Consider the following 115,343-nt stretch of genomic DNA (forward strand, 5'->3'; position numbering starts at 1 on the left):
ATCATCAGCGTTGAATCAACAGATTGAAAAAATTAGCTACCTCATTGGTCGGTTCGTGTCATCGCAAGCAACGTTTCCACAACTTGAGTGAGACGAGGTTCGTCTAGAGTGCCAACCTGGAAGATTTCTGAGAGCCACAAACCATCGGTCGCCAACAGAATAATCGTTGCCTTTGTGGGGTCAATCCCACTGGTTTCAATCCGCTGTCGTGACTGCTGTTCGTAGACTTTGGCAGCTTCAAATAGATTGGGCGAATCAGTCGCAATTGAGGAAAGGCGGGCAATTAATGCCAGCGATTGTTTGCTAAACCGTAGCGTTGCCCGAATGTATGCCCGCACCCACTGTCCTGGTGTTCCTGGTGCATCATCCTGGTCAAACTCAGTTTCCAGAACCGTTTCAAAATCCTGAATCAGTTGCTCAACCATACCTCCCATCAACGCATCCTTGTTAGGGAAATGATAGAGTAACCCTCCCTTGCTAACTCCAGCTTGTTTCGCAACAGCGTCTAGCGTTAACGCCTCAACACCTTTGTCAATGACAACTTGACTGGCAGCTCGCAGAAGTGCTTCACGAGTACCTGATCGAGATTTTGACTTTTTGGTAGTAGCCATAGAAAAGACCAAGAAAGTAGCAGGGAACACAGGTACAGCACAGCCCTGGACAATCAAGAGCTAGATTGCCAAAAGTATGGAAGTGCTTATAGATTAACTGTACCGTCTGGACGGTTTTTATGTCAACCATTTATAGCATCTAAATTTTTGATGGCTACAAATCGTGATACTGCAACCTTTTGTTTATTAAATGCGATCGCGATTCCGCTCACTATGCTTTGTCGGATAAATTTACTCTCAGTACGGCTAAGGGGAATCAACTGTATGTAGTTGCATAAATATTGAAGCGGTTGGTCAGCGTGTAATTATTTTGTTTGATGAAAAACTGTAATTACCTTCAGCACTAGTGTTTTGGAGGCGTTGGCGATAGCCACTCCCTCCGGGAGTACCGCCCTACAGGGTAGTAGGTCAAATCTGACCATATCATAGTTTAGCCATCCAAAGGACCGCGAACAGCTTTTCCACCACGGTTAAGAACGTGGGTATAAATCATGGGTTTCGTGAATTGCAGACCAGTCTTTTTCTGCCAGCAGTATCGCATTACCGCGATCGCCTTCAATAATAATCGGTTTACTCTCCTCTGCTGCTTGGTCAATTAACTGTTGTAAATTATTTTGGGCTTCGTGTACCGGAAGGGAAGACATAATCGTTTTTTCGTTTGACTATAAATTTACTGTAGCAAAGCGTAACCCAACTGATGATATGGGAAAATTTTTCAACAAATTTAGGAGATTGAGTATAATTTGCGATCGCTACTTGGGTGATGAGTCAACTTCATTCTCCCGCATAGTTAAAAAGTTGTGGGGTGAGTGTCCAGAGAGAATAAATATAATATTGTTTTATTTTGGTTGTCACCCCTAAGAATATTAAGGTGCGATCGCGGGGACTCTCCTGTATCGCATTATTTCTGAGTTTCCCGGTGGGCAATCGCATCTGGGTTGAAGCGAGTGATATACTAGCATGAAAAATACTCTCCACACCTGATGACTCAGATGGCAACCATTGGCATTACCAAAGCAATTACCAATCTGATAGAAGCCCATGCGAAGCTGGATGTTTCGCCTAGTTCAGATGCTAACTTTTTTACCGAGTGGAAAGAGCCATTGCCCACCTTGAGCGATGCGGAAAAAGCCAAACTCGAACTGCTCAAGCGGAGATATCTTTACTACGCTGATAGTGGGGCATTATGAAACAAGGTAAAGTCATTTTTCTCAACGGAACAAGCAGTTCAGGCAAATCCACCACAGCCAAACTTTTGCAGCAGCGTTTGGACGTAGCGTTTCTTCATGTGCAAATGGACGACTTTTTCAATATGGTTCCCGTCAAATACAAAGACGATGTTGAAGTTTGCGGAAGGATGTTAACTGGTTTTCATCATTCCATTTTGGCTTTAGTCAAGACAAATAACAATGTAATTGTTGACCATGTTCTTTTTCACGACGCTTGGCTAAAAGAATGTGCAGAGTTGTTACGAGACAATTATGTGATGTTTGTTGGCGTGCATTGCCCACTGCCCGAACTTAAACGTCGTGAAAAAGAAAGAGCAGACAGAGGCGAAGGTTGGGCGCGCGAGCAATACGAAGTCATTCATGCGGGCAAGGTTTATGATATAGAAATAGATACTTTTGCCTCAACACCGGAAGAATGTGTCGAGTCAATTATCGCTTTTTACACGAGTCAACAACCCAGCGCATTCAAGCAGTTGTAAGTCGTCAACAGCGAGATAACAAGGCGCTGCACCCGACCCCCGACCCCCGACCCCGCCTACAGCCTGCGCTCGTTCTTCACTCTGGCTTTCGGCGGCGGGTGAGCTTGGTCGTTAATATTCCCGATAAAAATAATCTGACCAAATTGCTATACTTCCAAAATTAACGCGATCGCTTGACACCGCAAAGGCTGGATGGTTCTGAACCAACTGGATCTAGGCTAAGTCGTCGCTAGCCTACACCAGCAATGATTTGTCCGATGGCGTTCGCGTAGGGTGTCACTTGCGACTCAGCCTCTCGGAACGAGAATCGCTTACCATAATTTGTCATTTGGCTCGCCTGGAAAAATATTTCTAAACAATTTCAGCTTGATTTAAAGTTCGCGATCGCGAAGTGCTGTCGCCTACGGCAGATCGCGATTCACTCTACTATGCGCTTTCAGATAAATTTACTCTCAGTACCGCCGGAGGTAATCAATTGTATACAGTTGCACAAGTACTGAAACGGTTGGTAAGTGTTTAATATTACGTTTAATCAAAAACTTGACGTTGTAATTGGCGTATTTGTTTTGAAGCAAGGTGGATTGAATCTGTGGGGTATTACAGTTTATCCATCCAAAGGGCTGCGAACAGCTTTTCCACCACGGTTGAGAACGTTGATGGTTGTTGAAGAATGGGTAATTGTCCACTGTCAACTATCCCACTTATCTTTCCATATGCTGAACTTCCTTATTGACTCCCTTCGTTAACACTTCACATCCCTCTTCTGTCACTAATACATCATCTTCAATCCGAATTCCGATTCCCATCCATTTTTCATCAACTTGCGGCTGTTCTTCTGCGGGTTTAGCTCCGGGTACAATATAAATTCCCGGTTCCACAGTTAAAACTTGTCCCGGTTGCAGAATTAACGGGTTATCTTTACCATGTTGATAAACTCCGACATCATGAACATCTAAGCCCAACCAATGTCCGGTGCGGTGCATATAATAAGGTTTGTATTTCTCTTCTTCAATTAATTTATCAACTTCACCTTTGAGAATACCTAATTCAACCATTCCTTCTACAAGTACCCGTAATGCGGTATCGTGAATTGAAGAGTAAGCATTTCCCGGCTTTACTTGTGCGATCGCCTGTTTTTGGGCTGATAAAACTAATTCGTATAAAATCTTTTGCTCTGCGGTAAATTTTCCTCCCACGGGAAAGGTGCGGGTAATATCTGAGTTGTAATAATCGTAGGAGCAACCAGCATCAATTAAAAGTAAATCTCCATCCTGCATTTGACGGTTGTTTTCGATGTAGTGAAGTATGCAGGAGTTGGCACCAGATGCGACAATAGAAGGATATGCTGGCCCCAAAGCACCATTTTTTCTAAAAATACGCTCCATCTCTGCTTGGATTTCGTATTCGTAAACTCCCGGTTTCGCCATTTCTTGAGCTACATTGTGGGCTTCTACGGCAATATCGGCAGCTTTCCGCATTAACGTTAACTCAGATTCGCTTTTAACTAAGCGCATACCATGTAAAATTGTACAGGTATCTTGAATTGCTGTGGGGCCAGTACCGCGTTTGGGATAAGTCCGTAATAATCTTTGGTAATGGGTGAGAACAGTATCGTTAAAAGGTTTATCTCTGCCCAAACGATAATAAATTTTGTCTGCGTTTAGTAGATATTGGGGTAATTTTTCATCTAATTCGTTGATGGGATAAGCTTCGTCAGCACCGTACTTTTCTTTGGCTGCATCAACCCCAGTTACATAACCGCTCCAAACTTCTTTAGTAATATCCTTTGGTTGGACAAACAAGATAAACTTGTGTTCTTCGTGGTGGGGAGCTAAAACCGCTACAGCTTCCCCTTCATTTAAACCAGTTAGATAGAAAAAGTCGCTATCTTGACGGTAAGCATATTCTACATCATTATGCATCACAGCCATAGGGGCACTGCGAAAAATTGCCGTACCGTTACCAATCTTTGACATTAATGCATCCCGTCGCTGCCGATACTCTGTTTGCATAGTTAACTAGTTATGTGTTGTTTCTATTTCTCCAAGGTAATACTATTTTAGATTTTAACAGCGGATGCTTTGTGTCGGATTTTTTTCGTTTTCGCCGAAATTGCATGGAGACGTAGCAATACGCCTAATTAACTTACAAAAAGCCCCCCTTAAATAAGGGGGGTTGGGGGGATCTAATTGTGTGGACTATTTTTTCGTTATTTATTGTTTCTATTCCCAGTTTTCTTCAACAAAGTACTAAATCCAAGCGCTAAAATGCCAATCTGGCAACCTCTTCACAAAAAAATAAACTTAAATATTTAGTATTTCATCTGAATTAAAGTCTATAAAACAGGGTTAATAGCAATTTGCATTTATCATTTTTAATTGAATTCAACTCAAATCATATAAATGCAATCAAATACTAATAAAAACAATCGCTTAGATGCACTATTAGCTCTACGCGGTTTTGCCTGTTTAATGGTAGTTACAATTCATTGCGCTCCACCCAGGAAATCAATAATTTACGGCAATGTTGATTTGAGTTGGATGATGTTTAGTCACGGCGCGATCGCAGTTTGGATTTTTTTCGTTTTATCGGGTTATTTGATGGGTAAGGTTTTTTATACGAAGCGCTACACTACTGATATTGCCGGAGTTATCAAATTTTGGCGAAATAGATTTTTGAGAATTTCCCCGCTATATTATTTTGCCGTACTAATTTTATCTATTTTCGTTTATCCAGAAATACTTAAATTTTCTAATTGGGGTTATCTATTAAGAATATGTACGTTTACTTATCATCCCTATATTAGTTTTGAGGCTGTTAAATTCAATGACGTATTTTGGTCTTTATCAACGGAGGTACAGTTTTATTTAATCATTCCTTTTGTTTATAGTTTGATTCAGAATCGTTTACATAATCAGAAAAAAGTCTTTATTGCTGGTTTGTTGATAATTATCACAACTTTTATTATTAGAGGATTAATTTGGATAAGTTTTCAAACTCAAATAACTCAAGAAATGGGATATGCCTTTAAATATTGGTACACTCCCTTAATCGTAAATTTAGATTTATTTTTATGTGGATTTTTAATTAATGGATTAATTCAAAATCGTAAACCAAATTTGAATCAAACAAAATCATTATTTACTAAAATATTTGCTGTAACACTAATAATTTTCTTATATTTATTCTCCGCACATCATTTATATTATCAAGAGTTATGGAATTTACCAAATCGTAGCGGTGGCTGGAGAACATTGACGACAATATTAATATTACAACCTTTAACGGCAATAATTACCTCATTTTTTATATTTGCTTTTGAAAAAGACGTTTATCACGAATTTATCAAACATGAAAAGTTATCATTCAGCACAATTTTAAAAAATCCTGTCAGAATACTAGAAATAGCTGGTAACTTATCCTACGGTATTTATATTTGGCATATGCCAATTATTACCAGAACTTATGACGTTTTTAACGCAGAAATTCCTATAGAAGCGTTTTATATCAGATTAACAGCAACCTTGTTTTTATCAACTGTATTAGCAACTGTTACTTACTACCTGGTTGAATTACCTTTTTCTAAATGGAAGAGGAAATAGGAAATGGGTAATTGCTAATTGATAACTCCTAATTCCTAACTCCTAACTTCCCTATTCCCTACTCCCTAACAATTTGTTTACTACAAACCAAATACCTAAATATAACTAATAGCAGTTGTAATTTTTGAAAAAGTAATTAGAGCGTGATTACATACAAAAAGTATCTTTGTTCAACATTTTAAAAAATTGCCAGATGTTCCAAATTAACAGAATCTTTATAAAAATAGAGATAAAAGTTAGAAGAAAGCTGGTAATTAATAAAAACAATGTTGGAATCTACAAATCCCTTAAAGAGTCATAGTGCATTACAATCTGCGTCAATTCAAGATAATAGTTTTGCTCCAAAAACCGATTTAAATACCTTAAATTTAAGTGGTTCTTCGCAGTCATTAAATAATGAAGTACTGACTTCTGATTTTGATGCTCAGCAGAATCCTAACCCTAGTCCTTATATTAGCAGTCCGGCTGTTTTTGCTGATTTTAATGGAGATGGTGTCCACGATAAATTCTGGCGTAATACTGCTACGGGTGAAAATGCTATTTGGTTGATGGATGGTGCTAATCCTACTGGTGCTGTTATCAATACTATGGGCACGGAATGGAATGAAACCATTGGTGATTTCAATGGTGATGGTAAAACCGATTTGATGTGGCGCAATGGAAGTACCGGGGAAAACCTTCTCTGGTTGATGGATGGTAGTACTATTGCTGCTGAAGGTGCTTTAGATACTTTGGGTGCTGAATGGGATTACAGCATTGCAGATTTCAATGGCGATAGTAAAACCGATTTATTATGGCGCAATAATACTACTGGTGAAAATGCCGGTTGGTTGATGGATGGTGTCAGCGTTTCTGGGGCTGATTTTCTACCTCAGTTAGATTCATCGTGGACACCTACCGTTGGTGAATTTAATCCTAACTTCAGTACCGATGTATTCTGGCATAACGAGCAGACTGGTGAAAATGCCATTTGGTTTATGAATGGATTAAATGCAGAAGCTACTCAACTAGAAACATTTGGTGCTGGCTGGAAGCTTGAAGAAGGTGATTTCGATGGTAACTTTACCACCGATATCCTTTGGGAAAATACTGCTACCGGCGAAACTAAGGTTTGGTTAATGAGCGGTTCAAATGTTACCGCAGCAGATTTACCAACTTTGGGTTCTGGTTATGAATCCAATATCGGCGATTTCAATGCTGATGGCAAAATGGACATCCTCTGGCGCAATCAGTCAACCGGAGAAAACACCGCTTGGATTATGAATGGCGCTACTGCTACCCCTGTTGACATCCCACAAGTTGGTGCTGAATGGGATGTAACTGTCGGCGACTACGACGGCGATGGCGATACAGACGTTTTCGGGCGCAATACTCAAACTGGTGAAAATATTCTTCTTAGAGTAACTGGCGCTGATGTCGCTCAAGAAGAGTTACCTACACTACCTACTGAATGGGTTTATAGTTAATTGGTAATGGGTAATAGGTAATAAAGGATTCAAAGTATTATTAGTTTAGAGGATGCGCGGGAAAGTCATAAATAAAACCCTAGACTTTCGAGATCCCCCTAAATCCCCCTTTTTTAAGGGGGACTTTAACCCCCCTTTTTAAGGGGGGAAGGGGGGATCAAAACGCTATAAAACCAACTTAGAAGACTTCTGTGTACACCGCAGCTTTTTTAAGGGGGGAAGGGGAGATCGAAGCAATAATGAGTTCTATATCTATACTTTTCAAACATCCTCTTAGAACTTTGTTTATCTTTTTCCTATATCTTTGAAGAAGCTGCTATCTAATATCTCAGCAAATTATTAGTATTTATTAACCCGGTTTTATCAATAAGCCGGGTTTTTCATCATAAATAACTCCTGAAAATATTATTTATCAATCTTTTTTTCTCAACTATTACCAATTACCAATTACCAATTACCAATTACTCATTACCTAAATCATCATACTAAAAATGTCCATCATCAACAACACTTAATAATAAATTATATGTTAGCCCTTAACAAAAAAAGTTGAAAAAATCAGTTAAAACTGATAAATATTAGCGATAAATAAACTCGATGTTTTCAACTGAAAATCTATATGGTGTATCTGAAAACGCTTTAGATACAGCATACACTTCCATTTCAAACAATACTTTTGACGAGAATATCTCTTTCGATAGCGATTTAATTTTAACTGGTGCTTCGGAATCGCTGTTAAATGATGATGGACTTGTAACTGGTAACAGAAACCCCAATCCTAATGCAGTATTTAGCGGTGCAGCAGTTGAAGTAGATTTCAACGGTGATGGTAAAATAGATAAATTTTGGCGTAATACCGAAACTGGTGAAACTGCTATTTGGTTAATGGATGGCGTTAATCCAAATGCAGAAATTATTAGGGATGTTGATGCATCTTGGGATTTCGCTTTTGCTGATTTCAATGCTGATAACAGAACGGATATTTTCTGGCGGAATCAAGCTACCGGAGAAAATGTCGTTTGGCAAATGGATGGTACTAATATCAGTTCCCAAGAAACAATTCAAAAAATTGATTCAAACTGGCAATTTAATATTGCCGAATTTAATGGCGATGGCAAAAGCGATATTCTTTGGCGCAATACCCAAACGGGTGAAAATGCGGCTTGGATAATGGATGGCAAAGATGTCACCAATGCTGCTTATCTACCTACCACCGATTTAATCTGGGATTACAATATTACTGATTTCAATAATGATGGTAAAACCGATGTATTTTGGCGCAATAGCGTAACGGGTGAAAACGCTGCTTGGTTTATGGATGGTACCAATGCAAATGGTTATGCCGTACAAGAATTAGACACTAGTTGGAATCCTACTTTTGGCGATTTCAACGGAGATTCTCGTGCTGATATTCTCTGGAGCAATCAAGCTAGCGGAGAGAATGAAGTTTGGGTTATGAGTGGTACTCTGTTTAACGATTTGATCTTCAATGAAGAAACATTAGATCAATTAAGTTCTGCTTGGCAAGCCAATACTGGCGATTTCAACGCTGACGGTAAAACAGATATTTTCTGGCATAATACCCAAACTGGTGAAAACACAGCTTGGTTAATGAATGGGGGAAATGTTTATACTAAAGCTTTCTTACCTTCCAACGATGTAACTTGGGAACCTAGCTTCGGAGATTACACCGGCAACGGTAAAACTGATGTTTTCTGGAGCAACAGTATAACTGGAGAAACTGCCATTTGGATGATGGATGGTACTATCGCTGAAGGTGAATATTTACCAACAAATGAACCAAGCTGGCAGATTTTTTAACAGTTAACAGTTAACTGTGAGTAGTTATCAATCAATTTGAATACTGTTCGCTAATTAGTAGTTAGTAGGTTGGGTTGAGGAACGTTCACCGCTAGGTGTGCCTGAGCCGCAGCAAAGCTGAACGGCACAACCCAACATTATAGCTGTTTTCATTTGAGTGTAATACAAATCATTTTTATACTATTTAGGATGGGTTTATAGCTCATCCTTTTTGATTTTCATGTATTCGAGGGAAAAGCTTTAAGTCATAATAAGAAGAGGAAATCTAAAATCTAAAATCTAATGACTCAAACCAAAATGATTCAGTCAATAGCTGAACATTTAACATTTGAAGAGTTTATCAAACAAAAGCCTTCAGAGGGGCTGTGGGAATTACATGATGGGGTGTTAGTAGAAATGGCTCAGCCGAAAGGAAAGCATGAAATTGTTGTTTCGCTAGTTAATGGCAACCTCACACTGGAGTTTAAAAGACTTGAGTTACCTTACGGCATCCCATCCAAAGCTCTCGTAAAATCAGCATTTAGCGAAGCCGCTTATCTGCCAGATGTACTACTGCTAAATCTAGATAATTTAAGCAATGAACCCTACTGGGATGATTATTCAACAGTTACTTTGGCAAAATCTATACCTTTAGTAATAGAAGTTGTTAGTACAAATTGGCGAGACGATTATTATAAAAAATATGGGGAATATTCAGGTATTGGGATACCGGAATATTGGATACTTGACTATCTAGGGTTAGGTGGAAAAGAGTTTACTGGCAATCCAAAGCAGCCTAGCGTAACTGTTTGTTTGTTAGATGATGAGTCAGAATACATCAAAAAAGTTTATCGAGGCAATGATGTAATTGAATCAAAATTATTTCCAGAATTAAAAATAACTGCTAATTATTTGCTTGGTGTTTAGCTGCTTTCTTTGCGTAACTCTTGCAACTCCCGACGATTTTCCCCATCTGGATCTTCCGGTATGGTACCTTGCGGCGACCAAAAACCATAGCGAATCATTTCTTCGAGGATAAATTCCTCTCTTCCTAAATTGCGTACTTGTTCGTAGAGTTTCTGACGGGTGCGTGGTTGTTCGGACATACCAATTTTGGATTTTAGATTTTGGATTTTGGATTGTTTCTATTTTAGAGTTCCCAGATTGTGGAAGAAATTAACGTGGTTTGTGTAGAGACGTTGCACTGCAACGTCTCCCCGTATTTTGGGTTGTATTAAGAATTAAGCTCGTAATAACGTTTGATTATATTAAATATTTCAAATCCTAAAAATTGCGTAGGTTGGGTTGAGGAACGAAACCCAACATTATCCTGGCTTTGTTGGGTTTCGTTATCGCTGGATCTGACATACAACCAACCCACCTAAACATCCACCACCAATTACATATGATGACATGACTTCGATAGAAGTTTGATCATCTATTATGCCAAAAAGCACCAATGACCAGGTTAGTATATATGTCAATAAAGCTCCCACTATAAAACCGACTATTTGTTGTTGTTTTTCTTGTTTATTATATTGTTTCTGCTGTCGCAGTTTCGGTCTTTCTCGGAGATGTTCTTGATATTGTTGTCTTTTTGTCCTCGGAGATTCATTTTGATCTTGTTGTCTTTGTCTTATCTGTAATTTTTCTCGGTATTCTACTTCTTTCTCATCTAGAATTGGTTTTTCAATCTGAGCTATATCTTCATCACTAAGTCCTAAAAACTGCTGGAAATCTTTGAGTTGATTGCGAACAGATTCATTGAGTGGGTATTTAGCTTCAACTGCTTGGACAAATTCCTCTTTATAACGGCGTACCTTATATTTATATTCTTGCGAACTTCTCTGGGCTTCTTCTTGTTCTCGTTGTAGTCTTTGCTGAGCTTCTTGTTCCTGTTGTTGTCGAAGTTGTTCTTGATATTCGGCTCTTTCCTGCTCTCGCTTTAATCTTTCCTCTTCCTGTTGCTGTTCATATTCAGCTTGCTTTGGAGCAAAAACTCGCTTTTCAATAACAGCAATATCTTCATCTTTAAGTCCCAAATATTGCTGATATTCTTTTATCTCTTTTTCTATTACTTGACTAAATGGATAATGTTTTTTAGCTGCTTCAATTAATGTTTGCTCATACTCATAACGTTTACGTTCGTATTCTCGATACGGCTGTAAAACCTCTTCTTTAATTGCATTTGCCTCTTCTGGAGATATATTTAATTCTTGGCGCTTCCCTTCCAAAATTCTCAAGGCAAAAATAGAAAAAGCACCTTGACTTTCTTGGGCACGACTTTCTACTTCCTGACGATATACTAGCTTGGGGTCATCTTTCGGTGACTTTGCTAATAAAATTTTATGCCCTTCCTTCACCGGATAGAATTCGGGAGTCATGGCTGGAGATGTTTCTTGCACTTTGCACTTTGCATAATCGTGCAACTCATCAATGCTTATCCAACCATCCGCATCTTTATCCGCAACACCCGTATCAATTCCTTCCACCAAATAGCGGGTATAAGTAGAAAGTTCGGAACCTTGTTGCTCGAAGGAATATTGAGTAGAAGTAGAAGAAGTGAGAATTGCTCTTCCTTTACCCCCTAATTGTTCTTGCACATTGACGCTACCATCATCTTTGACGCTCATTCCTTGCGCGATCGCACCACTAAAACAGCAGTCTAAGATAATTACCTGTCTTTGAGAACGGCTATCATTGATACTGTCATGTAAAGTCCTAGCTGCAACAGCCGAAGGTGTTACTAACTTGCCATTATCTTTTCTGGTGTCGCAGGTTGAAAAATACAGATTTCCCCTGTCATCTTTAATTCCATGACCGGAGAAGTAAAATAACAGTAAGTCATCTTTTCGACGATGAGCAAATAAATCGTAAATGGCATTTCTAATATCTTGCGGTTGAGGATTTTTTAATACCGTCACATCAGCATCATTGAAATCACCCATTTCTGTGTTTACCAGCACTTCTCGCATCGCTTCCACATCTTTAACGGCAGCAGGTAAAGGGTTTAATCCCGGTTGATATTCACTTACCCCAATCAGTAAAGCTATCTTAGCCATTTTACGACCCTAGACGCTTTTGGTATTATTGAGAAAATCTTCGGCTTGCTGCATCGCGAATGCAAACTCTTCTCTACTGCTAGCTTCTAAATTCAATTCTCTACCGTCGGGAGCTTTGAGTATTAACTTAATGGGTTTATTGCCAAAGCGATCGCGCAAAAAGCTAAAAACATTTTTTAGATGTGCTTTATCTAACAAAACTGTTTTTAACATTCCTAAAGCGTAGCCAGTCAGAGATTTAGAATTTTCGGGTACGGAAGCAACCTCTACTAGAGCAGCATCTTCTACCCCGTCTACATCTCTAATCTGTGGCAGTAAATTTTCTACTTCTGCTTGTAATTCTTCATCATCTAAACCTAGTTCTGAAAGAGAAATGGTTAGCTGAATATCGGATGTTGTAATCATGAAATAGCTGGAGTAATTTTATAGATTATAGATGTTTCGATAGTATTAATACAACAAAGCATCCGTGAAATCCGCAGTTTAATATAAAAATATCTTACAGCAACCTTGCCAAGTCCAATCTCTCCCCTTGTAAACCGGAGGCTTTCTCGCAGAGAAATCAATTGATGCGGCTAATAAACAAAGTACGTTAAAATTCACATCTTGCACCATTTTCAATTAGCTTTCACAAACGCCTTGGAATAAATTCCCAGGCTCAAACATAAAGTCTGATAAATCAGACTGGGCATAGGTTTTAGTGCTTTTTAACGTACTATGGCTAACGCCACGCTGAGCCGCACCCTCCGCGTGAAAGCTAACGTATATCACCCTTGAAATTAATTTCAAGGCCAGAATATTAGCTTGACGACATAGTGCAAGATATTAATCAAAAATAACTAATTAAATATTTCTAACAAAAACTTCTTAAGGTGATGTATTTCTATTGTTATTCCTCGAAATATTAAGCATCTGCAATCAATCATTCTGAACCGAACCTTCATCGGGTTTGTGTGGTAGCTCAGACAAAGGAAAATTAATTCTACCCAACTTAGCTGGTTCAACATGATTTAATCATTTATCTTCAACTCGATCGGATCTTAAATGAGTTGTAATTGTAAACTTTTCGGTAGGAAATATTTTCATCATTGCGCTGCAACGTCTTCACACATTTTGATTCTTATCGATAAATTTGTTACCATGACGGTTTAATGTAAATCAAATTTATAAAGCAATTCTTGTTCCAAAAATAAAATCGAAATTTTCGATTATTGGTGACGCTTTTCTGATATTATTATTTTATGAAAAATATTTTTTATAATAGGCATATTCGTTTCTCTAAAAATTTGATAAACATCCCATTATAAAAAATATCTTCATTATTCTATTATCCCACATCGCGAACATTGATGAAAAATATTTTAATTGAAACTATTTGATAATTTGGTTTTGTAATTTGATTTTGTAAATTCAACTAAGAATTGCATTCCCCAGTGGGATTGTCAACAACGAAAATCCAACCTGCATAGAATGAATGCAATCCCTAATTGGCTAAGCTTTACTAAAAACCAGGAAATACAACCAGGTACTCAATTCCTTCACCGGGAAAAAGATATACGTCAAAGGATTAATGGTAACGATAATATTGCGAAAATCCCGACGCGCTAAAAACAGAATTCCTTTCGCAACTTGTTCTGCTGACATCACCCCGTAAGGATTCAATTTACTCTTAAATGGCCCCAATATCAACTTACGAATCGTACAGGGGGAATTCAACCTTTTTAAAGTAATAATATTTCCCAAAGTTCTTTTACTCAATTCATACAATGGACTTAAAGCTGGGGATACTTCGGCTTCCGATGTATTAATCCAAATTTCTTTAGTTGCTTTCGCATCTGCTCCGGTAACGGTGGAGAAAAATACGTCCATTAATCTCACTGCTGAAAATGCATTTACTTCAAAAGATTTATCAATATCTTCTGGAGTACGGCTACCTAACACATTTACACCGTGGTTAATAATTAAAATATCAACTTTTCGTAAATGCTCTAATAATTCTGATTCTTTCCCAGATTCCCAAGCTACGGCACTTACTCTAGGTTGTTGTACAATTTTTTCGGGATTTGTAGTTAAAGCTAAAACTTTGGCATTATTTGCAATAAGTTCAGTTGTTAAAGCTTGTCCCAAACTACCGGATGCTCCAGTTATAGCAACGGTTTTACCTTTTACAGAAAGTGCAGTTCCCAAAATTTTATCTACCAAAGGAAATACACCACTATAATAAGCGTTTACGTCATCAAAATGATGCCGCCAGTGGTAAGTACGATTCACCCACCACACCGAAGGAATTACGTCTAAAGCTCCAGGCTTATGGGTATAGTCGGTTTCAACTTTACCCAAAAAATACCGTAACGACGCTCCATAAAGGAAAGTCGCAGCGTAAAGCACACCCAACCATAAACCCATCGGACGAAAAATAATTGCGATCGCGCTAATTATAACCAGCAGCAAAATAGATTCAACAATATCGTGATAAAGCTGAGAATCCTTATAAGCTTCCAAAGAAATGATCGATAAATCACGTTTGTACACCTGATGGTGTTTGTTGTGCCATTTAGCCAGCCATTTCACGTGATGGCAAGCAGCATGATAGCTATCCCTAACTACTTCGGCAATCAAAACCGAGAGAAATCCCCAAGCAACAAACTGCAAGCAAGCATACATTGCCACAACCCAATTAATTTGTAATCCTGCTCCCATCACGGTTTTAATCTCAGCTAATGTTTTTTCCGCATGTATTTTTGTTAAATACACCATACATCCTATTTATCGCTTATGAACTGGCAAAATTAAGGATATATAGGAACAGTTTAATATTTTACCTTTGTCGAAAATCGGGAATTGGGCATAATTATATTCGAGTAGGTTATATTAGGCTTCGGTCATAACGTACCGTTATGAAGAAGGTAAATATTAGCGATGAACAGTTAGAAGATGGTATCTGTTACAAAAATATTAATCAATCAATTATTGAAAATCAATCAAATAATAACTAAAAGAATAAGTCTATATGTAATTTTTTGTAGCTGCTTAATTTTGATATCAAATTTAGCTTTTTCTGGTATTTCTCATGCTCAGATAACTAACCCAATACCAAAAAAAATAGAGAAATCAAAATTAATTGTAGGTTTGCAAGAAATAGTACAAATTCCCGGTAGTGGAACTACACGTTCGGTTGCGCGATTGAATTTTTTAACTCATTCAGGTGACGGTAGCGGAAGGTTATTTGTTAATGATATGCGAGGTAAATTTTATGTAATTAATCAGGGTAAAGCTTCTTTATACATGAATTTTAAAAATTTGGTATGTTCGGGTTTTAGCTATGAAAATTCACAACAGGGCTTTTCCTATTTTGCGTTTCATCCAGAATTTGAAATTAATAGCATTTTTTATACTGTAAATACTGAAGAAAAAAACAACCGTATTCCCGATTTTGCTGTTACCAAAAAAATTTTTGATAATAAAAATAATACTGTAGAAAGTTCTCATCATGAAGTAATTCGGGAGTGGAAAGCTACTAACCCTGCGGCAAATACTTTTACCGGAACATTTAGAGAAATTCTGCGAATTGAACAACCATTCCCAGACCATAATATCGGACAATTGGGCTTTAATCCCAATGCTAAACCGGGGGATGCCGATTATGGTATGTTATATATTGCTTTAGCTGATGGAGGTAGTAATGGCTTCCCCGTAAGTGAAACAGATCCCCTCGATAACGCACAAAGTTTAAATACACCTTTGGGTAAAATTCTGCGGATAAATCCGAATGGTAACGATAGTGCCAATGGTAAATATGGTATTCCCAAAGATAATCCTTTTGTTAATAGTATAGATTCAAAAATATTAGGGGAAATTTGGGCTTATGGGCTGCGTAATCCCCATCGTTTTAGTTGGGATACGGGTGGTAATGGTAAAATGCTGTCTGTTGATACCGGACAAGCTTTTATAGAAGAAGTTGATTTGATTGTCAAAGGTGGTAATTATGGATGGGGAAATCGTGAAGGGACTTGGGTTATTAAAGAAGATAACGAAAATACTCTTTTTGATTTACCTGAAAATGATGATAAATATAATTATACTTATCCGGTAGCTCAATATGACCATGATATTCCCAAGGATTATGAAGGTTTTTATGGAATTGCAATTACGGGTGGTTATGTATATAGAGGTAAAGCGATTCCCGAATTAATCGGTGAATATATTTTTGCAGATTTTGGTAACGATGCCCGTTTTTTTCACGTACCCGTAGACAAGCTTATAAATGGTAAGCAAGCACAGATAAAAGAACTTAAACTTTTTGATGGTAAAAAAGAAGCTAGTTTTCTAGAAATTATTGGTAGCAAACGTTCTGATGTACGATTTGGGATAGATGAAGCAGGAGAAATTTACGTGACATCAAAAAGCGATGGAAAAGTAAGAAAACTCGTACCTGTTAAAAACAATTAGAATATAAAGTTATATTTTCTCCCGAGCTTGAAATCAATTTCAAAACTGCATATAGGATTACTCCGCAGATTTTTGTTAGTGTAGAGTGTGTTACCGCGAAGCGTAACGCACCGTCTTATATAAGTTTCGGTACTATATCAAACGAAATAGAAAAGTTAATGCCAGCAAGGTGAATTATAAAAATGATAAAAAATACTTTCCGAATAGCCACATATAGTTTACTACTAGGCTTGTTAAGTTTACAGTCAAGCTGTGGAAATACTCACGCTAATACATCTGAAACATCAGATATTGTCGATGATAATACCAAGGTAGAAAAGTTATTCGATGGATTCAAGTTTACGGAAGGTCCGGTTTGGAATCCCGAAGGATTTTTACTTTTTAGCGATATTCCAGCAGATGCTATATATAAGTGGAATACTAAAGATAAACCAACTGTATTTCGTCGTCCTTCTGGAAATACCAATGGTAATGCTTATGATAATCAAGGACGTTTAATTAGCGCTCAACATAACCGCAAACTTACACGTACCGAAAAAGATGGTAAAGTCACCGTTCTAGCAGAACGCTATGAGAATAAACTTCTTAATAGTCCTAACGATATTGCAGTGAAGTCAGATGATAGTATTTATTTTACCGACCCTCCCTACGGAATTAAAAATGTTGAGGAAGAATTAGGATTTTATGGTATTTATCGTTGGCAACCAAACGGAAATTTAACTCTGTTAAATAAAGAAATGGTACGTCCGAATGGAATTGCTTTCTCTCCCGATGAAAAAAAATTATATGTAAGTGATTCGGAAAAATTACATATCCAGGTTTTTGATGTTAAACCAGATGGGACTTTAAGTAAAGGTAGAGTATTTGCAGAATTACCTGGGGAAAAAGGTGTTCCCGATGGTATGAAAGTAGATGTTAAAGGCAATATCTACTGTACGGGTTCTGGAGGTGTCTGGATTTTTTCACCAACTGGTAAATTTCTCGACAAAATTAACGTTCCTGAAAACGCTACAAATTTAGCTTGGGGTAATAAAGACTATAAAACACTTTATATCACAGCAGGCAATAGCGTTTATCGAATTCCTTTGAATGTTGCAGGAATACAGCCTGGGAGTAGCGATAAGTAATTTTTTTCAACGCAAAGGAGCGCAAAGGTTTACGCAAAGGAGCGCAGAGTTTGTTTTTTTTATGACAATCTGTATTGATATAACATCGGGTTTTTCTAAATAAAAATACTCATTTTGCAATTTTTTAGTGATTTTATTTACCAATAAAATATCTTTCGGTAATAAATAATTAATAATAGCAATATTTGCAAATCAATTATATCTTTCAATTTAAATAAAATCAAAAAAAATGAATATTCTTAGCTACATTAACCTTAAATACGTACTATTATTTTGTTTGGGATTATTCTTAGCAGGAATTTGTTATTTAATAGTAAACGCTAATATAATATGTCAGAAAAAATTACAGTTACAAAAACCAATTATCAAGGCTGGGAAGATTCTTATGTTTTAAGTAACTCCCAAGTAGAAGCAATTATAGTTCCAGCAATTGGCAGAATAATGCAATTTCGCTTTCAAGGTGGAGAAAATACATTTTGGGAAGATTCCCAGATATACGGTAAGATACCAAATTCCAAATCTGAAGAATGGGATAACTTCGGTGGTGATAAAACTTGGCCAGCACCCCAATCTGAATGGGAACAAATTACGAAAATAAGTTGGCCACCACCTACTACATTTGATTCGGTACCAGTTAAGCCTGAACTCGAAAATAACGAATTAACGTTAATTTCAGAAATTGACCCATTTTACGGGATTAGATTCTACCGCAAAATTACACTCGAACCAAATCAACCAATAATGAAAATCACCACCACTTTTGAAAAAGTCAAAGGTGATTCACAACAAGTTTCCGTTTGGACGATTACACAGTTAAACGAACCAGTTTCAGTCTACGCAGCAATACCCCAAAACTCGATTTTTCCTCAAGGTTATAACCAGCAATCTGATGACTTACCAGCTAACTTGAAAATAGATAACGGTATTTTATCCTTAAAGCGCGATCGCGAAAAAGCCCATAAAATTGGCAGCGATGCCAGTACATTATTATGGGTTGGCGAAAAAACCGCAATTCGCATGGATTCACCAAGAATAGATAAAGCAAATTATCCCGACAATAATAGTAATTCCGAAATTTACACCAATTACGATCCAAAAGCTTACGTTGAGTTAGAATTCCTTAGTCCGTTAAAAACTTTGCAATTAGGCGAAAAAATCGACTTAACTGTCACGTACACTTTATTTAAAACCACATCAGAAAATCTTGAGGAACAAGTAAGGAAGATTCTGGGAAGTTGACACTCCCAGCATTACGCTTCGCTAAAATACTGGGATTCTTTTTACTTACAGGCTTGGGCAGTGCAGAGGGTTCTTACTCGAACAGGCTTATATCCCAGGGTTAAAACCGCTGGGTTTTACGCTGCTTGTATTCTTATAAAAAGATATCGGATATTAGATATATTGGAACAATTTACCTAATAAGTAGTCGTACAAAATTAATTTGGCTCTTCATTACATAGTATGCTAAATCTTCAGTTAAAAAGCCCGAAACACTTGTTATGTAAGAACTTTAAAGTATTTATTCATATAAAATACCTTCTACAACTATTTTTCCCTTCTGCCCTCTGCCTTCTGCCTTCTGCCTTTTTACGACTATTTAATTAGCATACCAAGTGCTGAAGAACCATTAATTTTACATTCTGAAAGCTTAAATTCCTTGCGATTGCTTCGTTCCTCGCAATGACAATATACAATTAATTTTGTCTAAGCACTTATTAAGAAGCAAAATCGTATTCACCACCCCGTTCAATTCCGCGTTTGTAAGCAGGAAGTGAATGAATGCGATTTAGAAATTCCTCAATTTTCGGTCGGCTTTCAAGCTGTTTCGGAAGATTACCAAGCAATTCTAAAGGAAAGCTCATTTGAATATCGGCGGCAGTGAATTCCTCACCCCCGAACCATTTACTCTTATTTAATTCGCTTTCTATATAGTCAAAGTGCAGCTTAATTTGAGGTGCGATAAATCCATCCATCGCGCTGCTATCTCCGATTCCAAAACGGGTAAAAATTAAGTTCATCAGCAAAGGTGGCATTGCCGAACCTTCAGCATAATGCAGCCAATAAGTATAACGTAGGTGTTCTGGTGTCTCACCTGCTGGAACTAATTTACCGTTACCGTACCGACTAACTATATATTCTACAATTGCACCTGATTCGGCAACAGTTTTATCTGCATCTGTAATTACTGGTGACTTTCCCAAAGGATGAACTTCATACAATGATGGTGGTGCCAACATTGTTTCTGCATCCCGCTGATAATACTTTATCTCGTAATCAATACCCAATTCTTCCAACAGCCATAATATACGTTGCGATCGCGAATTATTCAGATGATGAACAACAATCATTATATATCCCCAAATATCTATTCCTTCTCAAAAGCAAAGCATAATTAGCGTCGATAACACATCCTGCTATCTAGCAATTGTTTGCTCGTAAAATACATACCAAAAGGATGATGTTGTCAATACCAGTATGTGAATCGGATATTTTTAGTATTTAAAAAATAGAAGAAAAAGTAGCTGTACTTTCTCTTCTATTTTGTTAGTTAATGAAAGTAAATTACCGTATCTTTTATATTACTTCTTCAAAATTATCCAAACTGCGTGAATAATTCCAGGAAAATATCCCAAGAAGGTTAAAAGGATATTAATCCAAAAATCTGGACCAATACCAACCTGTAGAAATACTCCCAAAGGGGGAAGAAAAATAGCACAAAGTATGCGTACTAAATCCATTATTGCCTCCTTAAGATTAAATTAATTAACAATTTATCTATATACTAACCATAGCATTTCTATAATCAATGACCAGTAGCAGTTAACAATTATGAGTTAGTCGTTTAAATTACTTAAACCTGTAAAACTAAACCTTGAAGCTAGCTTCTATATTTGGCTTTTAATACCTGATTATGTTAACTATTAAGTAAAATCACCCACCACTGATTTTAGCTTTATAACCCTCTTTCTTGAGAATTTCGAGAATCTTTTGCTTGTGTTCCCCTTGAATCTCAATTTCATTTTCCTTAACCGTACCACCGCAACCGCATTGCCCCTTTAACTGTTTTAATAAAGCCTGTAAAGTTTCTGGTTTACTTTGAAAACCCGTAATTATCGTCACAGTTTTACCTTTACGCCCAGCGCGAGTAGCCTGTACCCGTAAATCTTGTTTTTCAGGAGGTAAATCGGGTGTTGCTCTTTGAGTAGCAGCATTATCGTCACCAAATTCTCGCCAACCAGCGGATTTATCAGAAGATTTGCGTTTTGCAGCAGCCATAAAATTAGATAATTTCTTGTCCAATTCTGATTTTAACTTTACCAGCCACTATTCGTTCGTCTTGATCGCGTACTATAAACATCTGCCTGCATTACACTACATTTTAGAATTGCCAGCCCTTGCTTCAACAGCTTTCATAATATATATGCCCTACGATATTACTTTATGTCCGGGAAAAAATTGTCCTATACGACAGAATTGTTACCGCTTTACAGCTAAAATCCCAGGTAGAAAGAATTTTTTTGCAAGTGTTCCCTATCAAGTTACTAACAATTCCTGCGATTACTTTATCAGCAACCGTCCAGATGACAATAAAATCCGTTTGAAAGCCAATCAAATTTGGCAACAAATGGGTTGTCCGAATCATAAATCAGTAGAATGTTGGCTTCAAGCTGAAAAAGAACTGATGTAGAAAGTAGCCAAACAAATAACTATCAAACATTACATTGTATCAAACTAGATTTAAAATATTCAAAAATTTTGTAATAATTAAACCAATAGACCCTCATTTGTAACCATATTATGACACCAGATGAGATAGAAGTAGCACTGCAAACTGCTTTCACCCATTGCGATGCAGCCCGCTGTCCTCTCACTGATGGGCAAAAGAAGATATTGCTGCAAGCGATGAGCAACCAAATTAATGGAAATTTGAGTCAAGATTTATTAGATGATCAAAATCCTTTAAAAGAATTGACTTCTGAAGAATTGCAAATTTTGTCTGAGTATGTTCAAGAAATCGAGCAACAAAATCGTTCTTGGAAAACGCAACTACTTAACGATTGGCTGCAAGAGAAAGATTCTGGTGTCGTACAATTTATCCGCGAGCGCTACGGTATACAGTGGATAAACAAAATTGAAAAATATCATTTCGATGAATTTGCAACAGAAGCAAACCTCAAATTAAAAGTTGGCGATCGCATCGAAGTTTGCAACGGATTATGGGAATGGGTACAAGAGGGAACAGCCTGCGAGCCTCAATGGTTTATCTGTTCCGTAATTAACGTTGAAGAAATTGTCGATAATGATACGAATTATACAACTTGCACTATACGCTTCAACGATGGTGGAGAATATCAAATTCAAGGTGTTTATCAATGGAATAGCTACCAATGGCGCTGGGCGGCGGAAGGTAGGCAGTAGTAATTAGCCAGGAAAGGGGAAGAGAATTTCTAAATATAAATTATTTGATGAAACGATTAATATTTTTTTCTCCCAGATACAATATTTTGATATCTGGGATTTTAGCTGTTTATCCTATTCCCTGCAAAAAATGTATCAAAACTTATATTTTATTTATCTCAAATAATTCAGTTTGACAACGCTTAAAAAAATCTGTATTTCAATCAAAAAGTAGCCGAAACAACAATGAATTATAGTTAATTCTGTTCGGTTAAATACAGTGAATTTTTATTACGAAATATAACATAAAGTTGCTAAGATAAAAGGGAAAAGATAAAGCTCGGTAATTGGCTAAATATGTAGAAGGAAATACAATGCTTGAGAAACTAATTCCGCATTTGAATGAGCATAATTTACCCTATCCAGATACAATTCATCCAATCGTAGTCCACTTCGTGATTGCGATGGTTTTATTTGCCTTTGTTTGCGACGTAGTAGGTTATTTTACTAACAATACTAAACTATTTGAAGTTAGCTGGTGGAATATGTTTTTCGCTACAATTTCAGTTTTTGTCGCAGTTATTTTTGGTCAAATTGAAGCTGGTTTGGCATTAGCATATGATGCGGTTGAACCAACACTTAATTTGCACACCTTAATAGGCTGGTCACTTTCAGGCTTTATTGCTGCAATGACGGGATGGCGTTATGTGATTCGTATCCGCTACCCCAAAAGAATACCAGTTACTTATTTAGGAATAGGATTACTTTTAACAATTCTGCTGTGTTTTCAAGTATATCTTGGAGACAAACTAGTTTGGGTGTATGGATTGCATACAAGTCAAGTTGTTGAAGCTGTAAAAGAAGGGGCTTTGTGATGGATTCAGAAATAATTAACTCTTTAGATGTCGGTGCGAATGGATTACCATATAGTATTCCAATTCATCCTAATTTAGTGCATTTAACATTAGGATTGTTTATTATTGGTATCGCCTTTGATATTGTAGGTGTCTTTTTCACTTTAGAAAAGCCAATCTTCAAATTCTTATCTATTCGTGTCAATCGTTCCAACTTTTTTGATGTTGGCTGGTATAACATTGTTGCTTCTGCCATAATTACTTTTTTTACAGTTGCAGCAGGCTTTTATGAAATCATGCTGGCACAACCTCAAGCTGATGTAAAAAGTGCTTGGGGATTGGGAGCAATGGAAACAATGCTTTGGCATGGTGTCGGAGGAGTTGCACTGCTAGCATTGATAGTTGGCATGGCTGTTTGGCGAGGATTTCAGCGCTTCAAATTTTGTAAAGATAAAGCTTTGCAAGTCCAATTGAGTTATTTATTAGTTGGACTTGTCATCATGTTTGTTATGTACCTCCACGGAACATTAGGAGCGCATATGGCTGGTGAATTTGGTATACACAATACCGCAGATAATCTAATCAGAATGGGACAAGATCCTAATACTTTATTGAAATAAATTGGTAATTGGACATTGAAAATTAACAACTAACAACTAACAACTAACAACTAACAACTAACACCGAATTATTATTAGTAATGAAAAGACGCGAGATTATATTATTAACTATCAGTACAATTCTCTTAGCTATTGTGAGTCTGGGGATAGGAAAACTTTCTTATTCTTGGCTTCCTCCACAAGCTGCGGCTGAATCTCTTTTATTTGATGATTTATTCAGCTTTTTGGTGACTTTAGGAGCATTTATTTTTCTAGGAGTCACGGGAGCGCTAATATATTCAATTATCTTCTATCGTGCGGGTAAGTATGATATTAGTGATGGCCCTCACGTAGAGGGTAATATCGCTCTGGAAGTAGTCTGGACTGCAATTCCATTTGTATTGGTGATTTGGATCGGAGCTTATAGTTACCAAATTTACGACCAGATGTCGATCCTTGGCCCGATGGAACATCAGCATATGTCGATGGGGATGAAATCAGCTAATGCAGAAACAATTTCACAAACGTCGGAAATACCCCAAGATTCTAAAAAAATCGAGGTAATATCGAAACAGTGGGCCTGGATTTTTAATTATCCCGAGCAAAATATCAGCAGTACTGAATTACATTTACCTGTAAACCAAAGAGCTTATTTAACCCTGCAATCAGAAGATGTGATACATGGTTTTTATATTCCTGCATTTCGGGTAAAGCAAGACGTTATTCCTAACGAAACAATCAACTTTGAATTTACCCCTATCCTGGAAGGTAAATATAGACTCAGAGATTCTCAATATAGCGGTACTTATTTCGCAGCAATGCAGGCTGATGTGATTGTTGAGTCTCCTGAAAAATATCGCGAGTGGTTAAAGGAAGCAAAAAGCCGCAAACCTTCCCCTGCATACAATCAAGCAATGTCTGAATACACCATAAAATCAGACCACGCAATTGATACAAATTGGGCAACAATTAAGCCAGCAGAACCTCCCGTAGTGAATTATCACAGTTAGTGGGCATGGGGCATAGGGCATTGATAATTGTTTACGGGTAATCCAAAATCCAAAATCCAAAATCCAAAATCTAAAATCTAAATGACTAACACTCAATCTAAAAACACTGAGGTTGTACAGAAGCAACATCAACCTCAAAATAAAAATCAACCAGAACATCACCATCATCCACCAACAACTTGGAAAACCTATTTTACTTTTAGTACCGACCATAAAGTAATTGGTATTCAATACATAGTTACGGCTTTCATATTTTTCCTCATTGGAGGAGTATTAGCCATGATAATTAGGGGTGAATTAATCACTCCTGAGTCTGACTTGGTAGATCGCACCGTTTACAATTCAATGTTTACGATGCACGGAACGTTAATGCTATTCATGTGGACTTTCCCCATATTGGCAGGCTTAGCGAACTACCTCGTACCTTTACAAATTGGGGCTAAAGACATGGCATTTCCCCGCCTAAATGCCTTAGCCTTCTGGATGGTTCCGGTATTCGGAATTATACTCATGTCCAGCTTTTTCGTTCCCGGTGGTTCCGCACAAGCAGGTTGGTGGTCTTATCCGCCTGTAAGTACCCAAAACCCTACGGGTAACTTGGTTAACGGACAATTTCTATGGTTGTTGGCTGTAGCAGTATCAGGCGTTTCCTCTATTTTAGGTGCGGTAAATATTGTTACCACAATTTTCAAAATGAGAGCGCCAGGAATGGGCTTTTTCAAAATGCCAGCTTATGTATGGACGGTATTAAGCGCTCAGATGATCCAATTGTTTGGATTGCCTGCACTAACTGCGGGTGCGGTAATGCTGCTGTTTGACTTAACCGTGGGTACTGCTTTCTTCGACCCAGTACAAGGTGGCAACCCGGTACTATACCAGCACTTTTTCTGGTTTTACTCTCACCCTGCGGTATACGTAATAATACTGCCTATATTTGGGATTTTTTCCGAAATATTCCCTGTTTATGCTCGCAAACCTTTATTTGGTTACAAAGTCGTTGTCGTTTCATCCTTAATTATCACTGCATTAAGTGCCGTGGTTTGGGTTCACCATATGTTTGCTAGCGGCACACCGGGCTGGATGCGGATGCTGTTCATGTTCTCCACAATGTTAATTTCCGTACCCACAGGAATTAAAGTATTTGCTTGGGTAGCAACAGTCTGGGGAGGTAAATTACGTTTAGATACACCAATGTTGTTTGCATTGGGTGGATTAGTAATGTTTGTATTTGCAGGCATCACTGGTATTATGCTTTCCTCAGTTCCCATCGACATTCACGTTAATAATACTTACTTCGTCGTCGGACATTTTCACTATGTAATTTACGGTGCAGTAGTGATGGGTATCTATGCAGCGATCTATCACTGGTTCCCCAAGATGACAGGAAAGATGTATTACGAAGGTTTAGGTAAACTGCACTTCTGGTTAACCTTTATTGGTGCAAACCTCAACTTCTTTCCCATGCATCCATTAGGATTGCAAGGAATGCCGCGTCGAGTTGCTTCCTACGATCCACAATACTTAGGTTGGAATGTAGTTGCTAGTATTGGCGCGTTCATTTTAGGAATATCTACATTACCGTTTTTACTTAACATTATTAGTTCTTGGATTGACGGTAAAAAAGCATCAGATAATCCTTGGAATGCAATTGGTTTGGAATGGTTAGTATCTTCACCACCACCCGTAGAAAACTTTGAAAAACAGCTTCCAATTGTACTAGAAGCACCATACGGTTACGGTAAATCTAAACCAGAAGATTTAGTTGCAAATGCATCTGAATTAAATTAATTAATTTGGGGATTGGGCATTGGTAATTGGTAACTCCTAACTCCTAACTATTTCCCATTCCCCGTTCCCTATTCCCTACTCCCTCAAAAAATCTAATCTAAATATTATTTGTTATGAGTACTACAGACGGCAAAACGATACAGTTAGAACATGAGAATACATTCGATGAATTAGAGTTAATTAATCATGGGAATGTAGCTGAACACGAGCATGATGAAGAAGGCAACAGTATGTTTGGCTTCATCACATTTCTGTTGTCGGAAAGTGTAATTTTCTTAAGTTTTTTTGCAGGATATATAGTTTACAAAACAACAACTGTTGATTGGCTACCACCGGGAGTTGCAGGATTAGAAGTTAGAGAGCCATTCATTAATACAATAATTCTGGTTTCTAGTAGCTTTGTTATTTACTTTGCAGAAAAGGCATTGAAAAACCATAATATTTGGCTTTTTCGCCTATTTTGGTTATTAACAATGGCTATGGGAAGCTACTTTCTCTACGGGCAAGCAGTTGAATGGAGTGGCTTAGAATTCGGCTTTACATCTGGTGTATTCGGTGGAATGTTTTACTTATTAACTGGCTTCCACGGCTTACACGTTTTAACAGGTGTTTTATTACAGCTAAATATGTTAATTCGTTCTTTCATTCCAGGTAATTACGAAAATGGTCATTACGGTGTAGATGCAACATCATTATTTTGGCACTTTGTTGACGTAATTTGGATTGTTTTATTTGTACTTCTTTATCTTTGGCAGTAGATGGGGAGTAGGGAACAGGGAACAATTCCCAACAACTAACAACTATCAACTAATAACTAATAACTAAAAATGATTATTGACGACCAACATTATGATGTAATTATTGTCGGTACTGGTGCTGGTGGAGGAACTTTAGCGCGTAAACTGGCACCTACGGGCAAAAAAATTCTTGTTTTGGAACAAGGAGATTTTTTAGAAAAAGAAAGTTCGCAGTTAGTTGATGTGGAAGTTTTTAAAAAAGAAAGCTTCTATGCACCAGAACAGTGGTATGAAGAGGAAGGTGATACTTTTTTTCCTCAAACTAGTTATTCGGTAGGTGGTAATACCAAAATTTATAGTGGTGTACTGCAACGAATGCGAGAAAAGGATTTTGAAAAAGTTCAGCATCAAGATGGTATTTCTCCGGAATGGGAAGTTAAATATCAGGATTTTGAACCTTACTATACTGAAGCTGAAAAACTCTATCAAGTTCACGGTAAAGCTGGCGATGATTTAACCGAACCCGCTCGCAGCGAAGATTTTCCGTTACCTACCGTTGATAGCGAACCTCAAATTGAAGATATTTGTACTCGCATTTCTAAGCAAGGATTAAATCCAGCATATCTTCCTATCGGAGTTGGCAAACAAGGACGAACTGATTCGGAAGATACGGGGATTTCTCCTACTATCAAAGTTTACGATAATGTGACCCTGAAAACTTCCGCTAAAGTATCGCGTTTACTTACCAATCCTTCAGGAAAAGTAGTTAAAGCTGTAGAAGCGCAAATTGGAGAACAGTTTTATTTATTCGAGGCAGATATTATTGTACTTTCCTGTGGTGCGATAAATTCAGCCGCTTTATTATTACGTTCTGCTAACGAAAAACATCCCAAAGGATTAGCGAATAGTTCCGATTTTTTGGGACGTAATTTAATGAAACAGTTGATGACGGTATTAGTACAAATTACTAACACCCCCAACTCTGGATTATTTCAAAGAACTCGCTATATTAATGATTTTTATTGGGGCGATCAAAACTTTCCTTACCCAATGGGGCATATTCAAAATTCTGGTGGTATTCTTCAAGATGTAATTTTTTCCGAGTCACCACCAATCTTATCAGTAGCAGCCAAATTAATGCCAGAATTTGGTTTAAAACAATTAGCAAAACGTTCTATCGGCTGGTGGTTGCAAACGGAAGATTTACCATCACCTAAAAACCGCGTTCGTGTAAATATAAATAGTGACAAATTATATTTAGATTACACCCCCAATAATACCGAAGCCCACGACCGTTTAATTTATCGTTGGATTGACGTACTTAAATCCATAGATGGAAACAAGCAAACAATTTATCCTCGTGGTGAAGCTCCTATACAAGTAGTCGCACATCAAAGCGGAACTTGTCGTTTTGGAGAAGATACCAGAACTTCAGTTCTCAACCTCAACTGTCAAACTCACGATATAGATAATCTTTATGTTGTAGACAGTAGTTTCTTCCCCTCCATCTCTGCAACTAGCCCTGCTTTAACTGTGATTGCTAACGCTTTGCGGGTAGGGGAGCATTTGATTGATCGCTTAGGGTGAGGGAGAGGGGGAGATGGGGAGATGGGGAGACAAGGGGACAAAATCTTTAACTTCTAATTCCTAACTCCTCCAATTACCTATTACCCATTACCAATTCTCAATTCCCTATTCCCCATTTCTTATATCAATTTTAACTTGCCAAGTTTGTAAGGTAGTTCCTAAAAATTGATCGAGTTCTGTTAAAGCATTAAGATATTGAATAGTAGCGGATAATTCAGTATTTTGTGCTTGGACTAAATCATTGCGAAAATTGACAATATCTACGATTCTGATGTTGCCACCTAGTTTTTGTTTTTGCTGTTCGATTTCAAGCAGTCTTTTTGATAGTTGAGTTGCTTGTCTTGCTAATTCTAGTTGCGAAAAGCTTAAATTAATATTTCTAATTTTATCTTGTAGTTGAATATCTAGATTTTCATTGGTATCTTTGAAGCTGTTTTGCGATTTTTCTAAGTTAATTCGTGCTGCTTCTACTTGCTGCTGTAAAGATAAATCTCCGATAGTCCGAGTTATAGCTAATCCTGCTCTTGCATCATTATTTTGATTGCTACCATCGCTAATATCGACATTAAAACTTAAATCCCAGCGTTTTTCATTTTTCGCCAACATCAGTCCAATTTTATTTGTTTCTAAATTAAGTAGTGATTGTAAATATATTGGTTGATTTTGAATTGCAGTTTGTTTGAGATTTTCTAAATCAAGTTGCACTCTTTCAACTGTAGGTATTTCTGCTGCCTCTATTTTTGTATTTTTGTCAATATCAAGAATTGACAATAGAGCTAATTTACTTGATTCTAAACTATTTTGTGCTGCAAGTAAGCTAACACGAAGGTTAGCAATATTTGCTTCTTCTTTAACAATTTCAACTGGCGCTATTTTCCCCGCTGCAATTAAAGCTTTGGTAACTTCTAAGGATTCTTCGGCATTTTTGAAAGATAGTTCTTCAATCTTAACTCTTTCTTGAGCTTCCAATAATTGCCGATAGGCAGTAATACTTGCAGTAATTGTATCAGCTAATGTTGATTTTAAATTAATAATATTACTTTGCTCGTTGATACGCGCTAACTCAATCGAGGCTTTATTAAATGTAATTCCAGCACCTCTTAATAATGGTTGACGAAAGCTTAATTGTAAGTTTTGATCTAAATTGTTATTACTTATACTACTATTTGTGCTTCTAGTATTACCAATCCAACCAAAACTAACTTCTGCTCCTGTGGGGATTTTCATCGATACTTTTGCATCAAGGGTACTATTTATATTAGTTATGTTTCCTAATTTATTCGTAGATAGAAATAATGTAGGAGTAAAATCGGGGTTAAATTTATCTTCTGCAACTGCTAAATCTCCTCTTTGCACGGTTCTATCTAAATAAGCATTTTTAATTTCTGTATTATTTGCTAATACTAATACTACGACATCTTTTAGCATTAATTTTTTAATATTATCATCCGATGCAGGAGTGATTTTGAAAATTGCTGGATAATTGTTCGGAATTGCTTCGGTGGATAGATTTGTTTGGCTAGAAGCAGGTTGATGAAATACTAATAAAATAGTGATGAGAATTAAATTAGCTTTGTAAATTGATAAAAATAATTGAGAGTTTTTCATATTTATATTCAAGTTACATAATTTTTCAGCGCAAACAGTGATATTTATGTAGGAAAAAGACAGTTATCAATTACAATTATCTTAATGCTTTTACAGGGTCTAATTGACTAGCACGAAAAGCAGGAAAAAAGCTGGCACCGACTCCGACAAATAAAGCCGAACCTAAAGATAAAGTTACAGTTTTTAGTTCAAATTTATAGGGTAAAGCAAACGTTTGAGCAACGACAGTAGTAATACCATGAACTGCGGTAATAGCGCTGATTCCCCCGAATAAACTTAAAATGGCAGCCTCAAGGATAAATTGCCATAAAATCTCAGTTTTTGTAGCACCAATTGCTCTTCTTAAACCGATTTCCGGAGTACGTTCAATGACTGCGGCAATGGTAATATTTGTAATTCCCACACCACCAATTAGTAATGCAATCATACCAACGACAGTTAGTCCTTGAGAAGCTATTTCTAAAGTTTGCTTTTGGGCTACGATATCTTCAATATTGCTGTAAGCATACACTTCTGCATTAGGTAGACGTTTTTTTAATAATTCTTCAGCTTTAGTTTTTATTTCCTCCATTTTTTCTGTGTGAAGCGGACGAATCGAAATCAATTGAATATTTTCCATCCCTGTCATCGCGCTGTATATTGAAATTGGTAATAAGATACTTCCTTTTGGCTCTTCACCGAAGCTCATTTTGCTTTCAATCACTCCTACTACTAAATAAAGTCTGCCATCACTAAATAATTGCTGTTCTAGAGGATTTTCCTTTTGAAATAATTTATCTGCTAAAAATTTATCAATAACTATCACTGGTCGATAATTGATGAAATCGCTGGAATTTAAAAACCGACCTTTTAATAGTTTTATACCTGTAGTTTGCAGATAATCTTGAGTCACAGCTAACATTTGCGGCTGGGCTTCTTGCGCTCTAAAAAAGACTTTGTTTTCTTCAGAACTGAAATAATTCATCCCGCTAATAGCAGTAATATTCTGAATATTGCGTTGCAGGTAATTCATATCTTCTAAATTTGCATCTCTTCCTTCACTCACGTAAGTTCCAATTTGTACTTGAGGCGCTTCTCTTGCGGCTAATTGTTCGGCAATAATTGCCCGACTAATATCACCGACTTGCAAAGTAGCATTTACCGCACCAACTCCCATAAATACGCCCAAAGCTGTTAATGTGGAACGCAGTTTATTCGCTACTAATGATTTAAAACTCAGGTCAACTAAATCGAGGAGAGAAAGCATTTTAAAAGCACGTATGATAAATTGTGAATTACGGAATTATGATGATTTATCGCCAAGTTCAGTTATCAATGTTCCAGGTTCTATGGTGACATCGGGTAGGGGAAGAATAATTTTTTCACCAGCTTTCAAACCAGATTTAACTTCGACTTTTGTTGCACCTTCTAAACCCAAGGTAACTTTGCGTTTTTGAGCTTTATTTTGTGCGTCTTTTATCCATACAAAAGGTTCTCCTTCGCGTTGAAGTGCTTCGAGATTAACAGCAACTACCTGTTTGCGCTGTTCTACAACTATCTCCACGCTGACTTGACTACCCGGTATTAAATTACCGCTCGGTTTATCTAATTCTATAGTTGCAGGAACTTTAGCTTGTCCGGAAGCACCACGAAATCCACCACCGTCACCATCGCCAGATGTGGCAATTGGATGTATATTTTTAATACGTCCGGAGAATTCTTCTGCATTCGGACCAATAGTTTTAATCCGTACTGGTTGATTAACTTTTACTTTACCCGCTTCTAAAGTTGCTAGTTGGAGTTTGACTATTTCTTTGCCGGGATTACCTAAAACAAGTAGTACATTCCCCGTTTCCATACCATCACCATCTTTAACTTGAACGTCGAGGATTTTGCCGCTAATTGGAGCGGTAACGAGATTGTTTGTTAACTGTTCGTTAATGGCATTGCGCTCGACTTTTGCCCGCTGGAGTTCAGTTTTTTCGTTCTGGACTGTAGCAATTGCTTCTCGGAGTTCCGAACGCGCACTCAAGAGCTTTTCTTGTTCGGGAGTCAGGCGCTTTTGTTCGAGTTGCATTTTATTTAATTCACCAATATCGCTTTTAATTGCTAAAACTGCTTCTCGTAATTCTGACTGTGTTGTGAGTAAATTCTGACGCTGTTCCTCCCTTTCACGCTGCTGCTCTATTTCCTTTGTTTGATATTCCAGCATTTGATTTCTTACTTCTAATTCGCTGTCTCTCAAGCTAGACTCAGCGCTACGAACTGCTTCTTGCTGCGCTTGTAATTCATCCCCTGCAATAAAACCTTTGGATGCAAGCAATTGTTGATTCTTGAGTTTGTTCCGTTCCCCATCCAACTTGTATTTAGCTTCTGCAATCTTTTCTTGCATCCTAGTCAGAGCTAGTTGCTGTTTTTGATTCTCAATTTGGAGCTTTTGACGGCGCTCTTGCGCTAACTGTTGCTTTGATGTCGCGAGCTTTTGCTCAAGTTCTTTTACCTTTTCTTGACTGCGGACAATTTTTAATTGTTGATTTTCTATTTCAAATTGTTTAATCGGTTGTCGTGATTCTTTTTCTGCGGTAGCTAATTTATCTCGTGCTTCTACTACCTTTTCTAGACTGCGTGCAAAAGCTAATTCTTTACTTTTAATCTGTAAATCTTGATCTGCAAGATTTTTTTGCCCTTCACTATTACGTAAAATTACTAATTTATCACCTGCTGCCACAGAGTCGCCGATTTTAACTAATACCTTCTCTACTACTACTTTTGTCGGGGATTTAATTTCTTGCTGTCCTCCCAGTTCAAGCGTACCACCCTCACTAACGGTAATTTCTACATCTCCTTTCTCAACCGGAACTATAGGTAAAGCTACTGCGCTACTAGATCGATCGCGATCGCGCAGCAAAAACAGCCATCCACCGACACCCACAACAGTCAGGATTGCTGACAAAACTATCCATTTTATGCCAACTTTGAATCTTTTTTTACCTTCAACTGACATCTCCATAGTCAAGATAGCAAGGATTAATGAGTATAAAAATTCTACCCTATCCTTGGTTTATAAAAGCTTTAAAAAATGTTATCTAATTAGGAAATATTTGTTTTTCAAGAAAAAGAGCAAATAAGTGTTGATACAAAATTAATTAAAAATTTCGTCTAGGGAGTCTGGAGTAGTAATTAGATAAATAATGCAGGCTTAACTAATTTTATTGTAGTTTAAGATACTTATTAACACTCCTAACTCCTAACTCCTCACTGTCATCCCGAATGCGGTTCTCCGAATAAAACCATCGAACAATTGTTAATTGAAGACAGCAATTTATTAGTTACATCGCTAACTGCTAATCCTCCGGCTGTGCGACGGTGAACCGAACGCAAAATTACCATGTCGTAGGAATTAGCTTCTTTAATAATAACTTTTGCTACGTCGTCGTGACGAATTGTCCGTATCACCACTTCTTTGCGAGATTTGCTTTGAGCTAAATACGAAGAAAGTTCTGATTCAAATAGGGCGATTTCTTGATCGGAAGTTTTGCGGGGACGAACGTGTAATAATGTTACGGATGCATCGTTTGTATCGGCGAAAAGTTGGGCAAATTGGATTGCACGTAATATTTCAGGTGTAATGTTTCTCACGGGAACGAGAACACTATGAATGTTTATTGGTTCGTCTAATAATCGCATTACCGCAATCGGACAGTGAGCAGACCAAAAAACATTATCGATAATATTACCAAATAAACGCGCTTGTAAACTGCTGTTTGGACTCCACCCCATAACAATCAAATTGGCATTTTGTTCTCTAGCAGCGCGACTAATTCCCCGTGCTACATCATCATCAATACGAATTACTGGTTTGGCTTGAGCTTGGAATTCTTGACTAATTTTTAAAGCTTGCTGTAATAATTGTTTACTCCTTCTTATCGAAAATTTTAACTGTGGTTCGTCCATATGAACGTGTGCTTTAGGAATCGATAAAGGCACAACTATTCCTTTTTCATGGTGGGCTAATAATGCTCCCATCTCAATCAAATATCTTTCCGTCTGGGGATTATAAACAGGTACTACTACTTTAAAAAGACTGTTGTAAATTAAACTATCGGAATCTAAATTAAATTCTTCATCTTCTACTTCATTGTTTTGAGAATCTTCTGCTAAACTTGCTTTGGGAACTGTTAATTTACTGCCAAATTTTGCTGTTAATATGGGTCCGAGGATAGCCGTAACTAACATTAAAACAATTACAGTATTAAATACTGCATCTGTAATTATTCCGGCAGTTTTTCCTACTAGTGCAGCAGCTAAAGTTGCAGCGACTTGAGGTAATGATAAAGACCACATTGTTAAAGCTTCATTCCAGTTGTAGCCATAAAGTATTTTTGCTACAAGTGCAGCGAGAAATTTGCTCAGAATTAACGCGGTAACAATTGCTATTGTTAAAGGTAATTGAGTAGTAAGACTGGAAACAAAGCCTGAAAAATCGATCAACAACCCCATACCAACAAAGAAAAAAGGAATAAATAAAGTACTTCCGACAAATTCAACTTTTTCTTCTACCGGGGAATGTCCCACTGCATCATTTACCGCCAAACCAGCTAAAAATGCTCCGACAATTTTATCTACATTGATAATTTCCGCCCCTACAGAAGCTAGAAAGACTGCTAATAATACAAATAAAAATTGATTGCTTTGTTCGTCTCCAGTACGACGAAAATATTCTTTACCAGCCCAATCAAAACCAAATAAAACTATTGCTGAATAAATTGCTAAAGTACCTAATTGGATAGTTAAACTAACAGCAGAAAATTCTCCAGCGCTAATTGAAACGCAAATTGCCAGCACTAATAATGCAGCGATATCGGTAAAAATTGTTGCCCCAATAGTTACGGTAACGGCTTGATTGCTAGTGACTCCCAAACGGGTAACTATCGGGAAACCTAAGAGAGTATGAGAAGCGAGCAGAGAACCAATTAAAACTGAAGCATTCCAACCAAAACCGAATAATCTACCCACCATTACCCCAAAAATTAGGGGAACTAGAAAAGTTGCGATTCCAAAACCTAAAGAACGATCTTTATTTTTACGAAAGTCTTCTAAATCTATTTCTAAACCAGCAACGAACATCAGATAAATTTTACCAATGTCCGACAGTAATTTCATGGTTTCAGTTTCTGCATCTAAGATACCTAAACCATCGGGACCTAAAACTACTCCTGCTGCTAGTAACCCAACTAAACCCGGAAGTCGCAAACGCTCAAAAATTGGCGGTACTACCAGAATTACCAATAAAAGAATTGTAAACGCAATTAAGGGACTCTTAGAAAGCTCTTGTAATATTTGTTGCATAGGAAAATGTTGAAAAAGAAAGTAGGGAGTAGGTAATAGGTAATAGGTAAAGCTAAAAGCAACTATAAAATAAAGAATATTTTTTGTAGGGTATCTTAATTTCTTATATAATCAGTTTAAAAAGCTTTTATATCATAAGTTTGGCATAAAAGATATTAAAACGCTATTATAATCAATTGAAAATTTTAATTAAAACTTTGTTGGTTTTGCTGAGTCATATAGCGAATTTAGTAGTCGGCTAGTATGGTTTAGAACAAGCAGTAGGAAAATACTATTTTTACTCTTATCTATTCCCTACTTCCTACTCCCCACTCCTTCTCATAAAAAAAGCCACCATTACTGGTGACTTAATTGCTTTTACCTTCTTTAGAAATGTCTTGAATCCTTAACTCGCAGCATCTGCTTCTTCTACAACTTCTTTAGCTGCATCTCCAAAGGCAAACCTGAGAAAAGGTGGCGCTATAAAGGTTGTTAAAATCACCATAATAATGATAGCTGCTTGCAAAGGTTTATCAAGCGCTCCACTAGCTGCACCAATTCCGGCAAACACCAATCCAACTTCACCCCGTGGAATCATTCCTACACCGATCGCTAAGCGATTAATTCCGGGCTTACCAAAAACAGCCCAACCTGTAATTACTTTACCGATAATCGCGACTACAATCAAAAAGACCGCTAGAACTAAACCTTGACGATTTTCGGGAACTATAGGATTAAGTACGCTTAAATCAACACTGGCTCCTACCGTGACAAAGAAAATTGGCACCAGTATATCTGCAATGGGAATTACTTGTTCGTCTAATTCATTACGTGTATCGGTTTCATCCAAAACTAAACCAGCAGCAAAAGCACCTAAAATTGCTTCTAAATGGATTGCAGTGGCAAGAAAAGACATGAATAATGCAAAGATAAACGCCGGAATTACGATGTTTCCTCTGGTTTTAAAAAATCCGGCACTGAGATGGAAGGCTTTATTAAAAAATTTACCCAGCAAAATCGAACCGACTAGAAAAACAGTGGCGCTGATTATCAGATAAATTACATTGAAAATATCAACTTCACCAGTTTTCGCCAAACTTGCGACTACCGCTAAAACAATGATACCCAAAACATCATCAATTACCGCCGCACCAACAATAATTTGCCCTTCTGCTGATTTGAGATGTCCTAACTCCGATAAAACTTTTGAGGTGATACCAATACTAGTTGCAGTTAAAGCCGCACCCGCGAAAACAGCCGGAATTGTAGGGACGTTAAATAAAAACATCAAACCCGCAGTACCAGCCACGAAAGGAGCAACTACTCCCACCACCGCCACAACAGCAGCTTGATAACCGACTTTTTGCAGTTCTCGTAAATCGGATTCCAAACCAATTTCAAACAGCAGAACGATTACACCTAATTCTGCCAAAATTGAAATTGCTTCGCTTTGACTTGCAAAAATTGATGTTATCGCTTCCGGGCTAATGTCATCAAATATTTGTAAAGCACTCATTAGTAGTGAGTCGGAAGCAGTCGCACCGCTTTCGGGGAACACTAGAAGATTTAGAGCCGAAGCACCGACTACCACACCACCAACTAATTCACCCAAAACTGGGGGAAAGTCCAGCTTTCTGGACAACTCACCACCTAATTTACTCGCAAGATAAATTACAATTAAACTCAGTAATACCCCTGCAAGGACAAGGGGTGCTTCTTCAGCTTCGGTAGTTCCCAGCAAGTAATTAACTGGTTGTAGCAGTTCAAGTGGATAATTCATTGATGTATTAATTGATTCTCCGATAAAAAGGTTTGCTGCGCTTTCGTAATCGCAATTCCGATATAGGTTCCTGTTAGCTATCGTAATACGATTTTAGATTTTGGATTTTGGATTAAATAGCACTACATCAGACACAGCCGAGCCGCAGTAACCACAAGAGGTTTAGTGCGGCTCCAAAATGTTAGTTAAATTCGATATTTACTGTCCTAACGCAGTTTCGTTGAATCCAGTAGTTGGATAGTCCAAATCATTGCTGCCGCGATAGCTTACCAAGTTAAGGGCTTGTTTTAATGCTTCCTCGCGCTCATTAACTACGTGATGTGGAGGTAACATATTCAAGATTCCTAACTTTTGCAGTCTCTGCTTAATCTTGCCTTGAGCGCCGACAATAAACACGTGACGACCATTATCAATCGCTTCTTTAATCGCATTTTCTAATGCTAAAGAACTTGTTACGCCCATGTGTGGAACGTTAGTTAAGTCTAAAATCAACACATCATGGTCTTTCATCGCGGTTTGTTCGCGGGCGATCGCCTTAGCAACACCGAATATCATCGGTCCTTCTAAGCGGAACAGCAAGACGCGATTGTTCGCTCTATCTAATAAATCTCTTTCTACATCGTTGAGATGAATTGCATCATCAGCATCGGTAATTGTCTTCACATCTTCAGAACGAAGATTGCTCAAACGTTCAATAGTCAAGATGTTCGCGACGAATACCCCAACACCAACCGCAACAATTAAGTCAACAAATACGGTAAGAATAATCACTCCGTACATAATCAAGGCTGCTTTGGGAGATACCTTGTGGGCGCGTTTGAGGAAACTCCAGTCGATAATATTTATACCTACTTTCAGAGCGATCGCCGCTAATACCGCCAGAGGAATTACAGAAGTTAAAGGTGCAGCCCATAAAACTATAACCAGCAAAATCAAGGCGCGAGTTATCCCAGAAACCGCCGTGCGAGCGCCTGCTTGAATGTTAACTACCGTTCCCATCGTCGCACCAGCACCAGCAATACCGCCAAATAACCCAGAAACTATATTACCTATACCTTGACCGATTAATTCTTTATTAGAATCATGCTGCGTGCGAGTCAAACTATCGGCAACTACTGATGTCAGTAAGGCATCAATACAGCCCAACATACCCAAAACCAAAGCATCGATCAGCATACCTTGGAATTCTAATGCACTAAATACAGGCATTTGGAATTCAGGTAAACCGGCTTTAATTTCGCCAATTCGGCGGATACCCTCAACGTTGCCGAAGAAGAATATGGAAACTAAAGTTCCTATTATCAAAGCCGTCAACTGCGGCGGAACATATTTATTTATCTGCCTGGGAGAAAATACTAAGATGGCGATCGTTAACACGCCCAAAATGGTTTCAACTGGTTGAATATTTGCAATCAGGTTGGGTATATTTTGTACCGTACCAAGTACCCCTCCTTTAGGACTTGCCTGTCCTAAAAACGGTGCGGTTTGCAGAATAATTAGAATGATACCAATCCCCGACATAAAGCCGGAAACCACCGTATAAGGCATCAAAGTAACGTATCTTCCCAACTTCAACGCACCAAGGATAATTTGAATTATCCCAGCCATTACTACTACAGTAAAAGCCATTGCTAACCCATTTTCTGGGTTTGAAGCAGTTAAGTGTGCAATTACCGCAGTCATCACCACCGTCATCGGTCCGGTGGGTTCGGAAATTAATGTCGGAGTACCGCCAAATAAAGCCGCGAAAAAGCCCACCAAAACAGCACCGTAAAGTCCGGCAGCAGGCCCCGCACCTGAAGCCACCCCGAAAGCCAACGCCATCGGTAAAGCAATAATTGCCGCAGTTAAACCACCAAAAATGTCACCGCGCAGGTTTCTAAAATGGATTTGATTAGTTATTTGCATTCTTTAAACATCATCTTTTTATTTTGATCGCTTGGACTATTCACTTTTTACTGATTTAAACAATTAGACAATAATTTCCCATACCTGCTCAAACATCAAAGCTTGGCAAGCTGTAAAAGAAACTGTTATTGACAATTAGTTATTCAATTAGCAACAAAATTTCACACCAAACCCCGTCAATTAGTAAACGTTATCTTAACTAATAAAGAATACTATCATAACGATGAATTTTTTACTTATTCATTTTGAGACCAGAACATAATGCAGCAAATTAGATTGCTAATAAGTCCACGTCAATCATAGATTATTCTCTTTATATTTTTTTAATGATTAACATAGAGTAAAATCTATAGAAGTATAATTTGCCATAACTTATGATACGACAAATGTGTAAAAAGTAAATAAGTCTAGCTTTAAGAATTCTGATAAATGTTGAAGTTTTGACTTATCTAATGTCAGTAATCGGCGAATAGTTAAGAGTTATGAATGGTCTGGGAATAGTAAAGGTAGAAAGTAAAGATTTATTTCTTTGCTTTTTTTATCTTCTATAAAGTTGTTGCTGCAAGGTTTGACGCATCACATCTATAGGAACAGCTTGCTGTTGCAGCCAAATTTTTAAAGCAGCTGCACCTTGTTGAACTAACATCTCCAAACCGTCGATCGCAGTTTTTTCAGCTTGTTGTGCGTATTGTAAAAATTTCGTGGGACTGGGAGTATAAATTAAGTCGTAACAAATCACGTCTTTTGATAGATGCGTAAATAAACTTTTATCTAAGGGTGAGTTTTCAATATTAGGATACATCCCAATGGGGGTTGTGTTAATCAACAAGTTAGCCTCTTTACTTATTTCTGGTAGAGAGTCCCATTGATGAACTTTTAAATTTACTTTTAATGGGGAATCTTGCCAACTATCGCGAAATTCTGACAACTTCTGTAAATTGCGTCCAACCACATGAATAGAAGCACAACCTAATTGAGTACAGCCTGCAACAACGGCTCTGGCAGCACCACCATTACCTAAAACCACTGCATTAACCTGACTCCAATTTTTATGTTGCGATCGCAATGGTGCAATAAACCCTTCGACATCAGTATTTGTGCCTATCCAAGAGTCATCTTGACGAAAAACTGTGTTAACTGCACCTACAGCTTGAGCGATCGGTTCAATTTTTGAAAGCAAAGGAATTATTGCTTGTTTATGGGGAATTGTAGCGTTAAATCCCACAACACCAATTGCTGCAAATCCATCAAGGGCTTTTGCTAAATTTTGCGGTTGAATGGGAAAAGGAAGATAAATATAATCTAATCCCAACTTCGCTAAAGCTGCATTATGCATTAGCGGCGATAGCGAATGTTCTACCGGATGTCCGATTACTCCAAGTAATTTTGTGGTACCTGTAATCATGAGTTAGTTGTTAGTTGTTAGTTGCTAGTAGATAGTTGCTAATTCTTATTTACTCATGAAAGGTACGTGTTATGTAGGAATTATTCGCATTCGTAAGCAGCTTTTACCCAACTATTCTGCTCCAGAATCCTATAGATATATATAAATAGATGTAGCTGCAAAGGCTTTTATTGCTTTACAACACACCAACAGTAGAGTTTTTTTGCGTATCTGATGTTTTAATATTGACGATATGAAAAGCTTCTATTAAACATTAATAGCAAGATTTTTTCGGTTGCCTTTTTCTATTCTTAATAATTACTTGTAGGTTAATTATGACAATGCAAAATACGTTATTCGATAAAGTATTCCGTGACGATGATGGCAATATTGTCATTGCTCAACCACCAAACCCACCGATTATTGTTTGGGGTGTAGCTAGTTTACTACAACTCTTTACTAAAGGTGATGTCACTACAGGTTTAGAAGTATTGGCTTTTGGCTGTATATTTACTTGGGGTTGGCAGGAGTTATTTTCGGGAGTTAATTATTTTCGTCGAGGTTTGGGTTTAATTGTTCTGATTGGGGTTCTTGGATCGAGAATTTTAGCTTTGACTTAGTGGTAAGTTTAATTAATTAAACTTGGTTTGTAGGGAGTTTTTTGACTTTAATACCAAGAATTAAAACTCTTACTACAAACTTTTTACCTACCACATTAATTATGAATGGTTCGTTTTCCCGCAACCATCGGGAGACGTAAAATTTTACGTCTCTACAACACTTTTTACAATTCCTCTAATTTCACTTGTTTACCTTTCTCATCAGTACGATAAACCAACTCGCGCTGCCCATCGCTGACTACAACTTTCCAGCCAGGAACTATAACAGTCGCGCAAAGTGTACCCGATTCTGCCAATCCCAAACAACTATCTCCCCAATTCTCTTTTTGCGTTTGAGTTATCCGCAGTGCAGCGACAGGTTTACTAACACGTTTTGTTGCATCTGATAGAACTGCACTTTGCACTGTTGGAGGTAATGTATCGGTAGATGAACTAGTTGGTGGAGAAGGTGTTTCGGTAGCTTCAACTTGTGGTTCGTTAGGCAAGTTATTGCTACAGGAAATAGTAGAAAATACCAATAAAAAAAGAGTAGCAATGAGCGTTATTTTACGAATTAATTTGAACCAAGTATATTTAATCATCTGTTTTTAAAACCTCTGGATGTTGATTATTCAGTAGTTAGTATGCTAATTAAATTGTTTGAAAAAGGCAATAGGCAACAGGGAACAGTGATAAGATTATCTACTAAATGGTTCGTAGTAGCGCTGTCTTCGCCTCTTAATTGCGGATTTCGGAGACGAGTCACCGCGCTACTACAAACTTTTTTATTTTAAAATCGAAATCATCCAAATCCACCACCACCAGGAGTTTCTATGACAAAAACATCCCCAGGTTTCATTTCTACTGTTGCGGTACTATCTAATTTTTCTTCGCTTCCATCCTTACGTATTACAAAATTACGTCCAACTTTTCCACATCCTCCATTATTTAAACCAAAAGGAGATATTAAACGATGACTGCAAAGAATATTAGCTGTCATATTTTCTAAAAATCGGATGCGACGAATCACTCCATTACCACCGGAATGTTTTCCCTTACCACCGCTACCAAGACGCAAACTAAAGTTTTCTAAAAGTACGGGATATCGCGTTTCTAATACTTCTGGATCGGTTAAACGCGAATTCGTCATATGAGTTTGCACCGCATCCGTACCGTCAAAGTTTTCACCAGCACCGGAACCACCACATATTGTTTCGTAATATTGATAGTTTTCATTACCAAAAGTAAAGTTATTCATGGTACCTTGAGAACCAGACATTACACCCAAAGCACCATATAAAGCATCGACAATAGTTTGGGAAGTTTCCACGTTACCCGCGACTACTGCTGCTGGATAAGTTGGGTTGAGCATACAGCCTTGAGGAATAATAATTTCTAAAGGATTGAGACAACCTGCATTGAGGGGAATATTATCTTTAACTAAAGTACGGAAGACGTATAAAACGGCAGCTTGAGTTACAGCTTTAGGAGCATTAAAGTTACTATTTAACTGTTTTGAGCTTCCGGTAAAATCGATAATTGCGCTACGATTTTCTTTATTAATGGTAACTTTAAGTTTAATTTTTGCACCGCTATCCATTTCATAGCTAAACGAACCATCTTTTAAAACATCAATTGCTTTTCTTACGGCTTCTTCGGCGTTATCCTGTACAAATTTCATATAATTTTGTACAACTTCCAAGCTATATTGTTCAACCATTTTAAGAAGTTCTTGAACTCCGCGATTATTGGCAGCAATAGAAGCTCTAAAGTCAGCTATGTTTTGGTCTGGATTTCTGGCTGGATAAGCATGATTTGCCAGTATTTCTCTAACTGCTTGTTCTCGATAATTTCCTGATTCAACCAAGAGAAAGTTATCAAATAAAATACCTTCCTCTTCTATCGTTTTACTATGAGGAGGCATCGAACCCGGTGTAATTCCGCCGATATCCGCTTGATGTCCGCGAGAAGCAACGTAGAATATAGGAGTGTTAGAAGAAGAAAATACTGGGGTAATTGCTGTTACGTCGGGAAGGTGAGTTCCACCGTTATAAGGGTTATTTGATAAATATACGTTTCCCGGTTTTAAACTGTCTGCTTTATCATTAATTAAACTGCGGACGCTTTCACTCATTGAACCCAAATGTACGGGAATATGAGGAGCATTTGCAACTAATAAACCGCAAGAATCAAAGATTGCACAGGAAAAGTCTAAACGTTCTTTAATATTTACCGATGCTGCCGTATTTTGCAGCACGATTCCCATTTGTTCGGCAATAAATTGATAAAGATTCTTAAAGATTTCTAAACGAACGGGGTCGGGTTGGTTTGTTTTATGCATGGTAGATTTTTGTTAATTGAATTTATTGTAGGGTGTGTTATGACGCAAAAAATAATTTGGGTTATGACAATATATGTTTATTTCGCGTCTAACGCACCATCAAACTAACTATCTGTTTTTTTCGCGAAAATTACGACAATCATCTAAAAGTAGATTAAATTGCGAGACTGCTTGCCAAGGATTTTTACCTTTCATTGCAGTTGTGACTATAAATTCATAGGGATTTCTTTTCATTCTCATAACTGTTGATATCGCTTCTTGATTGGTAAATCCTCGCTGGTAAACTAACCATGCAGCTAAAACCTGTCCCGTGCGTCCAATTCCAGCGGAGCAGTGAACTACGACTTTTTCATTTTGGCAATCGCCTATCAACAAAAATGGTAATATTTCATGAGTTAATAATTGCTTATCAACTAAATTAAAATCTTCAATAGGTGCCCAACAAACTTGTTTTAATCCAAATTCCTTTTGATATAATTCTATTAAATTTGAATAATTATTTAATTGACGAGGAGCAAGCAAACAGCAGATGCGCTTGATATTTTGACTTTGCATAAACTCAAACCATTGCAAAATCTTTTCATCGCTATAACCAGGTTTTGCAGAACCATATACAATTATTTCATCTTCGCTTGCTGCTGCAAATATGTACATATTATTTAGTATAAGGCAATGGGAAACAGGGAACAATATAAAGAGGAAACATTTTTTGATGTTTTATCTTTTACCAAATATTTTAATATCATACAAAGTAAAAGTTAGCAATTCTAGTTTATATAAACGATACAGTTTTTTTTTACTATGCTTTTCATTACTTCTTAAATGCTGGTATAATTAATACAAATTAAAACCGCAATCAATGACTCAATTCATAGCTTTACTAGTTTCCCTAGCTATTGAAATTCCAATTGTTCTATTGCTGATTCATTTTCTACAAGGATTTTCGTCTTTTGTCGAATTATTAGCAATGTTTGCTTTGGCTTGCGGTGCAACTCTTTTAACTCATCCCCTGGCATGGACGAGCAATCAAATAATTATTCATGATTTAATATTTCCTGTTAGGATAATTATAATCGAAGCAATTGTTATATTTGTTGAAGGTTTTTTATATTCGCAAGTTTTGGATTTAGGATGGAGAAAAGGACTGTATATATCAATGATTGCTAATATTGCTTCTTTTTGTGGTGGAATAATTATTTATCGAGTTATTGAATTGATGCAATAGGCAATTGGGCATTGGTAAGTGGTAATTGGTAATTGGGCATTGGGCATTAATGGTACTGATTATTAATTAAATAATTATTTCCTCTTCAGTTGGAATTGCTAAAGCTAAAAGTAAAATTGGAAATTTTACCCAAGCGTGAACTGCTGCTGCTATTGAATATAGTTGACGCGCATCGTAAATTAATGTAGAGAGCTTCGCAGTGCTACGTCTCCCCTACGTTGCAACACCAACCAGACTTGCCATTGTATTTTATTATGCTACATTTGTAGTGAGGTAGTAGTAAAGCTTCGCTATAGTTCGGGTTGAGTATGCCCGACTGGTGCGCCAAGCCGTGCTTAGAGCGTATACCGCAAAGTACTTGAAACTATTTCAACAGCTTAATTAGCTCAGTGGTAGAGCAATAGACACATAATCTATCGGTGGTAGGTTCAACTCCTACATTAAGCCCCGGAAGTTAGCTCATTTGGTAGAGCAATAGACTCATAATCTATCGGTAGCAGGTTCAATTCCTGTACTTTCAACCAACAAACTAACCTGTCACGTTAGCAAAAAAATCCACATAACGCTCCTAAGCTCCTTGCTGGAAACAAGGTTCCCGATGTTCGAGATATCGAAACAGGGGGGCGTAATTCCAACAAATGCTTCGCAAGAGGCAAACTCCGCAATGCAAGTGCTTGCAATCGTTCGTTACCTCGTAACATTCGGTAGCTATGGTGAATTAGCCAGAGCAATTGTTTTTTCTTTAACTTAAGTATGGGCTTCGTCGGCTCGATTCAGTTTTTCTCCGCAAATACTGGAAAGAAAAAGCGAACCTCATATTTGATTGCTGTTTGATGATTTTAGATCGCCCTTGGGTACTCTGAGATTGGATGACAGTACTCTTAATCCAGTTACTGAGACGCTTTTGCCCGCGACGGAACCTAACTGCATTTACATTTGCGGAGTTTTTGATTTATAATGTAGCATGCATATTACATTGTAGGTATATGGAGGATAACCCGGCAAATAGAATTTGCGTCTACACAAACAAAACCTGCCTCCGCAGGTTATGAATACTTAAGTAATTAGAACCAATTACCCATTCCCTTCTATAAATGTTTTTATCAAGATTTTTCTCTCGGCTGCGTCTGCCTAAGCTATCTATAAAAATACCTATGTGGAAAACTTTCTATATTAAGCCTGGTGAAATTGGAATTTTGTATAACCGTAGCGATTTCAAGAAGATTCTAACTTCTGGAACCTATACTTATTTTGGTCGATATTGGCGGGTTGTCACTTTTGATTTAAAACAGCCTGAAGCAAACATTGAAAACCTAGAATTGTTGTTAAGAGATAATGCTGCGGAACTGCAAGAGCATCTTTTAATAGTGCATACCAATTTTAATCAAGCTGCTTTGGTACGAATCGGACAAAAATGGATAACTGTTTTACCGAATCAATTGCGAGCATTTTGGCGCGGTTTTATTGAAGTTGAATCGCATATCTTTAACTTAGAAGAAAGTTTGGAATTACCCAATCAATTTGTGCAGCAACTGCGTGGATTTAATTTTAGCGGGTTAAAGAAAATTTTAGTTAAAGAATTTGAAATCGGTTTATTATACGTACAAAATAACTTTTTGCGTCCTCTCGAACCTGGCGAATATGCTTTTTGGACGATAGATAAGGAGATTACATATTATGCAATGAATCGTCTGGTGCATAATCCGCAATTTCCCCTTGAAGAAGTTTTAATTGAGAGACATCCAGAGTTTGTTGCAGCTTATTGCGAGACGGTACAAACGGTTGCTCAACAGGTGGCAATTGTGAGGTATCAAGGTAGAGCGATCGCCATACTACCTCCAACTAGTCGCAAGCTGTTTTGGCAGGGTGTTGATGTCGAAATTATCGATATTAGTAATGATGCAAAATTGTCACCTGTAATGGTAGCTGAATTAGTTTCCGGTAAACCTGAAACTGTAGCCTTGAGTCGTAGCTGTTTGCACCTTTGTCAAGTACCCGCGCAACACATCGGTTTATTGTATGTAAACCAAGAATTTCAGGCGCAGCTTAACTCAGGAATTCATGCATGGTGGGTGTTTGGACGTTCATTTCAAAGCGAAGTCATTGATTTACGTTTACAAAATATGGAGGTTTCCGGACAAGATATTTTATCGAAAGATAAAGTACCTCTGCGTTTGAACTTAACTGCTGGTTTTCGCATCCAAGATGCATTGAGAGCAAAAAATGGACTGTCAGATTTCATTGGTTATTTGTACAAAGAATTACAGTTTGCTTTACGTGCTGCTGTAGGTGAAAAAACTTTAGATGAAATGTTAGAAGATAAAGGAGCAATTGATAACAGTATTGCCGAATATATTCGTCCCAAAGCAGCAGAATACGGAATAGAAATTGATTCGGTGGGAGTGAAAGACATTATTCTTCCTGGAGAAATCAAAACTATTTTGAGCAAAGTTGTAGAAGCCGAAAAATCAGCGCAAGCCAATGTAGTACGACGCAGAGAAGAGACTGCTGCAACTCGCAGTATGTTAAATACCGCAAGAGTTATGGAGGATAACCCCGTTGCATTAAGATTGAAAGAATTAGAAGTATTAGAAAGGATTTCTGAAAAGATTGAAAAAATTCAAGTTAACGGTAGCTTGGATAGTATTTTGACAGATTTGATTCAGATTAATCGGAGTTAGTTGATAGTTGTTAGTTGTTAGTTTGTAGTTTGTAGGTTGGGTTAGGCGCACGGTAAATTAAATTAATAATTTTAACTTAAATACGCCGTAACCCAACATAATTTATTGTTAAAATAACGTTCAAACGGGCAGGGATGCCCGTACCACAAGATTTTTCATATCAATAATAGAGAAATAATATTTATAGGTATACCAAAAAAAGGCTCAAGAAAAATAACTGTAGATGAAGAAAATTTCATTTGGTTAATAAGAAGAAAAGCAACTTATTCTCAAGCTTACTATATTGACTATATAAATGTAGCAGTCGAACACGCAGAAGAATCCGGTTCAAAATTAATAATAATGACTGATAAACCTCATCCTAAAAATTGGTTGAATATGAGCGAATCAAAAGTTGTACCTTCGGAAGTAGAGTTATGGATAAATCAAGCAGTTAAGGCTGGATGGCAACCGAAAAAACCTGGTAAACCATTTGAGTTTATTGTTAATTCGTAGGTTGGGTTAGGCGCACGATAGATTTCATTCACAATTTTAAATTAAATACGCCGTAACCCAACATTACCTTTGTACATTTCACAAGTAACAATAATTATGGGTATACCAAAAAAAGGCTCAAGAAAAATAACTGTAGATGGAGAAAATTTCATTTGGTTAATTAGAAGACAACCTTACATTAACTATCTTAATGTTGCAGTCGAACACGCTGAAGGAACGGGTTCAAAATTAATAATAATGGCTGATAGACCAGTTATTGATGATTGTAATTCAATTCAAATGAAACCAGTTACACCTGCGGAAGTAGCATTATGGATAAATCAAGCGGTTAAAGCTGGATGGAAGCCGAAGAAATCAGGTAAACCATTTGAGTTAATGATTAGTTTGTAATTTGTAGTAACTTGTAGGTTGGCTTCACGGCGCATCAAGTAAATTTGATAAATAATTATTAATTAGATTCGCGCTGTAACCCAACATAATTTATGGTTGAAACGAGATATTATTACGATGACTGCAATCAAAACCCTGATGTTGGGTTAAAGTCGCATTTATATTTTTCGTCAACCATCCAATTTATTTGTGCGTCTTTAACCCAACCTACAACTGCAAAGGAAATATAATCTCCTTTGACCTTTAACCTCTAACCTTTGACCTTATTAAGAGTTCGTTTTATGCCAAGATAAAAGTCAGTTAAACAAACAAGCTAAATATAATATGTCTGACTTGCCAGAATTTATTGAGCATCTTTATGAAAAATATCGTCTTTTAGATTCAGGCTCTTTGGCTAGCTATATTCCCGAATTAACCAAAGCCGATCCAAATTGGTTTGCAATCTCTATTGTTACTAAGGAAGGGGAAGTTTTTCAAGTCGGAGATAGTCAAGAACATTTTACGATTCAATCTATATCTAAAGTCTTTGTCTATGGCATGGCATTAGAGGATTGTAACCGCCAAATATTGCTAGAAAAAATTGGTGTTGAGCCTACGGGAGATCCTTTCAATTCGGTAATTCGCTTGGATGAAAATTCTAAACGCCCCGATAATCCGATGGTTAATGCTGGAGCGATCGCCACTGCTGGTTTAATCAAAGGCTCAAGTGCTACTGATAAGCTGAATCGTATGCTAAATATGTTCCGTCGCTATATTGGACACGATGTATTTATTGATGCTCCTGTATTTATGTCTGAAAGAGCTACCGGACATCGCAATCGCGCTTTAGCGAATCTACTGCTTAATTTTGGCATAATTGATAACAATATTGACGAAATTTTAGACCTGTATTTTCAACAATGTTCTTTGGTTGTTAACTGTCACGATTTAGCAGTGATGGCTGCAACTTTGGCAAATCGAGGTATTAATCCAATCACAAAACAACAAGCAGTAAAATCCTGCTATATCAGAGATATTTTGAGCGTCATGCATACCTGTGGTATGTACAATTATGCTGGTGAATGGGCTTATAGAGTTGGAATTCCGGCAAAAAGCGGAGTTTCAGGAGGAATAATTGGTGTAATTCCAGATAAAGCTGGTATTGCTGTGTTTTCTCCTTTAATTGATAAGAGAGGTAATAGCGTTAGAGGTATTAAAGTATTTGAGGATTTATCCGATGAATTCGACCTGCATTTATTCGATTCTCCTTTAGAAAAATGTTCCTTTTTAGATATTTCTAAACATTCAAAAGAATCAATGGTAATTGGTAATTGATAATTGCTGATTATTGTAGGTTGGGTTAGGTGCGACGAGTCAATTTGATTGATAATTATAAGTTAAATTCGCGCCGTAACCCAACAGTATTTATGGTTAAAATGAAATGGTAATTGGTAATTGGTAATTAAATAAATGGTGCGTTACGGCTGAGCTAAATTGTAACCTGCAAGATGTATTACTCGTGCCGTAACACAACGGCAATATTGCGGGAAGAAAATCTACACCGCAATTTGCCTCCCCTACAAGAAATTAATTATTTACTCACAACTTTTCAAACCTTCAATATCACCACCAACAATCTTCTCAAGATTGCGGGTAATTTTATCAATATCCCAATTCCACCAACTAATTTCTAATAACGTATCAATAACTTCATTCGCAAAGCGTTTTTTAATTTCTTTGGCTGGATTTCCGCCTACTATTGTATATGGCGAAACGTTTTTAACAACAACTGATTTTGACGCAATAATTGCACCATCACCAATTTGAACTCCTGGCATAATTACCGCTTCATAACCTATCCAAACATCATTACCAATTACAGTATCGCCTTTATTCGGAAACTCATCTAACTGCGGCATAATTCTCTCCCAACCATTACCAAATATTTGGAAAGGATAAGTAGAAAAGCCCGACATTTTATGATTTGCACCATTCATAATAAATTTTACACCTGTTGCTAAAGCGCAAAATTTACCGATAATTAATTTATCGCCAATAAAAGGAAAATGATAAAGAACATTACGCTCGAAGTTTTCGGAATCTTCTAAGTCATCGTAATAAGTATAATCGCCAATAATTATATTCGGATTTATGATTGTATTTTTGATAAAGCAGATTTGCGGAAATCCCTTCATCGGATGTTTTTCGTTTGGATTTGCACCGTACATATATAAATTGGTAATGGGTTTTTGATATTACACCCTTCTCCTTAACAAGGAGAGGGGATGGGGGTGAGGTATCCTCAATTTGAAGCAATGCTCAACATTTTGCTAAAATATTTAATACAACTTTATATTTATTTTTATGAAGACAATTGACAAGTCGGATATTTCTTCAACTACTCGGTTGTTTTCTAATTTATCTTTTGATGAAAATAAACTAATTCATAAACCAGGTAGCGTTGTTGGAAGTACGGCTTTGATTGCGGGTACTACTGTGGGTGCGGGGATTTTGGCTTTACCTGCGGTGACTTTACCTTCTGGTGTTTTACCTTCGACGGCTTTGTTGATAGGTGTTTGGCTGTATACTGTTGTGTCGGCTTTGCTGATTGCAGAGGTGACTTTAAACGGTATGCGTTTTTATGGACGCGCCAATAATGGTTTACTGGCTATGGTGGAAAGTACTTTGGGTAAACCGGGAGCGCGGGTAACGGGTGGCGCGTATTTATTTTACCACTATGCTTTATTAATAGCTTATGTTTCTCAAGGTGGAGCAATTTTAATCTCTGCGGTTGAAGGAATATGGGATATACCTCTATTACCAACATGGATGGGAAGTACTGGTTTTGCTTTGATATTTGGCGTTATTTTATATCTGGGAAAAGATAGATTTGTTGAGAAATTAAATAGCTTTTTTGTTGGAGTGGTTATCATTTCGTTTATCGGGTTGCTGGTGTTAGGTATTAATAGGGTACATCCGACTTCTTTATTATCTCAAAATTGGAGGGCGCTTCCTCCGGCGTTATCGGTAATGTTAGTGGCGCTGTTTTTTCATAATATTGTGCCGGTGGTTGTCACTCAGTTAGAAGGAGATGCGCCAAAGGTACGTCAATCTATCGTTATCGGCTCGGCAATTCCGCTAATAATGTTTTTGCTGTGGAATGCGGTGATTTTGGGCAGCGTAACTCCGACGATGTTAGAGAATATTTCGGGTAGTAGTAATGTATTCGATCCTTTGCAAGTGTTACGTGCTGGTGATGCTGGGCAATGGTTGGGGATTTTAGTTACCGTGTTTTCCGAGTTTGCGATCGCAACGTCTTTGATTGGATTTTTTTATGGGTTGCGGGATTTATTCAGAGATATGAATTTGTTTGCGGATACTCCTAAAGTAAGTTTACCGTTAATTTCGCTGATTTTATTTCCTCCAGTGGGTTTTTCTGCGATTAATCCCAACATCTTTTTTACAGCTTTGGATTATGCTGGCACCTTCAGCGTTTCAATTTTGGGAGGTGTAATTCCTGCGGCAATTGCTTGGAGAGTGCGAGATAAGTACAATCAATATCAACCGCTTGTACCTGGTGGTAAGGTAATGTTGATAATTATGATTGGTGTTGCAATGATGGCGATATTTTTGGGTAATTGGTAATTGGTAATTGGTAATTGGAATTAATGATATTATTGCACTATTTTCTGCTCCCTGTTCCCTAATATTAAAACGGCACTTCCACTTTCAAATATATTTTTTCTTGTAAATACGGATGCTCAAATGAAAGTTCTCTGGCATGAAGATGCAGCCGACTTGCAACTAAATTACACCCGTAAAGTTTATCTCCTAAAATAGGCATACCCAAACCGTTGGTATCAGCAGCATGAACCCTTAATTGATGAGTTCTTCCTGTCAAAGGAATAAACTCAACGCGGGTGTAATTACCTTGTTTATTTACAACTTTAAATTTAGTTATGCAAGGTTTACCAAGTTGGTAATTAACTTCTTGATAAGGACGATTTTCGGGATTTCCCCACAATGGTAGCTCAATCGTTCCTTTATCAACAATTAGATTACCTGAAAGTACGGCTTCATAAATTTTACTTACTAGCCTTTGCTCAAACTGCTTGCTTAATAAACGATAAATTTCTTGATTTTTTGCTAACAGTAAAATACCAGAAGTATCCATATCTAATCGATGCACCGCTGCAATATTTTCGCCATCGGGTAATGAATTAATTAAGCGACTGACAACGCTATCTTGATTGTGATGATATCTTCCCGGTATTGATAGTAAACCGGATGGTTTATTCACAGCAATTAACCATTCATCTTGATAGATAATTGGAACCTCTCCCCAAACCCCTCCCCTAGGAGGGGAGGGGCTTAAAGCCAATGAGAGATAGGAATTAGATTTTAAACCCGATAACAAAAAACCCATTAATGGCTGACAGCGCTCGACACAAGCACCGTAGAATTCTCCCGGTATTTTATCAACAGTTGATTCTCCCCACCAAAATTCGGCGATCGCTAATGGTTTCCATTTATTAATTGCAGCATAATGGAGTAATTTCGGCGTACAGCAATCTCCGGTACCAGTGGGTAAGCCTTGGGGCATTAATTGCTGCAAACTAGACGCATTACCCAGAAAATTCATTAGCGAATAAGCCTCATGCATCTGTGCTTGTAATTTTCGGGATATTTGTTTGCGCTGCTGCTTTAATTCCCGAATCCGCATATCGGCGTTATTTATTACTATTTGAAGCGGTTGTAATACTTCATCGCGCTGTCGTTTGAGTAGCTTTTTTTCAATTCCTTGTTGACGGCTTTCTTCTTTGAGTTTTTCTAACTCTATATTTAACTTTAATTCTTCTTCTCTCAAACTTTTGTAAAATAACTGACGTTTTTCATCGCGTTGTTGTTTGCTAAGTTGATGACGCTTACTCATTTCTTGCAAACGTTGCTCAAATTCTAAAGTTAAAGTTTGATATTCTTTTCTTTGACTTAATTGTTTAAGTTGAATAATCTCTTGTTTAATAACTTCTAATTCTGCTAAAGTGCGACTTTCTTCTAATACAACTTCTTCTCTACCGGGAATTGGTGGCACCCAACCTTCAATAATGCTGCTACCATTAAGCAATCCCGAAAAAGCTTTGAGTATGCCTTTTTCACCGCTTGGTAATTCTACTAATAATATTCCGTACATTTTTGGTTCACGGGAATACATTTCATTATTAGCTAGTTGTCGCATTAAACCAAAAGCGATTAATTCTGCTTCTTGAGTACGAGGGAGTTGTAATAATTCGCCATTAGAAGCAAATCCTTGATAAAAATAGGTTGGGGGTGAATTGTTGATTTTATGATTGGTGTCGATAAAATCTGAAATTGGGTGGAGGGGTAGCATCCTGATATTTTATAACTTATCGAATTTGAATTATTCAACAGATGATACGATAGTCTCACATATTAACTATTAAACTAAATTTTGGCTAATGAAGAAAAATCTATTTGCGATCAAAATTATTTCTACAGTTTTAATGATAGGTGCTATCTTGCTGGAGCTATGGAATATTTACGCGATACAAAACAATCTAATTATACCTTCGAGTATTAAACCAATTTTTTGGATTGAGCGTGTTGCCGTTGCAGCGCATTTAGTTGAGGCAATAATCGCAGCTTTTAATGCTAGTTCCAAAGATAAAATTTGGTATAAGTATAGCGTGTATACTTTTTTTGTGGGTACGATTGGATTGATGGAATTATTTCGTGAAGAAGAGAATTAGGTAATTGGTAATTGGTAATTGGTAATAGATAAGAAGGTATTTAAAAACCCGGTTTTTCAACAAACCGGGTTTCTTAATTATTGCTAATTATTCCAAAAAATCGTATCATTAAATTCTTGAACGACGAGCAAAGCGGGGAAATAAATCTTTAAATCCAGCTTGCCGCAATTCGACACTTTCTTGAGCGTAATTCCACAGACTTTCATAATAAAAGAAAGTTACACCCAAACCATATTCTTGCGCTGCTCGTACTTGAGATTGAATTTGCTGCATTGAAACTGGACGATTTCGCAAACCTGCCATAATACCGATACCAGTAGGTATATATTGTTTGGTTTCAATAATTTCTGGACGGTTAATTTTGCTGGTAAACCTTGCTAAATCGTTGCCATAAACCTGCATCACTAATTCATCTACAATACTCAAACGTACCCAGTTGAGCCAATCTTGTAACTGTAATTTATAAGCGTGATCGTAGTAATTAGGAGATACAGAGAAAATTGCATAAGGTTTTCTGGCTTTTATCGCTTGATTAAGCTGTGACATAAACATCGTAATTTTATCAGCACGCCATTTTACCCATGCTTCATCAGCGGAATTGGCTGGTGGTGGATTTTCGGTTTCTTGAGTATACAAAGCAACGGTGTACTTGTCATAACCGAAGTCACGAGGTAAACTCATATGGTCATCAAATTGGATGCCATCAACATCATATTGACTGACGACTTCTAAAACCAGATTTTGAATAAACTGCTGTACTTGAGGATGAAAAGGATTTAACCATGCAACCTCACCCGCAGCACTGTTAGAAGTTAGACTTCCATCGCGTTTTTGCGTCAACCATTCAGGATGATTTAAAGCTAATTCCGATGTTTCCGGAACCATAAAACCGAACTCAAACCAGGGAAGTACTAATAAACCCTGACGGTGCGACTGTTCGATTAAGTCTGCAAGAACATCATGTCCATCCGCACCTTTGAAGAAAAAGGGAATGCCAGCGCGTTTGGCTGTATAACTAGGAAATTTAGTATAACCAGAATTCCATACGACGGGATAAATAGTATTAAAATTCAATTGCCGCAACTTAGTTACAGCATCTTTAGCTCCAGAGCGAGTTTTAAGAATATTGAAATCATTAGTACTCATCCACACCCCGCGAATTTCTTGACGGGGAAGCTTTCTCGGTTGCAATATTTCCGGTTGAATAATATCGGGTTGCAATATTTCCGGTAGCAATATTTCCGGTAGCGATAATTCGGGTTGAACTATAGTTGCTGACGGAGGAAATTGTGCCACCGATGGCAAATTATCAAGTAATAATACCGTAGCAAATGATATTGCAAATACAAGTGGAAGACTGCGCTTGAGTAGCCGTTTCAATGAACCTATCTCACTTAGCTTTCTGAATAAGTTAGCTAGTCTTGCGCTGACTTGTAAACTTTGATTGTGAAATTGTTTCGTCATTAGTCTACAGGTATGTCTGCTTACTCTATAAAAATTTGATTGAATGCCCGTTAATTTGCTTCATTTTATGCAGCAAAATTATCACGTCAGGATGATTGACGTATTTGAGCTTTTATAGTGCCGTGCCTAGTATAAGTGTTTATGTATCAACTATGACCACATTTTTGAAGTTTGATTGGTTAATTTTATGAATTGGCTCTATTGTATTTGCAAAAATGATTATACAACTATCGAAAGGAAGAGTTTGGGGATAAATATCAAATTAGAATTAAATAGAGGTTAAATAACAAAATAATTGTATTTATAAAAATAAATTATATTGAAGCGGTGAATGGTAATCACAAGTGGATATCTGGAGTTTTTCTAAAAAATTTTGATGCTGATAATTATTTTCAGTTGATTCCAGAAGAGATTAGGGATATTCAGATCATAAAATCGATTAATTTTGAAGAATATCCCGTGTATTTGCTAGAAGCAGAAGAATTTTATTTTGTGGATTTTAAGGGAGTTCGTGAAGCGATAAATAAAATTGAAGCAATAGCGGATTTTGAATATGCTTACATCAATATTTATGAGATAACAAAAGACTTTGCACCAGCAAAGCCAAGGAAAGATTATATGGGAATGTTAAATCATACTCATGTTGATAATGAATATTTGGAAAGGTATATAAGGTTTGGTGTTGAATATAATCCGTTTGATTTGCCTTGGGATGAGAGATAACGAGGTGGGTAAAATAACTTTGCAAAATGTAACACTACTAAATGGCGAAATTGTTGATAGACAGATATGGGAATCGTTTTATTAAAAGTATAATGTCTTAAAAAATAGCATATAAAAATATTGTATGAGTTACAATTATCTTATGCAAGATAATAAGTAATAAATATGTCACAATCTCAAACAAAATCACAACGTAAAGTATTACTTTATCCCGGTGAAGATGGTTATTTTGTTGTTGAAGTTCCTAGTTTACCTGGCTGTATTAGTCAAGGTAAAACTCGTGAAGAAGCTTTAGGAAATATTGAAGAAGCTATATCACTTTACATTGAAGTTTTAGAAGATAGAGGTGAGTTTGTTCCAGAAGATGAAATTGAAATTGTAGTAGTATGAGTCAGTTACCTGTTATTTCTGGTGCAGAATGTATAAAAGCTTTAGAAAAAGTAAATTATTTTGTAGATAGACAGCGTGGAAGTCATATTATTTTAATTCGAGAAGAACCTAGAACAACAGTAACTGTTCCAAATCACAAGGAATTAGATAAAGGTACTTTGCGTGCCATAATCCGTCAAGCAGGTTTAAGTGTAGATGAATTTCTTAGTCTTTTGTAAATACAAGTAAGAATCGAACCGTTACTCTTTTAATAAATAATAATATTAGGAACATCTACAACTAATTTAAAACTAATTTAAAGATGGATAACCAAATTTTATTTCCTACAATGGGTTGCGGTACTTGGGCATGGGGTAACAAGGTGCTTTGGGGATACAGTCAAAGCATGGATGATGATTTACAAGAAGTATTTAATCTTTGTGTCAGCAACGGTGTAACTTTATTTGATACTGGTGATTCCTACGGTACGGGAAAGCTCAACGGGCAGAGCGAAAAGCTTTTAGGACGTTTTACTAAAGAATATGACGGTGTAAATAAAAACGATATCTGCATTGCTACCAAGCTCGCTGCTTATCCCTGGAGGTTAACTAGAGGTGCAATGGTATCTGCTGGTAAAGCTTCTGCTAAACGTTTGGATAGAAATGTTGACTTGGTACAAATGCACTGGTCAACTGCGAATTATTTTCCTTGGCAAGAGTGGGCTTTATTGGATGGGTTGGGAGATTTGTACGAGCAAGGTTTGGTTAAGGGGGTGGGTTTATCAAATTATGGTACTAAAAGATTGAGGAAGGTACATAAGAGATTTGCGGAAAGGGGAATCGCGATCGCAACTTTACAGGTACAGTATTCATTATTATCAACTTATCCAGTTACTGAGTTGGGAGTTAAGGAAGTTTGCGACGAATTGGGAATAAAATTAATTGCCTATAGCCCTTTGTGTTTGGGGATTTTGACGGGGAAATATACAGATAAAAGTAAATATCCTCAAGGGATTAGAAATTTTCTATTTAAACAATTAATTCCCGGCGCTAAATCGTTGTTGGATTGTTTGCGAGAAGTGGCAGAATCTAGAAATAAAACGATGTCTCAGGTGGCTATTAATTGGTGTATTTGTAAGGGGACAATTCCCATTCCTGGGGCTAAGAATGCAGAGCAAGCACGGCAGAATATTGGGGCTTTGGGTTGGCAATTGGATGCTGGGGAGGTTGCAGAATTGGATAAGGCTGCGGCGAATACTGATAAGAAGATGGTGCAGAATATTTTTCAGACGAAGTGAGATTTGTATCAATTTGAAAATTATTCGGAGGTTGAAACCGCCAAGTTTTGTAAAATTTAGATTTTTAAACCTGCGGAGGCAGGTTTTGCCTGTGTAGCCGTGATTTTAATCGCCAGGTTATTTTTATTCCACGCAATTGCATCCCCCAACCCCTTTTTTGAAGGTTATTTGTTATTCCACACAATTAGATCCCCCCAACCCCCCTTGAAAAAGGGGGGCTTTCGTAAATCTCATATTTTATAAGTTAGAATCAACCAAATTTATTGTTAATTACAGGTAAGATTATGGGAATTTTCAGCGGCATGATGGGTAATGCATCTGAGGTAAATCCGGAGAAATTAGAGAATGAACTTGCTTCTTTAATGATTGAAGGAGAAAGTATGCATAAAGCCTTTAAGTTAATTAGAGATTTGGTTGTTTTTACAAATAAAAGAATTATTTTGATTGATAAGCAAGGAATGACGGGTAAAAAAACTGAGTTTTTATCGATTCCCTATAAGTCAATTAAATATTTTAGTAAGGAAAGCGCTGGTACTATAGATTTGGATGCCGAAATTAAAGTTTGGATTTCTGGTGATGATTTACCAAAGGAATTTCAATTTAGTAGAGACAATGCGGTAGATGAGGTTTATCGGATTTTGAGTTACTATACTTTGTAGGGTAATTGGTAATTGTAAAATGGTGCGTTACGGCATTATTTATATATTAACCTCGAACAATATTTACTCCTGCCGTAACACACTAGGCTGTTGACTCTGTACATTTTTTAAGCATAAAAATTCATGCAAAAAACGTGTTGGTGTTCAAGATATTGCCCTCTCCCCTTTCCCCTCTCCCAAGTTTGGGAGAGGGGTGCCCTTCAGGGCGGGGTGAGGGAGAAAGATTATGGTTGCTACCGGCATAAAACTTGTATGAATAAAAACCGAGAAATTCTATCAAAGTCAACAGCCTAGTAACACACCCTACAATAGGGAAGAGAAAAAAAATGAGTCGTAAACCGTTACTTGATTCTAATCGTTATTATACTTTTAGTAATTACTTTGAATTAGGATTTTCAGCGGATGATTTGGTAGCTGAATTTGGTTATTCTTTTGAACGAAATTTTATTAATTTACCGCAATATTCTGGAAATTTAGATAGAATCACTGATTTAAAGTTGCGTATTGAAGAAATATTGCCTTATGTTGATTTAGAAAATGAAGCGACTCGTAGAGAAATACTGATAGCACCGATTATAACAGATTTAATACATTATTCTCGCGCAAAATTAAAAATAGAGTATCCAATTAAGGTTAGTAATCTACTACAGGGAAAGTTAGATTATTTATTGCGTTCGATAACTAATATAATCGTTATTGAAGCTAAACAAGCAGATATTAACAGAGGGTTTACGCAATTAACTACAGAAATGATAGCATTAGACCAATGGATTGATTCCGATCAATCTGAAATTTTAGGAGCAGTAACGACGGGTAATATCTGGCAATTTGGCGTATTATATCGCGAACAAAAACTTATCAAAGAAGGTATTAATTTATATCGCGTTACTGAAGAATTAGAAACAATTATCAGGATTTTATTAAAAGCTTTAGGAGTTAGGAATTAGAAATTCTACTCCCATTCCCAATGCCCAATGCCCTATCCCCCATTCCTTAATTGATTCACAACCTGCCATACTTTAATTAATTTACCTTGCTGTAGTGCAGCTATTCCTGATAAGTATTGAATCTCCGTAACATCTGGTAGCTTTGCTAAGGCTGGCTGTAGGGATTTTTCTGCGGCAGCTCCTTGGAAGTCGTAAAGCTGTACGAATGCTAGATATGCCCAAGCATAGGGATTATTTGCATCTAGTTGAGTTACTGTTTTTAGGGATGCGATCGCACTTTCTGTTTTTTGCTGCAATATGTTGGTTAATGCAATGCTATAAGCGTAATTCAGGTTTTTCTCTTGCCCAAAGCGATATTCTAAAGTTTTACGTGTTTGTACTAAGTAATCTTGATTTGGGTCGTATTGATTGATGCGTCCGATTTCTTCAAATACTTTATTGAATGCTTTGATTCCTTGAGGTAAATTGGCTGCTAAGCTACGCAATTGTGTAGGTAAATCTAATTCTGGTGCTGGCGTAGGTGTTGCTTGGGAATCAATTTGTAGAGTTACTTTTGGAAGTTTAATAGGATAAGTTTCTTGGGTTAATCTGTTGAGATAAGTCGCTTCTAAGGTATAATTCCCATTTTTGATATCGGCAGGTGGTAGCATTGCCATTCTTTCGGTAACTTGGAATTTACCCACTGGTTTGATACTATAAGGATACAGCTTTCCTAACGCAATTGCATGGTCATGTATGAATTTTGGATTATTGTTATTCTTCCAAGTTATTAACACCAAACCATTGCTTAATTCTTCCCAATTTCCTTCCCAAATATAAGTTACGGGAACCGGAATTCCCGATGGTGCTACTTCCGGCACTTCAACTTTTTCTAAACTTATATTATTCTTATTTCTTCCCCCTCTACCCCCTCTTACTTCCACTACAACAGGCGGCTTCTCCTGGTGATAAAGTTTAAGCAGACTGCCATCGGGTAAATTCCAAGTTTTATTTAACTGAAAATCACCGCTTTGTTCTACAATTTTGGTAATTTGCTTTTGTGCTTTGGGTACGGAGCCTTGTTTTTTAGATTTAGTTAAAAACCAAGACATTGAGCGTGCGTCTTTCTCTACAAAGCTTTTTTGAATTCCTACCTGTCTTCCATATACTTGAAAGTTTTGTAGCGCTCCATAATAATTTAAGTTATGCTGGTTAATTTGTGGAGTTGAAGGTAATACTCCCAAAGTAGAATACAAATATGGTTCGGTTTTGATAATTTGATTAATTACTTGGGAATGAGGAAGTTTTGTTCCTAAATAAGGATAATGTTGTACTTTACTGCTCAGAGCTTGAGTTATCCAATATCCCGGAATTCCACCGATAGGAAATAAATTCAACAGCATTAAAACAATTGCTAAACCAAAAGTACCCCAGCGAATGCGTTTTCCGGCATTGCTTTGAAAACGAGTTAAACCATAAGCTAAAAATACTGATAAAACTGGTAAATACGGCAATACATAACGATAATCTTTATTAGGATTTAAACTTGATAATAAATAAGCTCCAATTAAAAATATTGCCAGCCATTTCAAAGCAATTGATAATTCTAACCCCTCTCTCCCTCTTCTCTTTTCCTTGGCTTTCCCCCAATAAAGTAATAAGGCAAAGATGGGAACTAATAATAAAGGTAAAGAAATTTGTGATGGTAATTGATGCCAATAAAAAGTCCAAGCATCTAAACTATTTAAAGGTGCTTCACCTTCCGCAATTGCAGAATCTACCGTTGCTCTTTTCCCGGAAGTTAAAATTAGCAGCCAGTTAGCACGATACCACCAGCCAAAAATTAATGTAGATAAACCCAAAGCGCCAATTAATTGTAATAATCTTCCCCACAATCCTTTACGTATTGATGTAATTACAACCCAAATTATCGGAATAATTAGAAAAAACAGCGCCGTTTGCTTCACCATCAACGCTAATCCGAAGGATAAACCGAAGAATATTGCGCGGCTAAGAGGAGGGGGGGAGGGGGAGAGGGGGAGAGAGGGGGAAGAAGGAAGGGGGAAGTTAGTGAAAAACCATAATGTGAGACAGAAGAAGCTTAATGTTACTACTGCTGCTAAGGGATAATCTAAGAGAAATTCCAAACGATATCGATACAATCCCGGCATTACTTGACACAAAGCTGCTGCCCATAATCCAACGGTGTCGCTAAATAATATTTTGCCTAAACCGTATACAGATAAGATTAAAACAGCGCTGAAGCCAACCATTACCAAAGTGGATTGATCGTATCCCTTACCGTAAATATGTTGAACAAAAGCCGTGACGATGTAAGTAAATGGCGGTATTTTTGAAGACAATAACCATAAGTTTTGCCACCATTCCCCATTTAACAAATCGGGATTTTGTAGAGCTTGTAAATAATTTAAACTCCCAGTTAAATAATCAGCTTGATCCCAAGATGGAACAGATTTATCCCAGAAAAACCAAACGCGATCGCAAATTGCACCGAGCAGCCAGATTGTTGTGAGAATCAGCAGTTTCATGAAGGATGGGAATTGGTAATCGGTAATTGGTAATCGGTAATTGGTAGATAGGGAGAGGATAATTCTCAACTTGTCTAACTCTCTTCTGAATCCTCAATCCAAAATCCGTCTTAAAAAGTTTGCTCAACGAGGGGAACCCTCGCACCGCAATTTTTGTCTCCGACACGCTACGCGAACGCAAAATCGAAAATCCTATAACTCCTAACTCCTAACTTTTTTCAACATTTTCACATGAGGAATTCCGGCTTCTAGAAAAACTTCACCAACTTGCTCGAAACCCAATTGCTGATGCAATCCTTTGATATATTCTTGAGCATTAATGTAAACTTCGGCTATATTTTCACTTTCGATAACTTCCAAAGCATGAAGCATTAATCTTTTACCAATACCATTCCCTCTGGCATAAGATAAAACGGCTAACCGTTCAATTTTCGCCGTTTTACTATCTAAATATCGAATTCTTACAGTACCCACCACAGCATTATCCAAATAAGCAATCAATTGCGGACAAAATTTATCCTTGCCATCTAAATCTAACTCGGCTTGTACTTTTTGTTCGTCTTGAAATACACGTCTTCTAATGATCTCAATTACGGGATACTGTTCCCATTCAACAACTTTTACCGTGATTTCAGCCATAGGATTATCTTAAATCTTGTTTGTTTCTTATATTATGTTGGTTAGTGGCGCTATCTAACATTAAACTTTTAAACATTAAGATTTGTGAGGTATCCACAGTTATGACTGCTATCGCTATCAACTTTAATAATGTGGTTCAATTTACCGACAATCAATTCTACCAACTATGTCATGATAATCCCGATGTCAAATTAGAACGCAATCAATGGGGAGAATTAGTTGTTATGCCACCCACGGGAGGAGAAACCGGAAATCGTAATTCAGAAATGAACGCGGAATTTGTAATTTGGAACCGCAAAACTAAACTCGGTAAAGTATTTGATTCTTCTACTTGCTTTAAACTCCCTAACGGTGCCAACCGCTCTCCCGATATATCTTGGATACAGCTAGAAAGGTGGAATTCACTTAGCGCACAGCAGCGAGAAAAGTTTCCTCCTATTGCTCCAGATTTTGTCTTGGAGTTAATGTCGCCATCCGACGGTTTAAGCGATATTCAAAAAAAAATGCAAGAGTATATGGCTGCGGGTGTCAAATTAGGCTGGCTTCTTAATATAAATCGTCAAGTAGAAATCTATCGTCAAGGGCAAGCAGTAGAAGTATTAAATTTTCCCACAAGTTTATCTGGAGAAGAGGTATTACCGGGATTTATTTTAGATTTATCAGTTATTTGGAATTAGTTTTCTGGAATATAGGTTTGTAGTAGCGCTTTAGCGCCTCCGGATAAGAGCCGCTAAAGCCCTACTACGAGCCTTTTTAGATTATTTTCTTTTTAACAGAATTACGGATTTAATCAACCGCAGAGAGCGCAGAGGGAAGAGGGGGAAGAGGGGGGAGAGGCGGTAGAAATTCCCAATGCCCCATGCCCAATCCCCAATTACCTATTACCCATTACCTATTACCAATTCCCAATCACTCCGCTCCCTCAATCGGCGCAAAACCTTGACGCTGAATGTTTTCAGTTATAGTACGGGGTTCTAAAAATTGTAGGAGATAATCGGGACCTCCGGCTTTTGAACCTACTCCGGAGAGTTTGAAGCCGCCGAAGGGTTGACGGGAAACAATTGCACCCGTAATGGTACGATTTATATACAAGTTCCCTACTTCAAATTCTTCTTGGGCTTGTTGAATATGGGAAGGTGTGCGGGAATAAAGTCCCCCGGTTAAGGCGTAGTTGGTATTGTTAGCTACTCGTAAGGCTTCTGAAAAATCTTTTACCTTGATAACGGCAACTACAGGGCCAAAAATTTCTTCTTGAGCTATTATCCCATCTGGTGGTACGTTACCGAATATTACCGGGCCGATAAAATAACCGTTTTCTGGTGCAGACATTTCTAATGCAACTTCGGCTTCGGCTTTACCTTTTTCGATATATTCGCGGATTCTGGATTGAGATTTATCGTCAATTACTGGCCCCACTTGAGTACCCGGTAATTCTGTTTCTCCAATATTAAGGGATTTTGTAGCTTCTACAAATCTATTGATAAAGGTATCATAAACTGTTTCTACAACTATTACCCTGGAACAAGCCGAACATTTTTGTCCGCTGTAACCAAATGCCGACTGTACCGCACCGACAACAGCTTGGTCTAAATCTGCACTTTCATCAATAATTATCCCGTTTTTGCCTCCCATCTCGGCAATCACCCGCTTCATATGCTTTTGACCGGGTTTTAACATGGCCGCATCTGCGTAAATTTTACAGCCAACTTCTTGTGAGCCGGTAAAAGCGATAACATGAGTTTCGATGTGATTTACCAAATAAGAGCCGACAACGGAACCTTTTCCGGGGACATATTGAAACACACCCTTGGGTATTCCCGCTTCTACCAAAACTTCGGTTATTTTCGCCGCAATTACCGCCGAAGTTTCCGCAGGTTTGAGTAAAGTACAGTTACCAGTTACCAAAGCAGCGACAGTCATACCTGTTGCGATCGCAAACGGAAAGTTCCAAGGTGAAATCACTACGGCAATTCCGCGAGGCTGGTAAATATAACGATTATTTTCTCCAGCTACGTCATAATTAAAACCTTCATCTAAGCGTTCCATTTCGGAAGCATAGTAGTGACAAAAATCTATTGCTTCACTTACTTCTGCATCCGCTTCCCGCACGGGTTTCCCAACTTCTAAAACAATCCAAGCCGATAATTCAGCGCGGCGATTTTCCATGATATCACCAGCTTTGCGGATAATATCAGCGCGTTGTTTTGCCGATGTTTTACGCCAAGTTTTAAAAGCCGCTTTCGCCGCTTGCATCGCATTTTCAGCTTGCTCGACATTAATTAAACCAACTTTACCTACTACCTGGGAATAATTAGAAGGATTAACCGAATCAACTTTTTCCTCAGTTTCTACGTATTCCCCATTAATCAAAGGTAAATAAGTTTTCCCAAGTTCTTTTTTGACGCTTTCAAAAGCAGCTTGAGATTTTATTCTTAATTCCTCCATTGCATAATCGCTATCGGCAGCAGGATTGAAAGAATTAATCGCAGCAGCTTCCGAAGAATTATCTTTTGCCTCTTCCCTCTCTACCCCCTCTTTTAAAACTGGTGGTGAAATCAACTCTTCTACAGGACGATTTTCCATATCATGCCGAATAAACGAAGAATTGGCGGTATTTTCCAATAAACGGCGAATTAAATAAGCCATTCCCGGCAATAGTTCACCATAAGGGCAATAAACGCGCACTCGATAACCTTGCTCAACCAAAGCCTTAGCAATTTTATCCCCCATGCCATAAAGCACCTGCATTTCAAAATTGCGCTGGGGAATATTCAAACTTTGGGCAATTGCTATCGCTTTAGCTTGCGATCGCACATTATGACTTCCTATGGCAGCATATATATATTGATGATTTTCTAACAATAATTGAGTAATTTTCTCAAAATTAATATCTGTGGCGGCTTTATCGTTATAAACTGGTTGCTGCCAATGTTTTTGCTCTGCTGTAATGGTTTCTTGATCCCAATAAGCGCCTTTTACCAAACGAATTGTAATCGGATTGCCGCGCTGTTTTGCCCATTCAATTAAACGAGTAGCGTCTTCTTCACTGTCACGCAAATAAGCTTGAATCGTCATACCGATATCCGTGCGCTGTTTAAACTCTTCCTCCATCAACAGCTTTTTCAAAATATTCAAGGTAAGATCCTTGTAAATATACTGCTCCATATCGAAGTGGATGGCTACACCCAACTCAGAAGCTCGACGCAGCAAAGTACGAATGTGAGCAACTACCTTCTCTTCACTACCTTTATCATCCAAAGGATCGAATTGCGAATAAAAAGCCGTCAACTTTACCGAAACCTGTACCTTCGGCAAAGCTTCCCCATCAGCTTCATCAATTAACGCCACATTCTTCCAATTCTTAGCAGCTTCGGCTAGTTGCGCCATCAAATCCGTATATCTTTGTAAATAAGACTGCGCTTCAACTTCCGTTATCACCGCTTCACCCAATAAATCCACGGTGAAAGCCATCTTATCCTTACGCAATCTCTCAATACTTTTCAAAGCTTGCTTAATATTTTCGCCAGCTATATATCGATGCGCTAAAGTTTCCACACTTTTAGAAACTGTTGTCGCGGCAACCTTCCCCGGCATCGAATCGGGATTGGCAAAATTTAACATTCCCTTCAACGCCGCAGGTAATTCTACCGAATCATCGCCGAGATATTCCTGTAAATGCGCGGCAATTTCCGGGTTGCTCCTCAAAGCCGGGAGAGCATCGATAAATCTAAATAGCTGCACCCGCAAACCAGGATTGCTCATCGCCCATGCTAATAACTTATCATCAGGGCGCATCTGGTCGCGCAAAGCCGAGAATAAAGAACGATTTTCCCCAGTTGCGCTTAATAACTGCTTCGCGATTTCCTGAGTTTTCGCTTCGTAGATGTCTTTTTTAACCTGTAATACCACCGATAGCACGCTCCATGTAGAATGTCAGACTTTTATCATCAAGCCCATATATTCTATTTTGGCTTTTAAATTCTGCTACCACCACATCTGGGAAGAAAAAGTTAGAAATTCGACATATTGAAGTTAATAAATATACAAATACGTGGAGAATAAAATATTTGTTCCATAATTAAATGTTACAAATATGTTGCAAAATCAGATACAAAGATAATATTAAATTAATCGATGTTTATTGCAAAAAATCGCAATTTATATAAATATTTGTTCAATATATAAAAGTTATTTATACCGATTGCTACTGTATTTTTATGTTTAAAAATGAAGTGCAGTTTGCTTTCTTTAACCCCAAACAAGCTTATGAAAACTACGAAAAAGCCATTGAAATGAATCCCAAAGATCCTAAAGCTTACATTCATCGCGGTAAATATCGCTTCAAAATTAAAGATATAGAAGGAGCAATCGAAAATTACGATAAAGCAATTGAACTAGATTCAAATAACGCAACAGCATTTAACAATCGCGCTAACGCAAACTTAGAAATGGGAAAATTAAAACAAGCAATGGCAGATTATTCTAAAGCAATTGAACTTAATCCTCAATACGCCTTAGCTTATTACAATCGCGGTTTGTTGCGTACAGACTTAGGAAGAGTACCAACTGCAAATGTTTGAAGAAGCTAACCCAATCATCTTCGATCCAACCAAAAGACACGACGCAGTTTGGTTATTTGATTGCACCGATGGGAATCCCAATGGCGATCCGGATGCAGATACAGCATATTTCATTTTTATAAGGTAGATTCTGGCGAGCAGGGATGCCGACTTCTTTTTAGCCCCCAATGGCACCCCGTCACTAAAGTAACAATTTCCCTTCGGGGAGATTGAGGATTGAAACACGCGCTTGGATTAAGAAACACAACATAAAAGTAGTAACAATTTCCCTTCGGGGAGATTGAGGATTGAAACTTTATAAAGAAAGCTCATGCAAGAAATTAAAACAGTAACAATTTCCCTTCGGGGAGATTGAGGATTGAAGCAGGATTGAAACAACCAATGCGGATATGTAAGAATTGCTGTTACATATAACAATATCTCTTCGGGGAGATTGAGGATTGAAACTATACAATGGCAAGAGACTTACGGGGATTTATCAAAATTTTGGAAGAAAGGGGACAGTTAAAGCGAATTACCGCTTTGGTTGACTCAGATTTGGAAATTGCGGAAATTTCTAACCGGATGCTGCAAAAAGGTGGCCCCGGTTTGATTTTTGAAAATGTCAAAGGTGCTGATTTTCCTGTGGCGGTAAACCTGATGGGAACCGTGGAAAGGATATGTTGGGCTATGAATATGGAACATCCCCAGGAATTGGAAACTCTGGGGAAAAAGTTGGCGATGTTGCAGCAGCCAAAGCCACCGAAAAAGATTTCCCAAGCAATCGATTTTGGTAAGGTTTTGTTTGATGTTGTCAAAGCTAAACCGGGAAGAGATTTTTTCCCTGCTTGTCAACAAGTTGTGGTGCAAGGCGATAATTTAGATTTAAGTAAATTACCTTTGATTCGCCCTTATCCCGGCGACGCAGGCAAAATTATTACTTTAGGTTTGGTAATTACCAAAGATTGCGAAACCGGCACGCCAAACGTCGGTGTGTATCGCTTGCAACTACAATCAAAAAATACCATGACCGTACACTGGCTCTCAGTGCGGGGTGGAGCAAGGCATTTACGCAAAGCTGCGGAGAATGGGAAAAAGTTAGAAGTAGCAATTGCTTTAGGTGTAGACCCGTTAATTATCATGGCGGCAGCAACACCGATTCCGGTAGATTTATCCGAATGGCTGTTTGCGGGTTTATACGGTGGTTCTGGTGTTAGTTTAGCAAAATGTAAAACCGTCGATTTAGAAGTACCAGCAGATTCAGAATTTGTTTTAGAAGGAACCATTACCCCAGGGGAAGTACTGCCAGATGGGCCATTTGGCGACCATATGGGCTATTACGGCGGCGTTGAAGATTCGCCCTTAGTAAGATTTCAGTGCATGACACACCGTAAAGAGCCGGTGTATTTAACAACATTTAGCGGTCGTCCACCCAAAGAAGAAGCAATGATGGCGATCGCGCTCAACCGAATTTACACCCCGATTTTGCGACAGCAGGTTTCAGAAATCGTTGACTTCTTCCTACCAATGGAAGCTTTGAGTTACAAAGCGGCGATAATATCCATAGATAAAGCATACCCCGGACAAGCGCGACGGGCAGCTTTAGCATTTTGGAGTGCCTTACCGCAATTTACCTACACCAAATTTGTCATAGTCGTAGATAAAGATATAAACATTCGCGACCCGCGTCAAGTCGTATGGGCAATAAGCTCCAAAGTAGATCCCACACGAGATGTATTTATATTGCCAAATACACCCTTTGACACCTTAGACTTTGCCAGCGAAAAACTAGGTTTAGGTGGAAGAATGGGGATTGACGCAACAACCAAAATGCCCCCAGAAACCGAACACGAATGGGGTGCGCCGTTAGAATCCGATGACGAAGTAGCCGCAATGGTGGAAAGAAGATGGGTTGAATACGGTTTAGATGAATTGGAATTAGGAGAAGTTGACGTTAACTTATTTGGTTACGATATGAAATAGACAAATTAATGTAGAGACGTTGCAATGCAACGTCTCATCAGGATTTCGGCAACAATAATATTTGTTTTTATCTATTATTGTTAGGAAATAAAAGATTAAAAACCGCAGAGGGCGCAGAGAGCGCAGAGGAAGATTTTAATAAAGAGAGGTTAAAAAATGTCACATCCATTTCCGGGAATGAATCCATATTTAGAACATCCTGAACTATTTCCAGGATTGCATCACTTATTAATTAGTGAAATTGCTAGATTTCTATCCCCTCAATTACGCCCTAAATACCGGGTTGCAGTTGAAGTTAGAACATATGAAACCACGGATGAAAACTCATTACAAGTTGGCATTCCTGATGTAACTATAAAAAGTCGGCAAAGTGCAAATGATTCTATAGCAACTAATGTAGCAATAGCCGAACCTTCTACAGAACCTGTGAGAGTAAGATTACCAGTACCTTGGACTATAAAAGAAGGTTATTTAGAAGTAAGAGAAGTCGGTACAGAAGCGTTAATAACTACAATCGAAATCCTTTCACCTAGTAACAAGCGTGCGGGAAAAGGAAGACAGAAGTATTTGAAAAAACGCGAGCAGGTGTTAGAAAGTCGCACCAATTTAGTAGAAATTGATTTATTGCAAAAAGGCGAACCAATGCCGATAGTTGATAATAATATTCAAAGCCACTATCGAATTTTAGTTTATCGCGGTAATACCCGTCCTTTCGCCGATTTGTATGCTTTTAACTTACAAAATGTAATTCCTTCATTCCCTTTACCATTGCGTAGTGGTGATAATGAACCTGTTATCAATTTACAGGAATTATTAAATCAAGTATATGAGATATATGATTACGATTTAGTAGTTGATTACAATCAAGAAGCCGTACCGAGCTTGATTGAAGAGAATAAAGTTTGGGTGGATAGTGTTTTGAAAGAGAAAGGATTGAGATAAAATTTTATTAAATAAATAAATAAATAATTCATTATTAATTGCTTATGTCTTCTCCATTTCCCGGAATTAACCCATATTTAGAAAGCCCTGCGTTGTGGCAGAAAATGCACAAACGTTTGATATAGTCATTCCAATTAATTTCCGTAGTGCGTTAACGCACTACCAACCATTTGTTTTCTCCGCAGGAACGACTATAGTAGCAATTGCAGATGCTTTATCTCCTCAATTGCGTCCTAAATATATCGTAGATATTGAACTATTCAAATGAAAACCGCTATATAAGCCTCTTTCCTAGTAGGAGAGAGGTTTGTTTGTCACTGCATTGCACCCAACCGAAAAGCGTTATAACCTCATAAAAACTAAGTTTTCTTCAGTAGTTATTCAGGAATACAGTTTAAGGGGGTAATTTTAAATAAAAAGAAATTAGTATAGAAATGTAGCGAAATTAAATTACTTTTTGATTAATAGGAAAGTAATTTAGATATCTAAATCACAACAGTTAAACTACGTTAACTTGTTTGGTGACATAATAAACCTTTTATCGAAATAATATTTGTTTTTATCTATTATTGCTAGTAAATAAAAGATTAAAAACCGCAGAGGGCGCGGAGAGCGCAGTGAAGATTTAAAAAGAGAGGTTAAAAAATTTCACATCCATTTCCTAGAATGAATCCATATTTAGAACATCCTGAATTTTGACAACAAATTCACAAACGTTTGATAATTTTAGAATCAGATGTTTACTTAATTAGCATTTCAGTTGTTAGTTAAGCATACTAACTTTTGAAGAACCAAAATATTTTAATTTTAAGTTTTGAATAATATTGTCTTGAATTTGATTGGTATTAAAAACTATATTGTTGATAACAACATAGTCGCTATATTCTATCAAAGATTAAAATTTAGCTTGCATACCCAGGATCAAGTTTTATATTTTAGATAGTTATATTTCAAGAAAGCTAATTTCAGTATATAATCAATTTTCATGCGAAAAAAAAGGTGACGATGATATGGATTTCATCTTATTCGCGTGAATGAAACCCTTATTAATAATTATGTTCGCTTATTTAGCTGTCAAAGATTAAAAAAAATATCTCAGATGTTATGCAGCATACATCATGTCGTCAAAAGACAATTTAGGCTGTTTAACTTGATGTTCTTCAGATAAGAATTCTAAGTTAAATTCAATTTTAGCTATTTTGGTAGAATCTTTCTCATTGGGAAAGAAATCTATAGATGTAGCCGTTCTAATTTTTCCTTTCTGCCAGCTTGTAGCACCAAGTCTGAGAATTTCGCAATCATTGCCTTCTTCTGGGGAAGATAAGCTGACGCTGATATTGCAATACCCAAAAGATGTATTGATTAATTCATATATTCTTTCTTTACTGTTACAACCATTATTTTCTTTTGTCAGAAGATAGTTCACCTTTTGCCACAACTCATTTTCTAACTGTTGCTTAAATTGACTAAATTTAACCAGACTGCCGTTGTATGACAAAACATCGTCATCGTTACAACTCAAAGTTTTGAATTTACTTTTCATATGCGTTTAAATCATGTACTAGATTTTCCAATTAAGTTACCAATCTTTTCGCAGTTTCTCTGTTACCAAGACAACATCAATTGTAATCGCTTAAATAGTTTCAACTACACCCTTATTTTCAAACGATGCACTATCAACTATTGCTGCCTGTGGTGACTCGATTGCGGGTAATAAATAGTCGTACAATTGCATGACTTCCAAACAACCGTTAATGGCAGACACGGATTGATTGAAGCTAGCAATTTTTTGACTAACAGCATTTGATAGTCGCTAACGAAGTTTGAGTTGGGGTAACATCACAAGAAGCCAAAGACGATTCTTGCTGTAAAAATGCTAAAACAGAGTCTACTTGTTCCTTTAGATTTTGGCACTGAGGCAGCAGTTCTGCCATATGTAGCATCCCGATACAATAAAATAGAAACTTTGCGTATATTCTAAAAATGTTTTTTTCTATATGCTTCCGTACTATTACTGATAATACTTGTACTTTATAAAGATACCCTATTTTCGTTCCATAATTCTACTTTCTTAGCAAGCATAAGCATAAAACGGAATTAATAATAATGAAAATATCATGAAATCTTCAAAAAAGGGGTTATACCCCTTTGAGCTTAAACGTACTAAAATTACCAAGTATGATTAGGCTGCTATTAACCTAAAATATTGCTATAAAAAGGTCAATTAATGTTAAATTTGAGGATAATCCTGTTTTTCTATGTAGAAAATGTTACCTTTCCTTGAAGCGAGAAGAGATAAGAAGATTATTGATGAAGTTATGAAAATTTTTCCTATTAGACTTGAATCCAATGCAGATTTAAGAAAAAGTTTAAAAAGCTTTGCAGTAGAACAAAATATTCAAGCAGGATTTATATTAACTGCGGTTGGTAGTTTAAAACAAGCGACAATCCGCTTCGCCAATCGAGACAATACCACAGTGTTAACCGAAAAATTGGAAATACTTTCTCTCAACGGTACTTTAGCTCCTACCGGAATACATCTTCACATCGCGATCGCCGACAGTAATGGTAAAGTTATAGGCGGACACCTCAGCGATGGTTGCATTATTTACACTACCGCTGAAATCGTTATCGGAATTGCTGAAAATTTCAGTTTTCATAGGAGCTTTGACGAACAAACGGGATTTAACGAGCTTGAAGTTGTGCCGTTAATTTCGTAATTATTAGTATATATAATTCTTCTTTTTCGGCTCCCTACTCCCTACTCTTGTGAGGGAAAGAAAGCAATTATTGATTTATTATATATATTTTGCTTTCTATTTGAGCATCTTTCAATCCATCAAAAGTTGCTACCACACTTAATGTTTCTACTTGAGTAATCGGTGCGGGTTTCATTTCACCTCGAAAGTCCAGAATTTGCACTAATATAAGATAAGCAACAGCTAAAAGTATAGAAAATACACCCGTAATAATCGCAACAATTTTTCCTCTATCCATGAGTTTTCCCTATTCTTAAAGATATTCTACCATTGCCATAGTAATTAATGGAATTTAACTGTTAAATTTTGAGATGCGGGGATTAATTTTATAATCTATATATGCTTTTAAAAGTAATCCACGACTAACAAATTGTTCGCAAAGACGAAATCCACAAATATCCTGAACTAACTTGTACATAGTTTTTTTAGTTTTATGCTTGAAATCAGGACATAAAGTTAAGCATTTGTTGGAAAGCCGTAAATATTCCGAATAGTCTATATACATATAATCTCTAGCTAGCTCAAAGTAACCATGTGCTAAAGCACGACGATAATTGATTGGAATCTTGTGCTGATATTGTTGTAATAACTTTTTTTCTACTTTTTGCAAAACTTTGTAATGATTTTCTACCCAACGCTGTTTTGAAGCAGTTGATACTGTAACTTTGCCGTATCTTCTATATATTGAATAACAACCGGGTTGATAAACAACTTTTGCTCCAGCCATTATCACTGAAATGAAAAAATCTCTATCTTGTGCAGCCGAGAAATTTTCATCCCATCCACCGCTTTTCTCCACAGCCGTTCTTCTATACAATAAGGATGCAACAGCAGTCCACCAATTTTCGATTAAAGATTGCAAAATATCTGCTTGATATCCGGGCTTGTCTACCTGCTCTAAGAATATTACTCCATTAGATTGATGTCCTTGAAATCGCCAATCACCGTAAACAGCGTCTGCTCCTGTTTCTTCTAAAAAATTGATTTGTCTTTCTATTTTCTCTGGTAAAATTAAATCATCTGCATCTAAAAATTGAATATATTCTCCTTTCGATAAAGCAAAACCTCGATTCCTAGCGTAGCATCCGCCCTTATTTTCAGAAAGGCGTTCCCAGATAATTTTATCTCCATAGCTTTTAATAATTTCCATAGAGTTATCTGTCGAAAAATCATCAATTACAATGATTTCGATATAAGGATAGGTTTGTTTTAAACAGCTATCAATAGTCTCTGCTATCCATCTTTCAGCATTAAAACAAGGAATAATTACGGAAACTAGTTTTTGCATTTTTTATGGCCCTATTTTTTCATTTATAAGTTCTTAAAATTGATACCTATCCGAGACAATTTTAGATTGAGCGGAAAGTTTTTTTTCAATTTCATAATTTAAAATGGGTCGCTTTTCCTAAAATCGGTTGAATTTTGAGACTAAATGTTTCTTAAAAGCTGATTATTACTAAATATACTTTTTTAGACTTTTTCATTGGTGTATCCCACTGTAAAAGGAATCCCTAATTCTTCAGCAAGCGGTGCAATAAAATCTAGTTGAGTTAAATAGTGCGTGTGAAGAATTCGTGGTTTTACCTGTGCGGCTAATTCTTTAATCGCTTCCTTTTCAGTTAAATGATGGTAGGGAAAGTGATTTTTTTAAGGAATATCTGAAGGTTTGCGAGAAACAATAGTAATGTCGTAATCCTTGTAAAGAGCCTCAAGTTCAGTTTTGAGATAGGTTTGAGAAATTTGAGGATACCCTCGGATAACGTACATTACAGACAGTTTTTTTTTCATCACTCTAGTTAGATAATCACAAAAGTCAATAAGTTTATTTTAATTACTACTGAAAGCTTCTCGCAACACTTGCTTGGTGTAGGTTCGCAGCGTATATGACGATAGCGATTTGATTCGTCTTACAGTAGGCTTGAAATCTAGCTTCATCGCCCGCAATAGACTCAAAATCGTAGCTTTTGGCTGACCTAGTTCTAATGACTTTTCTGCATGGTCGCACAAGAAAGTAGCAAAGGTTTGAGGATGCAGTCTAAACAGCGATTCGTGCTTGTTCACTAACCGCTCGAAATTTACTTGACGCAGCGCTGGATTGCGGGAAATTCTGTCTCCATCGTGAGCGGTAAGCTGATAAGTAACGGTTGGTAATCCCAAAATAGAACAAACTGGATTGAGCCTTAAAAACATCTCGGTATGAACCCGAGAGGTAAAAGTTTCATCGTAACCGCCAATTTCCAGCAGAAGCTCTCTTTCTACAACTAATGTCTGTTTAGATAAATAAGACTTCTCAGGTTCAATATCTTCGAGAAAGAAATGAGAACCAAGCGGTAAAGTTGGAGGTAAGCGTCTCTCAATAACTTCACCGTCAGGCTTAACAACTTCCAAACCAGAAAGTGCTGCCACTGGTTGAGGCAATGTAGTATTTTTCAAAGCATCTAGAGATACTTGCGCCATATTGGGTAATAATTGGTCATCGTCATCGAGATAGGTGACATATTTACCTTTTGCAGTCCTCAATCCTACATTGCGAGCCACTGCATTACCACTATTTTTCGCAAGTCTAATTACACTCAATCGAGAATGTTCCGGTAAACTTACTGGCTTGTCGGAACCATCGTCAACTACAATTACCTCTACTTCTTCTACAGTTTGCTGCAAAGCACTGTTAACAGCACGGGGTAAAAAATGAGGTCTATTGTAAGTAGGAATGATGATGCTAAGTAAAATCTTGTTCATTTTGACACACCCAAATGAGATATTTTTGCTTGATTGAAAAATAGAACCATTCTTATACTGGAAAAGATTGTATTTGAATCAAAAATTCTATCAACGTCTTATAATCCGATGTTTTATTTACTAAGAACTTGCCATTGTCTCGGCTGATAAAATTGACATCTACTAATAGTTTTATTAGCTTTAACTGTGAATCGAAAAGATTCAACTATGTCGTAGGAAAGCACGCCATTGCGAATATAAATTCTGGCACTATATACACCAGGAATCATCGAGCAATAGGGCATATGCATCCGTATTTCTGATTTCCCAACGGGGATTTCTAATTCTTGATTATCGCTAGCAGAGGTCATATATAGAACAAGACCTTCTCCTCCCGATAATGCCGTAACTAACATACCCAAATTGGCAGTCTTGATATGTTCGTAAGATTTACATTCTACACTTAAATACGCAGGTTCGCCAGTAAATAAAGTTTCTAAGTTATTATCTTGCTCATCTTTAAAGCATAAAGAAACTATATCTAAACCGTTGCTTTTTTCTTTCGGCTTAGGCGGTATAATCATTCTTCCCAAAGCATTCTCTGAACCGCTCAAACAAAGGTCTTCTTCGTATTTACGAATTACTTGTTCGGTATCGCCGGAAGCAAGCAACTGACCTTTTTTCAGATAAATCGAGCTTTCACATATGTTTAATATGCTGTGAGAATTGTGGGTAACTAATATAAATGCCGTGCCGTTTTTACGCAATTCAGATAGCTTGCGATGGCATTTCATTTTAAATTTGACATCACCTACCGCCAACACTTCATCAATTAATAAAATATCGGGTTCGATGTGAACGGCGCAAGCAAATCCTAATCGTGCAGCCATTCCCGAACTATAAGTTTGAACTGGCGCATCAATTGCATCCGCGATTTCGGCAAATTCTACAACTTCATCAAATCTCTTTTCAATTTCGGCGGTAGGTAAACCGAGAATTGACATATTAGCGTAAATGTTTTCTCGTCCTGATAAAATAGGATTAAAACCTGCTCCCAAAGCAATCAAAGGAGCAACTCTACCTTTAACTTTTACGGTTCCAGTATCGGGTTTAATTAAACCGCTAATAATTCGCAATATGGTACTTTTTCCGGCTCCATTAGAACCTACTAAACCAAGGGCTTCACCTCGATGTAATTTAAAGCTAACATTATCAATTGCCCAAAACTCATTTTTACGCAGAGTATCGCTTTTTCTTTTACCACCAGTAACTTCTGAAGCGATGTCTCTTAAACCGTAAAACAAAGAGCGTTTTAAATCCCTACAGAACTTTTTAGAAACATTTTCAATGGAAATAACTGCTTCACGTTCTTCGGGCTGCGTATCATTTTCTTTTACTATTAAACTAGTCATAATTTAAGAACTTACTCTTTCAACCACAAAAGGCATTGCTAAACGAAAACCAACCCAGGTTACAAATAATCCAATTATAGTAATAATACTGACTATCCAAAACCCTACGGGTTCCGATATAATTCCCGTGGTTGCGAGTTCTCGCGTTGTTACGAGTAAAGGAGTAACGGGATTTAGCTTTACTATGTCGCCGAAAATTCCTTCCGTAGGAACTGGATAAACTACAGGAGTTAGAAACAGCCAAAAACTCGTTAATAAAGTCAATCCTTTTGATACATCTTGATATAAAACTCCTAAAGGTGATAGTAAAACACCGATAAAGGTACCCAAGAAAATTAAATGAATTAAAGCTACAGGAGCTAAAATTACCGTCCAACTTACGGGAACGCGAAACCAGATAAATAAGCCTGTAATTAAAATTAGCTTAATAGCAAAATTAAAAAAGACTTCGCCTAATTTTGCTAATATCAACGCTTCTCTGGGAAAGTTAACTCTTGCTAACATCGGTTTAGCTTCGGTTACAGCTTTTACCGGACCATTTATTGCTTCTACAAAGGTTTGCCACAAAGCGGTGCTAAACATGACATAGGCTGCATAAGGTAGATCGGTTTGTCCAATGTTAATCACCTTAGCTTGACTGGCAAGAGTGAATCCAGCAGCCATGACTATTGGCGGTACAAAAGCCCAAATGACACCTAAAAATGACTGACGATATTGAGCGCTAATATCCCTTACCAACAGCCTCCAAGCGAGTTCGCGAGAGCTTAGCAAGTCCAACCACATTTGTTTGAATAATCTGGAAGGATGTCTAAGTAAGCTTTCTGGGGTATAAATCGCTTCGTATGGTTGATGTTTGCTAAATGTATTTTTTTTCAGTTTTCTTTTCAATCTTTTTCACCCTTAGTTTTAAAGTTTTTCAAATCAAGTTTCTCGGAACCTCACCCCCTTCCCCTCTCCTTAGTAAGGAGAGGGGTGTCCGGAGGACGCGGGGTGAGGTTAATTAACCTTGCGATGATGCTGTAACCGCATTAGGTGGTTGAGTGGGGGGGTTTTGATTGGAATTATTTTGTAGGTGTTTCTTAGCGTAGCTGCTGGTAATGTAGTGATTGAGCAATCTATCTGCTTTACCAACTAATTTACCGGCTACTTTAGATAAGAAACGATTCCCGAAGCTAAGTTTTTGGCAGATAGGCTCGATAATAGTCATCTTTCTGCGCCATCCCAACCGCTTGTATTTATTTTGGAAATACTTGTCTTCGCTCAGATTCCACTTTTCGCGCAATCTTTTCAAACTAGCCATTTCCCAACCGTCGCTCCAACGCAACATATAATACCCGATATCCGACCATTCTAAAGGTGGCCCCGGTACGTAGGTTACTAAAGAATCGGGTTCTAAATAAATAGTACCGCCAGCTTCGGCTACCAAAATGCACAAATCTACGTGTTCTTTGGTATTTAGTAAACCTTCATCAAGCAAACCGATTTTATCGAAGATTTCTGTGCGTACCATCATGCAGTGAAATTCCGCCAATCCGGTTTCTCCACGCTGCAACTTAGGACGCACATCTGCAACTTTTCGTCCTTGCTTGAAAATCTTTTCAATAAACCGTCTTCTCGTGGTGTCGTTTTTGGTTTCTACTTTGATTCCAGATTCACCACCAGCGCAGTGTACTTCTTCGTGTAGGGGTAAATATTGACACACGAGGGGACTAACTACGGTTGCATTGGTTTCTTCAGCGCAATCCACCGCAGCTTTTAGCCAACCGGGTGTTACCACTACATCGTTATCAATGAACACTACATACTTGGTATCAACTTTTCGCAAACCAAGATTTCTGGCGTGGTTAGGAGAAAGATAATGTGCGGTACGAATTACTTGAAATTGCTTTTCGGCTGCTTGAGTTTCCAGATATTTCTTAATATGAGAAGGCGAACCACCATCAACATAAATTAACTTGAAAGGTAGCTGCGTATGCTCGTAAATGCTTTCTAAAGATTCGCGAGTATAGCTAAAACGTTCTCGTGGTGCAACAATGATAGTTACTTCAGGTTTGGAGTTCATACTTTTAATCCTCGAATTTGATATTTGTTTAGGAAAGGGAACGGGGGAACAGAAAGTTTTTTTTATATGTATTTGGGACTTGCAGAAGGAAGGGGATTTTTTTTATCTTTTGAATACAAATCATTACCCGATACCTGTTTATACATTGCTACTAACTCGGAATTAAGTTTATTCGTATCATAATTATTTTCTACTTTTTTGCGACCTGATAAACCCATTTGTGGCCAAATTTCGGGATGCTCTATTAAATAAATTAATTTCTGAGCAATAGCTTTGTGATCTCGTTCGGGAACCAAGAATCCACAAATCCCATCTTCAACTAATTCGGGAATGCCACCGTGGAGGGTACCGATAACTGGTAAACCCATAGCCATTGCCTCTTTCAAGGTATTAACCGGAGCATCTTGATTGCCGTCGCTGGCAGTAACGCTTGGTGCTACAAAGATATGAGTTTCATCAAGAATAGAGATAATTTCTTTTTGATTTCTCCATCCTTTTAAATGAACTTTATCGGCAATGTTCAATTCTTGAATAATTTGCACAAAATGTTCTTTTAATTCCCCATCACCGATAATATTAAATTCAACATTGGGATAAACTTTTGCGACTTCAGCAATTGCCCGAATAGCATATTCTATACCTTTTTTTTCTATTAAACGTCCTGTGGTAGCTATACGAATTAAGCCAGAAGCATCCGGATATCTGGCTTTAAATGTAAACCGACTACAATCTATTCCCGAACCGTGAACGACAATTTTATTTTCATCGCATCCAAGTTGAATTACTCGCTGCCTGAAAAATTCGCAATTAGTATAGAAAAAGTCTCCTTTTTCAAATAGTCCGTCGTAGACATTTTCGCCATACTGATGTAAATACCAACTGATATCGTATCCACGAAAAGTTGTGATCAAGTTTCCTTCAACTGCACCAATCTCGCGCAGTACCACACCTTCATAACTGTAAAATCCGAATCTACAAATTGCTTGTCTCCCAAATTGACAGTGAATAATATCGTATTTTGGTGCGTCTAAAAAAGGTAAAGTCGAATAAAACAATCTTAAAGAAGCTGCTCGTTTGCCATACTTAAAAATATTTAGAGAACGCAGTAAAACTAATGGAGCCTGAGAAAAGTTTGTTGCAAACAAATATAGAGCGTAAAAAAAACGAGCTAAATAGTTTTGAGGAATTGCAGGCAAGTAGCGCGTGCATTCAACTAATTTATATTTTTCTACATCTGGATGCGGCTTATTACCGTCAGCCTGCCTCGCATAAATATGTACCTCGTGTCCGCGATCGATCAAACCTGTAACTTGATTGATTACGAATGTCTCTGACAAAATGGGGAATACGTCTACTATAAAAGCAATGTTCATGAATGTAAAAATAGATCAAATTTGATGTGATTTAGATATGCATCAAAGTACTAATATATGCTTGTTAGTGGTTCGCTTATTACAATAATGGTTTTTGTTTTTTATCGCACATCTTTCCGGATAACTTCACCATTTCTTTATTTGCTATCGTTAATAGTCAATTTTATTTAAAGTAGATCTATCGTTACTGAAAGTGGAAATACAGGCGAAAAACTGCTTAAAATCCGTCAAGGCATAATATTAACAGTTTCCAGGCTAAATAATATTTGAAATATTATGTGAAAACAAAATATTCATCTGTATATTGACCTACATCTTTGTGTAATTATACGTCCTGTAAGTTAGAGGTCAAGTTTACCTGTAAAAAATCATACTTAGATAAACTTCTGTTAATTTATTATGTATAGATAATCGAAATCGAAATAATGTATTTTCCGCATAATTTTCACCGAAAGTAAGAAAATTAAAGATATAAAGCTTTGATAATTTAGCGGAAATAACAATTATGTCTTTAACACAAGAGATTCTCTCACAATTACCCGGTGATGTTTTAGGGGGATTGCGCCGTGCGGACAACATATTGACATCTTTAAAATCGGGAAATGCATCCGTACCAATGGTGGTGAAAGAAAATCAACAACCTCTAGGTAATGTCGATTGGGATGTAATTATTTCCGGTGGAACATTAGGTATTTTAATTGGTTGCGCTTTGGTTTCACGAGGTTTAAAAGTTGCACTAATTGAAAGAGGAATTTTACGAGGTAGAGAGCAAGAATGGAACATATCTCGTGACGAATTGCAAGTACTTTTAGAATTAGATTTACTTACGTCTGAAGAAATAGAAAAGGCGATCGCCACCGAATACAATCCAGCCAGAGTAAGTTTCGCTTCAGGTACGGAAGTTTGGGTAGAAAACGTTCTCAATATCGGCGTATATCCGGTTTATTTACTGGAAACTTTGAGACAGCGATTTTTGGAGAGGGGAGGAAAGCTGTTTGAAAACACACCTTTTACCGAAGCGGTTGTACATCCAGATGGAGTGATGGTAAACAACCAATTCAAAAGCAGATTGCTAATTGACGCAATGGGAAATTTTTCTCCCATCAGCCAGCAAATACGTCAAGGAGTCAAACCAGATGCATTATGTATGGTAGTAGGAACTTGTGCTTCGGGTTTTCCGGAAAACTACAGTGGTGACTTGTTGTTATCTTTCACTGAAATAGAAAACCAGTGTCAGTACTTCTGGGAAGCTTTTCCAGCAAAAGACGGTAGAACAACTTATATGTTTACCTATATGGATGCAGATCCACAGCGTATCGGTTTGGAAGCATTTTTTGAAGAATATCTGCGCTTAATGCCACAATATCAAGACGTAGAATTACAGCAGCTTGACTTTAAACGAGCGCTATTTGGTTTCTTTCCTTCCTACCGTCAAAGCCCTTTAAAAACTCCATTTGCTCGCATTTTACCAATAGGTGACAGCAGCGGAAATCAATCTCCTTTAAGTTTTGGTGGTTTCGGTGCGATGATACGAAATCTTAAACGTTTAACTTTGGGAGTTGATGAAGCTTTGCAAACCAACCAATTGTCATCTGCATCGCTATCATTACTGCAACCATATCAACCGAGTTTAACAGTTACTTGGTTATTTCAAAAAGCAATGAGTGTGGATGTAAATCAAAAAATTGAGCCAAATCAAATTAATGAATTGCTATCAGTTGTATTTGCTGAAATGGAAAAATTGGGTGAACCAGTACTCAAACCATTTTTACAAGACGTAGTGCAGTTTTCCGGTTTAACCAAAACGCTTTTCAAAACAAGTTTAGCAAATCCAGGTTTAATTATAAAAATTATTCCTCAAGTTGGGTTAATAACTTTAATAGATTGGATGTGGCATTACATTAATTTAGGTGTTTATTCTGTTCTATTTGCAGGAAGTGGAATGTTAGAACCGTTAATGATAAATCTACCAGAAAATTATCAATATTATTGGCATCGTTGGGTTGATGCTTGGAAATTTGGCTCTGGAAATGACTACGACGAATAAGTTAGGAGTTAGGAGTTAGGAGTTAAGAGTTAGGAGTTTTTACAATTTTGGATTTTGGATTTTAACAACGGATGCTTTTGTTTTGGATTGAAAATATTTTTCAACAATTAGCATACTTATATTTCTCTTCTCACCGTTGCCCGTTCCCTATTCCCTATTCCCTCTTTAAATAATATGCTTAAAAAACAATCTACAGTCAATAAATACTTTTTCGTTTTAACCAATTTGCTGCGAGAAAGACAAACTTTTCTAGAAGAAATTCGCGAAAAAGTTAGACTGCAAACTAAAATTATTTCTTTATTAGTTTGCAGTTCTTTATTTCTTGCAGGCTATGGAGCAATTATCGGTGCTTACCATAGTTGGATGCAGGCTTTATCTTCTGCGGTGAAATTACCGGCGCTTTATTTAATTACATTATTAATTTGTCTGCCGACTTTGTACTTTGCGAATATAATTTTCGGCGATAAAAGGACTTTTGCTCAGTATTTTGCTTTGGTGTTAACAGCAGTTTCAGTCACAAGCGTGCTGCTGTTTAGTTTTGCGCCAATAACTTTATTTTTTATGCTTAGTACTGGTAATTATCAGTTTCTAATTTTGTTAAATGTAATTATTTTCGCAGCAACGGGGTTTATCGGAATTTCTTCTTTATCGAAAGCTGCAAAAGTTATTTTATATCAAGACGGTGAAAATAGTAATACGCGCCGCAAAATTTTACGTTGGTGGCTGTTTTTATATGCTTTTGTCGGCAGTCAATTGGGATGGACTCTTAGACCTTTTTTCGGAACTCCAACATCTCCTTTTACGTTATTTAGAGAAAGGGAAGGGAATTTTTATCTGAGTATTATTCAATCTTTAGCTCACCTTTTAGGATTCAGGTAACAGTGAGCAGTGAACAGTTAACAGTTAGCAGTTTAATTATTCTCCTCCCATCTCCCCCTGTTCCCTGTTCCCTATTCCCCATTCCCTGTATTCATAAAATCAATAAAAAATTCTGAAATAAATAACATAACAATAAATAAAAAAATGAATCAAGAAGATAACGCGCTGGAAAAAAAGACTCAGTTTCAAGGAAGCCAACATTTTAATGTTTTACTTAGCTTGTTGCGCGATCGCCAAGGGTTTTTAGAAGAAATTCGTCAGGAAATTAGATTGCAAAGTAAAACCAATTCACTACTGGTTTGTAGTTCTATTTTCTTTGCAATTTATGGTGGAATTATTGGTGCTTCTCATAGTTGGATGCAGGCATTAACCAGTACTATCAAACTTCCTGCATTCTACTTACTGTCGATCATGATTTGCTTTCCGACTTTATTCTTTTTCAATGTTTTATTCGGTTCCCGGAGTAGTTTAAAACAGCATTTTGTGGTGTTGCTTACGGCTGTATCGGTAATTAGCGTGTTGCTTTTTAGCTTTGCACCAGTGACGTTATTTTTTCTGATCACTACACCAGATTCTTACCAATTTTTCAAAATTCTTAACGTGTTGATTTTTGGAATTACGGGTGCATTTGGAGTTAAATTTCTTTACGACGGAATGCAGCTACTTTCCCAAGAAAATGAAACAGGTAAAGGTACTCGCACTACTATTTTAAGGTCTTGGTTGCTACTTTACGGCTTTGTCGGTATGCAGTTAGGATGGTTTTTAAGACCGTTTTTTGGTGCCCCCGGTACTAAGTTTGAATTGTTTCGCGAAGTACAGGGAAATTTTTATCTTGATATTGTTAAAGCAGTTTCGGAAATTTTGGGGTTTAGGTAAATCAGTTAGCAGTGAGCAGTGAGCAGTTAGGAGTTGAGAATAAAAAATAATACCCTCACCCTGGAAGGGTGGGGCTACACAAACAAAGCCCACCTGCGTGGGCTATTAGCAGTATAAATATTTATAACTCCTAACTTTTTACCCTAATAACTCATCAACTTCAACGCTGAAACCATTCAGCAGTCTTTGAGTATAAACAATATCTCCGGAGCCAAATATCAGTTTTTGATTTTCGGTAATAATAATAATCCAGCGATTTTCGGGGAAAATTAACCAAACTTCTTCGCTTCCGGAACGTAAGTACTCGTGAGACTTGGCAATTAATTCTTCGGCTAAGTCGGCAGGAGAAGCTACTTCGGCGATTAATGGAAAACTTTGGGGAAATACTTCTAAATCGCCGAAATGCTCTGCTAACTGCGGCGTGATGTATGCAACGTCTGGCGATCGCCCTTGAATTTTTGTGCGGCAAGGTACGTGATTGTACACTTCTCCACCTTGTCCGCTGTTATCTTTGTAACTCCTCCAATGATAGTAAAGATTGCCTAAAATCCTTCTTTGTTTGAGCGTTAAAGCCTTTTGCTCGCCAAATTCTTCATTTACCCATTCGATTTCATAAGCTTCATCAGCTTCTTCGTATGTGTCGTTAATGTTATCGAAAGGTTCTGCTTTATCTCCAGAGTTTTGCATCCAATCTACTTCTAAAATATCTTCTGAAATTTCTGCATCTTTAAGCGGGTTATTTATCCATTCTTCTAATGAAAAACTGGATGGAACTGCTGTAGAATCTTTCATTTACTTCTCCTCCGTCACCAATGAATCTGTTTTTTGTTTTTCTATAAACACACCCTACAGTCAGGAATTTTTCAATATTTATAGCGGCTAAAAGCTCGTTTTCAAAATTAAGCTTTAGTAGATTTTTCGGCAATATTTATGCATAAATATCTACCGTTACCACTATTAATATGATACGGTTGAAAATTTATATAACCCGGAAGAAGTTTATTTAATATCTGTGTAATTTCTCACAGTGGATTTTTGAAACGAAACCCATTTAATTCGAGTGGTTTATCAAACAAAAAATGAGGGTAGGGAGGGGGAAGAGGGGGAAGAAACGAATTTTTGGTGTTTACAATAAACTATTAGAATTAATGTGGTCAAGTATTAAAGGATGGGCGGAAAAGTATTATGTTTTACTTCGGGCACCTTGGAAACCTAACCCCCCTGCCCCCCTTCCCTATGAGGGAATGGGGGTAATAAGCCTTTCTCCTTCTAGGAGAGAGGTTCCGAGTATAGTTATTGACTTTTCAAACATCCTTTTATGACTATTTTTATTATTTATAGTTCCCAACCTAAAAAAATGTAGAGACGTAGCACTGCTACGTCTCCAAAATGTTGCGTAAAAACGAATATCTTACTACTTACTACTTACTGCTTTATCTGACTAAATCCCCAATCCAACCATTGAGTTAAAGCTTCCATATCCTTGGATTCCACCGTCGCACCACCCCAAATACGCAACCCTGGAGGTGCATCGCGGTAGGAACCAATATCGTAAGCAACTTCTTCTTTAGCCATCAAAGATACTAACTCTTTGGCTTTAGCTGCTTGCTCCTCTTTAGATAAAGATTGATACCATTTATCGGTAATCTTGAAACAGATAGAAGTATTGGAACGAATCGATTTTTCTTCTACTAGAAAATCAATCCAGTCAGATTTAGCAACCCAATCTTCTAAAACTTGTAAATTATTATTAGAACGTTCAATTAATTTTGATAAACCGCCGATAGATTTAGCCCATTTCAAACCATCGATCGCATCTTCAACACACAACATTGATGGTGTATTAATTGTCGAACCTTCAAAGATTCCTTCAATAAGTTTACCGCCTTTTGTTAAGCGAAAAATCTTTGGTAAAGGTCTATCGGGAGTATAGCTTTCTAATCTTTCAACCGCTCTTGGTGATAAAACAATTACACCATGCGCCGCTTCCCCACCCATGACTTTCTGCCAAGAATAAGTCAAAACATCGATTTTCTGCCAAGGAATTTCCATCGCAAAAGCGGCGGAAGTGGCATCACAAATTGTTAATCCCTGACGGTTATCTTTTATCCAATCGCCATTAGGAACTTTAACGCCAGAAGTTGTACCGTTCCAGGTGAATACTACATCGCGATCGGTGTCAACTGCTGAAAGATCGGGAATTTGCCCGTAATCAGCTTCATAAGTATTGATATCTTCGAGCTTCAACTGCTTGAGGGCATCAGTCACCCAGCCTTTACCAAAACTTTCCCAAGCTACAACATCAACACCGCGCTCTCCTAACATAGTCCACATCGCCATTTCCACCGCGCCGGTATCGGATGCAGGGACAATACCCAATCGATAATCGCTAGGAATTTGCAGGATTTCCTTAGATAGCTCGATCGCTTCCGCTAACTTTGCCTTACCTAACTTAGAACGGTGCGATCGCCCGACAGTTGCATCATTTAAAGCTGATAAAGTCCAGCCAGGACGTTTAGAACATGGCCCCGAAGAGAAATTAGGATTTTGAGGACGAATGCTTGGCTTTTGCGCCGATTTTTGTTGTGTTTGCATCGATTTGACAGGGAATATTGAACAGAAAAGTGTGATGCTAAATCGTAATTTATTCGCTCATAATAGCGGATTGTGGGTTATTTAGTGAATGAATAATTTTTATGAATTTGGCGTTGGGGTTGGGGTTGGGATTTGACGGGTGGATATGTGGCGATTTGATACCTGGCGATTTAAATCGCGGCTACACAGACGAAACCTGCCTCCGCAGGTTTATGAAGTAGTAGGTTGGGTTAGACGCACGACAATATTTAATGATTAACCAATAATTTATATTGCGTCGTAACCCAACACCAGTATTTTAATTTCATACGCAATTACCAACACAGATTTATGAATGAAGCGAATTGTTTCGTTAGATGTTTAATATTTATTTTAATTTGAATTATTTCGTTGAGTTTTCCAGATTGTGTTGGGTTGAACGGAGTGAAACCCAACCTACGAACTAAACTCATTTAGTCCAAATTATTGCCTTGAAATCAATTTCAAGAAACCAATAACAAAGTTAAATTCACAATTTGTACCAATGTCGTTAGCCCGATAACCCACACCTTGAAATAAATTTCAAGGCTAATATACAAAGTGTGTTTAAACGCACTAAAAGCCTCTGCCAGTCGTCTTTAGACGACTTTGTTTGTGAGCCTGGGAATTTATTCCAAGGCGGTGTTGAGAATGGTGCAAGATGTAAGATTTATCAGACTTTGTTTATTAGCCTGGAGAGCAGTGCGTTGCCGGGGTACAAAGCGGTTGTAGCAACTGCGGAGAATTTATTCCAAGGCGGGTATGAATGCCCAGCAAGATATTTATCTAAAATCCGGAATATTCACGATAAGCTTGTATGAAACCTCAGTGCAATCACTTAATATATTTTTGCATTAGTGTCTCAATTACAAAGCTATGCCACCAGACTACTCCGGACAAAATCTACGCGGACGCTCTTTTAAAGGTCAAAATTTAGAAGGTGCGAACTTCAGCCATGCAGATATTAGAAGTACAAACTTTACTGGTGCTAACCTGCGAGGAGCTAATTTTACTGGTACGAAAGCTGGTTTACAAAAGCGTTGGGCATTGCTGCTGGTTGTACTTTCTTGGCTACTGTCGGGAATATCGGGTTTTCTATCCCTATTTAATGGAGCTTTAATATCCTACATATTTGATTCTTCTCAATCTTTTGACAACAAAGTTGCAGGCTGGGTAGCACTGATTGTAACGATTATTGTATATATCGTTATTATCCGCCAAGGAATATCAGTAAGTCTCGCCGTAGCCGGAGCCGTAGCCTTCGCCGTAGCCTTCGCCGGAGCCTTCGCCGTAGCCGGAGCCTTCGCCGTAGCCGTAGCCGGAGCCGTAGCCGTAGCCGTAGCCGGAGCCGTAGCCGGAGCCGTAGCCGGAGCCGTAGCCGTAGCCGGAGCCGTAGCCGGAGCCGTAGCCGGAGCCGGAGCCGTAGCCGGAGCCGTAGCCGGAGCCGTAGCCGGAGCCGTAGCCGGAGCCGTAGCCGTAGCCGTAGCCGTAGCCGTAGCCGTAGCCGTAGCCGTAGCCGGAGCCGTAAGTGCTTACATAGCTTGGCGAGCAATGAAGGGAGATGAAAAATATGCTTTATTACGAAATGCAGCAGTTGCTTTTGCTGCTATTGGAGGTACGAGTTTTCGCGGTGCCGATTTAACCGATGCTAATTTCACTGCTGCTAAACTCAAAAGTACAGATATTAGAACAGCTAAACTGATTCGTACCTGTTTCCAGAAGACTAAATTACTCGATCGAGTACGTCCCGGTACTTCTTATTTACAACATTCTCAGATACGACAATTAATTTTAACAGGGCAAGGGCAAGATACAAATTTTGACCGTTTTGACTTACGAGGAATTAATTTAAAAAACTCTTTATTAACAGATGCAAGTTTCATCGGTACAGATTTAAGCGAAGCTTGTTTGCAAGATGCGGATTTATCCAGAGCTATATTAAAACAAACACAATTAGATAATACCGATTTAACCGGAGCAACGCTTACAGGGGCATATATTGAAGATTGGAATATTACCCATGAAACTAACTTTCGCGGGGTAAAGTGCGAGTACGTGTATATGCGCTTTCCCACCAAAGAAAATCCCAATCCCTTACGCAAACCAGATAACAATGCCGAAGTTTTTACAGATGGAGATTTTGGTGATTTTATCCAGCCAATATTTGACACTCTCGATCTTTATCATAACCAAGGTGTTGACCCCCGCGCAATGGCAGCTGCATTCAAAGAAATAGCTGAGAACAATCCAAATGCAGAACTTGAAATAGTAGCAATAGAAAGACGGGGAGAAGATAAAATACTTATCCGTGCAAAAACAGCAATAAGTGCTAATAAATCTGAATTAAGTAAAGATTATTTCATCAACTATAATCAATTAAAAGCATTAGCAGAAAAAGATTTCAAAGCTTTGATAGCACAGAAAGATAATAGCATTCGTAGATTAGAAAATATGATAGCGACGGCTTTAGAACGACCTAGTTTTTATCTCAAACAAGGGGATACAATTCGCAATATCAACATGGATACTGGTAACTACAACGAAGGCATTGAAGGCGATTATAACCAAAATAGTGGAATTTCTCAAAGCATGAGTGGTGGTACTATGCACGGTGGTATGCAAGCTGCTACTGGAGACAATAGCAATCAGCAAATGGAAAATAATGTTAACCAAGCTGATGACAAATAAGTAGGTAAACAAAAATATTTTCCGTCATTGCGAGTTAAACTAAGTGAAAGGAAGCAAGCGCAAGACTCTGGGATTGCTTCGTTCCTCGCAATGACAAACTACAAAGCTTTAAACACACGCCATTAATTTCATAGCCCACGCAGGTGGGCTTTGTTCTTATAGCCCCACCCTTCGAGGGTGCGGGCTTTTGTATGATGAAGATTTATTTTAATTCTAATCAATTCCAAAAAAATGACTAATACACTTGCAATCGAAGTTAATAATCTGTCAAAAAGTTTCAAAGGGAAACCCGCACTTGAAAAGGTATCTTGTACTATCTTTCAAGGTGAAATGGTTGCTCTTGTAGGTGCTTCTGGTTCTGGTAAATCTACATTATTACGTCATTTGAATGGTTTACATAGTGGAGATTCTGGAAGCGTTAATATCTTTGGCACTGCTCTACAAACCGATGGAAAAAATCATTCAAAAATTAGATATTTAAGAAGTCAAATTGGCTGTATTTTTCAGCAATTCAATTTGGTAAATCGCTTAACAGTTATCGAAAATGTTTTGGTTGGAAATCTGTCGCGATTATCTGTATTTAGTTCAATATTTCATTTATTTAGCAAAGAAGAAAAACTGCAAGCACTCGCAGCCCTCGAACGAGTTGGCATCCTCGAACAAGCCTACAAACGGGCTTCCATGCTATCGGGAGGGCAACAACAAAGAGTGGCGATCGCCCGCTGTTTGGTGCAGGGTGCAAAAATTATTCTTGCTGATGAACCCATTGCTTCTTTAGATCCCGAATCTTCCCGCAAGGTGATGGAATTGCTGGTTGAATTAAATCAACAAAGCGGAATTACAGTAGTAACTTCTTTACATCAAATCCAAGTAGTACGTAGCTATTACAATCGTGTAATTGCCCTACGAACTGGTAAAGTAATGTTTGATGGTGCAACTGTAGAACTAAATGATGCCAAACTCAAAGAAATTTATGGTGCAGCAGCAGATGAGCTTGTGATGAGAGGACATAGCGATTTTACGTAATTTTAGTTCTAAGTTTTGTCCTAATTAAACATTTTTATTACCGAAAATATTCCCAATTTATAATAATCACAATGAAAAGACGTTCTTTTATTCAACGTATTAGTTTATTCGCACTGGCTTTGACAGGTACTTTAGTTGTCGCTGCTTGCAATGCTTCTCAAGGTAGCGATAAGAATTTAGATGTCAGCGAAATTAAATTTGGCATTGTTTCAATGGAATCCCAAGCTAATCAAAAGCCAGCATGGGAACCTTTTATCAAGGAAATGGAAAAACAAGTTGGTGTTACCATAAAACCTTACTATGTTACCCAGTATTCCGGTGTAATAGAAGCGATGGCTGCTGGTGACGTGCAAATGGCTTGGTACGGTGGTAAATCTTACATTGAAGCTGCACAAAGATCCAACGCTGAAGTATTTGCTCAGACTATCAACCATGATGGAACTACGGGTTACACCTCTCACCTAATTGTTAACAAAGACAATCCCATCGCTGCACAAGCCAAAGCATTAGGCAAAAACAAAGGTGATGAGTATGTAATCGAGAATTCTAAAAACCTCACCTTTGCATTTAACGATCCAAACTCCACTTCTGGTTTCTTAGTTCCCAGCTACTATATATTTGCTAAAAATCAAATTAATCCCAAAGAAGCTTTTAAACGTTTAATATTTGCAGGTAGTCACGAAGCAACCGCTTTAGCCGTAGCCAACAATCAGATAGACGTTGCCACCAACAACAGCGAATCATTATCTCGTTTAGAAGGAATCAACCCCGAAGCCCGTAAGAAAGTAGAAGTAATTTGGACATCAGAACTAATTCCTAGCGATCCGATTGCATATCGCAAAGACTTACCAGAAGACTTAAAAACAAAAATTAAAGACTTTTTCTATAACTATAAAGATGAAAAAGTTCTCAAACCATTAAAGTGGCAGGGATTTGTTGCCGCAGAAGATAAAACTTGGGACACAATCCGCGAGCTAGAAATTTCTAAGAAAAAGATAGAAGTTGAGTCTAACAAGAATTTAAGCGAAGCAGATAAGAAAAAGCAACTTGATGAACTTGATAAAGAGCTAAAGGGAATTAAGAAGTAATTGGTAATGGGTTCGTAGTAGCGCTTCAGCGCATCTGAAATCCGGATGCGCTGAAGCGCTACTACAAACAAAAGAACCTTGCAACAAGAAAACACAAAAAATGAACCTAAAAAAACCAGCTTCAACTATTCCTAAAAACATCAATATTTCTCCTGCTGTAACAGCAGTATTAGAACAAGAAGCAAAGCTAGTTACCAATACCAGAATTTTCTTTTTAATAATTAGTATCGTAATTTTAATATTATCCGCCATCCAAAGCGAAATCAATTTTTTCTTATTTCTCGATCCAGAACGGATTAATAGAATAGCCAACTACATCCCACAATATTTTCCCCCAGACTTTACCGATTGGAAATATTATTTAATAGATACACTTATCACTATAGCAATGGGAATTTGGGGAACTTTATTAGCAGCCATCGCAGCAATTCCTCTTTCAATTTTGGCATCAAATAATGTTTCCCCTGTCTGGATAGTTCAACCAACGCGCCGTCTTTTAGATGCGATGCGTGCTATTGACGAATTAGTATTTGCTCTAATATTTATAGTCGCCGTCGGTTTGGGCCCTTTTGCGGGCGTTTTAGCGTTGTTTTTCCATACTGCTGGAACTTTAGGTAAACTATTTTCCGAAGCAGTTGAAGCAATCGAACCCGCTCCCGTAGAAGGAATTCGCGCTACAGGTGCGAGTAAATTGCAAGAAGTTATTTACGGCATTATTCCTCAAGTTATTCCTTTGTGGACTTCCTTTACTTTGTATCGTTTTGAAGCCAATGTGCGCTCCGCTTCTGTATTAGGAATTATCGGCGCTGGAGGTATTGGTTTTTCTTTATATCAAAGCTTTGGATCTTTTGAATATCAGAAAGTCTGTGCGATTTTAATTATTTTAATATTAGCGACAAGTATTATTGATTTTGTTTCTGCAAGAATTAGGAATTGGTTGGTTTGATCGCAATTTGGAATATTTATTTGTAAAAATATATTGTCACTGCCGTCAACGCACAAAATGTCTAACTATTGCATAAGGATGTCTGTCTGTGACAGGGTGAGGTAAAATTTGTATTCTACTCAAGTGAAAACATCTATACTTTATCTAAATAAAAACTTGGTGGTAAATTATGCAGCAAGCAAAAAGCGAAGTACTAATTTTAGAAGATGGACAAACTCCACCACCACAAACCCAAATTCCAGTAAGAAAGCCGCAGTGGTACGATACTTTTAGATATATTGCTAATCCCGATAAATTTTGTCGTCACAATCTCGAAAAGTACGGAGCAATTTTTAATACTGGTGTTTTCGGCGGTACAACTATTTTTGTGGGTGAGTCAAAAGCCATTCAGATGGTATTTAATGGCGATTCGCAGTATACAGAAATTGCCTTACCACCTACCACAATGGATATGTTCGGCGAGTACAGTTTATTTCAACGTCCAGATTTACATCGTCAGCGTAAAAGTGCTTTGCAACCTGGTTTAAATGGACGTTTATTAGAAGGGTACATCCCACATATTAATCATGTAATTAAAAAGGGCTTAGAAAAATGGAATACTCCCGGAAAAATTGCTGTTTATCCAGAAGTCGAAAAAATCTGTTTTGATGTACTAACTCCTTTACTATGGGGAGTAAAATTAGATGATAATCATCCCGAAAGTTTTGCCGGTTTACCTGTAGGAAATAAAGCGCAAGTCAAAGCTTTATATAAAACTTATTTTGATGGATTTTATGGTTTATTAAAATGGAAATCGCCTTTAACAGCTTACGGTAGAGGAATCAAAGCACGTGCAAAGTTAATCGAATTTATGCGTGCGGTGATTCAGCGAAGAAAAAAGGAAGAAATAAATCCTACATCTGATTTTTTGGCAATGATGCTAGCTAGTCAGCAGGAAAATCTTGAAGGTGTTTTTAGCGATGCTTTGATAGAAAACCAATGTCTTTTGCAGTTATGGGCTTCTCACTACGAAATTTCTGGTTTAGTTTCTTCCCTGATTTATCAGTTGGGAAAATACCCGCAGTTTGTTAAGAAGTTACGTCAAGAACAAGCTGAATTAATTCCAGAAATAGATATGTTTTCGCAAGACTTGCTCAAGCAAATGGAATTTATGGAAGCAACTATCAAGGAAACTCTAAGAACTTTACCACCTAGTTCTACCGCGAACCGTCGCTTGACGAAATCAGTAGTTGTGGATGGAATACTTTACAAAAAAGGTTTTACTATAATTGCCGAACCGCGACTAGCTCATATAATGGAAGAACATTTTGCAGAGCCAGATAAATTCGATCCAGAACGCTTTTTAGCACCTCGCAATGAAGGTAAAATGTACGAATTTATTCCTTTTGGCGGAGGCGTACACGCTTGTTTAGGGGCACAGATGGCAATGCTTGTAACAAAGATTTTTGCTTCTCATTTACTAAATCGATTTGATTGGGAATCAACACAAGAGGCTTCGTTTGTACAGTTTCCTTTAAAAAAATTAAAAGATAATTATCAAATTAATTTGCTTTCATCAAAGTATTAATATCAATTAAGTTTATTGCAGTTGATTTTTAATCCAAGCAACTGACTTGAGATTAATCTTAATTTTAGAAAACTTGAGTAATTTTAACGCCCATAATACTTAATGTCGGATTTTGCTTGGGTAAGGGTACAAATGTTGGGTTGCACTGTCACTTTACCCAACCTACGAATTACTAAAAATCAAGATTATTCGCGCCATAACACACCCTACAAATTGATAATTGATAGTTGATAATTGAACATTGTTAACCGTCAATCCCACCAATCACAAACGCCGCCCAATAATAAGGATGATTGTATAATTTTGTGTCGGCTTCTATTTGACTTGTTCTATATAATTGTGTCGCTAATTGAGCTTTCATTCTCAATCCTTCGGGGGGAAGTTGATTGAGCAGGCTTTCGTACCATTTTGTTAACTCTCCTGCTGTCAATTCTCTCAACCATTCAACGGCTTCTGCTAAGGCAAATACTGGTGTTTGAGATTGCAGTCTGCGATAAAACTCGATCGTTACTAAAGCGTTGGCAGTTGATTCTACTCTCCACAAAGTATTTACTACGTTACTAACTCCCTGACTCAACAAAGCGCTGGTTAAACCGGCGTATTCGGTAGCGATTTTTTGCTTGTTTGCAGTAATTTCGCTGGCTGAGAGGGCAAATAAGTCGTAACCGTTGAGAGGTTTTGTACAAATTTCTTCTAAAGTGATTTTATCTTCCCCTGCTAATAAGATTTCTGATATTGAAGGATTTACTTTAATGTCAGATGCATAACCGTAAAAATTAAATATATTGTAGTTTCCTATTAAAGCATTTTCTACTTCTGATTTCGTTGCTTTCGATCCCTGAATGCGACGGGGATTATCAAACATTTGACTGATAGCTAAAGCTGCTAATTTAGCTGATTTAAAAGGAGGATAATCTTTTGTATCGGGATGTTCGACACTAAGTAGTTTTAATGAAGATTTATTTGCAGAGGATTTTTTCTGTTGAAGATTTAATCCTATTTGCAGGCTGGGTAAATAGCTGATAGCAAATTTTGAGGAAAATAATCCGTGCAAGGGTAATTTATGTAAATCGCGGTGGGGAATTAAAATCAGATTTGTGATTCCTTGCAGTTCCTGCTCTATGCTGCTGATACTCAGTATTTCTCTGAGCCTCCCCAGCCGCTGTTCCATATCCCCACGCCAAGAATGATCGATTTTACTTTGTTTATTCCTGGTTTCGCTGCGATAGTCGCCGTATTCGCGATTCCAATCTTCTAACCAGTCTTCAAATGCTACTAAACGATTTACTGCTTCGGGTAAAGGAAACTCGTTAGGCGCTACATTCAGCACTGGTGTAAATACTGGAATGGGTTCTGGCGCATTGGGTTTGATAATGAAGGTGCGTAAGCTCGATGGGCTGAGATGCCAGTAAATTGCGGCGGTTGTGGGATTGAGTAACTGTAAAATCGAACTGTAATTTGGCGAATAAATTTGATCCGTCCAACCGTAGAGCAGCCAAGTCAAACAAGCATTTTTACCATGTTCGGCGATTTCTAAGCCTTGGACTATTTCACCGTACTGGATGGCAATTTCAACTGCTAGCTGTTCAAAAGCAATATTTTTCAAAGTTAATTGCTTTCTACTTTCATCGCTGCGATTTGCTTGGGTTAATAATTCTTGCAAGAAATCGGTGCTGTATTGATGCAACTCCTGCGCTTGTGCAGTTTCCGTCAAACCAACCAGAACTTTGATGAAGTGTTGCAATACTTCTAAATGTAAATCGGGGAAATCATCTGCGGTAATCGTCGCGAATGCTTGATTGTATTCATCTACCGCTTGATACCAATAGTCGCGGGGTAATAAATATCTCTTACCAATGTCGTAATAACAATTACCGATCGCTAAATGCAGTCTACCCCAACCTTCTGGCTGGGTATCGTCACCAACATATTTTAAAGCTTCTAAATAGCTGGTTAATTTACCTTCTTCACCCCGTGCATTCAAAGCAGAGTTTGTTTGAGCAACTGGACTAGATAAACTCAACTCGTGATCAAAATACTGGGATTTTTCTGCTGCACTACCTCTACCGAGCCAAGCTTCCCAATAATCAGCTTTAATTTGTAGCGCGCGATCGTAACAAAGAATAGCTTGTTCGTATTGCTCTAAATAGAACAGCACAACGGCTCGGTTGTACCAAGCGAGGTGGAAGTTAGGTTCAATTTCTAAAGTTTTATCGTAAGATGCAACCGCTTCTTCTCTACGTCCCAAATTATCAAAAGCTACAGCCCGGTTAAACCAAGTTAAGTAGAAATCCGGTCTAAGTCCTAAAGCTTTATCCCAAGAAATAATAGCCTGTGCCCATTCTCCCAATTGTCCCTGGGCTACACCTCTATCAACCCAAGCATCGTGTAAAAACGGTTCGATTTCCAGAGCTTTATCGTAAGAATCAATCGCATCTACATATCGGGCATCCCCAGATAAAGCGACACCTCGGTAATACCAATTTTCCGGATCTAGAGGTTCCAATTCTAACGACTTATCGTAACTAAAGATAGCTTCATCTAAACGCCCTAACTTCAGTAACGCCAAACCATTACTAGACCAAGCTTCCTGGTAATTGGGTCGAATTTCAAGTGCTGTATTAAAAGAAATAATAGCATCTTCTAAAAATCCCAATTCACCTAAAGCTCTACCCCGGTTGTACCATCCTTTATAAAAATCGTTTTTAATTTCAATCGCTTTGTCATAAGAGGCGATCGCACCTTCTAAATCTCCCAAATGGAACAGCGTCAAACCTCGGTTAAACCAATATTCGTGTATGTCTGGCTTGGTTTGTACCGCTTTTTCGTACAGTTCAACGGCAGCTTCCAGATTACCGGCTCTAGCTTGGGCAAGCCCTTGGTAATACCATGCTTCAGCTTGTTGGGCAACTGTATCGTTATCAATAGGTATGCCATTGACAACTAAAGCTGAAGATTTTTGTTCTCCTAATCCAGAAGCAAGCTGACGAACTAAACTTGCACTTTCATCCAACTTTATCAACAAATCGTTTACAGTCGTTGCTGGAACTGATTCTTCTGAAGCTTTTGGTTGCTCGAATATTTCTATTTCTTGTTCATCTTCTACTTCCGAAGCTAAATCCAATAAAGCATTAAAGGTTTGATCGGATTCTTCATCTTCAACCGAATCTTCAGTAGGATCTTCAATCGGTACAAAACTTGTATTTATAGGTTCGCCAACTTCGGGAATATAATCTTGGCTTGGTACTTCAACTCTCTCCGAGGTATCCTGCGGCGGATAATCCCATACCACGCTCAAATCGTTGATAAATTCCTGTTCGTGAGCATTAACAGTTTCGTCTTCGACAAGTTGTGTTTCCTCCCATAACAATTCTCCTAAATTGCGTACCAAATCTTGTCCGGGGGTGGCTTGTTCGGTTACTTCATGTATTTCAGCTTCTTCAACGAAATCTTCTTCTAAATCTTCTTCCTGTTCAAATACAATTTCTTCTCCAGTGTAAGAATTGGATACTTGTCCATTAGTACTTTCAAACGTTACAGCTTCTTCTAACTGTTCTTCTTCTAAATCTTCTTCGTACTCAAATACCTGTTCGTATAAACTGTAGGATAATTCTTCTTCTAATGCTGCGTTATTAGTATTTGACAGCGCTTCCGTTGCTTCTTCGTACTCAAATACTTCTTCGTATAAGCGATCGGGAAACTGTTCTAGAGATGCCGGTATATTATTTTCTGGGGCAATTGTGGTTTCAGATGGTTCGTAATCTTCCCATAATAATTCCCCAAATTCTTTAATCAACTCTTGCCCAGGAGATTCTGCGAACGAATTTGGGATCTCGAATTCACCATCCACCGCAATTGATTCAATTATCGGTTCCTCTTCACGATCAACCCCAAATGGTTTAATAATAAATTCTTCCGATACCGGCGAGGCAGGAGTTAGCCCTTCAGACTCAGTAGAAATCGGAATCGAATACACTGGTTGCTGCTTTGAATTGCGAGTTAATAGCTGCACCCCAATATCGTAAGCAGCATCTCCTATTTCTCCAATTTCGAGTTCCCCCAATTCCACCATTCTCGAAGCCAACTCGTAATTCGGAGCCGACGAAGCTAATACTTTGTTACCAAAGTGGCCCAACCACTCCAACCAACGCTTCGGAGAAACCCGATGTTCGATATTTTGCAGCCACCTTTGCGCCCAATGTTGTCCTCGCGCTTGATGTACACCTTCAAGAAGTTGGGTAAACAAAAATTCCAGATCCGAATTTGTCAGTTCTGGCAACTCCCTAACGGCGTGCATCCCCTTCTCTTTCATAGAAGGAGCCTGCTTACCACCAAAAATATCCTGGATAAACTTTATGAACCTCTGCACTAGCCGCCTGAGCATCTGCTGCATTGTAAAATATAGTTCACATCGAATTTTAACGAGCGCAATGTAAAAAAAGAATAATTACGTAATAGGCTACCAAAGTATGTGAACTTTTCTACAAATGCAGCCAATTACGTTCGTAAAAAGTCAACACTATAATAAATTAAGGCTGATTTTTAGCAACGCTCGGTAAAATATCAATTTGTGGAATTAGAAGTAACATTGTCACTTCTGAGATAACTTAACAAAATTTCCGGAAAATAACTTGCTAGACAAGATACCCTTTGGGAACAAAATAAAACGACCCAAAAATTCTGTATACATAACAACAATATTGATCGTTAAAGCACTCAAACTTTACAATATATTAAGGTACCATTATCAAATCTTTAGGTCCGATCTAATATTTGTGCGCGCATTATCCAGCGGTATGGTATTGATTAACTAAAGCCTGAACGATAACTTCTGGGTCATCTGTTTCAATTCCCAGTTGTTGGGCAATTTGCGCTCTCAAGTTTACGTCTTCTTGCATCAACTCGATTAACTCTTCGAGAGTAATAGTTTGATATTCCCCTTCTGCATCGCTTTCGGCTTGTTGAGCAGGTGCAGCTTGAACTAAACTTTCTTCACGCACGGCAGGTTCTACTTGAGCATCGGGACCAACGTACTCCCATATAGGTTCTGCTTGGTTGCGCGTTAACAATCGCATCCCGATATCGTAGGCAGCATTGGAAACTTCGCCAACTCCCAACTCTCCTAACTGTACCAGCCGAGAAGCCAACTCATTATTTGGTGTCGGTGCAGCTAACAACTTATCGCCAAATTTTCTTAGCCATTCCACCCAACGCTGTTGAGGAACCCGATGTTCAATATTATCTAACCATTTTTGCGCCCAAGCTTCTCCCCGTGCTTGATGAACACCTTGCAACAGTTCCGCAAACAGAAACTCCAAATCGGTATCATTTAAAGGAGGTGGTGGAGACGAAGCAGAACTATGTGAAGAACTATGCCTAACCGACGAATGTTGTTTTTTACCAAATAGCCCTTGAAAAAACTTTTTGAACCATTGAACCAAGCGTTTTAGCATAAGGGCACCCACAGAGTATTAATTACCATAAGATTGTAGCTACTTGTAACGAATTCTCTCTAAGTATTTGTTTTTTTTAAGATATAAATTTTACCAATCAGTGAACAGTGACCAGTTAGGAGTTAGGAATTATTTCTTCCCCATCTCCCCTTGTCCCCTTGTCCCCTTGTCCCCATCTCCCCATCCCCATTTTATTAAATTACAAATAAACAATTAAAATAGATAAACCCCTAAAAGGGGAAAGCTTTCACAGCGCTGTCTCCTCCATGTCTTACGAACCGCTACATCATAAGTATCGCCCGAAAACTTTTGCCGAATTAGTTGGACAAGAGGCGATCGCCACTACTCTTACTAATGCAATTAATACTCTCAAAATTGCTCCGGCTTATCTATTTACTGGTCCTCGGGGGACGGGTAAAACTTCTAGTGCGCGGATTTTGGCGAAATCGCTTAACTGTGTCAACAGCGATAAGCCTACGCCGCATCCATGTGGAAAGTGTAACGTTTGTCAAGAAATTAGTAAGGGTACCACTTTAGATGTAATTGAAATTGATGCTGCTAGCAATACAGGGGTCGATAATATTCGAGAAATTATCGAAAGAGCGCAATTTGCCCCAGTTCAATGCCGCTACAAGGTTTATGTGGTTGATGAATGTCATATGCTCAGTACTCAAGCGTTCAATGCGCTACTCAAGACACTAGAGGAACCACCCAAACACGTCGTCTTTGTTCTCGCAACAACAGATCCGCAAAGAGTACTAGCAACAATCATTTCGCGCTGCCAAAGGTTTGATTTTAGACGTATCCCCATAGATGCTATGGTGCAGCATTTAAGTGAAATTGCAAAAACTGAAAATATTCATATTACACAAGAAGCCGTTACAATAGTTGCTCAAGTTGCCCAAGGAGGATTGCGAGACGCTGAAAGTCTTTTAGATCAGCTGGGTTTATTACCGGGGGAAGTAACTCCTGAAAAAGTTTGGGATTTAGTAGGTTCGGTAAGCGAACAGGATTTATTAGATTTATTAATAGCAATTGTAGAAGATAACTCCGAAGCCGTAATTGACTGTACCCGCGAAATATTAGACCGTGGTAGAGAACCTTTAATTATTCTGCAAAATCTCGCTTCGTTCTACCGCGATTTACTCATTGCCAAAACTGCACCCAATCGTAATGATTTAGTTGCTTGCACTCAAGGTATGTGGAAAGTACTTATAGATATTGCTCAAAACCTTGAAATAACTATGATTTTGCACGGGCAGCAACATCTACGTACTGCTGAAGTACAAATCAAAAATACCACTCAACCGCGCTTATGGCTGGAAGTAACTTTACTAGGATTATTACCATCAGCAACTATTACTCAAGCACCAGCTATTAGTCATAAACAAAACTTACCCAAAACTCCCCCAAACCCAGCCAAAACAATCGAACGTACCGCTACCACAACCAGAACCGTACAGCAAACACCACCTACAGTTGCACCCTCCGGGTATCTCCCTATGCCCTCCGGGCACGCTCCGCTAACGGGAGACACTGACGCTAACGCCAGTTTGCTTATGCCGGGGAACCCCGAAGTTTCTTTAAGCGGGCGGCAGTCGCTACAACGGGGGGAACCCCCGCAACGCGCTGCCTTGGGAACCCCGCCAACGAACTTCTCTTCGTCCACCGCAACTGGCTCACCATCTCATCCACCCACACAAACAGAAAACGGAACTAAAACACAAGCTGTTTCTCCCCCCTCTACCCCCTCCTCCCCACCTAATCCTTCTCCCCCTCCCTCCCCGCCGACCCAAGCAGCCTCACAAGGCAACCTCAACGAACTTTGGCAGCAGGTACTCGCCAACCTCATACCAGTTTCTCGAAGAGAACTACTGCGTCAAATGTGCCATGTCGTCGAGTTTAACGGTTCTATAGCTCGCGTTGCCGTCAAAGAGAAATGGTATGACAAAGTTAAAGAAGAAAAATCTCAAATTAAAACAGCATTTCAAGTAACTTTCAATAGTGAAATCGAAGTAAATTTAGAAATTGCAAACTCTAATTCTTCTGCGGCAACTCCAACAGTACAGCAACAGCAAAACGTTACACCCACACAAGCAGCACCACAACCAGCACCGCAAACCGCGCCACAACCAGCACCAGAGCCTACCCCACAACCGGCACCACTTCCTACTCCAGAAAAAACGCAACCACCATCATCATCAACCCCAACAGTTCAGCCAGCTGCGGTAAGTAATACCGCTCCCCCTCCCCAAACAACTCGCGCGCGTGCTCAACCAACCCCAATAGCAGAAGATCCAGAAACTTCGGAACTAATGAAAGCCGCTCAGCGTTTAGCAGATGCATTAGACGGAGAGATTATTTCATTACACGAAGAAAATACAGAAATATCCGACGAGCCAATAGACTCATCGGAATTAGAAGAAATTGAAGACGATGATGTTGAGTTTTGACAGTTAGGAGTTAGGAGTTAGGAGTTAGGAGTTAGGAATTCTTTCTCCCCACCTCCCCATCTCCCTATCTCCCCATCTCCCCATCACTCACCTTGACGTAAGGTTTTCACCCACTTCAAGCGCTTGGGAAGTACTGACATCCGAGCGGTGGTGCTGCTTATGACTACTATCCAATGGAACATGAATAAAATGCCCCGCAGGCTTTGTAGCAACAACATCAAATAGGCATAAGTTTTTAAACTTTTATTTTTATGTATCCGTTTAAGACCGGCAAACATTCCTAAAAATGATACTGTTACTGTCATCCCGGTTAATGGACTTAAAATCGGCAGCCGATGACGTGCGATCGCCATTAATAAATCCGGAATTGCTGCGGTGGGAATAATGTACTGAATCAAGACAAAATTGATTAACAGTTCCAAGGTTTTCCACGTACCCATGCGGTTACGAAGAATTAAGTCCCAATAGTCGAGATAGCGCTGATATCCTCCTTCTGCCCAACGATTACGCTGATGCCAAAGAGACATTGCGCTGGTAACGCCTTCTTCTTTAACTACCGGAAAAAATACGCATTCAATGTCCCATTTGTCAAGATGTAGACGGAGCGTTAAATCTAAATCGTCGGTGATAGTTTCTTCATTCCATCCGCCACAACTATATAAAGCTTTACGGCGAACAAATTGACCGTTGCCGCGTAATTCGCCAATACCATTCCTCAAACTTCGCTTTCGTTGGAAAAAGGTATCGACACCCATTTCAGCCATTTGACCTTTTGTCAAAAAATTAGTTGAAGCATTAGCGATTTCTTTTCGCAACTGCACCGCTCCAACATTATCTCGTTGAAACAAAGGTATAGTTCGCAGCAAAATATCGCTAGAAACTTGAGCATCAGCATCAAATACAGCAACGACTTCACCCTTAGTCAGCGGTAGCACTTGGTTTAATGCTCCCGACTTGCCACCGCTCGCTCCAGGTTTTCGTCGGAATACTTTTAAATGTTCGTATTTATCTGCTAGTTCGTATAGCAATTGTGGTGTTTTATCGCTGCTATTATCATCAACTATCCACACTTCATACCCAGACGAAGGGTAATCCAAGTTGCAAAGATTATTTACTAAATTGCTAATGACTAATTCTTCATTTTTTGCTGCAACTAATAAAGACACAAAAGGTAAATCGCCTTCTCTAACTTCATCTCCATGACGAGGTTTGGCAAATACGATTACCAAGGAGTGAAGTCCAACAACGGTAGCTAACCCTAATACAAATAAAGACCCCCAAGAAACTAGGTGCAAAGCAATCGTACCGCTCCAGACCATTGTCAGAACTACAGCAGCTTTGCGCCTACGACCTTGAAACCGGGAAGGAACAGTTAATTCTGGTGATTTTTGTTCTTCTAACTCCTTATTCGCCGACATATCGGCAAACATCGAGTTCAGGGAATCAAGTTCGTTATAATCTTTTTCGGGCCAGGAATTCGCTGGCATAGTTTACTTAATTTGAATGCAATTAATTTTATACAAAAATGCGCTTGATACTGGTTTTGGATAAGGCTACACTTACACCGCGTTCGTTAAACCAATAGCTTAGTTTAAACCTGGTGGCATTTCTCCTTAACCGTTGAACGTCTTGCAATAAAACTGATGAATTTGTCGGGTAATATCGCAATCTTACTAATTGGTTGTCAAGAGTATCTTGTGAAAGCGTAGTTATCGCTTAAAAAATAAGAATGACTGCATTTACTTTACTTAAAAGGAATTGTCCGTCATTTTACCCCAGCTTCATGAGAAATCAATGCAGCCTTATTGTAACCGACATTTTCACATTTCTTAGCTTAATACAGTGACCAGTGAGCAGTTACCAGTGACCAGTTGGGAGTTAAGAGTTCAATATTATCTACCCCTCTACCTCTTCCTCCTCTCTCCTTGTCCCCTTGTCTCCCCATCCCCCCATCTCCCTCTTCCCCCATCTCCCACTCAAATAAATCTGAGTGTAATTTTTACAAATAACTTGGGAATACTATGTATATCTACCAGATTGTAAATTCTCAAGTAAGTTAAGGAATATATTATATGTCAGCATTTGAGCAACTTCAGCCTGCTACTCCTCAACAAGCGAGCGTGTACTTGCCTTACGTTCAAAGTGGTAAGCGGAATTTTCTACCTTATGCTATCGGGCTTTATCGAAAAGGGGTTCTTGAAGGAAATCGTAAAATAGAAAGTAGCGAAAGTATTCCTTTCATAGCGACTTGGAATATTGCCACTCTCCCTTCAGACTTAACTCGTTGTCGAATGCAGTTTGATGGTAATGCCGAACTAAGTTATGAAGTCATGATGGCAAGTTTCGAGTTTATAAATTTTTTAATCGAAATACTTGAAAACTATAAGCGTCAACGCATGACTGATTTCTCTCAATCTTTTTATCGCAAGCTGCTGCGTCTAGAAGATTAATTGTTCTTCAAACATTAGACAGTTACTCGCAGTATAAAAATAACCAGCGATGGGGAAAAGGATTTTATTCTTTTCCTCTAATTTTTATGGAATAGATTTATTACTCAACTATTAACTAATTATAGATAAATTACCAAGAAGGCTTAGTTCGCCTAAAATTAGAGAACGCCCAAACAGTTTTTTTTAGGCTACTAGTAATCAATTGTTCAAATATGGTGCCAAGAGCCAGTTTATTGGCTAATGGTTGAGAAACAAGGGCACTAATCGTTGAAAGTTTTATAAGTTTTATACCGTTGAAATTAGGAGTGCGTGCGTGCCGAAATCCCCTAAGTATTTACTGATTGGGTCAACCGAGGCTTCCAGCGGTAAATCAGCAACTATTTTAGGTTTGTCTAATCAATTACGTCAAGCTGGACTTGATATTGCTTATGGCAAACCTCTTGGTAAGTCTTTGAGAGAATCTGAAGGAAGCTTGATTGAGGAAGATGTTGAATTTATTACCCGAAGCCTCAATCTCCAACCCAACCAAGTTGCACCTACATTACTTGCTTTAAACGAAACTACGCTACAACAACGCCTTTCGGGCAAAGACACAACCGATTATCAGCAGTCCCTTGCAAGTGAATATTTACAAGACAACTTAGGCGATTTAGTTTTGCTTGAAGGCCCAGCTAATTTATCTGAAGGTCATTTATTCGATTTGTCTTTGATGCAAGTCGCTGATGCATTAGATGCTGGGGTTATTCTAGTATTTCGCTATAAATCTTTGCTTTCTATTGAAGCATTATTATTTGCTAAACAGCTGGTTGGGGAACGTTTGATTGGTATTGTCATTAACGATGTGCCAGCAGAGCATTTGCAAGCAGTTAATAATACCATGCGTCCCTTCTTAGAACAGCATGATATACCCGTCTTAGGTATATTGCCCAAAAGCAACTTATTACGCAGTATAACCGTCGGCGAATTAGTTCATCAACTCAATGCTCAAGTTTTATGTCGTGGCGATCGCCTGAATTTATTAGTCGAAAGTCTGGCAATTGGGGCGATGAATGTCAATGCTGCGGTGAAGTATTTTCGCAAACGTCAAAATATGGCAGTAGTTACGGGTGGAGATAGAGTAGAAATTCAGCAGGCTGCTTTGGAAACTTCCACTCAATGCCTGATTCTCACCGGACAATTACCACCTCCATCTTTTATTCTCAATCGTGCTGAAGAATTAGAAGTCCCAATTCTTTCGGTAGATTTAGATACTCTTAGCACTGTAGAAATTATTGAGCGTGCTTTCGGTCAAGTTGGCGTACACGAACCAATTAAAGTCGAATGCGTTGGTCATTTGATGCGAGAACATTTTGACATCAATCGTTTACTAACTTTAATGGATTTGAGTCCGGCAACTACATTATCGTAATCGTAAATAAGAAGATTGCTAATTCCAAAAATGAATAAACCCAGTTTTTACAACTGGGTTTTTCAATATCTCAAATTATTTCATCTAATATCGAATTGCCGTACATCTAAGGATTTTCCTCGATACTAGAAATTTTCACATAATGCATAAAAAGTCCCAATCCCCAACCTGAAATAGGATAAATCGCCCAAAAATCACGGGGAGTTGTGGTTAAATTCAGTACTACTAAGAATGTATTTACTGCCAGAAACGAAATTAAATTAGCTTTGAATCCTCGACGCATAATTTCACGGCGAGCTTGCTTTTCTTTGCTTGCTTTGCTTTGAATTGAGTACTCTTGTTCTGCTGTCTTCAGCAATTGGGCAGAAATTCCTAACTCTGTCGCCATTTCTGAAAGCTGTTTTGAGGAAAATGATTCCTCCTGCTTGCGTGCCATTGCCAACTGAAGAATTTTTTGGACATCATCGGAACTGTAAGTCATCTTAAATATCTCTATCAAGTTATTCATTGGTTTCTGGGTTCAAGCTTCATGCTGACTTGAAAATCAGTAAGGATTGGTAAGCAGCGAACGAAATTGCATAAAAATCCCTATTCCCTATGGCTTATGCTCATTGCCCACCCGCCGACATCAGGTTAGTGTTGGTTTCCTGCTGCAAATCGTCTCGTCGTCAGCATGACTTCAAAATCCCCAACAACTTTCACAGCCAGCAAAATTCCAGTATCTAACTCTTCGTAAAGGCATTCGTTATGAAACACAGTGGGTTGATTGGTGTAACGAAGCAATCGAGCTATTAAACAAAAAATAATATAAAAATTAAACTAAATAATTGTACGCTCTAACCATTAGTAGGTTCCCGACAACTCTTTCACCTGCTAAAATATCTTGGTCGTTTAATAGCAATTAAATTCGTCTTTGAGTCAGTCAACAGACCTAGTAAATAACATTGATACGTTAGCGCAAGAATTGGCGACTATTCAGCAAATGGGTTCCAAGCGAATCGCCGTGCTGGGTTCTCGTCACGTGCCTATTACTCACCAGAATCTAATTGAAATGATGACCTATGCCCTGGTTTTATCGGGGAATAGAGTTATTACCTCTGGTGCTACAGGTACTAATTCAGCAGCTATTAAGGGCGCAATGCGAGCCGATCCTAACTTTCTCACGGTAATTTTACCCCAAAGCTTAGATCGTCAGCCTTTAGAATCGCGCCAGCAATTAGAACAAGTGATGCATCTGGTAGAAAATTCCAGTAACGATCATTTATCGCTTGCTGAAGCGAGTTACATCTGTAACAAAGAGATTATCTCTCGCTGCCAGCAACTTGTATCCTTCGCCTTTCACGATAGTCGCACTTTGCTACAAACGTGTAAGGATGCAGAAGAACAACGAAAAGTGGTAACTTTGTTCTATTTTGATTAATCGGTTCTGCATTCGAGCTGCTTTCTTATTAGTCATTAGTCACTTTTGTCGGGATACAATCCTTCAGTCGTTTAGAAAATGGTGAATGGATGTAATTAGCACGGTTACTAATGACTAGTGATATAAAGCGTGCAGTTGCCTTAATGTAGCGAGAATCAGGAATTTCTGATTTCAAATAGGTCACTTTTTGAGTAAATTGCACTACGAAGTGTAAGAATAACCCGCGCTCAAATGCTTCGCTTCCTCAACCACACAATTTTATACAAATAGAAAACGAATTTTTCCAATATCTATTTATTTATGTTGATGATTGTTTCACAAATGCCCGTATCAGTTTTATTTTTATACTGTATTGCTGTAGCTTTTCTAGAGATTTACTTACCATTTTTGGTAGTCGCCTATGCTCGTTTGAGTATTGGCTATGATTATTCTGCACCGAGGGCTATGTTCGATAAACTTCCACCTTACGGACAACGTGCTACTTGGGCGCATCAAAACTGTTTTGAAGGCTTTATGATTTTCGCTGTTGCGGCTTTAATGGCTTATGTAACCGGCGTTAATTCTCCTGCTTCTGCATACGCCGCATTAACTTTTATTACAGTTCGTTTACTGTATTCAGTCTTTTATATTTTAGATATAGCCCTAGCGCGATCGCTTATGTATGCTGTTGGTTTAGCTTGTTCTTGTACATTATTGGTACTGAGTATAATTCAAGCAAGTTCAAATTAGATAGTAGATAGCAACTAATGACTATTAAAATGTAAAATTACTAATAAAGAAAACTGACAATTTTTTATGGCTTCTACTTATTCTTTTGACGTTGTTAGCGATTTTGATAGACAAGAATTGGTTAACGCTGTAGATCAAGTGACGCGAGAAATTAAAGGTCGTTACGATTTAAAAGATACTAAAACTACAGTGGAATTAGGGGAAGATAGTATCAAAGTAAATACAGATAGCGAGTTTACTTTAGACACTTTAAATACAATATTGCGAGAAAAAGCTGCGAAGCGTAAACTTTCTCAAAAAATCTTTGAATTTGGCGAACCCGAATCCGCTGGTGGCAGTCGAGTTAATCAAGAAATCAAGTTGAAAAAAGGCATTAGTCAAGAGATTGCCAAGAATATTTCTAAAATGATTCGCGATGAATTCAAGAAAATACAGGCATCTATCCAAGGAGATGCAGTAAGAGTTACTAGTAAAAATAAAGATGATTTGCAAACCGTAATGCAGCGGTTGAAAGAAGAAGATTTACCCTGTGCTTTACAGTTTACAAATTATCGTTAGCTAGTAGTTAGTAGTTTAGTAGGTTGGGTTAGTCGCACGAAAAATAATGGTTTTGAACGAAAAATTATTTAAAGCGACGTAACCCAACATCTTTTATTAACACTCGCATTAGAATATCTGAATTTCTTCAAATCGTTAATGTTGGGTTACGACACGAAAATATACATTATCGTTACATATTTAATTGCCTGCTCCTGTCTAACCCAACCTACCAGTACTAGTAGGTTGGGTTAGTCGCACAAAAAATGATGCTTTTTAACGAAATTGATCTTCATCGACGTAACCCAACATCTTTTATTAACACTCGCATTACAATATCTGAATTTCTTCAAATCGTTAATGTTGGGTTACGACACGAAAATATACATTATCGTTACATATTTAATTGTTTGCTCGTGTCTAATCCAACCTACAAATTAATCTTTTTTAAATTAACCGCGAGAAACCATAGCCTTTTGAAATGCCGGACGTTCGGCAAGTTTCTTCATGTAGCTGGTAACGTTTGGATATTCGCTTAAATCCAGCTTGAGCATCATCGGAATATAGTTGAGCATCGAACCGACTGCGACATCAGCAACAGTAAATTCTTCACCCATTAAAAAAGGTTGTTTTCCTAAAATTTGATTCAAAGGATTCATTAGTTTGGGCATTTCTTTCTCTCGGGTAGCTTCAATAAAAACACCAGGTCCTAAAGTAGCATTTGCAAACAAACTCCACTGAGAATAAATACCACGCTCTTCTGGAGAAAGAGATTTTTTACCGTATTTATCGGCAAGATATAGCAATATTGCGCCGGATTCCCAAAGTATGAAATCACCATCTGTAATTGCTGGAACTTTACCCATCGGGTTTATTGTTAAAAATTCCGGCTTGAGATGTTCTCCTGCTTTCATATCCAGCTTGATGAATTCGTAGGGAATTTCGAGTTCTTCTAAATACCAGTGAACAATTGAAGCGCGGCTGAAGGTTCCACCGTAGAGTTTTATCATGGTTTTTGATGGTTGGAGGGAAGGTTTATTTGTATTTTACCTGGCGGTTGAAACCACGGCTACACAGGCGAAACCCACCTGCGTGGGTTATGGATAGTACGATATTCACAATACATTTAACAATGCCTGTTTAAATGCTTTGGCGCTTTTAAAATGAATTTCTGGTTCTTCTACTAAGGCTAAATCAATTATTTCTGCTAATTTTTGCGGAATATTTGGATCGCGATCGCGAATGGGTATTGGTTTATTTCTTAATACCGCTAAAAATATATCATTACCTGTAAAATCGCGGGGGAAACATCCAGTTAACATATAGTACAAAGAAGCCGCAGCCGCCCAAATGTCAACTTCTGGCTTGGCATATTTGAATTCTAATACCTGCTGTCGTGGTATAAATACGGGAGTTCCAACTCTAGATCCAGTTCTAGTTTGACCGCTTAAACCTGCGAAATCGAAAGCTTTTGATAAACCATAATCGCCAATTTTAGCGGTGATTTTACCATCTTGATAAGTTAGGAAAATATTGCCCGGTTTCAAATCGCGATGAACTAAACCTTTACCTTTACCGAAGTTACCATCGCGCAATTTAACATAAGGAATTTCTACATTATGGGAATATTCCAAACCATCAAGTACTTGGAGAATAATTGCAGTAGCAATATCAATCGGTAATTTTCCTTGTTGCTGTCTCATTAAATCTTCAACAGTGCCACCTTGACAATATTCCATTGTGAAGAAGAAAATTCCCTCAGAATAACCATAGTCAATTAAATTCACTACATGAGGATGTCGCAAAACTTTGATATTTTCTGTTTCTCTTAAAAATAAATTTACCGCATATTCGCTAGCAGCAACTTGAGGTAACATTACCTTGAGAGCGATGAACTTTTGTGAATGATTGTGCTGGGCTAAATAAACTTCACCAAATCCACCTTTACCCAAAATTTGGATGATATCGTATCCTTTAATAGCTAATAAATTACTATTTCCTGCTTTTGCTAATCCTAAAAACTTTTTGATATATTCCAATAAATTTGGTGCTTCTGTTGGATTTTTATCAAAATCAATTGTGGCAGGGAAGAAGTTCTTAATTTTTATCTCTTCAGGTTGACTTTCAATACTGACATTAAATACCGTATTACTCAACTTGATTTCATCATTATCTTTTAAATCAAATTCAGGAAAAATTTCGTTTGCTGCTTCATCTGGAGCTTGATTATCTTGTCTTTGACCAATCTTTTTATTGTTTACATAAGTTCCGTTTCTACTGCCAAAATCTCGGATGCGAATATCGGGAGGATTGATATCTAATAAACAGTGATAGCGAGAAATAGTAGAATGATTTTTATCATCTGGTAGTTTGATATTGCAGTCAGATGCTCTACCGATAATACAGCTAGTGCGGGAATCGAAAATGTACTGTCTTCCGGATAATTTTCCTTCGGTAATGGTGAGGGTTACTTTAGCTGACATAGGATATTTGGATGATGATAAATTCTTAATTTATAGCTACAGAATGTTATTAACAATTTTCGCAGATAACTTCTAATTTTGTTAAAATTTTAAGTGTAGTTAAGAATATATTTATGACAATAACGCTCAACCTAACACCAGATATGGAATTATATTTGATTCAAAAAGCAGAACAAAAAGGTATCTCTGTAGAAGATTATACTTTAGAAATTTTAACAGAGTATATTTCAAACGATGATGAATCAAAAGAATCTATATTAAATAGTCTTCGTACTTCATTCCAAGAAGCAAAAGCAGGTAAAACTAAACCAGTCTCACAGCTATGGGATTGGAACGTGACGGTCGAATCAATTTATAATCGTTAATATTGAAAATTTTTGTAACTGTTACACACTAGGGTGTTGACTTTGATAAGATTTTCGCGCTTAAAGTTCAGATAAGTTTTATGTCGGTAAAAATCGCAACATACTTCCCTCACCCCGCCTCCGGCACCCCTCTCCCAAGCTTGGGAGAGGGGAGGGGGAGAGGGATTTATCTTGAATAAGAACACGTTTTTTGCATGATTTTTTACCCCTTAAAAGGACACAGAATTAACACCCTAGACACTTCACAAAGATTAACTAATAAATAATTCTGGAGAAACGTGAAAAAAATCTCCTAAAGTTTCTGTTTGTGTTTTAGTAATTGCGCGTTTACCTTCGATAATTTCCGAGACAATCTCTTTTGAACCGAAAATTTCTACTAGTTCAGATTGTTTAATTTCTCGTGCTTCCATCAAATGTTGAAGAATAATATGAGGTGAAGATTTACCCATTGGATAATTTTTGTTTTCGTATTCTTCTATCAATCTCACCAAAACTTGTAGCAAAGCGGTTTCTTCTTGGGAACGTTTTTTGCAGCCGATTAATCGTTCCGCATCAGCGAGCATACGTTCATATTCTGCTTCTGATGTAATGACTTGTGGTTGATATTCTGCTAAAAGTTTTCCGTAGGTATTTCTATCAAAAGCTAAAGACATTTTTCTGACCTATTATTTCTGAATATAAAATTTTAATTTTAGAGAAAATCATATTGTAAAAGCGAGTCAACTTTCAAAAGTAAGGATTATTTTTACATCTATAGCAGTTGTTCAAATTCTTCTTCGGTAATACCTAACTGCTTCAAAATTTCATAAAACAACCAACTACCAATTTCAGATTTACCATGAATCGGGATTGTAGTTGCTCGTCCATCGGGATGTTTCCAACGAGCATGACTACCCTTTTGTCGAGCTTTTTCAAACCCAAGTTTTTGGGCTACTTTTTCTAAATCTTTTGCTCTAGCTGGCATTAGCAATTACCAATTCAACATCTTTAGGTAAAAAACGCCCTTCTTCTGCATACTCTTCTTGTATTATTTCAAAAACATTGACGAGTTCAGCACGAGCTTCATCTAAAGTTTGTCCCCAAGCATGACAACCGGAAATTGCTGGAATGTAAGCAACAAAAGTGTCATTGTCATCAGGACGGATAACAATTGTATAGTCTTTCAAAGATTTCATAAAACTGAGGTAATTAAGTTTTATCAATAATGTTTGTATTGTAATACTTAAATTTGTTCGCAGTTGTTAAAATATCCAAAAAAAATCGACCGCCTAACGGCGGGGGTAAGGGTAAAAAAGAAAGGATAGAGGGGAAAAGGGGAAAAGAGAAAAGGGCTATTTAAGTCCTCCCAACCCCGCAGACAACACGAAAACCAACATTGAGGCTGACGTTGCCGCGCGTAAAAGAGTAGTCGCGAGACGCGGAACGGCAGAACTCAGGATCGTCGTTCCAGGAACCGCCCCGCAGACAAACAAAACCAGTTTTTTGAGAAATATTATCATTATCATCAAACCAAGCACTACCATCAGTCGGCGCACCCTGATAATTATCGTGCCAATCATCAAGACACCATTCCCAGACATTGCCGTGCATATCGTACAATCCAAAGGAATTAGCAGGGAAAGGGAAAGTTCCTACATCTGTAGTTTGTTCTCTAAATGCACCTTTAAAACCATTGCCGTAATTGCCTCGGTATAATTTCCATAGGTAATCAACGTCTGTCCCTCTAAAATTAGCTAGATCGGTGGTAATGGTTTCGCCAAAATGGAACGGAGTAGTTGTACCAGCGCGACAAGCGTATTCCCATTCTGCTTCGCTGGGTAATCGATATTGTTTTCCTGTGAGTTTGGATAACTCTTCGCAAAATTCAACTGCATCATACCAAGTAACTCGTTCAACTGGTCGCTTTTTACCTTGGAAATGGGAAGGATTTTTACCTGTAATTACTTGATACTGTTCCTGGGTAACTTGGTATTTACCCATGAAAAATTGTTGAATATTTACTTTGTGTTGGGGATGTTCGTTATCTCTACTTGCCTCTTCATTCCTTGGCGCACCCATCATAAAGCTACCACCAGAAATTGATACCATTTCTAGAGTTATACCATTACCTAAGTCTTCTATAAAGGCTTCAGCTTGCCCAGGATATTTAGTAATTTTGAGATTTTTATCTATTTTGGCGTACTCAAATTTGAATTTCTGAGTCGGAATTGAAAATTTAACCTGAGTTGGCATTACCAACTCTAACCACTCCCGCACCGTCTGAGTTCTTTCATGCGGTTCCAACCCCATCCCTTTGATAATCGCATCATTCACCCTGTCACTAATATTAGGATTTCGCTGCTGTGGTGACGGTAAAGGAATACCAGTTTTACGAAAGTTTGCAGGTAGGGGAGTTTCACCAGTCACAAGAGCATACAAAGTCGCAGCTAAAGCATAAACATCTGTATAAGTACCAAATTTACCCCGTCTTTCATACTGTTCAATCGGTGCATAACCTTCCGTTTTAGAATTAGTCATGCTTCCGGTTTTATTTAAGTCAAATTCCCGCGCTAAACCAAAGTCAATTAATACCGCTTCTTGCTGACTGTGACGCAAAACGATATTATTCGGTTTGACATCCCGATGCAACATTCCTTGCTGATGGATGTATTCTAAAGCTGTTCCAACTTGGTTAATATACCCCAAGGCTTGTGCTTCCGATAATTTACCGCGTTGGTTAATGTATACGGCTAAATCTTCACCTGAAATATATTCCATTACCATTCCCCAAAGTCCGTTTTCGTTAATCACTTCATGAACTTTGACAATGTGGGGATGGCTGCACTGTACTAAACGAAAAGCTTCTTGAACGAACTTTACCTGCTGTTGTTCAAAATCTAATTTACTTTGATGAATCGGATTAAGAGTTTTTATCGCAACAATATTATTTGTGTTTCTATCTATAGCGCTGTAGGTGACACCAAAACCACCACCACCTAATACTTTCTGAATTGTGAATTTACCGTTTTGTAATTGTTGTTTGGGTGTCCAGAGTTGCATTTTCCTATGAGGATGGTTTTACATCTTTTGGTTTCTTTTATATTTATTACAGGAAAATTGCGGATTATTTCGTGAAGAATATGTTTATTTTTGCGGGGAGTTTAATATTTACAGCGGTTTACAAGGAAATTAGCTACAAGACGATATTTTAAAACTCTTGTGGTACGGGTATTCACATTTATCGATTGGTGAGTGACGGTAAAACCAATTTATTGTGTTATTTTCGGAAATTTATCGTAACCGTCACACATTAGAATGTTGACTTTGATAGGATTTTTCCCTTTTTTATTCATACAACTTTTAAGTTGATCACAACCATAATCTTTCTCCCTCACCCCGCCTCCGGCTCCCCTCTCCCAAGCTTGGGAGAGGGGTTGGGGGAGAGGGCAAATTGGAAGACAAGGAATGAGGAATTACCTATTCTCCATCCCCAATTCCCAACTACAAAACCTTATGAGTATGGGAATGCTGTTTCACGTTGTCGTCTTTATTAACTACTCGTTGAGCGTTCAATACTCGCTTTTTCTCAATAGAATATTCAAATTCGCTGTAGGTTTTACCTAAAGCAATCAAAGATTG

The 115,343-nt window shown here is 37.8% G+C and carries 105 protein-coding genes and 2 tRNA genes (1 of these 107 only partly in view); 56 read left to right on the forward strand and 51 right to left on the reverse strand.

Annotated elements, in window-relative coordinates:
* Positions 1 to 41 precede the first annotated feature (41 nt).
* Together ACM03V_RS03150 and ACM03V_RS03155 are read right to left on the reverse strand one after the other, a co-directional pair.
* Entirely contained in the window at positions 42 to 611 is a 570-nt protein-coding gene (locus ACM03V_RS03150; RefSeq protein ID WP_414619297.1) for a TetR/AcrR family transcriptional regulator, read from the reverse strand.
* 470 nt (positions 612 to 1,081) lie between these two features.
* Complete coding sequence (locus tag ACM03V_RS03155) at positions 1,082 to 1,255, reverse strand: type II toxin-antitoxin system Phd/YefM family antitoxin (protein WP_414619298.1); 174 nt, start codon at positions 1,253 to 1,255, stop codon at positions 1,082 to 1,084.
* 348 nt (positions 1,256 to 1,603) lie between these two features.
* Between ACM03V_RS03155 and ACM03V_RS03160 the strand changes: the two genes are divergently transcribed.
* Positions 1,604 to 1,801, forward strand: a complete 198-nt coding sequence (locus tag ACM03V_RS03160; protein ID WP_414619299.1) for a hypothetical protein — start codon at positions 1,604 to 1,606, stop codon at positions 1,799 to 1,801.
* On the forward strand, positions 1,798 to 2,319 hold the full coding sequence (locus tag ACM03V_RS03165) for a chloramphenicol phosphotransferase CPT family protein (protein ID WP_414619300.1): 522 nt from the start codon (positions 1,798 to 1,800) through the stop codon (positions 2,317 to 2,319). The genes ACM03V_RS03160 and ACM03V_RS03165 overlap by 4 nt, the downstream gene beginning before the upstream one ends.
* A 701-nt stretch (positions 2,320 to 3,020) precedes the next feature.
* Here the strand turns inward: ACM03V_RS03165 and ACM03V_RS03170 are convergent.
* Positions 3,021 to 4,331, reverse strand: coding sequence for an aminopeptidase P N-terminal domain-containing protein (locus ACM03V_RS03170; protein WP_414619301.1), 1,311 nt, complete (start codon positions 4,329 to 4,331; stop codon positions 3,021 to 3,023).
* A gap of 390 nt (positions 4,332 to 4,721) precedes the next feature.
* On the opposite strand from ACM03V_RS03170, the gene ACM03V_RS03175 reads away from it, so the two are divergent.
* The 4 genes from ACM03V_RS03175 (at position 4,722) to ACM03V_RS03190 (ending at position 10,114) form a co-directional block, all read left to right on the forward strand.
* Entirely contained in the window at positions 4,722 to 5,921 is a 1,200-nt protein-coding gene (locus ACM03V_RS03175) for an acyltransferase family protein (protein WP_414619302.1), read from the forward strand.
* 266 nt (positions 5,922 to 6,187) lie between these two features.
* Positions 6,188 to 7,387, forward strand: coding sequence for an FG-GAP repeat domain-containing protein (locus ACM03V_RS03180; RefSeq protein ID WP_414619303.1), 1,200 nt, complete (start codon positions 6,188 to 6,190; stop codon positions 7,385 to 7,387).
* Positions 7,388 to 7,984: 597 nt separating this feature from the next.
* Positions 7,985 to 9,208, forward strand: a complete 1,224-nt coding sequence (locus ACM03V_RS03185; RefSeq protein ID WP_414619304.1) for an FG-GAP repeat domain-containing protein — start codon at positions 7,985 to 7,987, stop codon at positions 9,206 to 9,208.
* 282 nt (positions 9,209 to 9,490) lie between these two features.
* Positions 9,491 to 10,114, forward strand: coding sequence for a Uma2 family endonuclease (locus ACM03V_RS03190; RefSeq protein WP_414619305.1), 624 nt, complete (start codon positions 9,491 to 9,493; stop codon positions 10,112 to 10,114).
* On the opposite strand, the gene ACM03V_RS03195 is transcribed toward ACM03V_RS03190, so the two are convergent.
* The 4 genes from ACM03V_RS03195 to ACM03V_RS03210 form a co-directional block, all read right to left on the reverse strand.
* The gene (locus ACM03V_RS03195; protein ID WP_414619306.1) at positions 10,111 to 10,293 is read right to left on the reverse strand and encodes a hypothetical protein; all 183 of its coding nucleotides are present in this window, start codon (positions 10,291 to 10,293) and stop codon (positions 10,111 to 10,113) included. The two genes, ACM03V_RS03190 and ACM03V_RS03195, sit on opposite strands and share 4 nt — an antisense overlap.
* A gap of 243 nt (positions 10,294 to 10,536) precedes the next feature.
* Entirely contained in the window at positions 10,537 to 12,249 is a 1,713-nt protein-coding gene (locus ACM03V_RS03200; protein WP_414619307.1) for a caspase family protein, read from the reverse strand.
* A gap of 9 nt (positions 12,250 to 12,258) precedes the next feature.
* Positions 12,259 to 12,654, reverse strand: coding sequence for a sugar ABC transporter permease (locus tag ACM03V_RS03205; RefSeq protein WP_414619308.1), 396 nt, complete (start codon positions 12,652 to 12,654; stop codon positions 12,259 to 12,261).
* A gap of 1,086 nt (positions 12,655 to 13,740) precedes the next feature.
* Positions 13,741 to 14,949, reverse strand: coding sequence for a bifunctional sterol desaturase/short chain dehydrogenase (locus ACM03V_RS03210; protein ID WP_414619416.1), 1,209 nt, complete (start codon positions 14,947 to 14,949; stop codon positions 13,741 to 13,743).
* Between the two features lie 336 nt (positions 14,950 to 15,285).
* Between ACM03V_RS03210 and ACM03V_RS03215 the strand changes: the two genes are divergently transcribed.
* From ACM03V_RS03215 to ACM03V_RS03225, 3 genes are all read left to right on the forward strand, one after another.
* Entirely contained in the window at positions 15,286 to 16,698 is a 1,413-nt protein-coding gene (locus ACM03V_RS03215; protein WP_414619309.1) for a PQQ-dependent sugar dehydrogenase, read from the forward strand.
* A gap of 182 nt (positions 16,699 to 16,880) precedes the next feature.
* Entirely contained in the window at positions 16,881 to 17,825 is a 945-nt protein-coding gene (locus tag ACM03V_RS03220; RefSeq protein ID WP_414619310.1) for an SMP-30/gluconolactonase/LRE family protein, read from the forward strand.
* A 330-nt stretch (positions 17,826 to 18,155) separates the two neighbouring features.
* Entirely contained in the window at positions 18,156 to 19,064 is a 909-nt protein-coding gene (locus tag ACM03V_RS03225) for a DUF4380 domain-containing protein (protein WP_414619311.1), read from the forward strand.
* A 476-nt stretch (positions 19,065 to 19,540) separates the two neighbouring features.
* On the opposite strand, the gene ACM03V_RS03230 is transcribed toward ACM03V_RS03225, so the two are convergent.
* The 3 genes from ACM03V_RS03230 to ACM03V_RS03240 all read right to left on the reverse strand — a co-directional run bounded on the left by ACM03V_RS03230 (position 19,541) and on the right by ACM03V_RS03240 (position 21,101).
* Entirely contained in the window at positions 19,541 to 20,173 is a 633-nt protein-coding gene (locus ACM03V_RS03230; RefSeq protein ID WP_414619312.1) for a glutathione S-transferase family protein, read from the reverse strand.
* Positions 20,174 to 20,404: 231 nt separating this feature from the next.
* Positions 20,405 to 20,563 carry a YqaE/Pmp3 family membrane protein gene (locus ACM03V_RS03235; protein ID WP_414619313.1) on the reverse strand — a complete coding sequence of 53 codons (159 nt, stop codon included), beginning with the start codon at positions 20,561 to 20,563 and terminating at the stop codon, positions 20,405 to 20,407.
* Positions 20,564 to 20,756: 193 nt separating this feature from the next.
* Entirely contained in the window at positions 20,757 to 21,101 is a 345-nt protein-coding gene (locus tag ACM03V_RS03240) for a translation initiation factor (RefSeq protein WP_414619314.1), read from the reverse strand.
* A 16-nt stretch (positions 21,102 to 21,117) separates the two neighbouring features.
* Between ACM03V_RS03240 and ACM03V_RS03245 the strand changes: the two genes are divergently transcribed.
* From ACM03V_RS03245 to ACM03V_RS03280, 8 genes are all read left to right on the forward strand, one after another.
* Positions 21,118 to 21,513, forward strand: a complete 396-nt coding sequence (locus ACM03V_RS03245) for a DUF2934 domain-containing protein (protein WP_414619315.1) — start codon at positions 21,118 to 21,120, stop codon at positions 21,511 to 21,513.
* 110 nt (positions 21,514 to 21,623) lie between these two features.
* Positions 21,624 to 22,244 carry a hypothetical protein gene (locus ACM03V_RS03250; protein WP_414619316.1) on the forward strand — a complete coding sequence of 207 codons (621 nt, stop codon included), beginning with the start codon at positions 21,624 to 21,626 and terminating at the stop codon, positions 22,242 to 22,244.
* Between the two features lie 353 nt (positions 22,245 to 22,597).
* Complete coding sequence (locus tag ACM03V_RS03255) at positions 22,598 to 23,098, forward strand: DUF2231 domain-containing protein (RefSeq protein WP_414619317.1); 501 nt, start codon at positions 22,598 to 22,600, stop codon at positions 23,096 to 23,098.
* Positions 23,098 to 23,697: a DUF2231 domain-containing protein gene (locus tag ACM03V_RS03260; RefSeq protein WP_414619318.1), complete on the forward strand. Its 600-nt coding sequence runs from the start codon at positions 23,098 to 23,100 to the stop codon at positions 23,695 to 23,697. Before ACM03V_RS03255 ends, ACM03V_RS03260 begins: the two co-directional genes overlap by 1 nt.
* 80 nt (positions 23,698 to 23,777) lie before the next feature.
* Entirely contained in the window at positions 23,778 to 24,686 is a 909-nt protein-coding gene (locus tag ACM03V_RS03265) for a cytochrome c oxidase subunit II (RefSeq protein ID WP_414619319.1), read from the forward strand.
* A gap of 81 nt (positions 24,687 to 24,767) precedes the next feature.
* Positions 24,768 to 26,474, forward strand: coding sequence for a cytochrome c oxidase subunit I (ctaD, locus tag ACM03V_RS03270; protein ID WP_414619320.1), 1,707 nt, complete (start codon positions 24,768 to 24,770; stop codon positions 26,472 to 26,474).
* A gap of 113 nt (positions 26,475 to 26,587) precedes the next feature.
* The gene (locus ACM03V_RS03275; protein ID WP_414619321.1) at positions 26,588 to 27,232 is read left to right on the forward strand and encodes a cytochrome c oxidase subunit 3; all 645 of its coding nucleotides are present in this window, start codon (positions 26,588 to 26,590) and stop codon (positions 27,230 to 27,232) included.
* 69 nt (positions 27,233 to 27,301) lie between these two features.
* Complete coding sequence (locus ACM03V_RS03280) at positions 27,302 to 28,798, forward strand: GMC oxidoreductase (RefSeq protein ID WP_414619322.1); 1,497 nt, start codon at positions 27,302 to 27,304, stop codon at positions 28,796 to 28,798.
* Positions 28,799 to 28,903: 105 nt separating this feature from the next.
* Here the strand turns inward: ACM03V_RS03280 and ACM03V_RS03285 are convergent, their stop codons facing one another.
* From ACM03V_RS03285 to ACM03V_RS03315, 7 genes are all read right to left on the reverse strand, one after another.
* Positions 28,904 to 30,406, reverse strand: a complete 1,503-nt coding sequence (locus tag ACM03V_RS03285) for a TolC family protein (RefSeq protein ID WP_414619323.1) — start codon at positions 30,404 to 30,406, stop codon at positions 28,904 to 28,906.
* Positions 30,407 to 30,482: 76 nt separating this feature from the next.
* Entirely contained in the window at positions 30,483 to 31,652 is a 1,170-nt protein-coding gene (locus ACM03V_RS03290; protein ID WP_414619324.1) for an ABC transporter permease, read from the reverse strand.
* 36 nt (positions 31,653 to 31,688) lie between these two features.
* Positions 31,689 to 33,389 (reverse strand): efflux RND transporter periplasmic adaptor subunit, encoded by a 1,701-nt coding sequence (locus ACM03V_RS03295; RefSeq protein WP_414619325.1) that lies wholly within the window; start codon positions 33,387 to 33,389, stop codon positions 31,689 to 31,691.
* A gap of 257 nt (positions 33,390 to 33,646) precedes the next feature.
* Complete coding sequence (locus ACM03V_RS03300; RefSeq protein WP_414619326.1) at positions 33,647 to 35,734, reverse strand: cation:proton antiporter; 2,088 nt, start codon at positions 35,732 to 35,734, stop codon at positions 33,647 to 33,649.
* Between the two features lie 385 nt (positions 35,735 to 36,119).
* Complete coding sequence (locus ACM03V_RS03305) at positions 36,120 to 37,493, reverse strand: cation:proton antiporter (RefSeq protein WP_414619327.1); 1,374 nt, start codon at positions 37,491 to 37,493, stop codon at positions 36,120 to 36,122.
* A 198-nt stretch (positions 37,494 to 37,691) separates the two neighbouring features.
* Positions 37,692 to 39,401: a SulP family inorganic anion transporter gene (locus ACM03V_RS03310; protein ID WP_414619328.1), complete on the reverse strand. Its 1,710-nt coding sequence runs from the start codon at positions 39,399 to 39,401 to the stop codon at positions 37,692 to 37,694.
* A gap of 538 nt (positions 39,402 to 39,939) precedes the next feature.
* Positions 39,940 to 40,806: a shikimate dehydrogenase gene (locus ACM03V_RS03315; protein WP_414619329.1), complete on the reverse strand. Its 867-nt coding sequence runs from the start codon at positions 40,804 to 40,806 to the stop codon at positions 39,940 to 39,942.
* Between the two features lie 320 nt (positions 40,807 to 41,126).
* Between ACM03V_RS03315 and ACM03V_RS03320 the strand changes: the two genes are divergently transcribed.
* A complete protein-coding gene (locus tag ACM03V_RS03320; RefSeq protein WP_414619417.1) occupies positions 41,127 to 41,405 on the forward strand; it encodes a hypothetical protein in 279 nt (92 codons plus the stop codon).
* A 164-nt stretch (positions 41,406 to 41,569) separates the two neighbouring features.
* Here the strand turns inward: ACM03V_RS03320 and ACM03V_RS03325 are convergent, their stop codons facing one another.
* The 3 genes from ACM03V_RS03325 to ACM03V_RS03335 form a co-directional block, all read right to left on the reverse strand.
* Positions 41,570 to 41,890 (reverse strand): hypothetical protein, encoded by a 321-nt coding sequence (locus ACM03V_RS03325; protein WP_414619330.1) that lies wholly within the window; start codon positions 41,888 to 41,890, stop codon positions 41,570 to 41,572.
* A 296-nt stretch (positions 41,891 to 42,186) separates the two neighbouring features.
* The gene (locus tag ACM03V_RS03330; RefSeq protein ID WP_414619331.1) at positions 42,187 to 43,725 is read right to left on the reverse strand and encodes a hydantoinase B/oxoprolinase family protein; all 1,539 of its coding nucleotides are present in this window, start codon (positions 43,723 to 43,725) and stop codon (positions 42,187 to 42,189) included.
* A 108-nt stretch (positions 43,726 to 43,833) separates the two neighbouring features.
* A complete protein-coding gene (locus ACM03V_RS03335) occupies positions 43,834 to 44,379 on the reverse strand; it encodes a dual specificity protein phosphatase family protein (protein ID WP_414619332.1) in 546 nt (181 codons plus the stop codon).
* 205 nt (positions 44,380 to 44,584) lie between these two features.
* Between ACM03V_RS03335 and ACM03V_RS03340 the strand changes: the two genes are divergently transcribed.
* The 7 genes from ACM03V_RS03340 (at position 44,585) to glsA (ending at position 49,830) form a co-directional block, all read left to right on the forward strand.
* Entirely contained in the window at positions 44,585 to 44,950 is a 366-nt protein-coding gene (locus ACM03V_RS03340; protein ID WP_414619333.1) for a hypothetical protein, read from the forward strand.
* Between the two features lie 375 nt (positions 44,951 to 45,325).
* Positions 45,326 to 45,397, forward strand: a tRNA-Met gene (locus ACM03V_RS03345).
* 1 nt (position 45,398) lies between these two features.
* Positions 45,399 to 45,474: transfer RNA gene (locus ACM03V_RS03350), tRNA-Met, on the forward strand.
* A gap of 630 nt (positions 45,475 to 46,104) precedes the next feature.
* On the forward strand, positions 46,105 to 47,631 hold the full coding sequence (locus tag ACM03V_RS03355) for a slipin family protein (protein WP_414619334.1): 1,527 nt from the start codon (positions 46,105 to 46,107) through the stop codon (positions 47,629 to 47,631).
* Positions 47,632 to 47,973: 342 nt separating this feature from the next.
* Positions 47,974 to 48,126, forward strand: coding sequence for a hypothetical protein (locus tag ACM03V_RS03360; RefSeq protein ID WP_414619335.1), 153 nt, complete (start codon positions 47,974 to 47,976; stop codon positions 48,124 to 48,126).
* 96 nt (positions 48,127 to 48,222) lie between these two features.
* A complete protein-coding gene (locus tag ACM03V_RS03365; RefSeq protein ID WP_414619336.1) occupies positions 48,223 to 48,516 on the forward strand; it encodes a hypothetical protein in 294 nt (97 codons plus the stop codon).
* A gap of 324 nt (positions 48,517 to 48,840) precedes the next feature.
* The gene (gene glsA, locus ACM03V_RS03370; RefSeq protein WP_414619337.1) at positions 48,841 to 49,830 is read left to right on the forward strand and encodes a glutaminase A; all 990 of its coding nucleotides are present in this window, start codon (positions 48,841 to 48,843) and stop codon (positions 49,828 to 49,830) included.
* 260 nt (positions 49,831 to 50,090) lie between these two features.
* On the opposite strand, the gene ACM03V_RS03375 is transcribed toward glsA, so the two are convergent.
* On the reverse strand, positions 50,091 to 50,723 hold the full coding sequence (locus tag ACM03V_RS03375; RefSeq protein ID WP_414619338.1) for a Vat family streptogramin A O-acetyltransferase: 633 nt from the start codon (positions 50,721 to 50,723) through the stop codon (positions 50,091 to 50,093).
* 136 nt (positions 50,724 to 50,859) lie between these two features.
* On the opposite strand from ACM03V_RS03375, the gene ACM03V_RS03380 reads away from it, so the two are divergent.
* Positions 50,860 to 52,140, forward strand: a complete 1,281-nt coding sequence (locus tag ACM03V_RS03380) for an amino acid permease (RefSeq protein ID WP_414619339.1) — start codon at positions 50,860 to 50,862, stop codon at positions 52,138 to 52,140.
* A gap of 64 nt (positions 52,141 to 52,204) precedes the next feature.
* Here ACM03V_RS03380 and ACM03V_RS03385 read toward each other — a convergent pair whose 3' ends face one another.
* Complete coding sequence (locus tag ACM03V_RS03385; RefSeq protein WP_414619340.1) at positions 52,205 to 53,884, reverse strand: pseudouridine synthase; 1,680 nt, start codon at positions 53,882 to 53,884, stop codon at positions 52,205 to 52,207.
* A gap of 88 nt (positions 53,885 to 53,972) precedes the next feature.
* Between ACM03V_RS03385 and ACM03V_RS03390 the strand changes: the two genes are divergently transcribed.
* Entirely contained in the window at positions 53,973 to 54,263 is a 291-nt protein-coding gene (locus ACM03V_RS03390; RefSeq protein WP_414619341.1) for a hypothetical protein, read from the forward strand.
* 108 nt (positions 54,264 to 54,371) lie between these two features.
* Here ACM03V_RS03390 and ACM03V_RS03395 read toward each other — a convergent pair whose 3' ends face one another.
* Positions 54,372 to 55,727 (reverse strand): glycoside hydrolase family 10 protein, encoded by a 1,356-nt coding sequence (locus ACM03V_RS03395; RefSeq protein ID WP_414619342.1) that lies wholly within the window; start codon positions 55,725 to 55,727, stop codon positions 54,372 to 54,374.
* 327 nt (positions 55,728 to 56,054) lie between these two features.
* Here ACM03V_RS03395 and ACM03V_RS03400 point away from each other — a divergent pair, with 327 nt between their 5' ends.
* The 6 genes from ACM03V_RS03400 (at position 56,055) to ACM03V_RS03425 (ending at position 59,722) form a co-directional block, all read left to right on the forward strand.
* On the forward strand, positions 56,055 to 56,450 hold the full coding sequence (locus ACM03V_RS03400; RefSeq protein WP_414619343.1) for a hypothetical protein: 396 nt from the start codon (positions 56,055 to 56,057) through the stop codon (positions 56,448 to 56,450).
* A 165-nt stretch (positions 56,451 to 56,615) separates the two neighbouring features.
* Positions 56,616 to 56,840: a type II toxin-antitoxin system HicB family antitoxin gene (locus ACM03V_RS03405; protein ID WP_414619344.1), complete on the forward strand. Its 225-nt coding sequence runs from the start codon at positions 56,616 to 56,618 to the stop codon at positions 56,838 to 56,840.
* Complete coding sequence (locus tag ACM03V_RS03410) at positions 56,837 to 57,058, forward strand: type II toxin-antitoxin system HicA family toxin (protein WP_414619345.1); 222 nt, start codon at positions 56,837 to 56,839, stop codon at positions 57,056 to 57,058. The genes ACM03V_RS03405 and ACM03V_RS03410 overlap by 4 nt, the downstream gene beginning before the upstream one ends.
* Before the next feature lie 83 nt (positions 57,059 to 57,141).
* Positions 57,142 to 58,116, forward strand: coding sequence for an aldo/keto reductase (locus tag ACM03V_RS03415; protein WP_414619346.1), 975 nt, complete (start codon positions 57,142 to 57,144; stop codon positions 58,114 to 58,116).
* A gap of 284 nt (positions 58,117 to 58,400) precedes the next feature.
* On the forward strand, positions 58,401 to 58,775 hold the full coding sequence (locus ACM03V_RS03420) for a PH domain-containing protein (protein WP_414619347.1): 375 nt from the start codon (positions 58,401 to 58,403) through the stop codon (positions 58,773 to 58,775).
* Positions 58,776 to 59,101: 326 nt separating this feature from the next.
* Positions 59,102 to 59,722: a hypothetical protein gene (locus tag ACM03V_RS03425; RefSeq protein ID WP_414619348.1), complete on the forward strand. Its 621-nt coding sequence runs from the start codon at positions 59,102 to 59,104 to the stop codon at positions 59,720 to 59,722.
* A gap of 32 nt (positions 59,723 to 59,754) precedes the next feature.
* On the opposite strand, the gene ACM03V_RS03430 is transcribed toward ACM03V_RS03425, so the two are convergent.
* On the reverse strand, positions 59,755 to 62,250 hold the full coding sequence (locus ACM03V_RS03430; protein WP_414619349.1) for a phospholipid carrier-dependent glycosyltransferase: 2,496 nt from the start codon (positions 62,248 to 62,250) through the stop codon (positions 59,755 to 59,757).
* A gap of 201 nt (positions 62,251 to 62,451) precedes the next feature.
* Complete coding sequence (locus tag ACM03V_RS03435) at positions 62,452 to 62,889, reverse strand: GNAT family N-acetyltransferase (protein ID WP_414619350.1); 438 nt, start codon at positions 62,887 to 62,889, stop codon at positions 62,452 to 62,454.
* A gap of 101 nt (positions 62,890 to 62,990) precedes the next feature.
* Here ACM03V_RS03435 and ACM03V_RS03440 point away from each other — a divergent pair, with 101 nt between their 5' ends.
* Positions 62,991 to 63,566 (forward strand): Uma2 family endonuclease, encoded by a 576-nt coding sequence (locus ACM03V_RS03440; protein ID WP_414619351.1) that lies wholly within the window; start codon positions 62,991 to 62,993, stop codon positions 63,564 to 63,566.
* A 232-nt stretch (positions 63,567 to 63,798) separates the two neighbouring features.
* On the opposite strand, the gene pruA is transcribed toward ACM03V_RS03440, so the two are convergent.
* Positions 63,799 to 66,798: an L-glutamate gamma-semialdehyde dehydrogenase gene (pruA, locus tag ACM03V_RS03445; protein ID WP_414619352.1), complete on the reverse strand. Its 3,000-nt coding sequence runs from the start codon at positions 66,796 to 66,798 to the stop codon at positions 63,799 to 63,801.
* 308 nt (positions 66,799 to 67,106) lie between these two features.
* Here pruA and ACM03V_RS03450 point away from each other — a divergent pair, with 308 nt between their 5' ends.
* From ACM03V_RS03450 to ACM03V_RS03470, 5 genes are all read left to right on the forward strand, one after another.
* Positions 67,107 to 67,469 carry a tetratricopeptide repeat protein gene (locus tag ACM03V_RS03450; protein ID WP_414619353.1) on the forward strand — a complete coding sequence of 121 codons (363 nt, stop codon included), beginning with the start codon at positions 67,107 to 67,109 and terminating at the stop codon, positions 67,467 to 67,469.
* Complete coding sequence (locus ACM03V_RS03455) at positions 67,462 to 67,596, forward strand: hypothetical protein (protein WP_414619354.1); 135 nt, start codon at positions 67,462 to 67,464, stop codon at positions 67,594 to 67,596. The genes ACM03V_RS03450 and ACM03V_RS03455 overlap by 8 nt, the downstream gene beginning before the upstream one ends.
* A 326-nt stretch (positions 67,597 to 67,922) precedes the next feature.
* Positions 67,923 to 69,431: a UbiD family decarboxylase gene (locus tag ACM03V_RS03460; RefSeq protein WP_414619355.1), complete on the forward strand. Its 1,509-nt coding sequence runs from the start codon at positions 67,923 to 67,925 to the stop codon at positions 69,429 to 69,431.
* A gap of 156 nt (positions 69,432 to 69,587) precedes the next feature.
* Positions 69,588 to 70,373, forward strand: coding sequence for a DUF4058 family protein (locus ACM03V_RS03465; protein ID WP_414619356.1), 786 nt, complete (start codon positions 69,588 to 69,590; stop codon positions 70,371 to 70,373).
* Between the two features lie 44 nt (positions 70,374 to 70,417).
* On the forward strand, positions 70,418 to 70,498 hold the full coding sequence (locus ACM03V_RS03470; RefSeq protein ID WP_414619418.1) for a DUF4058 family protein: 81 nt from the start codon (positions 70,418 to 70,420) through the stop codon (positions 70,496 to 70,498).
* A 977-nt stretch (positions 70,499 to 71,475) separates the two neighbouring features.
* On the opposite strand, the gene ACM03V_RS03475 is transcribed toward ACM03V_RS03470, so the two are convergent.
* The 3 genes from ACM03V_RS03475 to ACM03V_RS03485 form a co-directional block, all read right to left on the reverse strand.
* Positions 71,476 to 71,916 carry a KGK domain-containing protein gene (locus tag ACM03V_RS03475; RefSeq protein ID WP_414619357.1) on the reverse strand — a complete coding sequence of 147 codons (441 nt, stop codon included), beginning with the start codon at positions 71,914 to 71,916 and terminating at the stop codon, positions 71,476 to 71,478.
* A gap of 90 nt (positions 71,917 to 72,006) precedes the next feature.
* Positions 72,007 to 72,138 (reverse strand): hypothetical protein, encoded by a 132-nt coding sequence (locus ACM03V_RS03480; RefSeq protein WP_414619358.1) that lies wholly within the window; start codon positions 72,136 to 72,138, stop codon positions 72,007 to 72,009.
* Positions 72,139 to 72,166: 28 nt separating this feature from the next.
* Positions 72,167 to 72,307 carry a hypothetical protein gene (locus ACM03V_RS03485; protein WP_414619359.1) on the reverse strand — a complete coding sequence of 47 codons (141 nt, stop codon included), beginning with the start codon at positions 72,305 to 72,307 and terminating at the stop codon, positions 72,167 to 72,169.
* A 333-nt stretch (positions 72,308 to 72,640) separates the two neighbouring features.
* Between ACM03V_RS03485 and ACM03V_RS03490 the strand changes: the two genes are divergently transcribed.
* Entirely contained in the window at positions 72,641 to 73,093 is a 453-nt protein-coding gene (locus ACM03V_RS03490) for a PPC domain-containing DNA-binding protein (RefSeq protein WP_414619360.1), read from the forward strand.
* Positions 73,094 to 73,160: 67 nt separating this feature from the next.
* Here the strand turns inward: ACM03V_RS03490 and ACM03V_RS03495 are convergent, their stop codons facing one another.
* The 8 genes from ACM03V_RS03495 to ACM03V_RS03530 form a co-directional block, all read right to left on the reverse strand.
* Positions 73,161 to 73,370 (reverse strand): hypothetical protein, encoded by a 210-nt coding sequence (locus ACM03V_RS03495; protein WP_414619361.1) that lies wholly within the window; start codon positions 73,368 to 73,370, stop codon positions 73,161 to 73,163.
* Positions 73,371 to 73,424: 54 nt separating this feature from the next.
* Positions 73,425 to 74,420, reverse strand: coding sequence for a glycosyltransferase family 2 protein (locus ACM03V_RS03500; RefSeq protein ID WP_414619362.1), 996 nt, complete (start codon positions 74,418 to 74,420; stop codon positions 73,425 to 73,427).
* A 359-nt stretch (positions 74,421 to 74,779) separates the two neighbouring features.
* Positions 74,780 to 74,920, reverse strand: coding sequence for a hypothetical protein (locus ACM03V_RS03505; RefSeq protein ID WP_414619363.1), 141 nt, complete (start codon positions 74,918 to 74,920; stop codon positions 74,780 to 74,782).
* A 39-nt stretch (positions 74,921 to 74,959) separates the two neighbouring features.
* Complete coding sequence (locus ACM03V_RS03510) at positions 74,960 to 75,871, reverse strand: glycosyltransferase family 2 protein (protein ID WP_414619364.1); 912 nt, start codon at positions 75,869 to 75,871, stop codon at positions 74,960 to 74,962.
* 113 nt (positions 75,872 to 75,984) lie between these two features.
* Complete coding sequence (locus ACM03V_RS03515; RefSeq protein WP_414619365.1) at positions 75,985 to 77,262, reverse strand: ABC transporter ATP-binding protein; 1,278 nt, start codon at positions 77,260 to 77,262, stop codon at positions 75,985 to 75,987.
* A gap of 3 nt (positions 77,263 to 77,265) precedes the next feature.
* Complete coding sequence (locus ACM03V_RS03520; RefSeq protein ID WP_414619419.1) at positions 77,266 to 78,045, reverse strand: ABC transporter permease; 780 nt, start codon at positions 78,043 to 78,045, stop codon at positions 77,266 to 77,268.
* Positions 78,046 to 78,262: 217 nt separating this feature from the next.
* On the reverse strand, positions 78,263 to 79,324 hold the full coding sequence (locus ACM03V_RS03525; RefSeq protein WP_414619366.1) for a glycosyltransferase family 2 protein: 1,062 nt from the start codon (positions 79,322 to 79,324) through the stop codon (positions 78,263 to 78,265).
* A gap of 62 nt (positions 79,325 to 79,386) precedes the next feature.
* Positions 79,387 to 80,697 (reverse strand): glycosyltransferase, encoded by a 1,311-nt coding sequence (locus tag ACM03V_RS03530; protein WP_414619367.1) that lies wholly within the window; start codon positions 80,695 to 80,697, stop codon positions 79,387 to 79,389.
* 505 nt (positions 80,698 to 81,202) lie between these two features.
* Here ACM03V_RS03530 and ACM03V_RS03535 point away from each other — a divergent pair.
* From ACM03V_RS03535 to ACM03V_RS03545, 3 genes are all read left to right on the forward strand, one after another.
* Positions 81,203 to 82,744, forward strand: coding sequence for an FAD-binding oxidoreductase (locus tag ACM03V_RS03535; protein WP_414619368.1), 1,542 nt, complete (start codon positions 81,203 to 81,205; stop codon positions 82,742 to 82,744).
* Between the two features lie 174 nt (positions 82,745 to 82,918).
* Positions 82,919 to 83,623, forward strand: a complete 705-nt coding sequence (locus tag ACM03V_RS03540) for an actin-binding WH2 domain-containing protein (RefSeq protein WP_414619369.1) — start codon at positions 82,919 to 82,921, stop codon at positions 83,621 to 83,623.
* 144 nt (positions 83,624 to 83,767) lie between these two features.
* The gene (locus ACM03V_RS03545; RefSeq protein ID WP_414619370.1) at positions 83,768 to 84,499 is read left to right on the forward strand and encodes an actin-binding WH2 domain-containing protein; all 732 of its coding nucleotides are present in this window, start codon (positions 83,768 to 83,770) and stop codon (positions 84,497 to 84,499) included.
* A 138-nt stretch (positions 84,500 to 84,637) separates the two neighbouring features.
* On the opposite strand, the gene ACM03V_RS03550 is transcribed toward ACM03V_RS03545, so the two are convergent.
* Both ACM03V_RS03550 and ACM03V_RS03555 read right to left on the reverse strand, forming a co-directional pair.
* Positions 84,638 to 85,291: a Uma2 family endonuclease gene (locus tag ACM03V_RS03550; RefSeq protein ID WP_414619371.1), complete on the reverse strand. Its 654-nt coding sequence runs from the start codon at positions 85,289 to 85,291 to the stop codon at positions 84,638 to 84,640.
* 633 nt (positions 85,292 to 85,924) lie between these two features.
* A complete protein-coding gene (locus ACM03V_RS03555; RefSeq protein WP_414619372.1) occupies positions 85,925 to 87,094 on the reverse strand; it encodes a phosphoserine transaminase in 1,170 nt (389 codons plus the stop codon).
* Between the two features lie 894 nt (positions 87,095 to 87,988).
* Between ACM03V_RS03555 and ACM03V_RS03560 the strand changes: the two genes are divergently transcribed.
* From ACM03V_RS03560 to ACM03V_RS03580, 5 genes are all read left to right on the forward strand, one after another.
* Positions 87,989 to 89,800, forward strand: a complete 1,812-nt coding sequence (locus ACM03V_RS03560; RefSeq protein ID WP_414619373.1) for a pentapeptide repeat-containing protein — start codon at positions 87,989 to 87,991, stop codon at positions 89,798 to 89,800.
* A 231-nt stretch (positions 89,801 to 90,031) separates the two neighbouring features.
* A complete protein-coding gene (phnC, locus tag ACM03V_RS03565; RefSeq protein ID WP_414619374.1) occupies positions 90,032 to 90,826 on the forward strand; it encodes a phosphonate ABC transporter ATP-binding protein in 795 nt (264 codons plus the stop codon).
* A 71-nt stretch (positions 90,827 to 90,897) separates the two neighbouring features.
* Positions 90,898 to 91,914, forward strand: coding sequence for a phosphonate ABC transporter substrate-binding protein (gene phnD / locus ACM03V_RS03570; RefSeq protein WP_414619375.1), 1,017 nt, complete (start codon positions 90,898 to 90,900; stop codon positions 91,912 to 91,914).
* Positions 91,915 to 92,014: 100 nt separating this feature from the next.
* On the forward strand, positions 92,015 to 92,860 hold the full coding sequence (gene phnE, locus ACM03V_RS03575) for a phosphonate ABC transporter, permease protein PhnE (RefSeq protein ID WP_414619376.1): 846 nt from the start codon (positions 92,015 to 92,017) through the stop codon (positions 92,858 to 92,860).
* Positions 92,861 to 93,029: 169 nt separating this feature from the next.
* Positions 93,030 to 94,427 carry a cytochrome P450 gene (locus tag ACM03V_RS03580; protein WP_414619377.1) on the forward strand — a complete coding sequence of 466 codons (1,398 nt, stop codon included), beginning with the start codon at positions 93,030 to 93,032 and terminating at the stop codon, positions 94,425 to 94,427.
* A 244-nt stretch (positions 94,428 to 94,671) separates the two neighbouring features.
* Here the strand turns inward: ACM03V_RS03580 and ACM03V_RS03585 are convergent, their stop codons facing one another.
* Positions 94,672 to 98,796 (reverse strand): tetratricopeptide repeat protein, encoded by a 4,125-nt coding sequence (locus ACM03V_RS03585; RefSeq protein ID WP_414619378.1) that lies wholly within the window; start codon positions 98,794 to 98,796, stop codon positions 94,672 to 94,674.
* 415 nt (positions 98,797 to 99,211) lie between these two features.
* Positions 99,212 to 99,880 carry a hypothetical protein gene (locus ACM03V_RS03590; protein ID WP_414619379.1) on the reverse strand — a complete coding sequence of 223 codons (669 nt, stop codon included), beginning with the start codon at positions 99,878 to 99,880 and terminating at the stop codon, positions 99,212 to 99,214.
* Positions 99,881 to 100,146: 266 nt separating this feature from the next.
* On the opposite strand from ACM03V_RS03590, the gene ACM03V_RS03595 reads away from it, so the two are divergent.
* A complete protein-coding gene (locus tag ACM03V_RS03595) occupies positions 100,147 to 102,333 on the forward strand; it encodes a DNA polymerase III subunit gamma/tau (RefSeq protein ID WP_414619380.1) in 2,187 nt (728 codons plus the stop codon).
* Between the two features lie 83 nt (positions 102,334 to 102,416).
* Here the strand turns inward: ACM03V_RS03595 and ACM03V_RS03600 are convergent, their stop codons facing one another.
* Entirely contained in the window at positions 102,417 to 103,820 is a 1,404-nt protein-coding gene (locus ACM03V_RS03600) for a glycosyltransferase (RefSeq protein WP_414619381.1), read from the reverse strand.
* Positions 103,821 to 104,405: 585 nt separating this feature from the next.
* Here ACM03V_RS03600 and ebsA point away from each other — a divergent pair.
* Together ebsA and ACM03V_RS03610 are read left to right on the forward strand one after the other, a co-directional pair.
* Positions 104,406 to 104,783, forward strand: a complete 378-nt coding sequence (gene ebsA, locus ACM03V_RS03605) for a type IV pilus biogenesis protein EbsA (protein WP_414619382.1) — start codon at positions 104,406 to 104,408, stop codon at positions 104,781 to 104,783.
* Positions 104,784 to 105,096: 313 nt separating this feature from the next.
* Positions 105,097 to 106,191: a phosphotransacetylase family protein gene (locus tag ACM03V_RS03610; protein ID WP_414619383.1), complete on the forward strand. Its 1,095-nt coding sequence runs from the start codon at positions 105,097 to 105,099 to the stop codon at positions 106,189 to 106,191.
* 106 nt (positions 106,192 to 106,297) lie between these two features.
* Here ACM03V_RS03610 and ACM03V_RS03615 read toward each other — a convergent pair whose 3' ends face one another.
* Together ACM03V_RS03615 and ACM03V_RS03620 are read right to left on the reverse strand one after the other, a co-directional pair.
* A complete protein-coding gene (locus tag ACM03V_RS03615) occupies positions 106,298 to 106,699 on the reverse strand; it encodes a 2TM domain-containing protein (protein WP_414619384.1) in 402 nt (133 codons plus the stop codon).
* Positions 106,700 to 106,824: 125 nt separating this feature from the next.
* Positions 106,825 to 106,947, reverse strand: a complete 123-nt coding sequence (locus tag ACM03V_RS03620) for a hypothetical protein (protein ID WP_414619385.1) — start codon at positions 106,945 to 106,947, stop codon at positions 106,825 to 106,827.
* Between ACM03V_RS03620 and ACM03V_RS03625 the strand changes: the two genes are divergently transcribed.
* From ACM03V_RS03625 to ACM03V_RS03640, 4 genes are all read left to right on the forward strand, one after another.
* On the forward strand, positions 106,932 to 106,997 hold the full coding sequence (locus tag ACM03V_RS03625) for a hypothetical protein (RefSeq protein ID WP_414619420.1): 66 nt from the start codon (positions 106,932 to 106,934) through the stop codon (positions 106,995 to 106,997). The genes ACM03V_RS03620 and ACM03V_RS03625 overlap by 16 nt on opposite strands.
* Positions 106,998 to 107,104: 107 nt before the next feature.
* Positions 107,105 to 107,611, forward strand: a complete 507-nt coding sequence (locus tag ACM03V_RS03630) for a DNA recombination-mediator protein A (RefSeq protein WP_414619386.1) — start codon at positions 107,105 to 107,107, stop codon at positions 107,609 to 107,611.
* A 306-nt stretch (positions 107,612 to 107,917) separates the two neighbouring features.
* A complete protein-coding gene (locus ACM03V_RS03635; protein ID WP_414619387.1) occupies positions 107,918 to 108,340 on the forward strand; it encodes an MAPEG family protein in 423 nt (140 codons plus the stop codon).
* Positions 108,341 to 108,406: 66 nt separating this feature from the next.
* Positions 108,407 to 108,898 carry a YajQ family cyclic di-GMP-binding protein gene (locus ACM03V_RS03640; protein WP_414619388.1) on the forward strand — a complete coding sequence of 164 codons (492 nt, stop codon included), beginning with the start codon at positions 108,407 to 108,409 and terminating at the stop codon, positions 108,896 to 108,898.
* A 431-nt stretch (positions 108,899 to 109,329) separates the two neighbouring features.
* Here ACM03V_RS03640 and ACM03V_RS03645 read toward each other — a convergent pair whose 3' ends face one another.
* Together ACM03V_RS03645 and ACM03V_RS03650 are read right to left on the reverse strand one after the other, a co-directional pair.
* Positions 109,330 to 109,887: a glutathione S-transferase family protein gene (locus tag ACM03V_RS03645; RefSeq protein ID WP_414619389.1), complete on the reverse strand. Its 558-nt coding sequence runs from the start codon at positions 109,885 to 109,887 to the stop codon at positions 109,330 to 109,332.
* A gap of 105 nt (positions 109,888 to 109,992) precedes the next feature.
* Positions 109,993 to 111,360, reverse strand: coding sequence for a protein kinase domain-containing protein (locus ACM03V_RS03650; protein ID WP_414619390.1), 1,368 nt, complete (start codon positions 111,358 to 111,360; stop codon positions 109,993 to 109,995).
* Between the two features lie 113 nt (positions 111,361 to 111,473).
* On the opposite strand from ACM03V_RS03650, the gene ACM03V_RS03655 reads away from it, so the two are divergent.
* A complete protein-coding gene (locus ACM03V_RS03655; protein ID WP_414619391.1) occupies positions 111,474 to 111,725 on the forward strand; it encodes a hypothetical protein in 252 nt (83 codons plus the stop codon).
* Positions 111,726 to 111,976: 251 nt separating this feature from the next.
* On the opposite strand, the gene ACM03V_RS03660 is transcribed toward ACM03V_RS03655, so the two are convergent.
* The 5 genes from ACM03V_RS03660 to ACM03V_RS03680 form a co-directional block, all read right to left on the reverse strand.
* Entirely contained in the window at positions 111,977 to 112,378 is a 402-nt protein-coding gene (locus ACM03V_RS03660; protein WP_414619392.1) for a helix-turn-helix domain-containing protein, read from the reverse strand.
* A 98-nt stretch (positions 112,379 to 112,476) separates the two neighbouring features.
* Positions 112,477 to 112,689, reverse strand: a complete 213-nt coding sequence (locus ACM03V_RS03665) for a type II toxin-antitoxin system HicA family toxin (protein WP_414619393.1) — start codon at positions 112,687 to 112,689, stop codon at positions 112,477 to 112,479.
* Positions 112,679 to 112,900 (reverse strand): type II toxin-antitoxin system HicB family antitoxin, encoded by a 222-nt coding sequence (locus ACM03V_RS03670; RefSeq protein WP_414619394.1) that lies wholly within the window; start codon positions 112,898 to 112,900, stop codon positions 112,679 to 112,681. The genes ACM03V_RS03665 and ACM03V_RS03670 overlap by 11 nt, the downstream gene beginning before the upstream one ends.
* Before the next feature lie 160 nt (positions 112,901 to 113,060).
* Complete coding sequence (locus tag ACM03V_RS03675) at positions 113,061 to 114,764, reverse strand: SUMF1/EgtB/PvdO family nonheme iron enzyme (protein ID WP_414619395.1); 1,704 nt, start codon at positions 114,762 to 114,764, stop codon at positions 113,061 to 113,063.
* Between the two features lie 441 nt (positions 114,765 to 115,205).
* Positions 115,206 to 115,343, reverse strand: partial view of a hypothetical protein gene (locus ACM03V_RS03680; protein ID WP_414619421.1) — the end only. The gene runs 327 nt beyond the window's last position; the window shows 138 of its 465 coding nt (coding positions 328–465); its start codon lies off the right edge, out of view; its stop codon occupies positions 115,206 to 115,208.

It is taken from the genome of Calothrix sp. CCY 0018 (assembly GCF_963920925.1).
Classification (GTDB): Bacteria; Cyanobacteriota; Cyanobacteriia; order Cyanobacteriales; family Nostocaceae; genus Rivularia.

Excerpts from the sequence above, each read along its gene's own strand:
- ACM03V_RS03150 (WP_414619297.1), bottom strand. The coding sequence starts at position 611 with ATGGCTACTACCAAAAAGTCAAAATCTCGATCAGGTACTCGTGAAGCA.
- ACM03V_RS03155 (WP_414619298.1), bottom strand. The coding sequence starts at position 1,255 with ATGTCTTCCCTTCCGGTACACGAAGCCCAAAATAATTTACAACAGTTA.
- ACM03V_RS03160 (WP_414619299.1), top strand. The coding sequence starts at position 1,604 with ATGGCAACCATTGGCATTACCAAAGCAATTACCAATCTGATAGAAGCC.
- ACM03V_RS03165 (WP_414619300.1), top strand. The coding sequence starts at position 1,798 with ATGAAACAAGGTAAAGTCATTTTTCTCAACGGAACAAGCAGTTCAGGC.
- ACM03V_RS03170 (WP_414619301.1), bottom strand. The coding sequence starts at position 4,331 with ATGCAAACAGAGTATCGGCAGCGACGGGATGCATTAATGTCAAAGATT.
- ACM03V_RS03175 (WP_414619302.1), top strand. The coding sequence starts at position 4,722 with ATGCAATCAAATACTAATAAAAACAATCGCTTAGATGCACTATTAGCT.
- ACM03V_RS03180 (WP_414619303.1), top strand. The coding sequence starts at position 6,188 with ATGTTGGAATCTACAAATCCCTTAAAGAGTCATAGTGCATTACAATCT.
- ACM03V_RS03185 (WP_414619304.1), top strand. The coding sequence starts at position 7,985 with ATGTTTTCAACTGAAAATCTATATGGTGTATCTGAAAACGCTTTAGAT.
- ACM03V_RS03190 (WP_414619305.1), top strand. The coding sequence starts at position 9,491 with ATGACTCAAACCAAAATGATTCAGTCAATAGCTGAACATTTAACATTT.
- ACM03V_RS03195 (WP_414619306.1), bottom strand. The coding sequence starts at position 10,293 with ATGTCCGAACAACCACGCACCCGTCAGAAACTCTACGAACAAGTACGC.
- ACM03V_RS03200 (WP_414619307.1), bottom strand. The coding sequence starts at position 12,249 with ATGGCTAAGATAGCTTTACTGATTGGGGTAAGTGAATATCAACCGGGA.
- ACM03V_RS03205 (WP_414619308.1), bottom strand. The coding sequence starts at position 12,654 with ATGATTACAACATCCGATATTCAGCTAACCATTTCTCTTTCAGAACTA.
- ACM03V_RS03210 (WP_414619416.1), bottom strand. The coding sequence starts at position 14,949 with ATGGGAGCAGGATTACAAATTAATTGGGTTGTGGCAATGTATGCTTGC.
- ACM03V_RS03220 (WP_414619310.1), top strand. The coding sequence starts at position 16,881 with ATGATAAAAAATACTTTCCGAATAGCCACATATAGTTTACTACTAGGC.
- ACM03V_RS03225 (WP_414619311.1), top strand. The coding sequence starts at position 18,156 with ATGTCAGAAAAAATTACAGTTACAAAAACCAATTATCAAGGCTGGGAA.
- ACM03V_RS03230 (WP_414619312.1), bottom strand. The coding sequence starts at position 20,173 with ATGATTGTTGTTCATCATCTGAATAATTCGCGATCGCAACGTATATTA.
- ACM03V_RS03235 (WP_414619313.1), bottom strand. The coding sequence starts at position 20,563 with ATGGATTTAGTACGCATACTTTGTGCTATTTTTCTTCCCCCTTTGGGA.
- ACM03V_RS03240 (WP_414619314.1), bottom strand. The coding sequence starts at position 21,101 with ATGGCTGCTGCAAAACGCAAATCTTCTGATAAATCCGCTGGTTGGCGA.
- ACM03V_RS03250 (WP_414619316.1), top strand. The coding sequence starts at position 21,624 with ATGACACCAGATGAGATAGAAGTAGCACTGCAAACTGCTTTCACCCAT.
- ACM03V_RS03255 (WP_414619317.1), top strand. The coding sequence starts at position 22,598 with ATGCTTGAGAAACTAATTCCGCATTTGAATGAGCATAATTTACCCTAT.
- ACM03V_RS03260 (WP_414619318.1), top strand. The coding sequence starts at position 23,098 with ATGGATTCAGAAATAATTAACTCTTTAGATGTCGGTGCGAATGGATTA.
- ACM03V_RS03265 (WP_414619319.1), top strand. The coding sequence starts at position 23,778 with ATGAAAAGACGCGAGATTATATTATTAACTATCAGTACAATTCTCTTA.
- ctaD (WP_414619320.1), top strand. The coding sequence starts at position 24,768 with ATGACTAACACTCAATCTAAAAACACTGAGGTTGTACAGAAGCAACAT.
- ACM03V_RS03275 (WP_414619321.1), top strand. The coding sequence starts at position 26,588 with ATGAGTACTACAGACGGCAAAACGATACAGTTAGAACATGAGAATACA.
- ACM03V_RS03280 (WP_414619322.1), top strand. The coding sequence starts at position 27,302 with ATGATTATTGACGACCAACATTATGATGTAATTATTGTCGGTACTGGT.
- ACM03V_RS03285 (WP_414619323.1), bottom strand. The coding sequence starts at position 30,406 with ATGAAAAACTCTCAATTATTTTTATCAATTTACAAAGCTAATTTAATT.
- ACM03V_RS03290 (WP_414619324.1), bottom strand. The coding sequence starts at position 31,652 with ATGCTTTCTCTCCTCGATTTAGTTGACCTGAGTTTTAAATCATTAGTA.
- ACM03V_RS03295 (WP_414619325.1), bottom strand. The coding sequence starts at position 33,389 with ATGTCAGTTGAAGGTAAAAAAAGATTCAAAGTTGGCATAAAATGGATA.
- ACM03V_RS03300 (WP_414619326.1), bottom strand. The coding sequence starts at position 35,734 with ATGCAACAAATATTACAAGAGCTTTCTAAGAGTCCCTTAATTGCGTTT.
- ACM03V_RS03305 (WP_414619327.1), bottom strand. The coding sequence starts at position 37,493 with ATGAATTATCCACTTGAACTGCTACAACCAGTTAATTACTTGCTGGGA.
- ACM03V_RS03310 (WP_414619328.1), bottom strand. The coding sequence starts at position 39,401 with ATGCAAATAACTAATCAAATCCATTTTAGAAACCTGCGCGGTGACATT.
- ACM03V_RS03315 (WP_414619329.1), bottom strand. The coding sequence starts at position 40,806 with ATGATTACAGGTACCACAAAATTACTTGGAGTAATCGGACATCCGGTA.
- ACM03V_RS03320 (WP_414619417.1), top strand. The coding sequence starts at position 41,127 with ATGCAAAATACGTTATTCGATAAAGTATTCCGTGACGATGATGGCAAT.
- ACM03V_RS03330 (WP_414619331.1), bottom strand. The coding sequence starts at position 43,725 with ATGCATAAAACAAACCAACCCGACCCCGTTCGTTTAGAAATCTTTAAG.
- ACM03V_RS03335 (WP_414619332.1), bottom strand. The coding sequence starts at position 44,379 with ATGTACATATTTGCAGCAGCAAGCGAAGATGAAATAATTGTATATGGT.
- ACM03V_RS03340 (WP_414619333.1), top strand. The coding sequence starts at position 44,585 with ATGACTCAATTCATAGCTTTACTAGTTTCCCTAGCTATTGAAATTCCA.
- ACM03V_RS03355 (WP_414619334.1), top strand. The coding sequence starts at position 46,105 with ATGTGGAAAACTTTCTATATTAAGCCTGGTGAAATTGGAATTTTGTAT.
- ACM03V_RS03360 (WP_414619335.1), top strand. The coding sequence starts at position 47,974 with ATGACTGATAAACCTCATCCTAAAAATTGGTTGAATATGAGCGAATCA.
- ACM03V_RS03365 (WP_414619336.1), top strand. The coding sequence starts at position 48,223 with ATGGGTATACCAAAAAAAGGCTCAAGAAAAATAACTGTAGATGGAGAA.
- glsA (WP_414619337.1), top strand. The coding sequence starts at position 48,841 with ATGTCTGACTTGCCAGAATTTATTGAGCATCTTTATGAAAAATATCGT.
- ACM03V_RS03375 (WP_414619338.1), bottom strand. The coding sequence starts at position 50,723 with ATGTACGGTGCAAATCCAAACGAAAAACATCCGATGAAGGGATTTCCG.
- ACM03V_RS03380 (WP_414619339.1), top strand. The coding sequence starts at position 50,860 with ATGAAGACAATTGACAAGTCGGATATTTCTTCAACTACTCGGTTGTTT.
- ACM03V_RS03385 (WP_414619340.1), bottom strand. The coding sequence starts at position 53,884 with ATGCTACCCCTCCACCCAATTTCAGATTTTATCGACACCAATCATAAA.
- ACM03V_RS03390 (WP_414619341.1), top strand. The coding sequence starts at position 53,973 with ATGAAGAAAAATCTATTTGCGATCAAAATTATTTCTACAGTTTTAATG.
- ACM03V_RS03395 (WP_414619342.1), bottom strand. The coding sequence starts at position 55,727 with ATGACGAAACAATTTCACAATCAAAGTTTACAAGTCAGCGCAAGACTA.
- ACM03V_RS03405 (WP_414619344.1), top strand. The coding sequence starts at position 56,616 with ATGTCACAATCTCAAACAAAATCACAACGTAAAGTATTACTTTATCCC.
- ACM03V_RS03410 (WP_414619345.1), top strand. The coding sequence starts at position 56,837 with ATGAGTCAGTTACCTGTTATTTCTGGTGCAGAATGTATAAAAGCTTTA.
- ACM03V_RS03415 (WP_414619346.1), top strand. The coding sequence starts at position 57,142 with ATGGATAACCAAATTTTATTTCCTACAATGGGTTGCGGTACTTGGGCA.
- ACM03V_RS03420 (WP_414619347.1), top strand. The coding sequence starts at position 58,401 with ATGGGAATTTTCAGCGGCATGATGGGTAATGCATCTGAGGTAAATCCG.
- ACM03V_RS03425 (WP_414619348.1), top strand. The coding sequence starts at position 59,102 with ATGAGTCGTAAACCGTTACTTGATTCTAATCGTTATTATACTTTTAGT.
- ACM03V_RS03430 (WP_414619349.1), bottom strand. The coding sequence starts at position 62,250 with ATGAAACTGCTGATTCTCACAACAATCTGGCTGCTCGGTGCAATTTGC.
- ACM03V_RS03435 (WP_414619350.1), bottom strand. The coding sequence starts at position 62,889 with ATGGCTGAAATCACGGTAAAAGTTGTTGAATGGGAACAGTATCCCGTA.
- ACM03V_RS03440 (WP_414619351.1), top strand. The coding sequence starts at position 62,991 with ATGACTGCTATCGCTATCAACTTTAATAATGTGGTTCAATTTACCGAC.
- ACM03V_RS03450 (WP_414619353.1), top strand. The coding sequence starts at position 67,107 with ATGTTTAAAAATGAAGTGCAGTTTGCTTTCTTTAACCCCAAACAAGCT.
- ACM03V_RS03455 (WP_414619354.1), top strand. The coding sequence starts at position 67,462 with ATGTTTGAAGAAGCTAACCCAATCATCTTCGATCCAACCAAAAGACAC.
- ACM03V_RS03460 (WP_414619355.1), top strand. The coding sequence starts at position 67,923 with ATGGCAAGAGACTTACGGGGATTTATCAAAATTTTGGAAGAAAGGGGA.
- ACM03V_RS03465 (WP_414619356.1), top strand. The coding sequence starts at position 69,588 with ATGTCACATCCATTTCCGGGAATGAATCCATATTTAGAACATCCTGAA.
- ACM03V_RS03470 (WP_414619418.1), top strand. The coding sequence starts at position 70,418 with ATGTCTTCTCCATTTCCCGGAATTAACCCATATTTAGAAAGCCCTGCG.
- ACM03V_RS03475 (WP_414619357.1), bottom strand. The coding sequence starts at position 71,916 with ATGAAAAGTAAATTCAAAACTTTGAGTTGTAACGATGACGATGTTTTG.
- ACM03V_RS03485 (WP_414619359.1), bottom strand. The coding sequence starts at position 72,307 with ATGGCAGAACTGCTGCCTCAGTGCCAAAATCTAAAGGAACAAGTAGAC.
- ACM03V_RS03490 (WP_414619360.1), top strand. The coding sequence starts at position 72,641 with ATGTTACCTTTCCTTGAAGCGAGAAGAGATAAGAAGATTATTGATGAA.
- ACM03V_RS03495 (WP_414619361.1), bottom strand. The coding sequence starts at position 73,370 with ATGGATAGAGGAAAAATTGTTGCGATTATTACGGGTGTATTTTCTATA.
- ACM03V_RS03500 (WP_414619362.1), bottom strand. The coding sequence starts at position 74,420 with ATGCAAAAACTAGTTTCCGTAATTATTCCTTGTTTTAATGCTGAAAGA.
- ACM03V_RS03505 (WP_414619363.1), bottom strand. The coding sequence starts at position 74,920 with ATGAAAAAAAAACTGTCTGTAATGTACGTTATCCGAGGGTATCCTCAA.
- ACM03V_RS03510 (WP_414619364.1), bottom strand. The coding sequence starts at position 75,871 with ATGAACAAGATTTTACTTAGCATCATCATTCCTACTTACAATAGACCT.
- ACM03V_RS03515 (WP_414619365.1), bottom strand. The coding sequence starts at position 77,262 with ATGACTAGTTTAATAGTAAAAGAAAATGATACGCAGCCCGAAGAACGT.
- ACM03V_RS03520 (WP_414619419.1), bottom strand. The coding sequence starts at position 78,045 with ATGTGGTTGGACTTGCTAAGCTCTCGCGAACTCGCTTGGAGGCTGTTG.
- ACM03V_RS03525 (WP_414619366.1), bottom strand. The coding sequence starts at position 79,324 with ATGAACTCCAAACCTGAAGTAACTATCATTGTTGCACCACGAGAACGT.
- ACM03V_RS03530 (WP_414619367.1), bottom strand. The coding sequence starts at position 80,697 with ATGAACATTGCTTTTATAGTAGACGTATTCCCCATTTTGTCAGAGACA.
- ACM03V_RS03535 (WP_414619368.1), top strand. The coding sequence starts at position 81,203 with ATGTCTTTAACACAAGAGATTCTCTCACAATTACCCGGTGATGTTTTA.
- ACM03V_RS03540 (WP_414619369.1), top strand. The coding sequence starts at position 82,919 with ATGCTTAAAAAACAATCTACAGTCAATAAATACTTTTTCGTTTTAACC.
- ACM03V_RS03545 (WP_414619370.1), top strand. The coding sequence starts at position 83,768 with ATGAATCAAGAAGATAACGCGCTGGAAAAAAAGACTCAGTTTCAAGGA.
- ACM03V_RS03550 (WP_414619371.1), bottom strand. The coding sequence starts at position 85,291 with ATGAAAGATTCTACAGCAGTTCCATCCAGTTTTTCATTAGAAGAATGG.
- ACM03V_RS03555 (WP_414619372.1), bottom strand. The coding sequence starts at position 87,094 with ATGCAAACACAACAAAAATCGGCGCAAAAGCCAAGCATTCGTCCTCAA.
- ACM03V_RS03560 (WP_414619373.1), top strand. The coding sequence starts at position 87,989 with ATGCCACCAGACTACTCCGGACAAAATCTACGCGGACGCTCTTTTAAA.
- phnC (WP_414619374.1), top strand. The coding sequence starts at position 90,032 with ATGACTAATACACTTGCAATCGAAGTTAATAATCTGTCAAAAAGTTTC.
- phnD (WP_414619375.1), top strand. The coding sequence starts at position 90,898 with ATGAAAAGACGTTCTTTTATTCAACGTATTAGTTTATTCGCACTGGCT.
- phnE (WP_414619376.1), top strand. The coding sequence starts at position 92,015 with ATGAACCTAAAAAAACCAGCTTCAACTATTCCTAAAAACATCAATATT.
- ACM03V_RS03580 (WP_414619377.1), top strand. The coding sequence starts at position 93,030 with ATGCAGCAAGCAAAAAGCGAAGTACTAATTTTAGAAGATGGACAAACT.
- ACM03V_RS03590 (WP_414619379.1), bottom strand. The coding sequence starts at position 99,880 with ATGCTAAAACGCTTGGTTCAATGGTTCAAAAAGTTTTTTCAAGGGCTA.
- ACM03V_RS03595 (WP_414619380.1), top strand. The coding sequence starts at position 100,147 with ATGTCTTACGAACCGCTACATCATAAGTATCGCCCGAAAACTTTTGCC.
- ACM03V_RS03600 (WP_414619381.1), bottom strand. The coding sequence starts at position 103,820 with ATGCCAGCGAATTCCTGGCCCGAAAAAGATTATAACGAACTTGATTCC.
- ebsA (WP_414619382.1), top strand. The coding sequence starts at position 104,406 with ATGTCAGCATTTGAGCAACTTCAGCCTGCTACTCCTCAACAAGCGAGC.
- ACM03V_RS03615 (WP_414619384.1), bottom strand. The coding sequence starts at position 106,699 with ATGAATAACTTGATAGAGATATTTAAGATGACTTACAGTTCCGATGAT.
- ACM03V_RS03635 (WP_414619387.1), top strand. The coding sequence starts at position 107,918 with ATGATTGTTTCACAAATGCCCGTATCAGTTTTATTTTTATACTGTATT.
- ACM03V_RS03640 (WP_414619388.1), top strand. The coding sequence starts at position 108,407 with ATGGCTTCTACTTATTCTTTTGACGTTGTTAGCGATTTTGATAGACAA.
- ACM03V_RS03645 (WP_414619389.1), bottom strand. The coding sequence starts at position 109,887 with ATGATAAAACTCTACGGTGGAACCTTCAGCCGCGCTTCAATTGTTCAC.
- ACM03V_RS03650 (WP_414619390.1), bottom strand. The coding sequence starts at position 111,360 with ATGTCAGCTAAAGTAACCCTCACCATTACCGAAGGAAAATTATCCGGA.
- ACM03V_RS03655 (WP_414619391.1), top strand. The coding sequence starts at position 111,474 with ATGACAATAACGCTCAACCTAACACCAGATATGGAATTATATTTGATT.
- ACM03V_RS03660 (WP_414619392.1), bottom strand. The coding sequence starts at position 112,378 with ATGTCTTTAGCTTTTGATAGAAATACCTACGGAAAACTTTTAGCAGAA.
- ACM03V_RS03665 (WP_414619393.1), bottom strand. The coding sequence starts at position 112,689 with ATGCCAGCTAGAGCAAAAGATTTAGAAAAAGTAGCCCAAAAACTTGGG.
- ACM03V_RS03670 (WP_414619394.1), bottom strand. The coding sequence starts at position 112,900 with ATGAAATCTTTGAAAGACTATACAATTGTTATCCGTCCTGATGACAAT.
- ACM03V_RS03675 (WP_414619395.1), bottom strand. The coding sequence starts at position 114,764 with ATGCAACTCTGGACACCCAAACAACAATTACAAAACGGTAAATTCACA.